The sequence below is a fragment of the Flavobacterium saccharophilum genome (assembly GCF_900142735.1).
Taxonomy (GTDB): Bacteria; Bacteroidota; Bacteroidia; order Flavobacteriales; family Flavobacteriaceae; genus Flavobacterium; species Flavobacterium saccharophilum.
This window is the reverse complement of sequence record NZ_FRBY01000007.1, coordinates 173,015-288,357: the sequence shown is the minus strand read 5'-3', so window position 1 is coordinate 288,357 and position 115,343 is coordinate 173,015. Positions and strand designations below refer to the sequence as shown.

General features: G+C 33.5%; 91 protein-coding genes and 2 tRNA genes (1 of these 93 cut by a window edge). 37 read left to right on the top strand and 56 right to left on the bottom strand.

Annotated features, from left to right (window positions below):
• Positions 1-98: 98 nt before the first annotated feature.
• The 5 genes from porV (at position 99) to BUA98_RS21725 (ending at position 4,967) form a co-directional block, all read left to right on the top strand.
• Positions 99-1,256, top strand: coding sequence for a type IX secretion system outer membrane channel protein PorV (gene porV, locus BUA98_RS21745; protein ID WP_072976033.1), 1,158 nt, complete (start codon positions 99-101; stop codon positions 1,254-1,256).
• 342 nt (positions 1,257-1,598) lie between these two features.
• Positions 1,599-2,735 carry a helix-turn-helix domain-containing protein gene (locus BUA98_RS21740; protein WP_072976032.1) on the top strand — a complete coding sequence of 379 codons (1,137 nt, stop codon included), beginning with the start codon at positions 1,599-1,601 and terminating at the stop codon, positions 2,733-2,735.
• Positions 2,736-2,823: 88 nt separating this feature from the next.
• Positions 2,824-3,378, top strand: a complete 555-nt coding sequence (locus BUA98_RS21735) for a porin family protein (protein ID WP_072976031.1) — start codon at positions 2,824-2,826, stop codon at positions 3,376-3,378.
• Positions 3,379-3,639: 261 nt separating this feature from the next.
• Positions 3,640-4,338, top strand: coding sequence for a DUF1826 domain-containing protein (locus tag BUA98_RS21730; RefSeq protein ID WP_072976030.1), 699 nt, complete (start codon positions 3,640-3,642; stop codon positions 4,336-4,338).
• A gap of 188 nt (positions 4,339-4,526) precedes the next feature.
• The gene (locus BUA98_RS21725; RefSeq protein ID WP_072976028.1) at positions 4,527-4,967 is read left to right on the top strand and encodes a hypothetical protein; all 441 of its coding nucleotides are present in this window, start codon (positions 4,527-4,529) and stop codon (positions 4,965-4,967) included.
• Between the two features lie 396 nt (positions 4,968-5,363).
• On the opposite strand, the gene BUA98_RS21720 is transcribed toward BUA98_RS21725, so the two are convergent.
• The 7 genes from BUA98_RS21720 to BUA98_RS21690 form a co-directional block, all read right to left on the bottom strand.
• Positions 5,364-8,729: a CheR family methyltransferase gene (locus BUA98_RS21720; RefSeq protein ID WP_072976026.1), complete on the bottom strand. Its 3,366-nt coding sequence runs from the start codon at positions 8,727-8,729 to the stop codon at positions 5,364-5,366.
• Between the two features lie 66 nt (positions 8,730-8,795).
• Positions 8,796-9,248, bottom strand: coding sequence for a response regulator (locus BUA98_RS21715; RefSeq protein ID WP_072976024.1), 453 nt, complete (start codon positions 9,246-9,248; stop codon positions 8,796-8,798).
• Positions 9,249-9,530: 282 nt separating this feature from the next.
• The gene (locus tag BUA98_RS21710; RefSeq protein WP_072976022.1) at positions 9,531-10,355 is read right to left on the bottom strand and encodes a T9SS type A sorting domain-containing protein; all 825 of its coding nucleotides are present in this window, start codon (positions 10,353-10,355) and stop codon (positions 9,531-9,533) included.
• 715 nt (positions 10,356-11,070) lie between these two features.
• Entirely contained in the window at positions 11,071-11,475 is a 405-nt protein-coding gene (locus BUA98_RS21705; protein ID WP_072976020.1) for a response regulator, read from the bottom strand.
• Complete coding sequence (locus BUA98_RS21700; RefSeq protein ID WP_072976018.1) at positions 11,469-13,772, bottom strand: PAS domain-containing sensor histidine kinase; 2,304 nt, start codon at positions 13,770-13,772, stop codon at positions 11,469-11,471. The genes BUA98_RS21705 and BUA98_RS21700 overlap by 7 nt, the downstream gene beginning before the upstream one ends.
• Positions 13,773-13,805: 33 nt before the next feature.
• The gene (locus tag BUA98_RS21695) at positions 13,806-14,567 is read right to left on the bottom strand and encodes a LytR/AlgR family response regulator transcription factor (RefSeq protein WP_072976016.1); all 762 of its coding nucleotides are present in this window, start codon (positions 14,565-14,567) and stop codon (positions 13,806-13,808) included.
• Between the two features lie 651 nt (positions 14,568-15,218).
• Positions 15,219-16,727: a PAS domain-containing sensor histidine kinase gene (locus BUA98_RS21690; protein ID WP_072976014.1), complete on the bottom strand. Its 1,509-nt coding sequence runs from the start codon at positions 16,725-16,727 to the stop codon at positions 15,219-15,221.
• Between the two features lie 340 nt (positions 16,728-17,067).
• Here BUA98_RS21690 and BUA98_RS21685 point away from each other — a divergent pair, with 340 nt between their 5' ends.
• On the top strand, positions 17,068-17,577 hold the full coding sequence (locus tag BUA98_RS21685; RefSeq protein WP_086065492.1) for a response regulator: 510 nt from the start codon (positions 17,068-17,070) through the stop codon (positions 17,575-17,577).
• Between the two features lie 553 nt (positions 17,578-18,130).
• Here the strand turns inward: BUA98_RS21685 and BUA98_RS21680 are convergent.
• Positions 18,131-18,364 (bottom strand): helix-turn-helix transcriptional regulator, encoded by a 234-nt coding sequence (locus tag BUA98_RS21680; protein ID WP_072976012.1) that lies wholly within the window; start codon positions 18,362-18,364, stop codon positions 18,131-18,133.
• A 451-nt stretch (positions 18,365-18,815) separates the two neighbouring features.
• On the opposite strand from BUA98_RS21680, the gene BUA98_RS21675 reads away from it, so the two are divergent.
• The 5 genes from BUA98_RS21675 (at position 18,816) to BUA98_RS21655 (ending at position 21,777) form a co-directional block, all read left to right on the top strand.
• Positions 18,816-19,232: a hypothetical protein gene (locus BUA98_RS21675; RefSeq protein WP_072976010.1), complete on the top strand. Its 417-nt coding sequence runs from the start codon at positions 18,816-18,818 to the stop codon at positions 19,230-19,232.
• A 43-nt stretch (positions 19,233-19,275) separates the two neighbouring features.
• Positions 19,276-19,557 carry a helix-turn-helix domain-containing protein gene (locus BUA98_RS21670; protein WP_072976008.1) on the top strand — a complete coding sequence of 94 codons (282 nt, stop codon included), beginning with the start codon at positions 19,276-19,278 and terminating at the stop codon, positions 19,555-19,557.
• Between the two features lie 79 nt (positions 19,558-19,636).
• On the top strand, positions 19,637-20,404 hold the full coding sequence (locus BUA98_RS21665; protein ID WP_072976006.1) for a metallophosphoesterase: 768 nt from the start codon (positions 19,637-19,639) through the stop codon (positions 20,402-20,404).
• A 142-nt stretch (positions 20,405-20,546) separates the two neighbouring features.
• Positions 20,547-20,861, top strand: coding sequence for a HipA N-terminal domain-containing protein (locus BUA98_RS21660; RefSeq protein WP_072976004.1), 315 nt, complete (start codon positions 20,547-20,549; stop codon positions 20,859-20,861).
• Complete coding sequence (locus BUA98_RS21655; RefSeq protein ID WP_072976002.1) at positions 20,854-21,777, top strand: HipA domain-containing protein; 924 nt, start codon at positions 20,854-20,856, stop codon at positions 21,775-21,777. Before BUA98_RS21660 ends, BUA98_RS21655 begins: the two co-directional genes overlap by 8 nt.
• Positions 21,778-21,908: 131 nt before the next feature.
• On the opposite strand, the gene BUA98_RS21650 is transcribed toward BUA98_RS21655, so the two are convergent.
• Complete coding sequence (locus BUA98_RS21650; protein ID WP_072976000.1) at positions 21,909-22,928, bottom strand: PDDEXK nuclease domain-containing protein; 1,020 nt, start codon at positions 22,926-22,928, stop codon at positions 21,909-21,911.
• Positions 22,929-23,903: 975 nt separating this feature from the next.
• Between BUA98_RS21650 and BUA98_RS21645 the strand changes: the two genes are divergently transcribed.
• The 4 genes from BUA98_RS21645 (at position 23,904) to BUA98_RS21625 (ending at position 29,263) form a co-directional block, all read left to right on the top strand.
• On the top strand, positions 23,904-24,668 hold the full coding sequence (locus BUA98_RS21645) for a hypothetical protein (protein ID WP_139257039.1): 765 nt from the start codon (positions 23,904-23,906) through the stop codon (positions 24,666-24,668).
• A 183-nt stretch (positions 24,669-24,851) separates the two neighbouring features.
• A complete protein-coding gene (locus BUA98_RS21640) occupies positions 24,852-26,579 on the top strand; it encodes a DUF262 domain-containing protein (RefSeq protein WP_072975996.1) in 1,728 nt (575 codons plus the stop codon).
• A 176-nt stretch (positions 26,580-26,755) separates the two neighbouring features.
• A complete protein-coding gene (locus tag BUA98_RS21635; protein WP_072975994.1) occupies positions 26,756-27,913 on the top strand; it encodes a C1 family peptidase in 1,158 nt (385 codons plus the stop codon).
• Positions 27,914-28,030: 117 nt separating this feature from the next.
• Positions 28,031-29,263: a putative phage abortive infection protein gene (locus BUA98_RS21625; protein ID WP_086065490.1), complete on the top strand. Its 1,233-nt coding sequence runs from the start codon at positions 28,031-28,033 to the stop codon at positions 29,261-29,263.
• Between the two features lie 493 nt (positions 29,264-29,756).
• On the opposite strand, the gene BUA98_RS21615 is transcribed toward BUA98_RS21625, so the two are convergent.
• Positions 29,757-29,844, bottom strand: a tRNA-Ser gene (locus BUA98_RS21615).
• 968 nt (positions 29,845-30,812) lie between these two features.
• On the opposite strand from BUA98_RS21615, the gene BUA98_RS21610 reads away from it, so the two are divergent.
• From BUA98_RS21610 to BUA98_RS21580, 7 genes are all read left to right on the top strand, one after another.
• On the top strand, positions 30,813-31,457 hold the full coding sequence (locus BUA98_RS21610) for a hypothetical protein (RefSeq protein WP_139257038.1): 645 nt from the start codon (positions 30,813-30,815) through the stop codon (positions 31,455-31,457).
• Between the two features lie 4 nt (positions 31,458-31,461).
• Positions 31,462-32,547, top strand: coding sequence for a papain-like cysteine protease family protein (locus BUA98_RS21605; RefSeq protein WP_086065488.1), 1,086 nt, complete (start codon positions 31,462-31,464; stop codon positions 32,545-32,547).
• An 896-nt stretch (positions 32,548-33,443) separates the two neighbouring features.
• Positions 33,444-33,902: a hypothetical protein gene (locus tag BUA98_RS21600; protein WP_072975983.1), complete on the top strand. Its 459-nt coding sequence runs from the start codon at positions 33,444-33,446 to the stop codon at positions 33,900-33,902.
• A 17-nt stretch (positions 33,903-33,919) separates the two neighbouring features.
• Positions 33,920-35,749 carry a YcaO-like family protein gene (locus BUA98_RS21595; RefSeq protein WP_072975981.1) on the top strand — a complete coding sequence of 610 codons (1,830 nt, stop codon included), beginning with the start codon at positions 33,920-33,922 and terminating at the stop codon, positions 35,747-35,749.
• 8 nt (positions 35,750-35,757) lie between these two features.
• Positions 35,758-36,732 (top strand): SagB family peptide dehydrogenase, encoded by a 975-nt coding sequence (locus BUA98_RS21590; RefSeq protein WP_072975980.1) that lies wholly within the window; start codon positions 35,758-35,760, stop codon positions 36,730-36,732.
• 101 nt (positions 36,733-36,833) lie between these two features.
• A complete protein-coding gene (locus tag BUA98_RS21585; RefSeq protein WP_086065486.1) occupies positions 36,834-37,442 on the top strand; it encodes a 2OG-Fe(II) oxygenase in 609 nt (202 codons plus the stop codon).
• Positions 37,443-37,546: 104 nt separating this feature from the next.
• Positions 37,547-37,831: a hypothetical protein gene (locus tag BUA98_RS21580; protein WP_139257037.1), complete on the top strand. Its 285-nt coding sequence runs from the start codon at positions 37,547-37,549 to the stop codon at positions 37,829-37,831.
• Between the two features lie 452 nt (positions 37,832-38,283).
• On the opposite strand, the gene BUA98_RS21575 is transcribed toward BUA98_RS21580, so the two are convergent.
• From BUA98_RS21575 to BUA98_RS21485, 19 genes are all read right to left on the bottom strand, one after another.
• Positions 38,284-39,498 (bottom strand): site-specific integrase, encoded by a 1,215-nt coding sequence (locus BUA98_RS21575; protein ID WP_072975974.1) that lies wholly within the window; start codon positions 39,496-39,498, stop codon positions 38,284-38,286.
• A gap of 212 nt (positions 39,499-39,710) precedes the next feature.
• A complete protein-coding gene (locus BUA98_RS21570) occupies positions 39,711-40,040 on the bottom strand; it encodes a hypothetical protein (RefSeq protein ID WP_159433482.1) in 330 nt (109 codons plus the stop codon).
• Positions 40,041-40,405: 365 nt separating this feature from the next.
• A tRNA-Ser gene (locus BUA98_RS21565) sits at positions 40,406-40,490 on the bottom strand.
• Between the two features lie 149 nt (positions 40,491-40,639).
• Complete coding sequence (locus tag BUA98_RS21560) at positions 40,640-41,029, bottom strand: acyl-CoA thioesterase (RefSeq protein WP_072975970.1); 390 nt, start codon at positions 41,027-41,029, stop codon at positions 40,640-40,642.
• A gap of 1 nt (position 41,030) precedes the next feature.
• A complete protein-coding gene (gene ribB, locus BUA98_RS21555; RefSeq protein WP_072975968.1) occupies positions 41,031-42,161 on the bottom strand; it encodes a 3,4-dihydroxy-2-butanone-4-phosphate synthase in 1,131 nt (376 codons plus the stop codon).
• A 5-nt stretch (positions 42,162-42,166) separates the two neighbouring features.
• Positions 42,167-43,618, bottom strand: coding sequence for an LptF/LptG family permease (locus tag BUA98_RS21550; protein ID WP_072975966.1), 1,452 nt, complete (start codon positions 43,616-43,618; stop codon positions 42,167-42,169).
• 7 nt (positions 43,619-43,625) lie between these two features.
• The gene (locus tag BUA98_RS21545; RefSeq protein WP_086065495.1) at positions 43,626-44,318 is read right to left on the bottom strand and encodes an outer membrane lipoprotein periplasmic chaperone LolA1; all 693 of its coding nucleotides are present in this window, start codon (positions 44,316-44,318) and stop codon (positions 43,626-43,628) included.
• A 7-nt stretch (positions 44,319-44,325) separates the two neighbouring features.
• Positions 44,326-46,779, bottom strand: coding sequence for a DNA translocase FtsK (locus BUA98_RS21540; RefSeq protein WP_072975964.1), 2,454 nt, complete (start codon positions 46,777-46,779; stop codon positions 44,326-44,328).
• A 15-nt stretch (positions 46,780-46,794) separates the two neighbouring features.
• A complete protein-coding gene (locus BUA98_RS21535; RefSeq protein WP_072975962.1) occupies positions 46,795-47,169 on the bottom strand; it encodes a diacylglycerol kinase family protein in 375 nt (124 codons plus the stop codon).
• A gap of 10 nt (positions 47,170-47,179) precedes the next feature.
• A complete protein-coding gene (gene tpx / locus BUA98_RS21530; protein WP_072975960.1) occupies positions 47,180-47,677 on the bottom strand; it encodes a thiol peroxidase in 498 nt (165 codons plus the stop codon).
• A 664-nt stretch (positions 47,678-48,341) separates the two neighbouring features.
• Entirely contained in the window at positions 48,342-48,599 is a 258-nt protein-coding gene (locus tag BUA98_RS21525; protein ID WP_017495510.1) for a DUF6952 family protein, read from the bottom strand.
• 124 nt (positions 48,600-48,723) lie between these two features.
• The gene (locus BUA98_RS21520) at positions 48,724-49,032 is read right to left on the bottom strand and encodes a thioredoxin family protein (protein ID WP_041519142.1); all 309 of its coding nucleotides are present in this window, start codon (positions 49,030-49,032) and stop codon (positions 48,724-48,726) included.
• 155 nt (positions 49,033-49,187) lie between these two features.
• Positions 49,188-49,826: a peroxiredoxin gene (locus BUA98_RS21515; RefSeq protein WP_026985957.1), complete on the bottom strand. Its 639-nt coding sequence runs from the start codon at positions 49,824-49,826 to the stop codon at positions 49,188-49,190.
• A 137-nt stretch (positions 49,827-49,963) separates the two neighbouring features.
• Positions 49,964-51,577, bottom strand: coding sequence for a glycoside hydrolase family 3 protein (locus BUA98_RS21510; RefSeq protein WP_072975958.1), 1,614 nt, complete (start codon positions 51,575-51,577; stop codon positions 49,964-49,966).
• A 2-nt stretch (positions 51,578-51,579) separates the two neighbouring features.
• A complete protein-coding gene (locus BUA98_RS21505; protein ID WP_072975956.1) occupies positions 51,580-52,029 on the bottom strand; it encodes a GNAT family N-acetyltransferase in 450 nt (149 codons plus the stop codon).
• 147 nt (positions 52,030-52,176) lie between these two features.
• Entirely contained in the window at positions 52,177-52,518 is a 342-nt protein-coding gene (locus BUA98_RS21500; RefSeq protein WP_056188821.1) for a tetratricopeptide repeat protein, read from the bottom strand.
• A gap of 22 nt (positions 52,519-52,540) precedes the next feature.
• Positions 52,541-53,812: an MFS transporter gene (locus BUA98_RS21495; protein WP_072975954.1), complete on the bottom strand. Its 1,272-nt coding sequence runs from the start codon at positions 53,810-53,812 to the stop codon at positions 52,541-52,543.
• On the bottom strand, positions 53,799-55,370 hold the full coding sequence (locus BUA98_RS21490) for a glycoside hydrolase family 10-like protein (RefSeq protein WP_072975952.1): 1,572 nt from the start codon (positions 55,368-55,370) through the stop codon (positions 53,799-53,801). The genes BUA98_RS21495 and BUA98_RS21490 overlap by 14 nt, the downstream gene beginning before the upstream one ends.
• A 317-nt stretch (positions 55,371-55,687) precedes the next feature.
• On the bottom strand, positions 55,688-56,896 hold the full coding sequence (locus BUA98_RS21485; RefSeq protein ID WP_072975951.1) for an anhydro-N-acetylmuramic acid kinase: 1,209 nt from the start codon (positions 56,894-56,896) through the stop codon (positions 55,688-55,690).
• 396 nt (positions 56,897-57,292) lie between these two features.
• Here BUA98_RS21485 and BUA98_RS21480 point away from each other — a divergent pair, with 396 nt between their 5' ends.
• On the top strand, positions 57,293-60,118 hold the full coding sequence (locus BUA98_RS21480) for an NACHT domain-containing protein (RefSeq protein WP_072975949.1): 2,826 nt from the start codon (positions 57,293-57,295) through the stop codon (positions 60,116-60,118).
• A gap of 335 nt (positions 60,119-60,453) precedes the next feature.
• Positions 60,454-60,675 carry a hypothetical protein gene (locus BUA98_RS21475; RefSeq protein ID WP_072975947.1) on the top strand — a complete coding sequence of 74 codons (222 nt, stop codon included), beginning with the start codon at positions 60,454-60,456 and terminating at the stop codon, positions 60,673-60,675.
• 141 nt (positions 60,676-60,816) lie between these two features.
• Here the strand turns inward: BUA98_RS21475 and BUA98_RS21470 are convergent, their stop codons facing one another.
• From BUA98_RS21470 to BUA98_RS21455, 4 genes are read right to left on the bottom strand one after another with little or no spacing between them, the layout of a single operon-like run.
• Positions 60,817-61,764 carry a hypothetical protein gene (locus tag BUA98_RS21470; protein ID WP_072975945.1) on the bottom strand — a complete coding sequence of 316 codons (948 nt, stop codon included), beginning with the start codon at positions 61,762-61,764 and terminating at the stop codon, positions 60,817-60,819.
• A 27-nt stretch (positions 61,765-61,791) separates the two neighbouring features.
• On the bottom strand, positions 61,792-62,766 hold the full coding sequence (locus BUA98_RS21465) for a hypothetical protein (RefSeq protein ID WP_072975943.1): 975 nt from the start codon (positions 62,764-62,766) through the stop codon (positions 61,792-61,794).
• Between the two features lie 12 nt (positions 62,767-62,778).
• Positions 62,779-65,421 carry a glycoside hydrolase family protein gene (locus BUA98_RS21460; RefSeq protein WP_072975941.1) on the bottom strand — a complete coding sequence of 881 codons (2,643 nt, stop codon included), beginning with the start codon at positions 65,419-65,421 and terminating at the stop codon, positions 62,779-62,781.
• Between the two features lie 6 nt (positions 65,422-65,427).
• Positions 65,428-65,919, bottom strand: a complete 492-nt coding sequence (locus tag BUA98_RS21455) for a DUF4280 domain-containing protein (RefSeq protein ID WP_072975939.1) — start codon at positions 65,917-65,919, stop codon at positions 65,428-65,430.
• A gap of 426 nt (positions 65,920-66,345) precedes the next feature.
• On the opposite strand from BUA98_RS21455, the gene BUA98_RS21450 reads away from it, so the two are divergent.
• On the top strand, positions 66,346-69,252 hold the full coding sequence (locus BUA98_RS21450) for an FAD-binding and (Fe-S)-binding domain-containing protein (RefSeq protein ID WP_072976060.1): 2,907 nt from the start codon (positions 66,346-66,348) through the stop codon (positions 69,250-69,252).
• Between the two features lie 357 nt (positions 69,253-69,609).
• The gene (locus BUA98_RS21445) at positions 69,610-71,547 is read left to right on the top strand and encodes an amino acid permease (RefSeq protein ID WP_072975937.1); all 1,938 of its coding nucleotides are present in this window, start codon (positions 69,610-69,612) and stop codon (positions 71,545-71,547) included.
• Between the two features lie 332 nt (positions 71,548-71,879).
• Here the strand turns inward: BUA98_RS21445 and BUA98_RS21440 are convergent, their stop codons facing one another.
• Positions 71,880-73,085, bottom strand: coding sequence for an aminotransferase class I/II-fold pyridoxal phosphate-dependent enzyme (locus tag BUA98_RS21440; RefSeq protein WP_072975935.1), 1,206 nt, complete (start codon positions 73,083-73,085; stop codon positions 71,880-71,882).
• A gap of 348 nt (positions 73,086-73,433) precedes the next feature.
• Here BUA98_RS21440 and BUA98_RS21435 point away from each other — a divergent pair, with 348 nt between their 5' ends.
• The 3 genes from BUA98_RS21435 to BUA98_RS21425 all read left to right on the top strand — a co-directional run bounded on the left by BUA98_RS21435 (position 73,434) and on the right by BUA98_RS21425 (position 76,416).
• On the top strand, positions 73,434-73,892 hold the full coding sequence (locus BUA98_RS21435; RefSeq protein WP_072975933.1) for an Lrp/AsnC family transcriptional regulator: 459 nt from the start codon (positions 73,434-73,436) through the stop codon (positions 73,890-73,892).
• A gap of 415 nt (positions 73,893-74,307) precedes the next feature.
• Positions 74,308-75,711, top strand: a complete 1,404-nt coding sequence (gene lpdA / locus BUA98_RS21430) for a dihydrolipoyl dehydrogenase (protein ID WP_072975931.1) — start codon at positions 74,308-74,310, stop codon at positions 75,709-75,711.
• A gap of 162 nt (positions 75,712-75,873) precedes the next feature.
• Complete coding sequence (locus BUA98_RS21425) at positions 75,874-76,416, top strand: lipocalin family protein (protein WP_072975929.1); 543 nt, start codon at positions 75,874-75,876, stop codon at positions 76,414-76,416.
• 449 nt (positions 76,417-76,865) lie between these two features.
• Here BUA98_RS21425 and BUA98_RS21420 read toward each other — a convergent pair whose 3' ends face one another.
• Both BUA98_RS21420 and BUA98_RS21415 read right to left on the bottom strand, forming a co-directional pair.
• Positions 76,866-77,240: a DoxX family membrane protein gene (locus tag BUA98_RS21420; protein ID WP_072975927.1), complete on the bottom strand. Its 375-nt coding sequence runs from the start codon at positions 77,238-77,240 to the stop codon at positions 76,866-76,868.
• Positions 77,241-77,450: 210 nt separating this feature from the next.
• Entirely contained in the window at positions 77,451-78,347 is an 897-nt protein-coding gene (locus BUA98_RS21415) for a DUF4349 domain-containing protein (RefSeq protein WP_072975925.1), read from the bottom strand.
• Between the two features lie 219 nt (positions 78,348-78,566).
• Between BUA98_RS21415 and BUA98_RS21410 the strand changes: the two genes are divergently transcribed.
• The 3 genes from BUA98_RS21410 (at position 78,567) to BUA98_RS21400 (ending at position 83,580) form a co-directional block, all read left to right on the top strand.
• Positions 78,567-79,853: an anthranilate synthase component I family protein gene (locus BUA98_RS21410; protein ID WP_072975923.1), complete on the top strand. Its 1,287-nt coding sequence runs from the start codon at positions 78,567-78,569 to the stop codon at positions 79,851-79,853.
• A gap of 320 nt (positions 79,854-80,173) precedes the next feature.
• Positions 80,174-81,484, top strand: coding sequence for a tRNA lysidine(34) synthetase TilS (tilS, locus tag BUA98_RS21405; protein ID WP_072975921.1), 1,311 nt, complete (start codon positions 80,174-80,176; stop codon positions 81,482-81,484).
• Entirely contained in the window at positions 81,484-83,580 is a 2,097-nt protein-coding gene (locus BUA98_RS21400) for a protein-disulfide reductase DsbD family protein (RefSeq protein WP_072975920.1), read from the top strand. The genes tilS and BUA98_RS21400 overlap by 1 nt, the downstream gene beginning before the upstream one ends.
• Before the next feature lie 450 nt (positions 83,581-84,030).
• On the opposite strand, the gene BUA98_RS21395 is transcribed toward BUA98_RS21400, so the two are convergent.
• The 3 genes from BUA98_RS21395 to BUA98_RS21385 form a co-directional block, all read right to left on the bottom strand.
• Positions 84,031-85,347 carry an ammonium transporter gene (locus BUA98_RS21395; protein ID WP_072975918.1) on the bottom strand — a complete coding sequence of 439 codons (1,317 nt, stop codon included), beginning with the start codon at positions 85,345-85,347 and terminating at the stop codon, positions 84,031-84,033.
• A 342-nt stretch (positions 85,348-85,689) separates the two neighbouring features.
• Complete coding sequence (locus BUA98_RS21390; RefSeq protein ID WP_072976058.1) at positions 85,690-86,997, bottom strand: amidohydrolase family protein; 1,308 nt, start codon at positions 86,995-86,997, stop codon at positions 85,690-85,692.
• Between the two features lie 36 nt (positions 86,998-87,033).
• The gene (locus tag BUA98_RS21385) at positions 87,034-90,033 is read right to left on the bottom strand and encodes an amidohydrolase family protein (RefSeq protein WP_072975916.1); all 3,000 of its coding nucleotides are present in this window, start codon (positions 90,031-90,033) and stop codon (positions 87,034-87,036) included.
• A gap of 131 nt (positions 90,034-90,164) precedes the next feature.
• Here BUA98_RS21385 and BUA98_RS21380 point away from each other — a divergent pair, with 131 nt between their 5' ends.
• Both BUA98_RS21380 and BUA98_RS21375 read left to right on the top strand, forming a co-directional pair.
• Positions 90,165-91,139: a Gfo/Idh/MocA family protein gene (locus tag BUA98_RS21380; RefSeq protein ID WP_072975914.1), complete on the top strand. Its 975-nt coding sequence runs from the start codon at positions 90,165-90,167 to the stop codon at positions 91,137-91,139.
• A gap of 78 nt (positions 91,140-91,217) precedes the next feature.
• Positions 91,218-92,753: a YifB family Mg chelatase-like AAA ATPase gene (locus BUA98_RS21375; RefSeq protein ID WP_072975912.1), complete on the top strand. Its 1,536-nt coding sequence runs from the start codon at positions 91,218-91,220 to the stop codon at positions 92,751-92,753.
• Between the two features lie 181 nt (positions 92,754-92,934).
• Here BUA98_RS21375 and BUA98_RS21370 read toward each other — a convergent pair whose 3' ends face one another.
• The 13 genes from BUA98_RS21370 to gltB form a co-directional block, all read right to left on the bottom strand.
• On the bottom strand, positions 92,935-93,306 hold the full coding sequence (locus BUA98_RS21370; RefSeq protein ID WP_139257036.1) for a hypothetical protein: 372 nt from the start codon (positions 93,304-93,306) through the stop codon (positions 92,935-92,937).
• A 52-nt stretch (positions 93,307-93,358) separates the two neighbouring features.
• On the bottom strand, positions 93,359-94,042 hold the full coding sequence (locus tag BUA98_RS21365) for a GNAT family N-acetyltransferase (protein WP_072975909.1): 684 nt from the start codon (positions 94,040-94,042) through the stop codon (positions 93,359-93,361).
• 123 nt (positions 94,043-94,165) lie between these two features.
• Entirely contained in the window at positions 94,166-94,669 is a 504-nt protein-coding gene (locus BUA98_RS21360) for an SRPBCC family protein (protein ID WP_072975907.1), read from the bottom strand.
• A complete protein-coding gene (locus tag BUA98_RS21355) occupies positions 94,659-94,985 on the bottom strand; it encodes an ArsR/SmtB family transcription factor (protein ID WP_072975905.1) in 327 nt (108 codons plus the stop codon). The genes BUA98_RS21360 and BUA98_RS21355 overlap by 11 nt, the downstream gene beginning before the upstream one ends.
• Before the next feature lie 188 nt (positions 94,986-95,173).
• Positions 95,174-96,361, bottom strand: coding sequence for a COG3014 family protein (locus BUA98_RS21350; RefSeq protein ID WP_072975903.1), 1,188 nt, complete (start codon positions 96,359-96,361; stop codon positions 95,174-95,176).
• A gap of 301 nt (positions 96,362-96,662) precedes the next feature.
• Positions 96,663-97,052, bottom strand: coding sequence for a VOC family protein (locus BUA98_RS21345; protein WP_072976056.1), 390 nt, complete (start codon positions 97,050-97,052; stop codon positions 96,663-96,665).
• A 116-nt stretch (positions 97,053-97,168) separates the two neighbouring features.
• The gene (locus tag BUA98_RS21340) at positions 97,169-97,540 is read right to left on the bottom strand and encodes a hypothetical protein (protein ID WP_072975901.1); all 372 of its coding nucleotides are present in this window, start codon (positions 97,538-97,540) and stop codon (positions 97,169-97,171) included.
• A gap of 63 nt (positions 97,541-97,603) precedes the next feature.
• On the bottom strand, positions 97,604-98,053 hold the full coding sequence (locus tag BUA98_RS21335) for a hypothetical protein (protein ID WP_072975899.1): 450 nt from the start codon (positions 98,051-98,053) through the stop codon (positions 97,604-97,606).
• Between the two features lie 64 nt (positions 98,054-98,117).
• Positions 98,118-99,017 carry a helix-turn-helix domain-containing protein gene (locus BUA98_RS21330; protein ID WP_244279247.1) on the bottom strand — a complete coding sequence of 300 codons (900 nt, stop codon included), beginning with the start codon at positions 99,015-99,017 and terminating at the stop codon, positions 98,118-98,120.
• Between the two features lie 410 nt (positions 99,018-99,427).
• Positions 99,428-99,742, bottom strand: a complete 315-nt coding sequence (locus tag BUA98_RS21325; protein ID WP_072975897.1) for a GIY-YIG nuclease family protein — start codon at positions 99,740-99,742, stop codon at positions 99,428-99,430.
• 488 nt (positions 99,743-100,230) lie between these two features.
• Positions 100,231-101,454 carry a diaminopimelate decarboxylase gene (gene lysA / locus BUA98_RS21315; protein ID WP_065448164.1) on the bottom strand — a complete coding sequence of 408 codons (1,224 nt, stop codon included), beginning with the start codon at positions 101,452-101,454 and terminating at the stop codon, positions 100,231-100,233.
• A gap of 614 nt (positions 101,455-102,068) precedes the next feature.
• Positions 102,069-103,523: a glutamate synthase subunit beta gene (locus tag BUA98_RS21310; RefSeq protein ID WP_072975892.1), complete on the bottom strand. Its 1,455-nt coding sequence runs from the start codon at positions 103,521-103,523 to the stop codon at positions 102,069-102,071.
• Between the two features lie 86 nt (positions 103,524-103,609).
• A complete protein-coding gene (gene gltB / locus BUA98_RS21305; RefSeq protein ID WP_072975888.1) occupies positions 103,610-108,124 on the bottom strand; it encodes a glutamate synthase large subunit in 4,515 nt (1,504 codons plus the stop codon).
• A 416-nt stretch (positions 108,125-108,540) separates the two neighbouring features.
• Between gltB and sucC the strand changes: the two genes are divergently transcribed.
• Positions 108,541-109,734 carry an ADP-forming succinate--CoA ligase subunit beta gene (gene sucC / locus BUA98_RS21300; RefSeq protein WP_072976052.1) on the top strand — a complete coding sequence of 398 codons (1,194 nt, stop codon included), beginning with the start codon at positions 108,541-108,543 and terminating at the stop codon, positions 109,732-109,734.
• 191 nt (positions 109,735-109,925) lie between these two features.
• Here sucC and BUA98_RS21295 read toward each other — a convergent pair whose 3' ends face one another.
• Positions 109,926-110,711, bottom strand: a complete 786-nt coding sequence (locus tag BUA98_RS21295) for a DUF5694 domain-containing protein (protein ID WP_072975885.1) — start codon at positions 110,709-110,711, stop codon at positions 109,926-109,928.
• Positions 110,712-111,151: 440 nt separating this feature from the next.
• On the opposite strand from BUA98_RS21295, the gene BUA98_RS21290 reads away from it, so the two are divergent.
• Positions 111,152-111,973: a sensor histidine kinase gene (locus tag BUA98_RS21290; RefSeq protein ID WP_244279246.1), complete on the top strand. Its 822-nt coding sequence runs from the start codon at positions 111,152-111,154 to the stop codon at positions 111,971-111,973.
• A gap of 3 nt (positions 111,974-111,976) precedes the next feature.
• The gene (locus BUA98_RS21285; RefSeq protein ID WP_072975880.1) at positions 111,977-112,684 is read left to right on the top strand and encodes a LytR/AlgR family response regulator transcription factor; all 708 of its coding nucleotides are present in this window, start codon (positions 111,977-111,979) and stop codon (positions 112,682-112,684) included.
• A 132-nt stretch (positions 112,685-112,816) separates the two neighbouring features.
• Here the strand turns inward: BUA98_RS21285 and BUA98_RS21280 are convergent, their stop codons facing one another.
• The 3 genes from BUA98_RS21280 to BUA98_RS21270 all read right to left on the bottom strand — a co-directional run.
• The gene (locus tag BUA98_RS21280) at positions 112,817-113,275 is read right to left on the bottom strand and encodes a DUF1456 family protein (protein WP_072975878.1); all 459 of its coding nucleotides are present in this window, start codon (positions 113,273-113,275) and stop codon (positions 112,817-112,819) included.
• Between the two features lie 155 nt (positions 113,276-113,430).
• Positions 113,431-114,456, bottom strand: a complete 1,026-nt coding sequence (locus BUA98_RS21275; RefSeq protein ID WP_072975875.1) for an aminotransferase class I/II-fold pyridoxal phosphate-dependent enzyme — start codon at positions 114,454-114,456, stop codon at positions 113,431-113,433.
• Positions 114,457-114,461: 5 nt separating this feature from the next.
• Positions 114,462-115,343: the 3' portion of a dipeptide epimerase gene (locus tag BUA98_RS21270; RefSeq protein ID WP_072976050.1), read on the bottom strand. 129 nt of this gene lie beyond the right edge of the window; 882 of the gene's 1,011 nt are visible here — the last part of the coding sequence; its start codon lies off the right edge, out of view; it ends in the stop codon at positions 114,462-114,464.

Genomic DNA, 115,343 nt, shown 5'->3' with positions numbered 1-115,343 from the left:
AAATGAATTGACAAAATGCGAAGCGGTACAATGCTAACATTTAGAATTGTATCGCAAGCATATTGGAGTTTCAATCAAAAAATAATCAACAGATACACATGAAAAAAATAATTCTTTTATTTTCACTTCTCTTTGGAGTTGGAAATTTACTCGCACAAGAACAAAACAGGCCTATTGTTACTGGAGTTCCTTTTTTGCAAATCTCTGCAGATGCCAGAGCATCTGGTATGGGAGATATGGGAGTGGCAACATCTGCAGATAACTATTCACAGCAATGGAATGCCGCAAAATATCCTTTTTCTGAAAGCAAATTAGGTATAGGAATGAGTTATACTCCCTATATGACTTCTTTGTCGAATGATATTGGGTTATTAAATTTAAATTTCTTCAATAAAATCAACGAAAGAAGTGCTTATGCATTCAGTTTAAGATATTTTGGACTGGGAGAAACCGTATTTAAGCAAAATGAGGATGATCCGGGGCAAGTTGTGAAGCCAAATGAATTTTCGCTTGATGGATCTTATTCCTTAAAATTAAGTGAAACATTCGCTATGTCCGTAGCCGGAAGATATATTCACTCTAATCTGGAAATTCAGGAAGCTGATCCTGATGCCCGCGCTGCAAGTTCATTTGTTGTAGATATTTCTGGGTTCTACCAATCAGCAGAAATGGCTTTTAAAAATTTTAATGGTATTTGGAGAGGTGGATTTAATGTTTCGAATCTTGGACCGAAATTAAAATATAATGGAGATGCGTCAACTGAAAGTTTTTTGCCTGCTAATTTAAAATGGGGTGGAGGATTTGACTTTATCTTTGATCAGGATAATACATTGGCAACTTCGATAGAGTTTAATAAGCTGTTGGTTCCGTCACCACAGGATAATCAAACGAATGTGCAATATCAGGAAGCAGGTTTTGTAAAGGGGATATTTAGTTCATTTACCGATGCGCAGGATGGTTTAAGTGAAGAATTCAAAGAAGTTACCTGGGCACTTGGAATGGAGTATTCATACCAAAAAAGGTTTGCATTTAGAACAGGATATTTTAATGAAAATAGCGAAAAAGGAAATCGTAAATACCTTACTCTTGGCGCTGGATTTAAATACAAGAAAGCCAATTTTGATTTTTCATATCTAAGTTCTACATCTAAGCAAAATGGTCCATTAGATAATGTAATGCGATTTTCACTATCTTTTAATATCGATGAAAAAGGTGTAGAACCTATCGAAGAAAAGGAAAAAAGCGAAAATAATTAAAGCGATTATTTTTCTGCTTATTGAAATTATAGTATAAAATCTCCAAAGAGTTTTTATTTAATGAAATGCCTCCAAAAAGCTAAAGACTATTTGGGGGTATTTTTTTTAAATTGAAGAACAACCCTGTTAACTGTTGTAGCAAAAGCAGCCAACCCCATTATTTTTTTTATAAAATTAATTAATCATTTTAGTTAATCATTTCTTAATCCCCTAAGAAAGTCATCAGCATTAATATAAATTCGCCTTATAAATTAGTATGAAATAAGCTATGTTTTAAAAAAAAACAACTAATTACCATTATACCCCAAAGTAAATCTTAAAAACAACTTTTATATTAAAAAATTGATATATACAACACTTTTAAATATTGCGGTTTTTCAGGGGATAGTCTTAGGCTTAATTATTTTAAAGTCTTCTTTGTTCAATAGTAATTCAAATAAATATCTGGCATATCTACTATTTACGCTTTCAATTATTTTACTGAATCATGTTTTTGAGGTTGAAGACGCCTTTACACCTTATCCATTTCTTCGTTTTATTGACCACATCGAGTGGGTATTTCTAATTCCTGCTTTCCTATTTATTTTTATTATAAACCGGATTGATGATACTGAAAAAAGCAAACAAAAAAAATATTTGTGTTTTATTCCATTTGGCTATTCCGCTGTCCTTACTATTTCACAAGATCTTGATCATGTTGCCGGAATTTATACTATTCCTGAGTCAGGCACTGGTCTCATCGAAATACTTGGTTTGATCCATCTTGTCTTAGCTATTACCTTCATTCCATTCCTGTCGCTTTACTCTTATTTTATGATAAAATATTTAAAAGATACGCAGGAAAAAAAATGGATAATTACCTTATTAACAATTGTTACTTCATTGTTATTCGCTTTTCTTATTATCTATCTGGCCAGCTTATTTATTCCATTTGATCTTTCTTCTACTATGAGTATTTTGGCTTTATTTGCAACATTCTTAATTCACTGGACAGCCTATATAGGTATTTACAAATACAAACTGGCCAAAAACAAAGATGCTGTTTATAATTTTCTAAATACAGATTTAACTCTTTCGTATAGCAATCTTCAAATTGTAGACAATAGTACGTTACAAGAGTATAAGGAATCTATCACGGCAGACAATCTTTATTTTCAAAAACTAGAACTTCTCTGTAAAGAGCAGCAGATATATACTGACAGTACATTAAACAGAGAAAAAGTTGCTGAAAAACTAGGCATAAGTGCGGGATATGTTTCACAAATTGTAAATACGATAACAGGAGACAACTTTGCCAATTACATAAATAACTATCGGGTTGAAGCTGTCAAGGAAATGATCTCAAATTCGGAATATGAAAACTACAATTTATTGACGATGGGATTAGAATCTGGGTTTACTTCAAAAACGACTTTTTATAAAGCCTTTAAAAAAGTTACTGGTCAAACACCAAATGAATATAAAAATACCAGTAAATAAGTACCGATTTATACAATTTTAAGCTTTTGAAACCTTTTGTAGTTTTTCTTATACGAATTTTGGATTCAAATAATTCAAATCACTTTTTATGAAAAAAATTTTATTACTAGCTGTTGTTACAGTTTTAGGATTTACAAATGTTAATGCACAGGAAATTAAATTTGGTGCTAAAGGAGGTTTAAACTTTGCAACTATCAGCGGAGATAATACCAATGGTATCGATGCTGTGACCTCATTTAATTTTGGTGTTTTATCAGAAATTCCCATTTCAGATAAATTTTCTTTTCAACCTGAATTAATGTATTCCGGGCAGGGTTATAGTTTCAATGATAATACAATTGCCTTAAGTTATCTAAACGTTCCTTTAATGGGAAAATATTATGTGACAAAAGGATTAAGTGTCGAAGCCGGACCGCAAATAGGTTTTTTACTTGCTGCTAAAAATGAGAAGACAGATGTAAAAGATTCGTTTAATACTGTTGATTTTGGTGTTAATTTTGGTCTGGGTTATAAACTTGAAAACGGACTTAATTTTGGTGTAAGATATAATTTGGGATTAACCGATATTAATAATTTAGAGGGTTATTCAGCTAAAAATAAAAATGGAGTATTTCAATTATCTGTTGGTTATTTCTTTTTCTAAAACGTAATAATTTCATCGGTTAAGAAATTATAAGTAATTAAACTAAAAATCCTTATTCAAAAAAAGAATAAGGATTTTTTTTATGATCCTTCCTGTTTTTGCTTCTGCGATGAAGGATGAAATTTCACTATAAGTATACCATAGTTTTTTATGACAGAAAAGGTATTAACTCCAAAAGTTTAATGCCATAAAAATGCAGTAACTGAGTACGATTATATATTTTTGTAACACCTGAAGTAACTAGTCTCTTAATAATATACTATGAGTAATATATTTTCTGCGAACAGACAAATTGGTGTGGTATCTACTTTCTCTGATCTTGTGAATACCGATTTCAAGGGAGAAATAAATGCGCTATGCTGGTATAGAAATTTGGATGGCGATTTTAACGAGATTGTAGGCCTACTACGTTTAAAGGAAAATATAACGGAAGTTTATCCTGAAGAGCTAATCGCACTCCAACTATCCGAAAAAGGTAATATAGCGAGGGATATAATCTTAAACGATTTACAATTATTAACTGATTTTGGTGCTTCGCCTTCTCTTAATTTACTGAAGTGTTATGAGCGTGATGATGAATTTGATTTCATATCCACTGATGTATATTCGTTTCATGTTGATCGTTCGCCCATTACAACAGATACATTTTTATGTACCTATTACGGAGCGGCAAGCGATATTGTTTCTAATTCACAAGCAGAGCAAAAAATTTTAATACCAGAAATACGGGCAAAACTAAAAGAGCTGCATAATGGACCATCGGACGAATTTGAAAGCTTTTTGGAGGAGAATTTCTTTGATTTACACTATCAGGTACATGATGATGTAGAACCTATTAATTTGGGATTAGGACATCTTTGGAGGCTGGCAGTCGATCATCCAAAGCAACAAGTAGCACCTTGTATTCATAGAGCGCCATTAGAAAATGAAGGCGAATATCGGTTGCTGTTAATTTGTTAAAGGAAATTATTGAGATGCGAGTTTTTATTCAAGTCTAAAAACGACAAGACTTTTTGTCCCGATATAAAGGAGTTTATTTTGTGTAACATTTTGATAGTAAATGGTTAAGGTGTGAAATAATAGTATCCTTGTACGATTTTATTGAATAATTATAATTAAATTTGATCATAACATTTAAAAAAAAAATTATGAGAAAGATTATTTTATCCGTTTTTGCAATATTTTGTTTGACAAATGTTTTTGGACAAGCCAGAAAAGAATTAAACTTTGGTCTTGTTGGTATTAATTATGAGATTCCCGTTCATAGGGATATTACTATTGCCCCAGGAGTTGGAACCAATCTGGATCTTGATTGGCTGAATGTAGGAGTGAAGGGAAATTATTATTTTGATAATGTATTTGGTATTACCGATGATGCCTGGGATGTATATGGCGGTGCTAATGTTGGATATTCTTTCGATATGAGAGATGATCATGACAATAACGGTAATGATGAAAGTGATATTAACCTTGGTCTTCAATTTGGCGGACGCTGGTTTTGGAACGATAAATGGGGCGTTTACGTCGAGATTGCCGGTGGTAATGTTTCTGGATTCTCTCCTGGAATTGGATTAACAGTAAAACTGTAGTAATTACGCGTTTTACAAAAAAAAATGCCTGAAAATAAAAAAGTCTTTCTAGACTTAACTGTTAATGAAAAGGAATAGGAATCAAATTTCTGTTCCTTTTTTTGTGAACTCTTTGTGAGACTGGATTTTCTCTTCAAAATACAGATTTAAAGTTTTCTCAGATTTATGTCTTGATGTATCTCGATTCCATTTTGTAAAGTAAAGAAAGTACTAAATTAAAAAAAAAGCACCTCATTGAGGTGCTTTTTGTGGAGAAAGAGGCTCGGTGTCTTTATTTTTAGCCCAATAGTGACGGGCTTTTACAAGCTTTTCTAAGATCAAGTAAGCCTATAGATACACTCACAAAATTTTATGTTTATTAGTAAAGATAATGACTTTTATTAAAAAAGGAATAAACTATATAGGAAGTATAATATGAAACGCTGCTCCAACATTCTCTTCTGCTTTTGAAAAAATAAGTCCCTTGTGATTTTCTACAATTTTCTTACCGATCGAAAGTCCTATACCAGTACCGATATATACCTCAGTATTGTGCAGTCGCTGAAAGATGGTGAAAATTTTACTCTCATACTGTTTGTTAAAACCAATCCCATTATCCTTAATGATGATCTCGTAATAATTTAGATTTTGTTCCAGGGCAGGGTATTGTTTAATTTTACTTTTAGAGAATTTTCGCGAACTAATTTCTATTTTAGAAACTGTACCATCATTTTTGCAAAATTTAATTGCATTGCTTATCAGGTTGTAAAAAAGCTGATTCATTTGAAGTGAAATAGCATTAATAGTAGGCAATTTTCCTAGTTTTATCTGCACATTACGCTCTTCGATCATTAATTCAAAATCAACAAGAATATTTTTGACAATGATATCCAGATCAGTTGTGACAAATTGCACGTCAAGATTATTGAGATACGAATAAGCAAGTAAGTCTTTTATAAGCGTATTCATTCTGCCTGAAGATTTACTGATTTTTTCCAGCAACAGTAGCGCTTCCTCAGAAATACTTTCATCCATTTCCAGCAATCTGCTAATAAACATCTGGATTTTACGCAAGGGTTCCTGTAAATCATGACTTGCAACATAGGCATATTCCTGTAATTGAACATTGGCAAGATTCAGATTTTTGATTGTATTTTCGAGTTCTGTGTGAGAAGTTACCAAATCGGAGGTACGTTCCTGAACTTTAGCCTCAAAACCATCGGAGAGAATTTTTAATCTATTTTCGATAATTCTTCTTTCAGTAATATCCTCAATTGCCAGCAAAATTAATTGTTCCTTACTGGTTTCATTGGTAACTTGTCTGGCATTAAGTAGCATAATACTTTCGCCATAAGGCAAAAGGTTTACCGATATCTGGTAATCGTCAAGCTGTGTTTTTTCCGGAAGTACTTTTTCAAGCATGGCCCGCATTGGAATATTGTCAAAAAGGTGATTTTGTATTTCGTAAATCAGTTTACCTGTTGCTTCTTCTTTGGCAATATTGTATTTTTTTGAGAAAGCCCGATTGATGTTTTTTATCCTTAAATTGGTATCTAGCACTACGATAGGCTCCCGAAGAGTAGCGACTATAGCCTCGGTATAATTTTTTGAAATATTAATTTGCTGCTGTTTGTTTAAAAGCTCCTGATTAATTTGTAAAAGCTCTTCGTTACTGGACTGTAACTCTTCTTTTGAAGTTTCCAGTTCCTCATTCAGGCTTTGCAGTTCTTCACTTCCGCTTAGTAATTCTTCATTGGCACTCTGCAATTCTTCGTTAGAGGCTTCCTGCTCTTCACTTATGGCATTCACATCATCGTGTATTTTGGCCAGTTCTTTTTCAAGTTGTGCAATCCTTCTTAAATTAGGATGCTCGCGTAGTTCTTCTGCAGAAAATTCATCGGATGGCAGATTTTCTTTTGTAATAATGCTTTTATAAAACAAAACTAGAAAATAGGGTTCCGCAGTATCTTCCAAGAGCTGAATTTCAATGGTAATTTCACTGATAGTCCCTTTATTTTTAAGCTGAATGCCTTCTTTTTTTATAAGAGTACCGGTTTCTTTGGCTTTGTGAAAGGTATTTCGGAGCTCAAAAGCCAATCCTTCACGCGTCATTTTCAATAAATTAAAAGTAGGTTTCCCCGTTGATAGTTCAATAAATTCGGCTATAGAACCATTAATATGAACAATATCCATCTGATCATTTACAATAACGCTGGCCGGTGTATATTTTGAAAGCAATAAAGCTTCAGCACTTTTTCTAAAATCTTCCTTGATGACTTCCTTTCTTTCAATAGCTGTTTTGGAGCTTTTCAATTTATCATTGCTTCCCATACCGGAATGTACTAATCGGCCTGAGACCTGTTTTCGGGTATAAATTTTTCCGGCTTTTTCAAACGGCTGAAAAAGGTCGCCGGCAGGTACTGCTGTTTCCGATTTCCCTAAGAGTAAAAATCCGTTTTCTTTTAAAGCGTAATGAAAAGTGGTAAGGGATTTTTTTTGTAAAAAAGAGTCCATATAGATAAATACATTTCTACAGGTGATCAAATCCATTTTGGCAAAAGGAGGATCTGTCAAAAAATTATGAACTGCGAAAATGCACAAATCCCTAATTTGTCTTTTAATTTTGAAACCGTTTGTATTGGCTGTAAAATATTTTGTCAGAATGGTTTCTGATATATTTCGCATTTGAGATTTTCTGTAAAACCCGATTCTGGCTTTGGCAATAGCCACTTCTGAAATATCCGAAGCAAAGATCTGAATTTCTTTTCCTTCGAGATTTTCTCCTAAGTATTCGTGAAGTGCAATGGCCAGTGTATAAGCTTCTTCGCCTGTAGAACATCCCGCAATCCAGATGCGTATCGAATTTCCTTCAGTTACTCTGCTCGTCAGTAAGGGAAAAACTTTTTCTCTCATGATCTGAAAGATTTTAGTGTCCCTAAAAAATTCCGTTACAGGTATCAATAAATCATTGAACAAATCCTCAGGTGCTAATTTATTTCCCTGAAGTACTTTTAAATAATCCCTTAAATTCAAAATTTTGTTTAAAGCCATTCTTCTGGCAATGCGTCTGCGTATAGTAGTCTGTTTATAATAGGTAAAATCTACTCCGCTATGATGACGCAAAATTTTGAGAATTTCCTGAAATACATCTTCGTCGTTGGGATCATCTTCCTTAGTAACCAAATCTCTGACTTTTACAAGTTCAATTAATTTCTCCACAATTTGGCCTGGAGATAAAACATAATCTACAACTCCGGCATTGATAGCATTTTGCGGCATTTCGTTATTTGCAGCGTCAATATCCTGTGCAAAAGTAATACCGCCATGTTTTTTAATAGCTTTAAGACCTAACGTTCCATCAGATCCATTTCCAGAAAGTAATACGCCATATGCCAAATCTAGATGTACTTCGGCAAGTGAATTAAAAAAAACATCAATTGCCTGATTTTTTGTGTCTTTCTGACGTGGGCTTAATTTTAAAACTCCGTCAAAAGAGGTAAGCATTTTGTTTTCTGGAATGACATAAATATTGTTGGGCGCCAAATGAATGTCATCTGTGATTTCATTTATGGGAATTTTGGCAACACGTGAGAGAAGTTCTGTTAGCATACTATCATGAAGCGGATGCAAATGCTGTACAATAACATAGGCCATTTCAGAATCATCAGGAATTGCCTCTACAAACTGTCGAAAGGCTTCTAAACCACCCGCAGAAGCACCAATACCGATGATAGGGAAGTCCTGACGGGTAGGCTTAGGTAAGTTTTTTTTCTGCGTATGCATGATTTTAATTTTTAAATATTAGTAAGATAAATCGATGCATGATAGCAAGTTGGTAGTATTTGAATACTAAATTGTAATTACAAAAGATTCAATTTTAGTATCTGCTGACTTTTCTTTCCAGTCAGTTTCAATCACTTTTAAGATTATTTTTTTTAAATCCATAAAGGAAATAGGTTTCACAATATAGACATTCGCACCTAATCCGAAAGTATCATTAACCCCGGTCATTGTTGCAGAAGTCGAATAAATAGCAATTACCGGAATATTCTTAAATCTGTCATCTTCTCTAATTTTCTGCAAAGTTTCAGAGCCGGACAATAGAGGCATATTTAAATCCAGAAAAATAATATCCGGAATAGCAATACTTTTATCATAAAGACGATCCAGAAGTTCTACACCATTTTTACAAAATTCGACTGGATGTTTAAGATCAAGATCTTTAATTGCCTGACCAAAAAAATCTCTTTCATCTTCATCATCATCAGTAAGTAAGATCCTTATATTCTCTTTAGTTTTCATTATTTGAAGCATTTATTTCAAATGTACTCTTTATTAAGTGGCAAGACATGAATTAAGATGGTTTACTTATAGCCTATTACAGGATTATTCTTTAATTATTCATTTATATTAGAAGTAATGGGCTATTTCAGTGACAATTTTCCTTATGAATTAATTAATTAAAAATCATAAAACAATTAATTTAGTAATCTTTAACCTGCTTTTTTTAAATAAATAATTTACTATACTGAAGAAAAAAAACACTAGTATGAGTTGATGCTATTATCATAGTTAATTGAATTTTTAATTACCAGAATTAGAAACAATGATTTTTTGAGTAATTTTTGCATCATCGGCCGTTATGAATATTGCGATGTATACCCCAGCAGTTAATCCTGAAGTTGAAAAACTAAAGTTTTGTTCGGTGCCTAAATTATCTTTTGAAATAACAGATCTTCCAAGAATATCATAAAGCCAAAATGATTTCATAATTTCATTATTTGGATTTGCGACATTTAAAACCTGGTTTTTATTGTCCTGACTAATAAAAAGAATGCTTCTGACTGCATTATTTGTTCCCAGTGTTACATTATTAGTAAAACTTATTTTAAAGCGTTCTGTATCTTTTCCGGGTTCAACTACAACTTGATACGGAGTGTTTCTAATATCATGGTAAGACATATCAAGTGCATCATATATATAAATTGGCTGGCCATCATCAAAACCGTCATTTTCAGAGATGTAAAATTTAAAATTTGTACTTACAGCTGCTTTTACAGAGAGTGGAATTTTTTTAGATAAATTGAAATTAAGTCCCTGAATTACGTAATCTTCATCTTCAATCCAGAAAGAAATGTCTTGAGGATAATCTCCATCCATATTTTTTACATCAAAATCTTTATCGACGCCGTCTGTTGCTTCATAAGCAAAAACTAATGTAAGCTGTCTAGTAAACTCATTGTTTATTATAGTATTGAGCTTTACATAAGGAATTAGGGGAGGCGGGGGAGGCGGTCCATCATAATTGTCTCCATTACCATTATAGATTGGTGTATTGGCATCAATATGTATTTGGGAAAAACTTTGAAAAGAAAGCAAAACAGATAGTAATAGTAAAGTTTTTTTCATATTTCTTTTGGTTTAATTTTAATAATAAAGTGCGTTTTAAATTTAAAGTCTATTCCTTTTTTAAAATGATAACTATCAAATCCGACACCTGCTGTAAATAGTAAGAAAAGCATTGAGTCAATAGGAGCTTTAGTCGATTCATCTGGTAAACCGGGGAGAGATAGATTTGTTGATCCAGCTATTATTGGAATAAGAAAAATTAAATAGAAAGCTAGTTTTTTTCATTATTGGGATAACAGTTTATTACGCGAGAAAGATTTTGCAGATTATGCAAAGCAATGTTTTTTAACAGCTTGGACAAATTAAAAGGAATGCATTTTAAATTAAAAGGGAGAAGTAATAACTGACAGCTATATAGTATAACCGTTTACTGCAAGAAATAGATAAGTATGAAAATTATAAACGGAGTCAAACTAATACCACATATGAAGGAGAATTATAATGAATTTTTAAAGAGCCCATAGTTCGCCCCATAGTCATTTTTATAAAGGTAAACCAGCGCGGAATTTTAAAATTCTGATGAATTGTGCTGCTAAATTTCTGGATGAAATTTGTAAGAGTTAATAGATCAGGTTGTGTGAGAAGTGGGGCACAGTTAAAAATAGCAATTGTAGTAATTCTTAAAATAACTACGATATTGCCAACTTAGTGGTGAAGTATAAATCCTGATTTGGTTTAATTTAATTATTGGATTTAATATTTACAGTAATTATTACTAAATAATTCGGTCAAGAAATTCTTTGGTAATTGGTTTAACATGAAAAGAAACCACATTCTTATTATGGCTTGATCGTGCGATATCTTCATTATCTATTGTTGAAGATATAACATAGGTTTTGCAATAATTTTTTAAAGTAGCTGATAATGTATCATATACTTCCAGAAATTCAAATCCGGACATTAAAGGCATGTAGATGTCCACAAAAATTATTTGAGGTAATTTCGAAATATTGTTCTGATTCTCGTGCAAATATTTCATGGCTTCTTGCGCCTCGGTATAATGCAACACATTTTTTCCAAAATTATTCTTAGTGACCATACGTGATATAATATATAAATCTACCAGATTATCATCTATAATCATAACTGTTTCAAATTTTGGGTCTAGTTCTTTTAACATGATTTCAAATTTTTTAGTGTGATATTAAATTTAGTTCCGGCCCCTTTTTCTGACTGTACTTCTATAGAGCCTTGCAATATTTCTATGGCATCTTTTACGATATATAAGCCAATACCTGATCCATTTTTGCCCGAAAGACGAAAAAACATTTCAAATATTTTTTGATGATATGCAGGATCAATTCCTATCCCGTTATCAAATATGGAGAAATGGAGATTTTCATGATCTGAATATCCAAATATTTTTACAAATCTGTCATGTTCCTCTTTTTTATGGTATTTTATGGCATTGGAAATTAGATTTTTTAGAATGGTTGTAAACCGCAGATTGTCTGTATAAAAAGGTTTTTGTTCCTTTATGTCAATTTCATACCGAATTCCTTTTGCTTCTTTCATTCTTTGAAGCGAATCTACTATGTCAAGCACCATTTCATTTACCGTGATCTGTTCTATTTCAAGTCCTGTACGATTATTTCGCGAATAGCTTAAAATGTTTTTTATAAAGTCATCCAGACGATTGATACTTATCCGTATCAGTTCAGCATGTTTAAGAGTATCAATTTCCTTGCTTTCTGTTTCAATAAAAGAGATAAGACCAAGAATAGAGGTTAGGGGAGAACGCAGATCGTGTGATACACTGTATACGAATCGATCCAGTTCCGAATTGGTTTTGATGAGTTCCCGGTTTCTTTTTTCCAGATTTGTTTCTGCTTTTTTACGATCAGAGATGTCATTGGAAAGAATCAATCTAGCTGCAGTTCCTTCACAAACAATATTATGGGCAATAATTTCAACAGGAACTATAGTTCCATCTTTTTTTATATGATTCCATATTCCCCTATTATAATTTGATTTATCAATCTTTGAAGTGTCACTCGATTTTATGAAATGAATCTTATCATCATTTGGACGAATGTCCAAAGCAGTCATAGAAAGGAATTCTTCACGGCTGTATCCGTATTGCAGAATTGCCATTTTATTTACATCCAGAAATTTAAAAGATAGTAAATCGATAATCCACATTGGCATTGGATTGTTGTCAAAAAGATACCTATATTTTTTTTCACTTTTTCTTAGCTCTTTTTGTGCCAGTTTCATTTCTGTAATATCAGACAGTACAATAACTGCACCTGTTATTTCGCCATCAGCATTGTAAAACGGGACTGGATGTGGCAATACATTGCGCTTATCTCCATTGGGGCGTTTTATAATTATTTCCTTATTAAGGATTGGATCACCTTCTTTTAGTGTTGTGCCCAACGAACATAAATTCAGAGGCGCTGCCTGCTTTTTTTTAGCATCATTACTATACCATGAATTATACCATAAATCTTTTCCTAGTTCAGGCTCTCTGCCCCATAATGAGGCCGCAGCTTTGTTATAGAGCACTATTCGTCCTTCAGCATCGCAAGAGTAGGTGGCAACTGGCAATTTATGGATTAGGTCTTTATACATTTTTTCGCTTTCTTCAATTTTTTTTCGCGATAGAACCTGCTCTGTTACATCATTGCCAAAAATAAATATTCCGTCAATATTATTATGAGCATCCCTGCGAGCCTGAAAAATAAAATTTAAGTAAACATCTTTTAGTTTGCCGTAACTATAGCGATCAAATGTTATGGGCATTTCATTAGCAGAAAAGCTTTCACCTGTTTTATATACATTATCTAAAATTTCAAAAATCCCTTGCGTTTCAAGTTCCGGTAAAACTTCTTTTACGGTCTTTCCAATAATATCCTTTTTATCAATTAATTGCAAATAAAGTTCATTTGCCAATTCATAAACATGCTCCGGACCTTTTAAAATTACCATATAGGAAGGTGCCTGCGAATATATATTAAAGAATTGTAGTCGTTCAATTTCAAATGCTTTTTCTATATTTTTTTTCTCAGTAATATCTCTGCCTATGCAATAGCACATTTTTTTAACATCATCTCTTACAACAGACCATTGCAAATAAATAATACTTGTGTTTTTGTGTATGAACTTTTTTTCAAATATAGGTAAGTGTGTTTCGCTTCTAAAATCAATATTTACATTTATCGGAATATCAGTATCCTCGTCAAATATAAAATCGCTGTATTTTTTGCCAATTAATTCTTCAGGTTTATAGCCTAAAATACGTTCTGAAGCTTTATTTACCCATATAAATCTTCCCTCTTCATCACAAGAGCAAATCAGATCCATCGAAAAATCTAAAATTTTAGCAAGGTCATGTAACGGTTCTTCAAAATAATAAGGAGTTTTATTATTTTTCTCTTTTTCCGCTTTGCTTTCTGAAATATTATGGATATTCATTTTGCTGGTAATTGAAGTTAACTTAAAATCTTTTTAATCTTTAAGTTTTATAAATTTATTAAAATCATCTTGTCGTCTTTTGGCAACTGGTAAAACTACTCCGTTGGAAAGTTCACAGAAATAGCCATCTTTTTTTGAAATTTTAATAATATGACGAAGATTGATAATATAGGAATGATGTATTCTGAAAAAATAACTGTCATCGAGAATTGTGCTGTATTCACCTAAATTTCGGCTTGACATTACCTTGGTTCCGTTGGATAGAATAAAAACGGTATACTTTCCATCTGCCTTACAAAAAGTAATTTCTGACATTGGTATGAGTTCTATTTTTTCTAAAGAAGCAACGGCAACATAGTCATTTTTTTGATTACCAGTGTTTGAAATATTTAAATTGTTAATTTTTTGATGCTGATAAGAGCGCTCCATTTCTCTTCTTTTAATTACTTTATAAATAGCCATTATTATGGCATTAAAATCCATTGGTTTGAGTAAGAAATCAACGGCATCGTGTTTAAAGGCTTTAACAGCACAATCCTTGTTTGCTGATATAAATACAAGTTTTGGAATGCTAAATTCCAATTGTTCAAGCATTTCAAAAAACAGATTGTCTTTAAAAAGAATATCTAAGAGGATAAGGTCTGGTTTTTTTGCTTTTATTAAAACCATTCCGTCTTTTATACAATCAGTACTACCAATTATCTTCATAATCATAGCGTTTTCTTCCTCAAACTTTTTTAAGATTTGAAAAGTTTCTTTTTCTTCAGATATGATTATGGCATTAACGGGAGTCATAGTTTTTTTGCTTTTATTTATCGATTCCAAATTTAGTTCTGAAATTCAGATATGAATGTGTTGATTATTAATTGTTTGCTGATGGAAGAAATAGTATCTTTTGAAAGATAAATTACAGAAACATTTAGTAATACTTATATAATTTGATTGTTGGATTTATCGAAAAGTAATAAATGATCAAATGAGAGTATAAGTGTTTTAAATTAACGCTTACTTGCCTATTGTTGCTATTTTTAAACTATAAGACAGTTTTAATAAACCACCAAAATCTAATGGTACTATATTATGATTCCCAATCCGTCAATAGTAAGGGATCCATGGCTCTTCTAAAGAAATTGAAAAAGATATTTGAGATGTTTCTGCGTTACCAAGTCAAATGGTAATATTGATATGACCGAAAAAATGAACTCTTTATTTTTTGGCATTATTTAACCTCCGCTCTAGTTTAGTTTATTCTGTTCTTTTTTTTATGAAATAGAAAGGTTTAAAAGAAATATTGTAGTTTTTTTAGAGTTCTATTTCTTTTGCAAAATAAGATGCAGTTAGTGATATAGTTATAGGATAGAATACTTCATTTATAGGACTATTGTCTCTTTAACGAAAATTTTGTACGTACTGTAGTATAAATATTAAAGCATGAATTTTTACACTCTAAATATTCTCTGAAGCCTGTTTTAAGGGCAGTGTTACAATAAATTTCGCGCCATTGCCCTTCTCACCGGTGGCTGTTATGGTGCCATGATGTCTTTTTGTTATTTTTCTGCAAAGCGCAAGTCCCAGACCGTTCCCTTCATATTGGTCTTTGGAATTTAACCTTTCAAAGGCCGTAAAAATTCTTTCGGCAAATGCCGGATCCAGTCCGATACCGTTGTCTTTAATTGTAATTTCTACGGCGTCTTCACCATTTAAAAGAGTGGGAGTGCTGGTAATTATAACACGCGGAGGTTCGTTTGCCTTAGAGAATTTAAGGGCATTTTGTATCAGGTTATAAAAAAGTTGAGTAATAAGAATAAGTGCACCTTCTATTTCAGGAAGTGCTACTGCATTGAGTATGGCTCCTTTTTCTTTTATGATGAGTTCCAGATCCGTTTTTATATTTTCAATAACGTCCTGTAGATCAATTTTCTCAATATTCTGTTGGGTTTTGTCGATAGTCGAATAGTTTAGAATGCCCTCTATAATATCATTCATCCTTAAAGTCGACTGATCAATTTTAGTGAGGTATTTTTCGCTGCTCTCATTAAAAGTATTATCTTTTTGATTTCGCAGAAGGTTATTGAAAATTTTAATTTTCCGGACAGGTTCTCTCAGATCATGGCTCACCACATTGGCAAAATGGAGCAGATCGTCATTTGATCTTCTCAGCTCATCTGTATTTTCAGCCACCTGCCTTTTTAATTCTTCCTCAAACTCTTTTTGTTCTTGGATATCTTGAATAATTCCAATAATGGCAGTTGGTTTGCCGTTTTCGTCATTAATAACCCTGCCGCTAATTTTAGTCCACCTAGCGGATTTATCTTTATTTATAATCCTGCTTTCATAACATATTTTTCCTGTAATGAGGGCCTCTTCGCGTGCTTTTTTAGCGATATTCAAATCCTCAGGATGCAGTTTTGCGAGCAGTTCTTCATTTGAAATTTCTCCATCAATCCCCACTATGGAGTTGAAATTTCCGGAGGTTTTAACTTTTTTAGTATCAAGATCTATTTCATAAGTGCCTATACCTGAAGAGTCAATCGCCATTCTGAGTCTTTCCTCGGCGCTTTGTACCTGCAGTTTTGCAATGTGTATCTCTGTGACATCGGCTCCTGTGTTCATAATGCCGTAAGTATGTCCATTCTCGTCAATGAGAGGAATAAAACTATAGTTAAAATAATGTGTTTTAAGAATTCCATCGATAATAAGATCTACTTTTTTATCCTTGGCATGAAAAGGAACGCCAGTTTTAAGCGTATTGATGGCTTGCTGAAAAAAATCTTCTTTTTTTATTTCAGGAAGAACTTCAAGGTAATTTTTACCCAAAACCTGATCACCTTTGCCCCATGTTTTAATCATGGCGGCATTAGCCAATTCTATTGTAAGTTCATCACCTATGTATACTGCAATGGGCAGCGGGGTATTGTCCACTATATCTTTTAATAGGTTTATATTCTCGTACATAGTAATTGTTTTTGATTGGTATGCTAAGCTATTGTGTTTTATATAACTGATGTTATACCAAACGCTTAAAATATTGTACAATTATTATATGGTTTGAGTATTAATTAAGAGTTCTGAACGGGTTGTATATTGTTGAATTTTATTTTGAAGTATTTGTTAAAGAAATAATCAAAGCGAATGTTATAAATAAATTGTATTTTGCTTTTTATCATATTGTTATATGAGTTTCCATTATACAATAATAAACAGGTAATTACCTTTTTAATTACGTGATGTAAATTATATAAATGAGCTATATTAAAGATTTATATGTACTTTTGGAAATGTAAAAACACTTCACATGATGAGTTCTGAAAATTCAGTCATAACTAATAAAGACTTACAAGAAAAAGAGCCATTAAAAATCATATTGGCTGAGGATGATAAAGATGATCAGGAATTTTTTATGGAAGCTGTTAATGCAACCAAAGTTCCTTCTGATATTGTTACCGTAGAAAACGGTGAGGAATTGATTAATACCTTAAAAGATGGATCCGAGCCAAAACCTGATATTATTTTTATAGATATAAATATGCCAATTAAAGGAGGTAAGGAAGCACTAGCAGAAATAAAAAACGATCGAGAACTTAAGGAGATTCCTGCAGTTATGCTTTCCACTTCTAATCACCCAAATGATATTGAAGAAACTTTTAATAATGGGGCAAATCTCTATATACAAAAACCAAATTCTTTTATTAGCTTTATTCTTATTTTGAAAAAAGTATTCATTCTGCACTGGACAAAAGTTTTAATGAATCCGGTTAAAAAACTATTTTTTGTTTCTGAAAAGAATATATCTCGTGAAGAGTAAATAATGGCTTTTTTGTATCTGGCTATTTATAATTATAAATGATTTGAATAGCAAAAATAAACCATTATTCCATTTGTCTTTTTGTGGAGCATAAATTATTTCTAATTATGTGTTTTTTAGGCTGGGTCTAAAAACGCCGAAACCCCTAGTAATACTACAGATTTCGTTCGTATTGGAGAAAGAGGGATTCGAACCTAAGCTCCGCATCCCGCTTTTATACTGCATTTCTAATATTTTTTTTCTGTCGCGCCACGATTATGCCACAAACTTTTAAACACGCTGATTTAATGCGTAATATGTTGTTTTTTAATGGGTTATAACTATGTTTCTTTTAGTGTGAACAAAAATACATTTTTTTATTATATAATCAATTTGTGACGCAGCTTTTTGTATTTGTGTTTAATGTGAATGTATAATTAATGCTGTTTCAGATATTTTTATTTTACAGCTAATTATATGCTTTTGAATATAAAAAAACATATACTTTTAAAAATATATGCTTTTGCATATAATAGAAATATATATTAATAATAGCTGTGCCATTTCTTCTAAATTACAGCAACTCTAAGTCTTGTAGTTTTCGTCCCAAAATATCATCAGCTGCAATTTTAAGAAAAATTTGCTGAAGACCTAAGACACGAAGCACATTAAAATAAGCACCCATAGCTACACCTTCATTTCCTTTTTCTATAAGGTACAAAGTTGACCTGGAAATATCTGCACGTTCAGCTAATTGAGTAGTTGTAAGTTTACGTCTTTTTCTCGCTAGTTTAATATTTTCCCTCATTTGTTCCAGCACCTCCTTATATTTAGGATAAATGATTTGTTTTTCCTGTTCATCTTTTTCAATATATTTATAACATCAGTAATTTTATTAATGATTGTTATTTCATACAAAATTGCCTTATTTGTTTGAAATAACAATCAATTTAGTTTTTTTATTCTTTATCTTCTCCTTATTCTTTTTGTACTTGTTCGGGATACCCAATCTCATCAGAAATGATCATTTCAGTTAGAATTGTTCTTTTTTGAACTTATATAAATGTAAGGTAAACAATTAAAAATTAGAGAAATAAAAGTGCGAACTGTGACAAAAGACACATATAATTTCATATTTGAAAACTATTTTAGCATTGTTTAAAGTCAAATCGGTTTTATAAAACTAACCACTAAAGTTTTGTTGATTTTAGAACAAAAACATCAATCAAGTAAGCAATTAGTAATTCTAACTTATTTAAATGAAAAAAGCTAAGAAATATAAGATTATCAATAAATCTTTTAACCTTAATCAGAGATTAGAGAAGATAGAAAACTTATTGTTATTAAATGAATCTCAGATTTATCTATCATCGTTGGAAAGATGCAAAAGCTCTTATAGTAAAAGTGAGCTTGCAATTCTTTTTTATATACTGATGGACGAAGGTCTGTTATTTTTTGATCCATCTGATGTGAAAAAAAATCGGATCAGTTTTCAGGAATTTATAAGTGCAAATTTTACATATAGAGATAATGAAGGAGTTCAGAAAAAAATAACGAGAATAAGCAGGCAGTTTTCTGAGTGTAAAGGTTATACTTATAAAGAGAAACAGATAAAATTTTTAGATGACTTGATTGGAATATTGATGGAGCGGAAAAGAAAACTTGAGAACTGGTAAGCTGAGGAAGAGAAAATTTATAACATTAACAAACAATTCAATTATGACAAAGAAAGAAAAGAGACAGGCTTTTATGATGGAGATTAAAAATATTATAGATCCTTTAATGTTAAAACTGGAAGTGATCGATTCAAAAATCAGTAAAGGGAAAACCTTAAGACCTGCTTATTACAGAAATGAGGATTTAAAAAAGATATTTGGGCTGTCTAATAATACTATTATAAAATACCGTCAGACGGGAGTGCTTCCATATACTAAATTGGGAGATATATTTTTGTACGACAGTGTAAAGATTGAGGAAACTCTTCGTGAGAATAGTATCTGAATGAATCATCTTTTTAATAACAATATATAGAGTAACTGACATTCTTTTTGGGAGTCTTGGTTCTTTAAGAAATAAAAATATGGAGATAAACAGAATTCAATATGCTTCAGATCTGCATCTGGAGTTTATTAAAAACAAAGAATTTATGAGAGATAATCCCTTAATTCCAAATGGAGATATTTTAATTCTGGCTGGGGATATTGTACCTTTTGCGCTCATGGATAAACATCAGGATTTTTTTGATTTCTTATCCGATAATTTCCAAATGACATATTGGATTCCCGGAAATCATGAATACTACCATTTTGATGCTCTTCCTAAAACAGGAACTTTTTATGAAAAGATTAGAAATAATGTAATCCTTCTAAATAATTATGTTGTAGAATATGATAATTTAAAACTCGTCTTCTCGACTCTATGGTCCCACATTAGTCCAGTTTCCCGATTCAATATTGAAAGAGGACTTAGTGATTTTCATGTTATTAAATTTAATGGGGCAAGGTTTTCAGCAGATGATTATAATAAGCTTTATTTTGAGAGTTTAGATTTTATTACTAAGATTCTAGAGGGCGCAGATTCTAAGAAAATTGTTATTACAACTCATCATGTCCCGACTTTTAAAGAATATCCAAAAATGTATGAGAATAGTCCCTTGAATGAGGCTTTTGCTGTCGAGCTTTCAGAACTTATTGAACTGTCAAAACCAATGTACTGGATTTATGGACACAGTCATTATAATACTAAGGATTTTATAATTGGAAGTACAAATATGGTAACAAACCAGCTTGGATATGTTCAGCGTGAAGAACATAAATTCTTTAAAGCTGATAAAGTTATAATTGTTTAAAAGACAATAAAGTTGTTTTTGCGTAATAAAGTTTATCACTTTATTGAGTATTTTTTACTTCACTATTGTAAATATAGTTATTGCAATATTAGAAATTAAAAGGTTTAGATTTTGAATTAAATTATTAGTCAATAAATAAGTTATGAGAAAAGCAGTTGTATATATACATGACATAAGAGCCGGAATTCTTTCCCACGAGAATAATGGAAAGTATATATTTTCTTATGATAATGATTATGCCTTAACACCTGTTTCATTAACCATGCCTGTAAGTCATAGAACATATTCTTTTAACGATTTTCCCCCTTTTTTCGAAGGACTTCTTCCTGAGGGAATTATGCTTGAGGGACTTTTAAAGATAAATGAGATTGATAAAAAAGATTATTTATCACAGCTTATTGAAATCGGGGCTGATCTGGTAGGAGCAGTAACTGTAAAAGCAATTGATAATGAATAGATGTCTAATTACATATGAGCCGTGCGGTGAAAATTTATACAGTGAAGCAGGTCTGCGAATGCTTTCACCTTATTTAAAAACCCTTCATAGCCTTCCGTTTTCTGCGGAAGAACTCAGGCTTGAAGCTGCCAGCGGAACAATTAAATCAGCAATTCAGGGTGTGCAACCAAAATTAAGTGGAACGTTTTCTAGTAGAAATCAACAGTTTGAGATTGTACACCAGCACGGAAATTTCATTATAAAAGCTCAAAGTGACATTTTTCCTGAATTACCTGAGAATGAAGATTTGACTATGCGGATGGCGAAATCCTTTGGAATAAACGTCCCACTACATGGACTGGTATATGGTAAGGATAACTCAAAATCATATTTTATAAAAAGATTTGACCGCTATGGCAAAAACAAAAAATATGCTACCGAGGATTTTGCCCAGCTGACAGGAAGTTCAAGAGATACTAAATACAATTTTACAATGGAAAAAGTTGTAAAGGTTATCGACGAGTACTGCACTTTTCCATCAGTTGAAAAAGCTGAGTTTTTCAAAAGAATTATTTTTTGTTTTATAACAGGAAATGAAGATATGCATTTGAAAAACCTTTCACTAATGACAAAATCTGGACAGGTTAGATTGACTCCTGCATATGACTTATTAAATTCATCTATCGCTATTAAAAATCCTCAGGAAGAAATGGCACTTACTTTAAAAGGAAAAAAAAGTAACTTTAAATCCATTGATCTGATTGACTATTTTGGAAAAGAAAGATTACATTTAAGTGATAAAGTAATTGATTTTACAATAAGAAAGATGTTTGGAAGCACTCAAAAATGGAATGAATTGATCGAAATTTCTTTTTTATCATCGGATATGAAAGAAAAGTATATTCGGCTATTAACCGAAAGACTGAGCAGATTTTAATTTGAAGAACTAATCACCTGGGTTTAGTTTTGAGGCTGATTATGATGTGTTCTGACGCTTCATTGCCGAGGATTAGGTGGGTCACAAAAATGAACAACCTCATTTTGTTTAATGTTCTTATTATTCGTTTACTATATCAACTTTTTTCTTTCTATTCTTTCCCTTGCCTCAGCTAAAAGGGTATGAATTTTTTCTTCGAACTGTTTTTTAGGAGGCAGGTCGGTCCAATATTCAGCAACCATTATTCCGTCTTTGTGCATTTCGAGAAGTTCTATTTGTTCGCGACTACTTTCGGCACAAAGAATTAGTCCAATTGGGGTGTTTTCTCCTTCTTGTTTTTCGTATTTGTCCAGCCATTTGAGGTATAATTCCATTTGCCCTTTGTGTTTGGCTTGGAATTTCCCTAACTTTAATTCTATGGCAACTAATCGTTTTAGTTTTCGATGATAGAAAAGCAAATCTAAATTGAAGTCTTCGCCATCTATAATCATTCGTTTTTGGCGTTCTACAAACGTAAACCCTTTGCCTAGTTCTAATATGAAAGTTTCTAAATCGTGAAGTATTGCCTCTTCTAGATCCTTTTCTAAAAAAGTATTTTGCAAACCTAATAAATCTAAAATATATGGATCTTTGAATGTATTGAACGGAATTTTAGTTGATTCGATTATTTGTGAATCTGCGATGTTTGTTCTTTCATAAGCTTTCAAAGCAATCTGTCGCCTTAGTTCTCTAATTCCGTATAAATTATTTGATGCGTTTTGTGCATAAAATAGTTTTGATTCAATAGTTTTTAATGGTAATAATTCCACAAAATGCGACCAAGACAATTGTCGTGACAATGGCACCACAATTTGCAAATCGGTAAATTGCTCCGCAAACTGCATCATACGTCGTAAATTTCTTAATTCGAAATTATTACCGTATCGTTCTTTCAATTGTGTCGACACTGTCGACACAATTTGTTTTGCATAATCAGCACGTTTGTTCTGCAGGATATCCTGATTAATACGATTACCAACCTGCCAAAACAAAATGGTAACGGTACTATTTGCCTGAACCGTTATTTGTTGTTTGTTTTGTTCTATAAGTTGTGATAAGTCAATGAATAAATCATTTTCTAAAATCTTTAAACTATTGCTGTTGTCTGCCATATAATCGCTTGTCCTACTGCTATATTGAAAAAAAAATCTTAATTGCGTCCGCAGTGTGGACGTAATTAAAAACTATTATTGAAATTAACCTTATTTTTGCAGACAAAACATCTGCCTATATATGATTTACAATGATACGAAAAAGCAATGAAATGTAAAAGAGTGAAATATGAAGGGTTTTATTTTATGCAGAATCCCTTACGGGTATTTTTTTGTTAAAATGTATATTATCAGTTATTCTAGTAATGTTTTTTGCCAGTTCGCTGATACTGTCATTAAGTTCTTTATAAGCTTTAAGTATATTGGATATGATGTTGATACAAAAAACAAGATATAACTATTTAAATGGCGTCAGTATGGCGGTAATATAGTTGTTTTGGCGTGAATAGAATTATTTTGTCTGGAGTTTTTATAATCTCAACTTGTCAGGTCATTTCAAGATTGTCCACAACTTATGTATAAAAATAAACCAAATTTTGAGTTAAATATTTCGGTCTCACTCCGATTCGAACCAGTGCATAGACTTTGCTAGCTTCAACCACTTTTACATTCGATTTTCAGCTGTGCCACGATTATGTCACAAACTTTAAAACTGTCAATTTTTGGATTTTTTCAGATTGCTCTTCTCAAACTAGAATCTCTAATTAATTTACCAGCACATTTTTTAAGATACTAAGTTACTGCGATTGTGATGTCACAATACAAGAATTTTTTGAAGATATATATTATCATCTAAATAATTGTAAAAACACGTATTTCTACGGTGAACTAAGTATCGTAAAAAGGATTATTTTGCAACTTTTAATATATGGTTATGGAAAACCGTAAAAGATTGTAAAAATGGTTTTGTAGGTTTGGTTAAGTAAACTGCAATGATACAAAGTTAAACGAAATTGGATGTTGAAGCTATTTTATGGCAGATATAAATAGGGTTATTAACTATTTTAACGGCATTTCAACTAAACAATGAACAATATGGACAATAGATTTTACATTGACACCTATGGAAATGATGATGATGCATATGATGTCGCTTATAAGTTTGCGTTAAAGCTTGCCAAAGGGGATGATAACATTAAGAAGATAATATTTTTAGTTGCATCAAAAAACAATACAGGTTGGCTAGATCGGCTTTATGGTGAAACTACAGTTAAGCAATTATTTAGAGGAATCAGAAAAGATACTTTATTATTAAAAATTGAAACTATTAAAACTTATTCTGATAGTTATTCAAATGCGACTGATGTAGTAATCGCTTGTGGTTTAAATTCAAAAGAAATTTTCAAGGTGGAAGATTTTCGCAATGTAGAATATATTATTGCAATACCTTGGCTAAAAGAATTGACACAAAGTTGGATAACAACTAAAAATCCGAGTATATTAAAAATCGAAAAAGATGATATAGTTGCTGAAACCAAAACGGAAAATCCGAAACCGAGCGCAATTATTCAAGAAGCTTTTATTGAATTAACTAAAGTTATAAATACATCAACGGGAATATCTCATCATATGGATAACGCTAGAGCAAAAACGTATGTGAGAACTTTATACAAATATGAAACTGAGCTAAATTCGGATATGATATGTTCATATTTAGTAAATGAACTGGGTTGGGAGGTTAGACATTCGAATGACATAAGAAAACTTATTGATACACTAAATAGTGGAAAATATTTTGTTGGTGGTGATAAAACTGGATTACAAAACCATTATAAAAGATGGAAAAATCGTTTAGCGTAACAGCTTTAAAAAACAACTCATAAAAGCTACTATAACGGACTTGGGAAATTGGCTTAATGTAAAAATTGGTTTGTATTTGGATAATTTGGCAGATCCGAAAGATAATACTGATTTGATCCCAAACTGCTTGTAGCCAGAAAACGTTACTGTCATTTATAATACAACAATACAAAGAAATAAAGTATGTCATTTCAAACACCAATTACAATTTCTGAGGCAATAAAAAAAATAGAATCGAACCAATTTTTACTACCAGCAATTCAAAGAGAGTTTATTTGGTCACATTCAAAAATTGAATGGCTTTTCGACTCTATTATGCGAAACTATCCTATAAGTTCATTCCTGTTTTGGAAAGTAGAAGAAAATACCGCAAAAAATTATAGATTTTACAAATTTATAAATGAATATAGAGAGCGATACAAAACACATAATCAAGAAATTTCAACAAACGGAATTAGTTCTTTTAATGCGGTTTTGGATGGACAACAAAGATTAACTTCGTTATATTTAGGATTAAAAGGGAGCTTTGGATATAAAGAATACAGACGTAAATGGGAGGACACAGAATGGAGTATTCCAACAAGACATTTGTATTTAAATATTTCAAACGAACTTAGTGACGAAGAAGATGGTAGAAATTATGAATTTAGTTTTCTTGAAAAAGATCAAACAGGAGAACTAGAAATATATGTAATAGAGGAAAAGAGCTGGTTTAAAGTAGGTGCTATTTTAAACTATTCAGATGAAGAAACCTTTGATAATTTCGTGGAAGATTTTGATAATGCTTTTTCACGTAAGGCCATAAGACAATTAAGAAGAACAATTGTAGAAAAACCAATTATTAATTACTTTCTAGAAGAAGAACAAAGTCTCGATAAGGCTTTAAATATATTCATTCGTATTAATAGTGGTGGTGAACCGTTAAATTTCTCTGACTTATTAATGTCTATTGCTGTCGCTAATTGGACACAAAAAGATGCCAGAAAAGAAATTCACAAACTGGTTGATAGTGTTAGGGATAAAGGATATTCAATTTCAAAAGATTTAGTGCTAAAATCATTTTTGTATTTATATAGCAGAGACATTAAATTCCGAGTTACAAATTTTTCCAAAGAAAACGCAAAAGAATTTGAAACCGAATGGGAACAAATTCGAGATACAATTTTATCAACTTTTGACCTGATAAAATCATTTGGATTTACAGACTTCACGTTAACTTCAAAAAATGCAGTAATCCCTATAATTTACTATTTGTATCACAAAGAAATTTATAGAGATTTTTCAAGCAAAATTGAGTTTAAAGAAGATCGGGAAAGGATAAAAAAATGGTTGCATATAGTTCTTATTAAAAGGCTTTTCGGTGGAACTTCTGACAATGTTCTTTCACAAATGCGTAGAACATTTACAGACAATGTTTCGGAAATTAAAATAAAGTCAGAAATTATGGCTTTTCCTATAGATAATATTTTCACTCACATTAGAAAAGATACCAGCGTTGGAGAAGAATTTATAGAAGAAACATTATTTACTCAAATGGACAATCAATATGCTTTTTCAATTCTTTCATTGCTGTATCCAAATTTAGATTACAAAAACAATAATTTTCATAAAGACCACATTCATCCAGCTTCTACATACAAAAAATTAAGCGAAGAAAACAAAGAAAAATACGGATGGTATGCCTTTAACTCAATCTTCAATTTACAAATGTTAGACGCTAATGAAAATATGTCAAAAAAGGACTTATCATTAAAGGAGTGGGTTGAGAAAGAAACAAATGAAGATAACAAAGAACAATTTTTGAACTTACATGTAATTCCAAATGTCGATTTTAGTTTGGAAAATTTCAGTGAATATATTGAAAAGAGAAAGGTGATATTAATGGAGCGATTAAAGACTTTACTAAACTAAAAAAGAACTAATTATAAGTTACTCGGCAATATTGTTGTATTACTAGATTTATAGTTTTCATCATATACAATGTTTAAACAGAAAAAACATACCATAATTTTTCTCAGCTCATTAATGGAAAATAAAAGCGTATACCCTGAAGAAAATAAAAATAAAAAATAAAATTTATATATAGAATGAAAACATCATCATTTGGAGGACACGAAATCTACCAGACAGATTCTGCATTGACGAATGTAGATAGTAACGTCATATTTGAATCATATGATATTAATAAAAAAAATGAAATTCAAACAAAATTAAAAAATCTAGGTATTTATGAGTTTGAACAAGTTTGTAGTATTGATAATACAAAATCAAGTGAGTTTTTAAGAAGCTATTTAGCTATCAATAAAAGTGAATATGAAAACCTAATAGAATATTCAAAAAATGTCATAGGTGAAGACGGACTATTGAATCTAAAGCAATCAGTTGTTTTTAACAAAGGATTAGGAGCTGTTAAACCCGATAGCAATCTTTTGCTAGAATCGATAGATATAGAAAGAGTTAAACAAGTTACAGATGGTGTCAGTGATGATTTTTTATATGCTGTAGTTCGAGCACAATCTCTAGTACTGTCAAACCTTCAGTCTGTAAGTGATTATACAAATTGTATTTGTCCTTTTCATAATTTTTTACCAATTAAAAATCAAGGAAATAGAGGTACATGCGTAGCATTTTCTATAACTGCATCAAACGAATACTATCAAATGAAAAAAATTGGTCGTAATGATCTTTCAGAGCAGCATTTGTACTATGAGGCTAAACAAATAGATGGTGATAATAATTGTGGAACAACAATTGCAAATGCTATAAAAGTTATTTCTAGACAGGGACAATCTAGAGAACAATTTTGGGCATATAGACCAACAACCGAATGTAACGATCACGGAAATAAACCAATACTAGCGGATTTAGATTCTCAATTTTTTAAGGCAGCTTGTTTAGAGTTAGATAGTCATGATATAGAAATTTTTAAAGCAGCTATAATTTCTGGAGGTTTTATTTCTTTTTCTATACCAGTTTATAACAGCTGGGTAAATTCGAATGAGGTAAACAGGACTGGGAGAATTACATTACCATTACCAGATGAAAGGGTAATTGGAGGACACGCAATGACAATTGTTGGCTTTCAAAACGACGATAATTTCCCTGGTGGAGGCTTCTTTTTATTTAGAAATAGTTGGGGACTATCCTGGGCAAAAGAAAGTCCATACGGACAAGGTTTTGGAATTATTCCATTTGAATACATAACACAACATTGTTGGGAAGCATTTACTTTAATAAATACTTAATAACTAGTTTACAATTGACAAAAAAGGTGTAGGATAATTTTATAAAAAACCAATTATTATCTTAAATACCTGTCTTTATAATAATTATATGAACGATATATATCTTAAATAAAAATAATGAAAACATTCGTAATAATTTTCTCTGTACTTATTTTATTAATAATAATAGTTCTATTTTATCTATTTTCATTATTTACTTCAAATAAAATTTCTAATAGCAATTCCATTGAAGATAATATACTTGCAAAAAAATATAAACTTAGATGGGAAGCATATTTATTAATTATTATTGCATTATTTTTTATAGTAGGATCATTTTTTGCACCTTTAATACTCACATCAACAACTGATGATTCTGATTTCAATTTCATGTTAACTGGTCAAATTGGAGATACAATTGGAGGTTTAATGAATCCATTTATTACATTGGGTGGAGTTTTAATTACAGGTTTAGCATTTTACGTTCAATATAAAGCAAATGAATTACAAAGGGAATTATTCATTATAAATCAAAAAGACAGTAAAAAACAATTTCAAGATCAAATTGATCATCAGAATGAGCAATATAAACTTCAACAAATTGAATCACAATTTTATGAAATGCTTAAACTTCACAGAGAAAACATAAGTGAAATGAAAATTGAAGGGTATGATTTTGAAGAGTTCAAACAAAAAGAAGGTGAAGAAACAAAATTTTTAAGGCGTTTTGAAAAAAACACTGAAGGTAGAAAAGTCTTCGTAACTATGAAAACAGAATTAGAGTTTATTTTACAACTCTACAAAAAACATAATACATTAGATAAGATTGGTTTTGAGAAGTGTTACCGGATTTTTTTTTCTGGAATTGATGAATCAGATCGCAAGCATCCTGAAGACAAAGATTTTACAGCTTATTTAAGACTTGCTAGAGCACAACATATGTATTCTGGCGAATCAATATTAACCAATCATAAAAGGAAGGAATATCTAGGACTAGATATGAATTTTAATTACAAACCTTTTTCGGGTCATGCATCAAGACTTGGACATTATTTTCGACATCTTTATTTGGTTGTAAAATCAATCGCTAATAATACTACAATTACTAATTATGACGATAAAATAAAGTATTTAAGATTACTTAGAGCTCAACTATCTAATCATGAACAAATACTTCTTTTTTACAACTGGTTAAGTGATTATGGAGGTTCTTGGGAAAATGATTCTCAAAATTTTTTTACAGAGTATATGATGATTCATAATCTGTGGTGGGACAATCTTATAGAAGATGACTTTATTCGAAATCAAGTCAATCATTTGAGAACCAAAACTGTTAAATTTAGAATAGGTAATATGTTTGAAATAGGGTAAAACGTATTAAAGATCTCAAATGGATAATGATATTGATTGGTCCATAGCTCAAACTTAAAGATGGTCTTGTAATTAAGAGATGGGTCTTATTCGAATATATGCATAATCGATACTTGTACTTTTAAGAATGGAAACAATTGATTCAAAAAATCAGTAATGGTAAAGTCATAACTACTGCTTATTACAGAAATGAAGATCTGAAAAAAATGGTTGGGCTGTCCAATAATACTATTTTAAAATACAGGCAGACTGGAATTCTGCCCTACACTAAGCTGGGAGATATCTTTTTTATATGGCAACAGCAAGAAAGTAATGGATCACAAATCGTTATTTAATCCATTACCCCAGATTAAAGAAAAGAGCTCAAAATAGAATGGGGACTAAGAAGGTTAACTTTTTCCAAGCTGGTCTCGATACCATTTCAAATGAAAAGCCTTTAAACATCAGTGCTTAAAGGCTTTTTATTTTGAAAAGTCACTTTTTGGACTTCATTTGGCGGAGGAAGAGGGATTCGAACCCCCGGACCTGTTACAGTCAACAGTTTTCAAGACTGCCGCATTCGACCGCTCTGCCATTCCTCCAGTAAGACGCAATCATTTTCTCATTGCGGGTGCAAAGATATAATGTTTTTTCAATTCTAGAAATTTATTTGATAGTTTTATAAAGGAAATAATTTTTATCCGCATCTATAACTTTAATTTAGGATGTTAACTCCTTATAAAACAGAGGTTGTGAGTTTTATAATTGGCTCGTGCAAAAAATGCTATAATGAATTATGTCATTTATATTTGACAAAATCAATGAAAGAGAAATATCGATCTTTATTTTTTTGGTGCATCATTTTTTATGTGACTAGTTCAATTGTGTCCGCAGTGTGGACACAATTGTAAATATCTGTAAATATGATAATTAACCTTTAAAGGTGTTCTCCGTGCATTAATGTTAAAGACCATTAAAGTGATGCACACAGAATTATTTAGGATTAGTATTTAGAGGTAAAAACATCAAAAGCAACGCTATTATACGATCTGGCTTGAAATTGGAGTTAACGATTCGGCAAGTTAACGATCAGATGGCTGCGGTCGCTCCGCAATTCGACTCTAAGTCCAGAAGAGTTTGATTTTAATGATTTAAGAGGCATATGAAACCTCCACTTAATCTAAAATATAGTTATTGTCTTGAACAGTAATATATAAAATTAACGCTACTATGTGAATAATATAATTTAAATAATTGTAAAACACGTAGTTGTACGTATAGTGGTTTAGGGAAAATAAAATAAATTTGTAGGCGATTAATATTTTGCTGGACAAAAATATAAGACATAATAGTGCAATTTTTAAAAAAAACTTCTTCCGTTATCCGCACACTATAGAGCGCAATCCAGAAATAAACCGTCAAGTTCGCCACTTTCCGAATCTAGCAATCAATAATCTGCAAAGAACCGGAATTTACAATTAGATTTCAATGCAGGCAGAGGCTACAGATTTTTGAATGCATTTCATTAGTTATGATTAAAACTCAAAATATAACTTTAAACAAATGTAATATGAAACAGATTCTAATTGCGATTTTTTCGCTGGCAACCCTTACATCTTGCAAGACTGGCCAGGATACATCAACACCCCCAAAACCTACGGCTGCACAGAACCGTCAAATGAAAAGCTTTGCTTTGGATTCCGTTGTGCAGACTATTCAGACCCAGTATATTATAGCATTAGCTGATTTAAAGGCAAAAGGATTGGTTGATAAAGTTGAAATTACCAATGCGGAGCTTTCTCTTACCGTGACTCGAGAGCTTAGCGGGAGCGCTGATCTTTCAGTCTTAATTTTTGGAGCATCGGGCAGCATAACTCGCAGTAATGCAACTGGCTTGACATTTGTACTTTCGAAAAAGGAGGATCCTAGGGGCGGAAGCACAAACGCATTGGCAGATAATAAGAATACATTGGCGGATCTGATTGTGCTGGGTGCAGAGAAGTTCATCAAGCTTAAAAGCTTACTCGGTAACTTAGAAAAAGATTCGTTTGAACTTCATATTGTATTTTCCATTGAAAAGAAAGGAGGCCCTAAAATCGCGCTTAAATTTTGGGGTATCGATTCCGAGATCGGTGTGGAGAAAAGTGGCGCTGTCGAGCATGAAATGGTACTGACATTTAAGGAGATAGCACCTGTAGTACCCGCAAAAGGCTAATGTCATGCCAAATAAAGAATTGATTTTTCAAATGGAACGGCAGATTTTTTCAAATTGGTGCTGGGCTGCCAATGCAGTAAGCATTTCAAAATATTATGTTCGCCAGGCGCCATTTACACAATGTAAAATAGTCTGCGGCTGCTTAGGAAGAACTGATTGCTGTACTCATACCATACCGCGGGAATGCAATGTGACATATTATATGGACCAGGCACTGTGTTTTACCCGTAACTTTGTGAGAATTGTTGACGAGCCGTTACCGGTAGGACTGTTAATAGCGGAAATTGAGCATGGAAGGGTAGTCTGTGCAAGAATACGATGGAAAAACGGTGACGGGCATTTTGTGACAATTCATGGATATAATACTGTTAACAGTGAAGTTTTTGTCTATGTTGCGGATCCCTGGGGTGAAAACACTTGTATTAGATTGAGGGACTTTGCTTTTAACTACAAACAGGCTGGCGGAATATGGTCTCATTCTTATTTGACAACAGGACCGCATAATATTCAAAACTACACCGAGGTAAATGATAATCTCTTCAGCCAAGCCGCTCAGATGGTGCCTTTTGAATTATCTGGTCAGCAGGCAAAATTGAAGTTTATAAATTATAGTCTAACACCAAAGATTAAATCCGCTATTCCCCATGATTTTTACGTTATTGATTTTGCCGCATTAAAGGAAAATAAGAGGATCTTACTAAAGAATAAAGGGATTAGAGTAATGGAGCAGAATCAGGAGGGTAGAAATGTGATTTTTGAATACTCCAGTTCAAAGAAGAAAGGTGATTTGCAGCAGATTGTTTCTGCTGGCAGTTATACTGATAATTACAAAAGGGTGCTGGATAAGATAAACAGCAGCTTAAAAAAGCCGAACCAAGCCTATCATATCGGCATAGTTATACAGCCAGAATTAAAAGTGGATGCGGTTTGGGTTCAGACCGCTGACAAAAAAATCGATAAATTCATAGCACTCTTTACAAATGGTTTTCTGACTGCCGATCATGAGTATTCCAAAAGAACCTTTTTTAAACTTTTGCGGGAAAATGCCATTCAAAAGGAAATCAATGTAGATGACAGGCTGGGGGGATGATTTTTTATAATTTATAGTAAGAAATTAATGCCTACTTGATGTGGATAAAAGTAAGAGCTGTCAGATGATAGCTCTTACCCGTTTTTCAATAATCCTCAGAGTCGCAGAAACTCCGATTATTAACGAAAATCAAAATACAATTAAATTTAAAAAAGAATGATCATTGGTTTAAAATCATAATCATTTGAGAATTAGTCTGTTTTTTTTTTCACCCGATTTACCACTTTTGAAGCCTTTCCCAATTGAGATAAACCAATTTTTGATCTCAGATGAATAACAACTAGTAATGCAATTTGTTTTCTCAGAAAAACTTGAAACTTTTACTTTCAGCGGGAACGAAACTCGAACCTATTAAAAAAAACTAAAAAAAACAGCGTTGTAATAGTTTCGAACCTAAAGCTCTTAGAGCCTTATTTTACTGGTTTTTTTATTTTTTAAAAACACCATGTGCCACGATTCTGCCACAAAACTTTTACTAGTGAAATATCTTTAAAAAACAGCCTTAAGTTTTTTTTGGCAAAAAAGGTATCCACTCTAAATACCATGTGCCACGATTTTGCCACAAAATTGGATGTCCTAATTCGAAGGATTATACTGTTAAGATAGTAGTGGAAGCATTAAAATATCTAACCGGTTCATCGAAAAAATAGTATAAGATTATGTCAAGTAATCTTAAATTAATTTCCAGTATGTATAATAGTCCAGGAAGGAAAAGCAAAAAGTAGATTAGAACTTTATTTTATATAAAATATTATTAAAATCAGAAGCATTGTTGTGTTTTATATTGTTAATTAGGATTAAATGTATCAATAACTTTATTTTTTAACTATTTATTATGTATTGTATTGTTAAAATTATTAAATTTACTTAAATAATTATTAATTTAAATTTATATTATGACAAATCTTTTGAACACTTATCTAGATTTACTAAAAAAAGGCGAGTTTATAAATGCTGGAGAAATTTTTTTTCACGATAATTACAAGAGGATTATAATAAATCCCCGTTCTAATAAAATTATCGAAGAAAATAAAGAAGAATCAATTAATTCAGCCATTAGACTCCAGAAAGATTATGAAATTGTTGACGGATATGTTGGAACAATTGTTGACGAAAAAAATGGAATTGTAACCTTAGAAAGTACAGTGACAGTGAAAGGTAAGGATGGAATTTCCAAATCTATAAATGAAATGGTAATTCAACAATGGAAGCAAGGGAAAATTTTGCAAGAACGAATTTATAATAAGCTTGCTTCGGATAATTCCACCAATGGCATTAATTTAAAAGATGAGATTGAAGCATATGCTGCTAATAGTAATGGATGTTGCACATGTGGAGATTCAAGATCATGCTAAGAGACTCTTAATTTAAGATGGACTACGAGATAGCATATTTTGAAGCCTGTTATATTTTGGAAAAAGATGTTTTTATACAAGGTGACATTTTTGGAGGATGGACTAAATTCAACTATTCACTTGATAACTTTTTTGATTTTAGTTATGAAAAAGTAATAACAAATAAAAACAATATAGTAGGCTATGGAGGTTTATTTAATCTAATTTCCGATAGTAATTCAACTTCATTTATAAATTCTGGTATTCACTACCTGACATTTGATTATATAGCAAGAGATGTAAGATCAATTGTAGAGCAATATTTGAAAAGAAATATAAAGTTGATTGTCACATTTGCATTTGACAATATTTATACGTCAAATTTAATTGATAAGTATGATGATTTTCTTTTTTTTATAAATGTGGTGCTAAGTAAGTCAGTAAATCCTAATTATTTAGCAAGTATCATTTTTGGACAGGTCAAACTTGTTAAAAATGATTCTACCAATTTTGATGTATTTTTCGCTGAAGAGAAAGTAAATATATTAAATGCTATTGCAGACTGTAATTGCATAAACATTTTAGAATTTGCAAATACCAACATTGTTCAGCATAAATTTAATCCCAATCCAGAATTTTCGTATGATTTTTTGGATTTGATTACTCATGATTTGAAAGTAAAAGTAAAGTTAATTCTAAGCGAAAATAAAGATTTATATATAACACATGCGAGATATTTATTCCCTATTAATCATTTAAAAGATGATATTCTTAACTATGATTTACTAAAATATTCAAGTGGGTGTGACAACTTTAAAGATAAAGCACTTTTAAAGGCTGTAATGGAAGGAGCTGAAAGATATTTAAGTATGTGTAAATGGGAAACTACTTATTCTTCAGTAAATAATCTTCGAGCTGACTACATTCATCCTAATAAAATGCAAAAATTATATGCAAGTGATGAAATATTTTTTGATCCTTGTATTGAATATCATTGGATTGATGCACTAGATTTGAATAATAATAATATTGTAAAAATTAATTCAGATTATGTTACATATCCTTCAATAAATAAGCTTCCACTTCACTTATCCAATTCTAATGGATTTGCTATCCATTCGGAGCTTGAGAAAGCAAAATCAAGTGCTTTATATGAACTTATTGAGAGAGATAATTTGCTTTTTACATTTTTTTTTAAGAAATCATGTTTCCGGATTAATAATGACAAACTACAATCTCCTAATACTGCACTTGTCAAATATATAAGTGATATGGGGTATAAATTGTATTTGATTTATTCATCAGTTGATATTGATGTACATTCTGTTTTTGCCTTTGTATTTAATAATGTAGAAGAAGATCGACCCTATTGTATAACATCAGCATCGTGTAATTTTAGTTTAGAAGAGGCTGTAAATAAAGCGCTTAAAGAAGTTATAACTGGAATTGTATATGCGCTAGAAAAGAAAGATTGGAAACAGTTTAATTCCGTAAATGAGGTTGAACAGTTGTTAGATCATAGAGATTTTTATTTTAATTCAACATCAAAAATTGCACTTACAAACATTTTAGAATGTAATTTTTTGCAAGATGAAGATATGAAAAAGGTCGAATTTTTATGTGATCAACTTGAATCTGAATATTTAGAATCTCAATTTACACTTAAAAATTTACAATTATACAGAATTATTAATGAAATTAAATTTCATGACTGCACTTTTTATTTAGTTAAATATCTTTCTCCCGATTTGATTCCAATGGATTTCGGACATAAATTGTTACGGTTACCGGAATTATCAACTTTAGAAAGAAGAGGCAAAGAGAATATTAATTTGGAAAAGTTAGTCTATCCACATCCATTTGCGTAGTATAAATTATGAAATTAATATTAAATCAAAATATATTGATAGGAAGGGATCACAACAACGTCCAATTTTTCAATATATATACTGAAAACGGAATTTTGACCGCGAACGAATTATCAATTAGAATTTTACTATTTTCATCTTCTGGTGTGGATATAGAGCAAATACTATCGAAGAAAGATTTTAAAAACAGCGAAGATCTTATTTTTAATCTTGTCAAATTTAGAGCACTAATTGTAGAAGATGTAAATGAACATTTCTTAGACTCCATTTCATCACATTATTTGTATAGATTAAATTGGAGAGGAGCTATTTCTAATTACAAACTTTTAGAAGGTTATCCGGGTGAAAAAATGGATCTGGAGCATTTAAGCGAAACGTCAAAAAAGTATGTATTATTTAAAGAAGTTTTTAGAAAAAAATTTGATTTACATGAGTTTCTAACTAATAGAAGAAGTAAAAGAGATTTTTTTGGAAAAAAAATTAGTTTTAAAACATTCTCTCAACTATTATATTATATATTTTACCGAGAAGATATTTTGAAAAAAAATTATCCTTCTGGAGGAGCAATTCATTCATTGGAACTTTATATAATTATAAGCAATGTTGAAGAAATTGATTCAGGATTATATTATTATGATCAATTTACTCATACTCTTATAAATCTTAGTTGTGGAAGCGAACATTTATCTCAACATTATAGCAATTTGAGAAAATGCATGAATGTTCATGATGAAAGAACTCCCAACATTGTTTTTCATATATCATCTCGATACTTAAAGACGACACTAAAATATCCCGATATTGGTTTAGATTTAATAATTAAGGAGTTTGGATGTCTTACTCTGTTATCTCAACAGATTGCCACAATTATGAATTTAAATTGTTGTCCTTTAGGGGGACATTTTAAAAAATTTACTGATGATTTTTTAAATAGAGGTAGTGATAAAGAAATTGAAGTAGGAACTATATGTTTTGGGCACTAAAATAGTAACTAATTTATGCATAAATAAGATTTCTTGTTAATTATTGATACAACAATTTTAACTACTAATAGAGGTAGAAGTTAATCAAAAATAAAATTATTATGAATAAGACTATGTCAATAAAAAAAATTGAAGATGAAATTTATTCAGTGCATAATATAATTAGCGATACTGATGTTCTAATTATTAAGGAAGAGTTAAACTTTACATTATGGCAACCAAGTACAGTTTTGAAGAGAGATATTTTAGATGGTAATTATTATCATGAAATAAATGAATTTAGAATATCGGAAACATCACATCAAATATGGTTTACCGATCGTTTAAACGAGCAGCTTGATAATTTGGAGAAAAAGATTGAATTGTTGTTTAAAGTTGAGAAAGCTTACCTTGAACCGTGGCAAGCACTAAAATACCCACAATATGGAAAGGTAGATTATCATCTAGATGCGGGCTACTGGCAAAATGATAAAGGCGGAGAACGGATATTTAGTTTCTTATTGTATTTAACAACCCCTGAATCTGGTGGGGAGACTCACTTTAGAGCACATAATTTAAAAATTGATGCGATTTCAGGTAATATGTTAGTATGGAATAATCTTTTATCTAGTGGTAATGTCAATCACGCTATGATACATTCAGGAATGCCTTTATATAAAGGTGAAAAAATTTGCCTTATAAGTTGGAGTCGACAAAATAAATATAAATAAAATGAATAATTATGATTGATGAAAAAGTAAGAATAGCGTCAGAAATTGCTTTGCGATTTGGCTCTACAGTAAGTTTAGTAGATAACCCACATCTCTTTATTGAAATGGTGGTAACATATAATTCCTTAGTTCAGAATTTAGGTACAGAAGAAGGAGTAGGAGTTGGAATTGGTATGGGAGCAGGAGGAGGAGGTACTGGAGGAGGTACTGGAGGAGGTACTGGAGGAGGTACTGGAGGAGGCACTGGAGGCGGGGGTGTTGGAATTGGGATGGGGTCAGGTAGAGGCGGTAAATTAGAAAAACACTTCCATAATGAGATAACGCTTGAAATTATATTAAAAGAAATTTTAAATCTCCGCAGTGACGTCCATAATTTGAAAAAAACTTAAGTAGAAAATTGGTGGAAAAAATTTTTCACTTTATAAAATGTAATTATAATTTTGAAATATTCATAATACAAATTCTTTTCGTAAAGACTTCAATAATAAATGGGATTGCTTTTTTTGCCCGTAATATATTATAACTTATAAATATTAAAATAATAAAGTTGAGACTAAAACAAATTTCCGTAGAAGAACTATTAGCAAATTGATTTAAAAAAGTAGATGGAAAAATATATTTTACTGTAATAAAAGAGAATGAGTCTAAAATTTTCGAACCTAAGTTTCTCAGCGTTTTATATTACTAGGTTTCAGTTTTTATAAATACCCATTTGCCATGATTTTGCCACAAAACTCAAATGTGCTAATATTTAGAGAATTTACTTTGGTTATAGGGTATTATGAATTTGAATTAAGGTCAGAAAACCTGTAGAAAGAGATTCTTAACAAAAAATCTAGACCTATAAGCTTTTGTATTTTTCAATTACTTTATTCATATCTTCTTTTACATTAATGTCTAAGATTTTTGCATAATGCTGGGTCTGCAGAATATTAGTGTGTCCCATCATGGAAGATACATTTTCTATCCTAACTCCATTGCCTAAAGTAACCGTTGTGGCAAATGTATGTCTGGCTGTATACCAGGTAAGCTTTTTATTGATTCTGCACATAACTGCGATTTCTTTAAGATATTTATTCATTTTTTGATTGGATATGCGAGGTATAAGACCGGTCTGTAGATCTTTATATTTGTCTATTATTTCCTGTACTGGAGAAAGAATGGGAACATTCGAATTGATAGAAGTTTTGGCTCTGACAGTCTTAATCCATAAATCGTTATTATTGTCAGCAGTAATATTATCATCGGTCAGAGATAGAGCATCAATTGGGGCATATCCTGTATAACAGCAGAAAATGAAAATATCTCTTGTTTTTTCAAGCCGCTCCGAGTTAATTTTTTTAAACTGTATAGTATTTAATTCTTTCTGGGAAAGATAAACGGCATCTTTCTCTATTATTTTTCCATCATAAATACTGAATGGATTCTTGTTAATTAATTCTATTTTAAGGGCGTAATTGCAAGCAGTTTTATACATTCTCATGTATTTTACTGTTGAGTTGTTTTTAATGCCTGTTCTGCCTTTAAAAGTGCTTTCATATTTTATGAACGATTCTAATTTGTAAATGAATGAGCTGGAAATTTTGTTCCACAGTACATCTGGTTTATTATATTCCTTTTGAATAAAAACAGCAATGAGATCTTTAGAACGTATGTATTTTTGAAGTGAAGCTTTAGATCTTTCTGTAATGTTAACTTTCTTTTTAAAAAACTTAATATGAGTTTCCAGAATTTCGATAATTGAAGCTACTATATTCCTGCCTTTTAAAGCATTTTTCAGGTTGACTAACGATACAGGACTACCACTTGAGATTATTTCGTTACATTTTTTCTCAATATTCAGGTATAGTATGTCTAGGCTGGTGCGGATAATTTTTTCTTTTTCCAGTTTAAGCACATTTCTGAGTTTGTTAGTTAAATCCCATCTTTCTTTTGATATGTACTGGCCTGTTGATATTGATGCAGTCTGCTGTTGGTAGGTCAAGCGCGCGCAGATTTGTGATTCCTTTCTTTGTGGATTCTTTGTGAATTTTAAATGAAAGTAGACTTTAAGCATGACCTATTCTTTTATATTATATACGTAAAAAGAAGAGTCAGGAATTAAAAAAAATGTTTTTTAGTGGTTTTCCACTGATTTTGTAAGAGCTGTTATTAAGACCGTTTGAGTAATTGTGTTATTTAAAAATTGAAAAGTAGTTCTTGGGTATGTTCATATTTTTACGGCAAACTTCAGATTTTTTATTATTGTCAGCTTTCCTGCTGAAATACCTAATATTGATTTGCAGAATCTATAGAGCAGTGATTTCGCTCTTTGTTTTTCTTTCCTATGAATTCATTTTTGAGTTTTGTGAGTGAAAAATCATGACCTCTGAAAAAGGACCCATAAAAAATATTTTTAATCTCAAGTTCAAAGTTGTCTAAGCTTTTTCGAAGTTCTTTTTCCTTTCCTATTCTGAGCGCCGTGCGTAGCTTATCGGTAAAATCCCATCTTTCTTTGCTTATGTATTGCCCCGTTGCAATCGTTATCGAATTCTGCTCATGCCACAGTCGAGCATACACGGGAGATTCGTCTTTGCGATTGACCTTTTCTGACTTCAAGTAAAAATAAATCTTCAGTATACTAGGCATTCTTCTCGGTTAACAATTAGTGAAATTCTGTTTAGATAAATATATGAAACTTATGATATTGTGATTGTTAAAAGAATGATAATAAGTAGACTGGCTAGTTTTATGAGAGGTAAAAGCTTATTTTTTCAGCAGAAAAAGGTGCACAAATAGGTGCACAAAACTTTGCGTCAAATCCGCTGATTTTGCGGATTTAAAAATAGATGAAATTTTAGAATCCTAGTATTTATAGGGGTTAAGAGAGAATGGATGTGCACTTAAAGACTAGGTTCGAATCTTTTTACGTATGGGCTAAAAACGACGAAACCCCAGTGTTTACTAGGGGTTTCGAGCTTCAGCGGAGAAAGAGGGATTCGAACCCCCGGACCTGTTACAGTCAACAGTTTTCAAGACTGCCGCATTCGACCGCTCTGCCATTTCTCCAGTATGTTGCTATCATTTGCTGATTGCGAGTGCAAATATAGTGCGCTTTTCCGATTATAAAAACTTTTTCATTGATTTTTTCAACTTAATTTTCAAGTGTCTAATAATCAGTAATTACTAAAAGAATATTTTTACGTTAAATAATGTAATTAATCTAAAATCGGCATTGGTTTCTTGTTTTCATCGACTGCAACAAACGAAAAAGTTCCTGAAACTACCGTTTCGCGAAGCTCTGAATACATTTGTTCCATGAAAATATCCACATGAATTTTGCAACTTGTTCTTCCAACGCTAATCACTTTTGCAACTAATTCTATTAAAGTTCCTGCCGGAATTGCTTTTTTAAAATCAATTTGGCCAGTAGAAATTGTTACCACTTTCTTTCGGCTGAATCTTGTGGCGCAAATAAAAGCCACTTCATCCATCAAATGAAGTGCAGTTCCTCCAAATAAAGTATCATAATGATTCGTTGTACTCGGAAAAACGGCTTTGAATATATGAGTCTCGGATTTTGAAATTCTCTCTTCTAATGTACCCATATTAGTAGTTTACATATTCAGTGATTTCAAGACCGTATCCGATCATTCCAACACGTTTTGTTTGCTCAGTATTGGATACTAATCTAATTTTAGAAATATCGATATCATGTAAGATTTGAGCGCCAATTCCGTAGTCTTTACTGTCAATGATTACTTTTGGAGCTTTCATTGTACCACCTGCCTGTAATGATTTAAGTTCAGAGATACGACTTAATAAGTTTACTGCCTGCATATCCTGGTTAATAAAAATTACAGCACCTTTTCCGTTTTCATTAATAACTTTAAACATACCGTCTAATTGCTGTTCGGCATTGTTGGTTAAAGTTCCTAATAAATCATTATTTACCTGAGAGGAGTGGATTCTGGTTAAGATTGGTTCTCCAAGATTCCATGTTCCTTTGGTTAAAGCAATATGAATTTGTTTATTGGTAGTTTGCTCGTAAGCTCTCAATCTGAAAGTTCCAAAACGGGTTTCGATATCAAAATCTTCTTTTTTAACGATCAAACTGTCGTGTTGCATTCTATAGGCAACTAAGTCTTCAATTGAAACTAATTTTAAATTGAATTTCTTAGCAACTTTTACCAATTCAGGTAAACGAGACATAGTTCCGTCTTCATTCAAAATTTCGCAAATAACACCAGCTGATTTAAAACCCGCTAATCTTGCGAAGTCAATTGCCGCTTCTGTATGACCAGTTCTTCTTAAAACACCACCTTGTTTTGCGATTAAAGGAAAAATGTGTCCTGGGCGCGCTAAATCATGTGGTTTTGTATTGCCGTCAACTAAGGCCTGTACTGTTTTAGATCGGTCTGCTGCTGAGATTCCGGTGGTAACACCATGACCTTTTAAATCTACAGAAACAGTAAAAGCAGTTTCCATATGATCGGTGTTATTGCTAACCATAGCGCGTAAATCAAGTTCCTTACAACGGCTTTCAGTAAGTGGTGTACAGATTAACCCTCGTCCGTGAGTCGCCATAAAATTGATCATTTCCGGAGTTACTTTTTCAGCTGCAGCCAGGAAATCACCTTCGTTTTCACGATCTTCATCATCGACTACAATGATTACTTTACCTTGACGAATATCTTCTATAGCTTCTTCAATGGTATTCAGTTGTATTTTTGTTGACATAATTATTATTGTTTTTGAGCACGAGTAAACCGCTCAGAAATTTTTTGAAATAGTTGTGAAATCGGAGTTGTTATTGCATCAAAGTTTATTAATCCGTTGTCGTTTGTAGCACGATACGTTAATAAAACAGCTAGTGGAAGTAAGATAAAGGAAGACATCCATGATCCCATAAATGGAGTCATTCCGCCTTCTTGTGAAAGTCTTTTTCCAAAAGTATTGATGAAATGGAAGGTAATAAAAATTAATACCGCAAAGACAATAGGTAAGCCTAGTCCACCTTTACGAATGATGGCGCCTAATGGAGCACCAATGAAAAACATTAAAAAGCAGGCAAAAGCAATTACAAACTTTTCGTATAAAGCAGTTAAGTGTTTGTTGATGTCTCTTTGTTTGTCTTTTAATTCTTTCTGAGTAGCTTCTATCGAATAAATGTTACTAGTAACGTTGCTGGCGGCCATTTTTAGTATGTCCAGCTTCTGTTTATTGTCATAAAGAGATAAAAGATCGTTAGGTAACGATTTTTTCTTTTTAGGGTTTTTGATTACAACAGGAGGTTGTTTTTTAAATCCAACACGCTGATTTATATTTTCTGAAAATGATAAGATTTCATTATCCAGGTTTTTATTTAGGGAATCTAATGTATAACGAAGTTCATTTACGTTCAGCATTCCGTTGGTGCTGCTGATTTCCTGATTGTCGTCAACCTTATTCAGTTCAGATAAATCAATATTAATGATTTGCTTTTTGAAAGAAGCTTTTACAAATGGTAACTTGGCACGATCCTCATATTTTTTCGGCGTAACGTCCTGATAATAATATCCGTCATTTAAAACGAGTTTTAAAATACTGGATTTCTCATTACTGATTAATTTACCGTTTTTAGCTTTGATAACGGTTTTGTTTTCGCCAACATTATTCGCTTTTTCGTGAATCGTAACTCCGGTAAGTATGTTTCCGTTTTCTCCTGATTTCTTATTTACTTTAATATTGTAAGTCCCAACATCGTTAAACTGACCTTCTGCAATTGCCATAGCAGGTTTTGCCTGAGCGATGTTTTTTCGGAAATTAACAAATTTGTATTCAGCGAACGGAATTACATTATTGGCGAACCAAAATGCTACAATACTCAAAACAAAGATAAATGCGACTAAAACACGCATTGCTCTTTGAAGTGATATTCCGGACGATTTCATAGCTGCGAATTCATAATTCTCAGCCAAATTTCCGAAAGTCATAATCGATGCTAATAAAACCGATAGTGGTAAAACTAACGGAATAATTCTCGGCATGGAAAAAAGAAGGAATTTTACAACCAATATCAAATCAAGGTCTTTACCTGCTAATTCAGAGATAAAAAGCCATACGGTTTGAAGTATGAATATAAAAAAAAGGATTACGAATACCGTAGTAAACGTAATCAGAAATGTTTTTAGTAAGTATTTGTCTAAAATTTTCAACCTTGGTTTAATCTAATTTGTTGATGTAGTATTTTGGATATTTGCTCGCTACAAAGGTAAATTGATTTTTTGATAAAGGCTGATTGGTTTTAAAAGAATTAACGGTTAAAGTGGTTTTTGTTCCATTTTTTCCAGTTTCAATCAAATTATAGATGTGTTTTGTTTGTACGTCAATTCCTAAAAGAATCTCTTTTCTTTGATCTTTAGTATTTGTTGGCGCTAATTTGATGTATTGAATTTTTCTTCCTTTAATATTTTGAACGATGTCCATATTGTATTTGTATCCGGAATTGAAAAAAGTCAACATTTTTGAAGGTGTAATGGCATTGTCATCTTTCTCATTAACTTTAGAGATCGTAACTTCTTCGTCTTCAGGGTTGATAGTGTAGGTTTTTTGCCCGTCAAATATCTTAGTAACACCCATAAAATTCAATACATATTGATTGCCTTTCATGATTACATTTCCTTTACTGTCCTGATTGATGTTTTCTTTAGCGTTGTTTAAAGAGTATTTAAAATCGATAGAAATATTATCGTAGCTTTTTATTTTTGCTGTTACCTGGTTCAATAAATCTTTGGCTTTTTTATCCTGTGCCTGAATAGAAGTAAAGCTCAAAAGCAATAAAATTGCCATTTGAAAACACTTTTTAGTCATGTTAGTGATAGAATTGTTGTTGATTTCCTGAATTTTCGTTTTCATGATGGGATTAATTTTGTTCATTGTTAAAAAATTGATCAAGAGCACTTAAGTCAGAAATGTTCACGCTTCTTGCTTTACTGCCTTCAAACGGACCAACAATTCCAGCTGCTTCCAGCTGATCGATCAAACGACCGGCTCTGTTGTAACCCAATTTTAATTTTCTTTGCAGTAATGAAGCGGAACCTTGTTGTGCATTGACAATAATCTCCGCAGCTTCTCTAAATAAAGTATCTCTTTCGGAAATATCCATATCAAGATTGATGCCAGTTTCTTCTCCTACGAACTCTGGAAGCAAATAAGCCGTGGCATACGCTTTTTGCGAACCAATAAAATCTGTAATTTTTTCAACCTCCGGAGTGTCAATGAAAGCACACTGAACACGAACGACATCATTTCCGTTTGTATAAAGTAAATCTCCACGACCAATCAACTGATCCGCTCCTTGTGTGTCTAAAATCGTTCTTGAGTCAATTTTTGACGTTACCCTAAAAGCAATTCTCGCAGGGAAATTCGCTTTAATTAAACCTGTGATTACGTTAACCGATGGTCTCTGAGTAGCGATAATCAAGTGAATACCAATAGCACGCGCTAATTGTGCCAAACGCGCAATCGGAATTTCAACTTCTTTTCCAGCAGTCATAATCAAATCGGCGAACTCATCGACAACCAAGATGATGTATGGTAAAAATCGGTGGCCTGCTTCTGGGTTTAATTTTCTTGCTCTGAACTTTTCGTTGTATTCTTTAATATTACGAACCATCGCATCCTTCAATAATGAATAACGATTATCCATTTCAACACAAAGTGAGTTTAATGTATTGACTACTTTGGCGTTGTCTGTAATAATGGCATCTTCAGTATCAGGAAGTTTGGCTAAATAATGTCTTTCAATTTTATTGAATAAAGTTAACTCTACTTTTTTCGGATCCACCAAAACGAATTTTACTTCTGCGGGATGTTTTTTGTATAAAAGTGAAGTCAAAACTGCATTCAATCCAACTGATTTTCCTTGTCCCGTAGCACCCGCCATCAAAAGGTGAGGCATTTTGGCTAAATCGACAACGAAAGTTTCGTTCGAAATGGTTTTACCCAAAGCAATTGGCAACTCCATTTCAGCTTCCTGAAATTTAGCCGATCCAATAACGCTTTTCATAGAAACCATAGTTGGGTTCTTGTTCGGAACCTCGATACCAATTGTTCCTTTTCCTGGAATTGGTGCGATAATACGAATTCCTAAAGCGGATAATGACAAAGCAATATCGTCTTCTAAACTCTTAATTTTAGAGATTCTGATTCCGGCTTCCGGCACAATTTCGTATAAAGTTACCGATGGACCAACGGTTGCTTTAATCTGTGCGATTTCAATTTTGTAGTTACGAAGTGTGTCTACAATTTTGTTTTTATTTTCTTCTAATTCTTCCTGATTGATTGTAATTCCGCCAGTCGAATATTCTTTTAATAAATCGATGGTTGGGAATTTATAATTCGATAAATCCAAAGTCGGGTCAAATAAACCAAAATCAGCAACGAGACGAGAAGCCAGGTTTTCTTCAATGATATCTTCCTCTTCAGGTTTTTCAACAACAAATTCTTCGGTATGAACCGGAGCAGTTACTGTTGCAGGTTTGATATCCATTTGGACTGGTTTTAAAATCGGATTCAAATCAATTTCTGATGAATTGGAGATTGTTGGTTTTAAAGCTTCTTTGTTGATTTCGAATTGAGTGTCTTCGGTTTTTAAATGAATATTGTCTAATTCAGGATCTTCCTCCTCAATAGCAAATTCTTCTAAATTGTAAGCACTTTCAGGTTGTTGTGGTGTTTTTAAAGCATCCAATTCCGATTTGAATTCATTTTTAGTTGAGTCAAAATAAGATTGAATTTTCTCCGGAGATAATTTTATTTTGAAAATTAAATACACAATTAGTCCGAAAAGCAAGGCCAATAAAGTTCCTGTTTTTCCGATATAATCCTGTGAAAATAAATTCAGTTCGTATCCAATAGTTCCGCCTAATTCTGGTGCAGAAGTGGCGAAAAATCCAAATAAGACAGAAACAATAATAATAGCAAATAAGTCCCAGAACCAAATGCTTTTTAGTCTTTTGGTTGACATTTCTAAAGCCAGAAATAATCCGGTTAAGAAAAATAAACGCACTAAAATAAAAGACGCAAGACCGAAACCTCTGTATACAAGCAGATCGGCAAGAAAAGCTCCGAATTTTCCGAGCCAGTTTTGCACTTCTTCAGAGCGATCGCCAAGATGGCTTACCGCGCTTTGATCTGTTTGCCATTGTCCGTTGACATAAAATGAAATAAATGCAACTAATAATGCAATAGAAAAGAGTACCAAAAGACAGCCTAAAACAAATTTTTGTTGTTTGCTTATCTTCCAAGATTTTTTATTCTCGGTGTTTGGTTCGTTTTTTTTATTTACAGTTTCTTTTTTGGTTGTTTTTGCCATTCTTGCGTTCCTTGCCTATATAAATTTGGGTAAATAAATAATCAAGCCTATTGCTATCGCTGTCATTGCAGCAAAAAATACTGCGCCAGCTGCAATATCTTTAATAAATCCGATTCGTTTGCTGTAATCAGGATGAATAAAATCGGCAATTTTTTCAACTGCTGTATTCAATCCTTCAATACCTAAAACTAAACCGATAGCCAGTGTTTGACAAAGCCATTCGGTTTGTGTAATATGAAAGTAAAACCCGGCAATGGTCATTACAATTCCCAATGAGAACTGAACCATAATGCTATGCTCTGTTTTTATAAGTTTAACAGCTCCGTTAAAAGCATAGGTCATGCTTTTTAACCGACCTGTTACAAAAGTATTATCTTTTTGAAATTCCATTTAATGGGTATTATAGTGCTGCTAAAGCTGCTTCGTAATTTGGTTCGTTTGCAATTTCAGCAACTTGCTCTGTATGTAAAACTTTACCGTCAGCATCAACAACAATAATTGCTCTTGAGTGTAAACCAGCTAAAGGTCCGTCAACAATTTCTAAACCGTTTGTTTTACCAAAATTTCCAGCCTGAAAATCAGATAAGTTTACTACATTTTCTAAACCTTCAGCTCCACAAAAACGTTTTTGAGCGAATGGTAAATCTCTTGAAATACAAAGTACAGTTGTGTTTTCTAAGTTGCTTGCACTTTCGTTGAATTTTCTAACAGAAGTTGCACAAGTTCCTGTATCGATGCTTGGGAAAATATTTAAAACTAATTTTTTACCAGCAAAATTGCTTAATGAAGCAACTGATAAATCATTTTGTACTAATTTGAAATCAGCTAGTTGTGATCCAACTGTTGGTAATTCTCCTGAAGTATGAATAGGATTTCCTCCTAATGTTATTGAAGCCATGATTTTTGTTTAAATTAATGAGGTTCAAAAGTAAGGATTAATATTTGAATCTAAAAGTATTTGTTATGGGTTGTGAGTACAATTAGGCGAGTTTTAAGAGTAACGAAAAAAGGGTGTGTTTTAGTATAGAATGGCACGCGGATGACACGGATTTTGGCGGGTTTGGACTGGTTTTTTTATTTGTTGTTATGTGTTGAATAAAGGTTTGTTTGCATTTTTGTCATCCCGAGGAACGAGGGATCCCCACAAGAAACTCCTCAATCTAAATCGCCAATCTTTGTAGAGCAACTTGCGGGGATCCCTCGTTCCTCGGGATGACATACTTTGTGGTTACTTTTTCTTTAATTTTTGTCTTCCCTCTTTATTCTTTACTCTATTCTCTTTTTTCTATGATCTCTTTTTTCCGCGAGAGGGATGGACGCTGGCTACCGAAGTGGCGCAAACAGCCCGACAGCATTAGGGAAAGGGGTGAATAAACGCAAAGTGAAGTAGCCCCTTTTTCTAATGGTGTCTCGCCCTAATGATGATTATATTGCGGAGTTTCTAGTGTGATCTCTCCTACGTCGAGATGACAAGATTGCGCATAAAAAAAAGCGTCTCTAAATATAGAAACGCTTTCTCCGTCTTTGTTTTTTGTTTGCTTTTGAAAAATATAGTGGTATTCTTATTTATCAATGGAGCCTAAAACACGTTTCATGAACGCGTTTAAAGCTTCTTTTTTATCTGTGCCCTGAACTACCATTTTGTGTACTTCAAGCGCACCATACATGTTGGAGATCAATTCGCCAATTACGTCTAATTCCTCATCTTTTAGAGACGGAATTTCAGTCATCGCTTCCAGAACTTCAATCGTTTCGATGATATAATCCTGATCGTTTTCTTCGATAAATTGGGTCAATTGCTTTATTACGGGTAATTTCATATTTAGACTTCTTAGATTTTTAGACTACTTAGACTTGCTTAGATTTTTGGACTTTACTAGATTTTGAAACAAAGATTCAGAGAATCTAAGGAGTCTAAAAATCTAAGCAAGTCTAACAATCTAATTAAGCAATTGCGTTTACCAGGTCGATTAAAACTTCTTGTTTGTTGGTTTGTGTTTCTCCAACCAATTTTCCGTTTACGAAAGTCGCGAAAGTAGGCAGGTTGCTTACATTGGCTAATTTTCTTGATTCCGGAGAATTTTCAGCATCAACCAAAACAAAAGTGATAGCTTCATTTTCTGTTGCTAATTTTTTGAATTTTGGTTTCATAATACGGCAATTTCCACACCATGAAGCTGAATATTGTACTACTACTTTTTCGTTTTTAGCAACTAAATCTGCTAACGTATCTTCGTTTAAGTCGATTAACATGTTTTTTAAGTTTCTAAGTCGCTAAGATTCTAAGAGGCTAAGTTTTTTGCTCTTAGAATCTTGTGACTTGTTATTAGATGTGATTTATTAAAATTCTGTTGTCTAGTTTTAAATCTTAGTGACTTAGCAACTTAGAATCTCAGAATCTTAGAGAATTAGTTAGCACTAAGGTACTCAGCTGTACTTAATCTGTCTGCAGACATAGCTTCTTTTCCAGCTTCCCAGTTTGCAGGACAAACTTCACCTTTAGTTTGAATGTGTGTGTAAGCGTCAACCATACGTAAGTACTCGTTTACGTTACGTCCTAATGGCATATCGTTAACACTTTCGTGGAAGATTTTTCCAGTTTCGTCAATTAAGTAAGTAGCTCTGTAAGTTACGTTTGAACCTTCGATGATAACTGAATCAGTTTCTTCGCTGTATTCTGTAGAATCGATATCTAAAATTCCTAAAATGTTAGATAAGTTACGGTTTGTATCTGCTAAGATTGGGTACGTTACACCTTCGATTCCACCGTTGTTTTTTGGAGTATTTAACCAGGCAAAGTGAACTTCGTTTGTGTCGCATGAAGCTCCGATTACGATAGTATTTCTTTTTTCAAATTCTGGTAATGCAGCTTGAAAGGCGTGTAATTCAGTTGGGCATACAAAAGTAAAATCTTTTGGGTACCAGAACAATAATACTTTTTTGTTGTTGTTTACTGCTTCTTCAAAAATGTTGATTTTTAAGTTATCACCCATTTCTGAGATAGCATCTACTGCAATACTTGGGAATTTTTTTCCTACTAAAGACATCTTATTCGTTTTAAAGTTAAAAATTTATTTGTGGTGCAAAAGTAGCGTATAAGTAGAGTTACTTACAATAAGATGTAATTATAAATATTTATTAAGTGATAGTATTTAGTTATGGCACTAGATAGAGTTCTTGTAAGTTATTGAAGGTCAATATTTACAGGAAGAATTCCGTTACAGATTTTATTTTCAAGAAATTGAATTCCTGCATTTTTTTGAAATTCTTCAAAATCTTGATACACCTGAATGAGTCCTGAAGCCTTTGAAAGATTCGGAATAATTGGTAAAACGTACGGATTTCCGAAAACGTAGACAATGCATTTTTTGGTTTGAAGCAATTCTGAAAGCAATGCTAAAACTTCGTCATTTATTTCGAAATTGTTCATTGGTTTTGCCTTTGGAACAAATAAGGAAATCAGAATCGTTTCGAAATTTTCAAGCTCTTTTTTGATTTTGGAAATATCTGAGACTTCTAAATTTTCAAAAGCAAATTCTGGTGCTTTTAGTTTTGAATTTATAGTTTGGAAGAACGTATTTTCGACATTTTTATACAAACTCAATTTAGCTAATTGATTGTTTTTCTGTGCTTCGTAAGCCAATTCTGTATTTGAATTGTCAATGATTTTGGTGATCGAATCCTGAGCGATTTCTAAATTAAGTTCTGATGCTTTTTTGAAGTTTAATTCGCCTGAGGTAAAGTTGTTTTCAGATAATATTCCAACTTTTTTCTTTGCCTTCATGATTCTGTTGAAGCTTTCTTCGATTCTTTCCGGTGAAGCATTTTTAAGAATCGCTTCAATTCCTTCGGGAACATTTTCGGCAAAACATAAAACATCGTTTCCGGCGTTGAACGCTTCCCATTCTAAATCGCCTTTTGTTTCGTATAATTTAGAAACGCTGTGCATGTTTAAGGCATCAGAAATAACTAAACCATCGTAACCCAATTTCTCGCGTAAAAGCGTCTGAATAACTGCTTTTGACAAAGTTGCCGAAGTATCTTTTCCGTCATTTAAACTCGGAACTGCCAAATGTCCAATCATAATCGAGTCGACATTGTTTTCGATTCCTTTGATGAACGGATATAATTCGTTTTCTAATAATTCTTCTAAAGTTTCTTTTAAAACCGGCAATCCCAAATGCGAATCGACATTGGTATTTCCGTGTCCGGGAAAGTGTTTCAGACAGCCTAAAACGCCAACTTCCGACATTCCGTTTAAATATTCTACCGCAAAATGGGCAACCTTTTCTTTGTTTTCTCCAAAAGAACGATACCCAATAACCGGATTATTCGGATTGTTATTAATATCTGCCAGAGGCGATAAATTATAATGAATTCCGGCCGCTTTTAAATCTAAACCAATTTGTTTTCCAACCTCGTAAACTAGATCCGATTTACTTTCCGGTAAAGCACCAAGGGTAATCGCGTACGGATATTGCGGTGTTTTTTCTATGCGCATGGCTAAACCCCATTCGGCATCGATACTGATTAAAAGTGGAGTAGAAGCCGACTTTTGGTAACGAACAATTAGTTCTTTGATTTTTTGATAACTGTCATCATTAAAAACAACTTTTTTCTTGCTTTCATAATTCGTTGCCGCGCTCGCACGGCTGTGAAAAAAAGTCAGCCCGCCAATGTTGTGTTCTTTTATTAAACGTTCGGTTTCCTGAATATTTTCTTCGGTATCGTTGATGAAAACAGCGGGAAAAAAGAATTGTCCCACTTTTTGTCTTAATGCTTCAGCTGTCATTTTCATTATTATAAAGTCTTTTTCATGCAAACACTGTTATCCATTGTTTCGTAAGGCGGATAATTTGGAATGATAGAGTAATCTTGCTTTTGATATAAATTTATTGCTTCCGGCTGATTTTTTCCGGTTTCCAGAATTGTATAGGCATAACCAACTTCTTTCGCCCAAATTTCCAATTCTTTAAGGATGGCAGATGCAATTCCTTTTTTTCGATGATCCGGATGAACGTACATTCGTTTAATTTCGGTTGTGCCGCTTTCTTTTTCACGAAAAGCACCACATCCTGCAGGAACACCGTTTTCATAATAAACGATAGTATGTTTTATCTTATCCGTTTTATTAAACTGATTGTAAAAGGCGTGATCTTCTCCGTCTCTAATTGCTAAATCTTTATCTAATAAAGCAACGAGATTTTTAAAATCAGTATCGTCAGAGTTTGTTCTTTTTAAGGTAATCATGATGGTATAAAAAAAGTTTCTTTGTTTTTTACCATTACAGCTATTAAGTTCATAAAGCTTGGCTTAAATTACTTAATATCTTAATGGTGAAAAGAAAATTAAGTTTAATTTTAATGAAAAACAGTTACGGTTACTATATGTTATATACTACTTCAACTTTGCTTTCTTTTGCTTAGCCAGTTGTTTTTTAGTTTCAATTGCTTTTTCTAATCGGTTTTTGAAACGGAAAAGTTTCGGTAAACCTTCTAGTCGGTCTTCAAGTGTGATTTCTTCAAAAACAATAATAGCTTTTTCGAGTACCCGAATTTCGTTGTCAATATCATTTTGGTTTTTGTAGATCGTAGCTAACCGATCATAAGGATGATTTCCTTTAAAGCTTTCCGCGACATTTTCTTCATATACTTCAATTGCTTTTTCAAAATCTCCTGTTTTCTCGAACTCAGCTCCTTTTAGGTTGCGTTCGGCTTGCAGATTTTCGTTGAATTCCATATTTAAGATGTTTGATTTGGGGTTAAACTTCTTCAGATTTTTTCCCAAAGTCTTTCGGGAAAATTAAAAAGCGCGAAAGAATCAATCCCGGAATTGTCGCCAGCAAAACCCAGATAAAGAAATTTCCGTAGCCTAAATATTGTTGTATATAGCCGCTTAACATTCCCGGCAGCATCATTCCTAAAGCCATAAATCCGGTTGCCAATGCGTAATGTGCTGTTTTTGATTCTCCTTCGGCAACATGAATTAAGAACATCATAAAAGCGGTGAAACCAAAACCGTATCCAAATTGCTCTAAAATTACCACAGCATAAATATAATAAATAGAAGCAGGGTGGAAAAAAGCCAATAAAATAAATCCGATAATAGGAAGGTGCATCGCTAAAAACATGGGAAACATCCATTTGGTCAAACCTTGTTTCGAAATAGCGATTCCGCCCAAAATTCCACCTAAAGTTAAAGCTCCAACGCCAAAAGTTCCGTAAATTATTCCAACAGCTTCGGTATCTAAAGCCATTCCGCCAAGATCTTTGTTGTCCAATAAAAACGGACTTAGCATTTTAAGTAATTGGGATTCTCCTAAACGGAATAACAAAATAAAAGCCAATACCAATCCGATTTGTTTTTTCTTAAAGAAACTGATAAAGATCGTGGCAAAATTTTGATGATGAACTTCTGTATTGTTTTCTCCAGTATTGATTTCATTTTTTGGAGTAAAAACGAAATTATAAATTGTGATAACCGTCATTAACAAACCAACCGCAATCATCGTGTACGACCATGCTTTGGTATTGTCACCATATTTATGTTCCAGATATCCTGCAAATAACACGATTAATCCGTTTCCGGCTAAAAGTGAAAGTCGGTAAAAAGTACTTCTGATTCCGAGGAAAAACGATTGCTGTTCTTTTGGTAAAACCAACAAATAAAATCCGTCACTGGCAATATCGTTAGAAGCCGAAGCAAAAGCTGCAACCCAAAAGATCGCCAATGTCATGATGAAAAAACCACTAGCCGGAATGGTGAAACCGACCAGCAAAAACGCAATCGAAATAAGCAATTGCATTGATAAAAACCATTTTCTTTTGGTTCCGTTCAATTCAATAAACGGACTCCAAAGTGGTTTGATAACCCAGGGCAGATATAATAAACTGGTGTAAACTCCAATGTCTTCATTAGAGATTCCGAGATTTTTGTACATGATAACCGAAACGGAAATGATGACGGCGTAAGGCAGTCCAGACGCAAAATTTAAAAGCGGAATCCAATACCAGGGTTTATTATCTGTTTTCATTTGGTTGATTAGGGTAAGCTATTTTAAATGGCTTTTTTAAGTCAATAATAGTAGGTGTACTTTCGTTTGCAAAATAATCAATAAATGTTACAGCGCAAGCTTTATACGGATTCATTTTTGCAGCAGTAGCCGAAATTAAAATATCCCCGGTGTCTTGGCGAACTACCACTTTGTCGATGATTTGGCGGGCATCATTAATATCGATTTTCGAAATATGATCTGCACCGTAAAGTACCATATAGCGCACTTTGGTATTCAACGGATCCTTAATAGTGAACCTGTATTTCAAACTGTCCTGTGCAAATTCTGTGACTACCGGAGTATCAATAATCACATGTTTTAAATTTGGAACCGGAGCCGGAAGCGCAGGATATTTATATTGATTTTCTTCTAAAAGACGCACAATATCAAAGTTTTTGTCTGTAAACCATTTGGCGCTGAAATAGGCACTTCCGCCTACTTTTTTGAAACTTCTGGCGTAATCAATTTGAGTTGGAATTTCAGTTAAATAGTTCCAGCTTTTATCAGCATCACCTCTGATTTTGTAGGATGCGTGACCAATATACAGTGCGGTATTATTTGAGTTTTCAGACCACCATTTTACCAATTTAGAGTAAGAAGCTCTCGGATTATTCATACTCCAGTACAATTGCGGCATGATATAATCGATCCATTTTTGGTCCATCCATAAAACAGGGTCTGCGTATAAATCGTCGTAGTTTGAAGTTGATTGTGTTTCAGAACCTTTTGGATCCTGTGATTTATTTCTCCAAACGCCAAACGGACTAATTCCGAATTGTACCCACGGTTTGCTTGCTTTTATAGTCGTAGAAATCGTGTGTACAAAGTTGCTCACATTCGCACGACGCCAATCGGCAAGGCTTAAGCCAGCTCCGTATTTTTTGTACGATGCGTTGTCGTTAAATGTTTTTCCGGGAACGGTGTAAGGGTAGAAGTAATCATCAAAATGAATCGCGTCGATATCGTATTTATCTACGACTTCTTTTACGACTTTCGTCAAATGTTCCTGAACTTCAGGCAACGCAGGATCGTAATATATTTTTCCGGCGTATTCGATCATCCATTCCGGATGTTTGAAAATGTCGTGAGTTGGACTCAATTGTTGTTTGTTTAAATCGAAAGTCGCACGATACGGATTCAGCCAGGCGTGAAATTCAAAACCTCTGGTATGTGCTTCCTCAATCATCCAGGCCAATGCATCGTAATACGGATTTGGAGCCTGACCTTCTTTACCCGTTAAAAAACGCGACCAAGGAGCTAATTCTGAAGGATAAAAAGCATCTCCAACACTACGAATCTGAACAATTACCGCATTATAATTTAATTTTTTATACGCTTCTAAAGTGGCAATATAGTCTGCTTTTTCTTTGGCAACACCGTCTTGCGCTGTTTTTGGCCAGTCGATATTGACGACGGTGGCGATCCACACCCCTCTAAATTCGTTTTTAGGATGTAGTAATTTTTCCTGCGCGTTGGATGTCCATCCTAAGAAAAGTAAGAATATGATAGAGAATAGTAGTGGCTGATTTTTATGCATTGCAATCTTTTTTAACAGAAACCAAAAATAGTTTTTTTAGCTGATTATCGTAAATAATTAATAGATTATAATTTTAACGGTATTAATTTGAATTTCTTATACGTGGTTTTTTGCCACGAAGGCGCAAAGGCACAAAGGTTTTTTTAAAATTGCGCTAAATTTCACGCAGATTATGCAGATTAAAGCAGATTTAATTTGGATTCAACTATAATAAAATCTGCGTTCATCTGCTTAAATCTTTTTAAAATCTGCGTGAAATTTTTTAAACCACACAGCAAACAAAAACTTAGTGCCTTTGTGCCTTCGTGGCAAACCCATTAATCCGGTAAGGAAATTTTTCCCATTGTGATGGAGGGAATTCCTTTTTTTGTGCCAAAGTTATAATCTCCGCCGGCAACCGTTTCGTTGGCTAAAACGGCAAATAAAACCGCTTCTTTTGCGTCGCCTGAAATGCCGAGATCGTCGCTTTTTTTGAACGGGCACGACAATAATTCCTTAAGCCATTTAACCAATAACGGATTGCTTGCGCCTCCTCCGGACATATAAACCGTAAAATCTTCGATAGGCGTTCCTGTGTTTTTTACGACAAACAGAATCGCTTCTGCAATCGTTTCGGCGCTTAGTCTTGTTAAAGTGGCAAGCAAATCTGGTGCCGAAATATTTTCGAGTTTGGTTTTTGCCAAAGCCGAATCGACAAAAGCTTTATTGAATAATTCCTGACCGATGGTTTTTGGGAAGCTTTTCCGGAAGAAAGCATTGCTTTTTAATTCTGTTAAAAGGGTTTGGTGTACGGTTCCGGTTTGGGCGATTTCGGCATCTTTATCGTAACTTTTTTCAGGAAAAAAGTGTTTCGTAAAAATGTCGATTAAGGTATTGGCAGTTCCGGTATCGGTTACAAAAACGTCGCCGGCGTTTTGCGAAGCGGGTAAATAAGTAAAATTCGCGATGCCGCCCATGTTGAGCATAATGCGGTTTTCACCTTTTTTGCTGAACAATAAATAATCGCCATAAACCGCCAAAGGTGCGCCTTCGCCACCGCCAGCCACATGCTTTTGCCTGAAATCGGATAAGGTTATAATTCCGGTTTTTACGGCAATATGATCACCGTCGCCAATTTGTAAAGTGGCATTGGGGAATTTTTTCTGTTGATGCAAAAACTTTGGAGCGTGCAAAACCGTTTGACCGTGCGAGGCAATTAAGTCGACTTCGTGAGCGGGAATATTCCATTTTTGAAGACAATCGTTGACCATGCCGGCGTGCAAAAGACCGATCCATTCGTTTAATAAAGCCAAATGCTGAAAATCGATGGTTTTCTGGGCAAACACTTTACGGATTTCGGTTTTAATGTCTTCGGTATAATTGATGGTTTCGAATTCCAGAATTTTTACAGCCGTATTTTCGCCTGCACCAGAAATAGCACAAAGCGCAATATCCAATCCGTCAAGCGAAGTACCGGACATTAAACCTATTATTTTTCGGGTCTTTTTTTGAGCGATTTCAAAAAGGGCACTTATATTTTTATTCATTAAAATGAGGTTTTAAGGAAATGTTGTATTTGGTACTGCTAAAATGGGATTTATTTGGGGATAAATTTAGGGAAAGTTGGGGATTTTTTTGGGTTGGGAAAAAGGAGTATTTGTACTTGGTTGTTTGGGATTGTTTATTGATATTTTTGAAGTATAAGATTTTCTTTTTTAGAATATGATTTTGATAAATTTATTTTAAAAATAAGTAAATTAGAATAAACTGTAGTTTATAAATAATAAAATTCATGATTAATAAATAAAAATTAATTTTACTTTAGTTCTCGTTGTTCGTATTTATATTAGAACAAATAAAACTGTAATCTTGCATAAAAGCAATGAATTAAATATTACTAAGTCAAAGGAGTAACAATTAAAAAAGGAATTAAAACATAAAATATGATATTTACTGTAACATCAATTGCTTTTGGCACATGGCTATTAGAAAAAATAAAGGATAAAGGTTTTGACGAACTTTACTCTGAGTTAAGTACTTCAGACGAAATTAATAAAGCTTTTGTCAAAGCGGTTGATTCAGTATCGGCGGTATTACAACATAAACATCCTAACATCTTGGGAGGACGTATGGAATATTTTTTTAAAAGTGAAAATGTTTTTAAAGAACTTATCAAGTTAACTTTTATAAATTCTACAGTTAATTTAGACATAATAGCAAATAGCTTTGACACAGATACATTACCTCCAAATTTTATACTTGAATTTATTCACGAATTAAGGCAGGAACTTTTAAAAGATAGACAATTATCTCAAATTATTTCTAATAAGGAACTTTTTATACTAATTACAGGAATAAGTAATGAGGTTCATTCTATTGCTGCAAATTCAAATTTAACATTAGAGGAAATAAAATCAATTCGGGGTTTAATGCAACAGCGTATTGGTAATAATTTTTTATTAAGTGATTTTTTAAAAAAATATGCTGAAAATGCAATCAATAATTTATCTCAAATCAATTTCTTAGGACTTGGAGTCGGGGCCGATATTTCAAAAAAAATTAACCGCAAAAATTTGGAAGACATTTTTGTCAAACCTAATTTTAAAATAAATGAAAATAAATATTTAAAATCTAATGAACAGCTTCACTTAAAACTAGCATATCATGATTTTGAGATAAACTACAGTGATATATTTAATAGTTGCAATAAAATGGTAATTCTAGGCAATCCTGGATCTGGTAAATCATTATTGATAAAATCAATCATTTGTAGTATTTTGGATAATAAATCTGATTTTAAAAATAAAGATATCATTAAATACATACCTTTTAGAATTGAATTACGAAAATATTTGGCATACAAAAAGCAACACAGGGGAAATATAATTAAATACCTAAATTCATTATTAGAGGAAGAGTATGCTATAACGCAAATGACTGAAATTCTTTTAGAGAAAATTCTACATGAAAATAAAAATATCATTTTTTTTGATGGATTAGATGAGATTTTTAAGATTGAGGATAAAATTGAAATTAAGAATGATATTGAAAATTTTCATACATCATTTCCTTTATCTAACTTAATAGTTACATCAAGAATAATTGGATATGAAGAAGCTAAACTAAATGAAGAAGAATTTGTAGAATTAAATATTCAGAATTTTAAAGATGATCAAATCGAAGAATATCTTAAAAAATGGTACGAAAAAGAAGAAGATGTTGAAGAGAGAAGAAATGATGAAATTTATGGATTTTTAGACAAAAAGCATGAGATAGACCGCGAATTAGTTTCAAATCCTTTACTTCTTTCTTTAATTGTGATTATTTATAGAAATACATTGGCACTACCTGATTCTAAACTTGAAATTTATCAAAGTTGTACTAAAACATTAGTTGAAAAGTGGGATGCAAGCAAAAAAGATTTTGAAATTAATTTAGATCAAATAATCTATAAAAAAAGAGAGAATATTTTAGCAGATCTAGCTTTTTGGCAGTATCAGGAATTAAGTGGAGATGAGATAAAAATAACATTTGAAAAAGTGCTTAGTAATGTTGCAGCTTCCCTCGAAAGACTTAAGATAGTCGATGAAACAGAGTCATATAATTTTGCGGAACAATTTATGAACTATGCGCAAAAAAGATCTATATATTTTGAAAATAATTTTACTCATAAAACTTTTTTAGAATATTATTCAGCTTATTGGATATATTCGAATATTGAGAAAAAAAACAAAACTGTAGAACGTAATCTAATAATTGCAAAGTATATAGATAATTCTTTTTGGCATATCGTATTAGAGTTATTACTTAATATGATAGATAAAAATCAGGCTGATAATGAAATGATGGATGAACTAATCAATTTTCAAATTAAGGAAGATGTTAAATCTCTGCCCTTCATTTTATCAACTATTGACAGCTATAAAAATGTAAGCAAAGAATGTATTGCAAATTCAATTAATACTGCAATTGATTTTTTATTAAGTGATCACAATTCAAATAATTTTTCACATAAAGATAATTTTCATTTTAAAGTTTTTGAGGCTATTAAAAATTTATTAGCTATAGGGAAATTAAGTTCACATATTTTAGAGAAGTTGATTCAAATTGAAGAGAGTGGTCAGAATATAGATTTGCTATATGCTCTTTATTACGAAATTGATTTAATAAATACAGATACTGATAAAGACTCTGTATTCAGATTAAAAAATAGAGAACTTTTAGATATCACTATAAATAACAATAAATTTCTTTATATTTCTTCTTGTTATAATATTCGAGCAAAAGAGAATAGAGAAAATTATTTTCAAACAGTAGATTATTTTTTAACCCAATTTGGTGTCGAAAATTTCTTTTTGGCAATTCCTTTTTATTTCTCTGATAATTCTTATTTACCAATGATATACTACTATCTTAGAGAGCAGATAAAACAAGATAATATCTTTGATATATCTAAAAATTTGGAATTTTTATTTGAAAAAGGAGTTCAAGTGGATGATATTATTGATTTTCTATCAAGTAGCGATTTACATTATTCAACTCAGAGCTTAAACGAATCAATACTTCAGGTTTTCGATAATGATGACAATCAAATTATTAATTTAATATTATTGCTTATACTGTTTACAAGTAGGTATGATACAACTAAGATTAAAGAATGGTCTATCGGAAAAAAGAAAGAACATATAATTCTAAAAATAGATTCTATTCCAATGGATGATAGAGTATCTGAAATTTTCAAAATTTTTAATTACACAAAAATGAAATAGTATAAATCTGTACTATCGTATATATTCGATAATACAAATTTGCAAATCTGCGCTAGCAGAATTGCAATCCGTGCCCGTAAAGAAACTAAACAAAAAACCTCGATCTTTTTAAAATCGAGGTTTTTCCATTTATTATAAAATCAAAATCTTATTCCAAACTCAAATAAGGATTTAAAACTTCGGCTAATTCGTTCAACCAAAAAAAGCTGTTTTCTAAAGTGTTTATTTGGGTTTGAAGGGTTTCATGTTCCCTCATCAATTAGGATAAAATCAATATTATCATCTGATTGAAAAATATTTTTCTTAAATTAGAGAAACAATTAAATTCAAAAAACATGAATCCATCAAAAATAATAGGAATAATTCTAATCGTTATTAGTCTCGGTGTGGGATATATAGGTATCAACAAAATAGCTGATAATACAAAAGAAATTAATTTATTAGGACTAAAAATTAATGCTTCCAACGAATCCGGTAAACAACAGGGATACCTTTATTTAGGGCTGGGCATCATTTTACTTGTGGGAGGAATTTACACTGTCAACAAATCAAAATAAAGTGCTGTAAGTAGGGATTGTAAATATTGCATGAGGGCATTGTAGGGTGTCTTGTGGAACCGCCATATGTTATAAGTTAGTTTTTCTAATAAATAAAAAAGCGAGATTGTTTCTTTTAAATGAATAATCTCGCAGAGTGTTTTAAGATTTTACAAAAATACCTTCTTGATTTATTTTGTACTTTGTAAATTCCTTTGATTCAATTTTTCCATTATAAATTTCTATTGTCTGAATCTCAATAATATACTTTTCATCTATTGAAAAGGTTGTTATAGTTTTTCTTTCAGTTTGTTCTGGTTCTCCCCATTCTCCCTCAACATATAAATTTGAGATGACTTTATTATCTTTTATGGTCAGCAGATAAAATCTATAAGGGAAGTCGCCACAATCCTGCGGAACAAGAATTAAATTTATATTGTTTTTTGACAGCAATGGTAAATATCTCACTTCTTGATCTCCGCATGAAAAATCATCAAGCCCTTTAATTAAATTTTCTTTTATCATATAATATTTGACATTATCAACATCAATTTTTTTACTGTAAGGTAATTGGATATTTACACTTTCTAAGTTACTTTGATTGTCTAATTTTTTATCCTCAGTGCTTGCAAAACAATAATATTGTTTATCATAAAAAAACAATTTATTATCAACTACAAATAATTCATTGAAGGGAAACAAGCATCCTTCTTCAGTAAGGTCTCCATTTGCATTTGATATTACAATTATTTCATTTATCGTATTTAAATTGTAATCTTTCCCAAGCTTTTCTCTTATTTCATTTGCTGTTTTGTCACTTTTAAAATACTTTTTGAAAGTAGTTTTTTCCTGCACTATTTCTCCTTGGCATTTTAAATGGTTTGCATTTAAAATCTTTATCGAATCATTGCTTATCAAGATTGTAAAGTTTTTATAAGATTTGTCAAAATTCAATGAAGAAAAATACCAAGTTTTGTATTCGGAATTATGATTATGTTTTACATTTCCTGTAACCTCTTTTTTGTCATTATATGTTGTTTTAGGGTTGTCATTTTTTTTGCAACTAATAAAAAGAAAAAAGAAAATACTGAGTAGTTTAATAAATTTCATGCTTTGTACTTTTCTACCTGATAGGGATTATTTGATAATTACTATTACTCCCTTATCATCTATCTTAAACTTTTCTGTTTTTAAAGTTTTAAAGTCTTCACCGCTTTTTGTTTTAGTATTTAAACTAAAAACATAATCCTTATTAATATCAAATTGAGTAAATTCAGAAACTGTATTTGGTTCATCACCTTCTTTAGCAAAACCAACATCCTTTTTAGTAATAACTTTATTATTTTTTAATGTTACTAACGTATATGTAAAGTCGTCAAAATTAAAGTTTCCTATAATAAAAATTTTGATTCCATTGATATCAGGTAATCTGATATAATCTTTAGTTTTTAAATTTGCTATATTACAATCTAATTCATTCCATACATTATTACCATCTATGATAGTGTTTGTAATTGGTAAACTTGTAATTTTAGTATTAGAGAAGCAATCGCCTTGATTTTCAGTAATCCCTTTTTTAAAAAAAACTAAATAATCATCGAAAACAATAATTAAAGTGTTGTCAATAAGTAAGATTTCATCCCATGGATTTTTACAAGTTTTTTCTGGGTATAGTGATTGATAAACTGTAATTTCACTTCCCAATTTTATACCGTTTTTTGCAAATATAGACTCATATAATTGAGCAGTTTTAGTGCTTTCAAAATATTTTATTGGAGTTTTAGTACTTTTATAATATTCATACGTGCATAAATTACCCACTTTAAGTTTCTTGTCATCAATTTCAATTTTTAAGTTTTTAAATTGATTTATTATCTCAATTTTTTCTTTTGTCGAAGTTTCCGAAATCGATGATTCTGAAGTTTTATAAAAAGCCCAATTTGCTACTTCATTAGTAGATGTTTTCTCTTTATTTGCTCCAAGAGATTTGTTAGAATCTTTTGATGTTTCTGTATTTACATTCTCTAGTTTATTTGTACTTAGCAAGTTTTCGTTTTTCTTGCAATTCGATAGTAACAAAGCTAAGATTGTAATTCCTAATATTCTTTTCATAATTTATTTTAATTAGTGTTTTGAATCATATATATTATTTAAAAACATATTGTTTTCAGCTTTTCTTCTTTTTACGAGACCTGCTAAACCGCCACTTGTGACATCCAAAAACTCTTTTGCACCTTCTTCGTATTCCTTATTTAAAAGATGTTTATGAAGTTTTGGCGCTTTCTTTTTTACAAAAAAGTTTTCGCCACAATTAAACAAAAAGCTTACTAAAGCATCAAATTCATATTGATATAATGGGACTGTTACATCGCGTTGTACAGCCTTTTCAAAATCAACAAGTCTTAAATCAAATAATTGCAAAGCTCTTTCTTTAGTTATTCCGTTTTTAAATTCTTGAGATTCAGAGCCATTACATGGTCCTAAATGAACTAAATGCCCATACCCAATTGTACAGTGATGGTCTTCAGAATCATCATTATAAAGATTTGGTTTGAATTTTTCCCAATCTTTAATAAATTGTTTGCCCTTACCAGATGTTTTTAATTTTTTGGGATCAATTCTTTTATTATTCGAATCATTTTCTATAGGTTTTTTATTTGAATTATTTCCTGCAGAGTTGCACATACAAGTGTTTAAGAATCCAAGTTTCTTTGCCAATTCTAATAGTGATCCATTTATTACTTTTTCTTGTGTTTTTACAAAATATTTATCATCTAAATATTCATTATCAAACTCACGTACATCTAAATGTATCCAACTGTAAGTATGGCCATCGCTTAAACCTATTGGTTCTATCGAAAAATTATTTTTTCCGTCAACCCATTGATATTTTGCTTTTAAATATTTTGAATAAAATTTTTCATTTATTTCATTTAGTAATGAAATGTTTGATCCTTTCTTACCTTGAATAGGAACACCATTTTTACTAAATTGAATATCTACAGCTTTTCCCATATGGTTTGTACTTCTCCTAGGGACAGAATTATTATGTTCCCAACATCTATATCCAGCAGTTTTCCACATATATTTATAAACATTTTGGTTGCTTATATAAAACCTTAATGTACTTATGCCCCACAATAATGATCTATGGATTCCTGGTCTTTCATATTTGTGAAATCGTTCAATCCTTGAAGATGATGAATATTCTCTTTTATATCTTCCTTTTCCAAAACCAGAACATTTGCTTTGAATTGAACTTACATTTTTACATAGACAAGTATATTCTGTTATTTTCTCTCCCCATTTTTCACAAAACTCATCAATAGCTTTCAATACATTTCCACAAATTTTTCCAGTTTCAGGAACTTTCATATAATCGCGCTGAAATTGTTTGATCATTTTTTCTGTTCGGTCAGTAAATTCATCTGTCGGTACATTGCCTCCAAAACCTGCTAAACGAATATTTATTTCTCTTATTAAATCGCTTTTATCTCCTTTTTTAATGCAATATTTCTCGCCGCAATTTTCCTCTTTCTTCTCCTTTTTTTCAGGCATATCAACCTTCAAAACCTTATTAAAAATTTCAAAAGAATACTGCTTAAAAACAGTAGCATCAACATCAACAATAGCACTTTTTGTAAAGGCATGAGTTTGCAAAACTTCAACTTCTGCAAATAATTCCTGGTCATTTCCTTCTGCTAAATAATTCCCGCCCCAACTTCTTGGTATTGTATTGAGGGAAACCACTATTGCATGCAAATTTGATTGAATGGTAAATTCCTTTTGGAACAATAAATCATCTTTCCCGTAATCGTCATCAAACAATTTAATGCGAACTTCTTTGCCAATCAAATTGCTTGAATTGATCCAAACCTTTATTTGTTTTTCTCTAAGTCTTCCTTTTATTGCATGTCCTGATGTGTCAGTAATATTCACGCTATTAATATTGCCTTTTGCTGGTGCGGCAACAGGTGGTTTGTCGGATTTTGGCAATTCCTTTTTAGGCTGATTTGCAGTTGTGTTACTTGGGGGTAATTTTGGCCTTGTTTTGCTTTTGTATGGAGCCACGGGTGCTTCCGGAGCGTTGACATTAACATTGTTGCTGGCTGTTTTTTCTCTGTTGTACTCTGCCGTCACATAATATTCGTGAATCTTATCATTTTCAGGACCGCCTTTTGTGGCAATCTTTGCAAAACTTGGACTCAATAGAAAATCAATATCTGCTTTTCCAAAATGGACAATTGCAGAGCGCGTTTCTATGAAATTTTTTTCATTGTCTTTGCTGTGTCTAGCTCCTTTTACATCATCTTCCCAAAGGGTAACATGTACACGGCGCTTTTCCATGTTCAGACAAAATACTCTGGCCTTGACTGTTTGCCCGTACGCCAGACGCCCTGTTATTTTACTGCCGTTTTTATCCAATAACTCGACATGATCTATTTTTGGATGGGCAGGTAATGGCTTAATGTCAAGTCTGGCGACTTTCTCGCCTTTTCTTGCCAATAAACGAATGCCTTTTCTGGTTAGGCTTTTCTCGAAGAAGGTATAAGTGACTTGCTTTCCTGTTTTATCATTTTCTTTTGTTTTGCGCCATTTGCCGAACTCCAAAACATACACTTCCCATTTTACTTGATTTTCTGGGCTTTTTGGTATATAAACAAATTCCTGACTTGGGGAAATCTCCGAAAAAAAATCGCTTATGGTATAAAATTCTAAAACACCAACCACAGGATTAGGGTTTCCAATTATTTTAAAATCTGACATGTTATTTTATTTACAAATTGCATCATGGTCCTCTAAACTTTCTCTAAACTCAGCCATATTAACCAGTGGATTAATTTGATTGCTTATCATATCATTGGCATTCCTGACGTTTTGTTTGCTGAGCTCGGCTTTTTGTCCGTGTTTGTCCACCGTAATACAATCGGGACCGCCAATTGGGCAGGTCGCCTTGCTGTCCTCCACTAAAATTTTGCCTTGATTACTCAGCGTTACTTTTTCATAAGGGCCATTCCATTGCGTTATTACAGCCTGACAAGGTTTGTAACTGCTTCCCGTGGGCTGGAGTTTACAGTTGCCGAAAGTGTTCTTTTCTAAAGTTTGTCCCGTTTCTTTTGTGGTTGCAATTAGCTTTTTTGATGCATCTTTATCATTTGCAAAATGTTTATTCTGTGATTTTACTTTTAAAATATCGGTCTGGGGCTTTTCGCTAAACTTGCATTTTAACGTTGCTCCCTGAACCACTACGTGTTTTCCGCTCATGCTCTGGTTTTTTAATTAGGTATTTGGGTAGTAATTGTATATAATATTATTTTATATTGTAAATAAAATCTTATAATTAACGAATATAATATTTTTATTAAAATAAAATAATTTTCTTACAAATTTTAACTTTGGATAAACCTTCTTATGAAAAAGAGTGCCCTAGCCCTGATAGAAGTGGAAATCCTTTTGTGCCGTGGTTCGGCGCAAAAGATTGAAACGGATAGCAGGAAATAGCTCCTAATAAAAAATGAAATTCCAATAAATGAAATTGAAATCCCAATATTAAAAATCCCAAATTCCAATTTTCAAAAGCCTTCGACTCCGCTCAGAATGACAATCGTGGAAAAAACCTCTGAACCTTTGTCCCTTTGCACCTCTGAACCTAAAAAAAAACTTATTTTTGTCAAATCATATTCAGCAAAAATGTCACTACTTAAGGATTTAGAACAATTATCAGCATCGTTGGAAGGAACACTTTTATACGATGATCTTCATAAAACACTTTATTCGACCGATGCTTCGGTGTACCGGATTAAACCCAAAGCGGTTGCCGTGCCTAAAACGATCGCAGATATTAGTAAACTGATTCGGTTTGCGGGGGAGCATCAAATTTCGATTACGCCAAGAACGGCGGGAACTTCGCTGGCCGGACAAACGGTCGGCAACGGAATTGTGGTCGATGTTTCCAAGAATTTTACTAAAATCCTGAATTTCGACCCGATTAAAAAAACAGTTACGGTCGAGCCAGGTGTGATTCGCGATGAACTTAATTTGTTTCTGAAACCTCATGGCGTGTTTTTCGGCCCGAATACTTCGACTTCCAACCGCTGTATGATTGGCGGAATGGTGGGCAATAATTCTTCGGGAACGACTTCGATTCGCTATGGCGTGACGCGCGATAAAATTGTGGAGATTAAAGCGATTTTGAGCGACGGATCGGAAGTGGTTTTTAAGGAACTGACTTCGGCGGAATTTATCGAAAAAACCAAAGGCGATACCTTAGAAAATAAAATATACAAAAGCGTTTACGACGAACTTTCGGTAAAAGCAACGCAGGATGAAATTGTAAAAGAGTTTCCGAAACCGGAGATTCACAGAAGAAATACGGGTTATGCCGTTGATATTTTACTGAAATCGGATTTGTTTGGAGGAACGGAACCGACCATAAACCTCGGAAAATTACTCTGCGGAAGCGAAGGAACTTTGGCCTTTACGTATGAGATTACCTTAAAAGTTGACGATTTACCGCCGGCTAATAATATTATGGTGGTGGCGCATTATCACAGCATTCAGGAATCGCTGGAATCTGTTGTGGTGGCGATGAAACATCATTTGTACACCGCAGAAATGATCGACGACACGATTCTGGATTGTACCAAAACGAATCGCGAGCACATTAAAAACCGTTTCTTTTTGGTTGGAGAACCGAAAGCGATTATGATGTTTGAAGTGGCTTCGCACGACGCACAAGATGCCGAAAATCAGGCGAATGCTTTAATTGCTGATTTAGAAAAAAACAACTTTGGCTATGCACTTGTAAAAATTTACGGAGCGGATATTGAAAAAGTAAACGAATTGAGAAAAGCCGGCCTCGGACTTTTGGGAAGTATCGTAGGAGACGACAAAGCAGCCGATTCGATTGAAGATACTGCAGTTGAGTTGAGCGATTTACCGGCTTATATTGCGGAGTTTTCGGCGATGATGCTGCGTCACGGACAAGGTGCGATTTATTATGCGCATGCGGGTGCGGGCGAACTGCATTTGCGTCCGGTTTTGAATTTGAAGAAAACATCTGACTTAAAATTATTTAGAACCATCGCGACCGATGTGGCGATTTTGGTGAAGAAATACAGAGGTTCGCTAAGCGGGGAACACGGCGACGGAATTGTGCGCGGCGAGTTTATTCCGTTTATGATTGGCGAAACGAATTATGAATTGCTGAAACGCATTAAACTGGCTTTTGACCCGAATTCGGTTTTGAATATCGGGAAGATTGTGAACGCTTTAAAGATGGATGAAAACCATCGTGTGGTTTCGGGCAGGGTAGAACCGGACATTAAAACGTTTCAGGATTTCTCAGACAGTTTAGGGATTTTGCGTGCGGCAGAAAAATGCAATGGTTCTGGCGATTGTAGAAAATTGCCATCGGCAGGAGGAGCGATGTGTCCGAGTTATCGCGCGACGAAAAACGAAAAAGAAACAACGCGTGCGAGAGCGAATGCGTTGCGTGAATATTTGACGTATTCTGAAAAAGAAAACAAATTTGACCAGAAAGAATTATACGAAGTTTTTGAGTTGTGTGTAAGCTGTAAAGCTTGCGCCAGCGAATGTCCGAGTAATGTGGATGTTGCCACTTTAAAAACAGAATTTTTATACCAATACCAAAAAGCAAACGGTTTCTCTACCCGAAATAAGATTTTTGCTCACAACGCAAAACTGAATAAAATGGGAAGTTTGTTTCCGTCAATCACCAACTTTATTTCGAATCAGTCGCTGGTTAAAAAAAGTATGGGAATTGCGCCTGAGAGACAAGTGCCGCTTTTAGCAAAAAAGACTTTCAGAAAATGGCATGAAAACCACAAACCTACAGTTACGGATTTTCCGAACGGAAGATTGTACTTGTTTGTAGATGAATTTACCAATTATTATGATGTAAATATAGGAATCGATGCTTTCGAATTATTAACTAAACTAGGTTATCAGGTTTTGGTTATCGACCATGAAGAAAGCGGAAGGGCGTATTTATCTAAAGGTTTTTTGGAAGAAGCAAAAAAAATAGCCAATCACAATGTCAACATTTTTAAAGATTTGGTTTTAGGCAATGCGCCTTTGGTGGGTATTGAGCCTTCTGCCATTTTAACTTTCAGGGATGAATATCTTCGCTTGGCTGATGATAAAGAAGAAGCAGAGAAGTTATCCCAAAATGCTTTTACCATTGAAGAATTCTTTAAAAAAGAAATTATCGATGGTAAAATTAAACCGGATTCTTTTTCGGATGAAAAGAAAGAAATCAAGATTCACGGCCACTGTCATCAGAAATCATTGAGTTCTGTTGAAGCGACTTTTGCCATGCTGAATTTACCAACCAATAATACGGTTACGATTTACAATTCGGGCTGTTGCGGAATGGCAGGATCTTTTGGTTACGAAAAAGAACATTACCAGGTGAGTATGCAAATGGGAGAAGATACTTTATTTCCAAAAGTGCGTGCCACGGCTGAAAATGTAAAAATCGCCGCTGCAGGAACAAGCTGTCGCCATCAAATTTATGATGGAACGAGTAGGGAAGCACAGCACCCGGTTAGTATTTTAAGAAGCTGCCTTAAATAATTTTAGATTTTAGATTTTAGATTTTTGTTTAGCCACAGATTAAAGGATTAAAAGGATTTTTTCACGCAGTCCCGATAGCCATCGGGAGGCATTTTAGCAGATTTAATTTTGATTTAGCTATGAATAAAATCTGCGCGCATCCGCTTAAATCTTTTTAAATCTGCGTGAAACAAAATTCGGGGAAATTAGTGTAATTTGTGGCTAAAAGAACTTCGTGCCCTTGCGCCTTCGTGGCAAAAAATAATTCCCATTAAAACAAAATCGTTTTATATATTTGAAATCAGGATAATTTTTGCATTATTTGCAAAATAAAACCACAAAGACCGACATAAATTAATTTTAAAAGCAAAACCACATATGGCATTATCAGGTTTATTCCGAAAAAAAACGGTACAAGATATTCTCAAGCAAGTTGCAAAGAACGAAGCAGATGGTCATAATGCATTAGGAAAACATTTAACGACCAGGGATTTAACTGCATTCGGAATCGCAGCTATTGTTGGAGCAGGTATTTTTAGTACCATCGGAAAAGCAAGTGCTGATGGTGGACCAGCCGTTATTTTCTTGTTTTTGTTTACAGCTTTGGCTTGTAGTTTTGCTGCATTTGCTTACGCCGAATTTGCCTCTATGGTTCCGGTTTCAGGAAGTGCTTATACGTACTCTTATGTAGCTTTTGGCGAACTTATTGCCTGGATTATCGGTTGGGCTTTAATCATGGAATATGCCGTCGGAAATATAACCGTGGCGATATCGTGGAGTGATTATTTTACGGGACTGCTCCAGAGTGGTGGAATACATTTACCGCAATGGGTTCAGATGGATTATCTAACGGCTTCAAACGGATTTAATGATGCCACAGCATTAATGCAGGGCGGAAAAACATACGAAAACTTAGGTGCAGGATTACAGGCAGCTTATACCGCCTGGACAACAGCACCAACAATAGGTTCTTTTCACTTTGTTGCCGATTTACCTGCTTTGTTCATCATTGTGTTGATTACAGCTTTGGTTTACCGAGGAATGAAAGAATCTCGTAATGCGAGTAATGCAATGGTGGTTGTAAAACTTTGTATCGTTCTTTTAGTTATTGCAGTGGGTGTATTTTATGTAGATACAGCCAACTGGGATCCGTTTGCTCCAAATGGCGTTAGCGGTGTATTAAAAGGTGTGTCAGCTGTTTTCTTTGCTTATATTGGTTTTGACGCGATTTCGACAACGGCCGAAGAATGTAAAAATCCACAACGAGATTTACCTCGCGGAATGATGTGGGCGATTATTATCTGTACGATTTTATATATTGCCATTGCCCTGGTTTTAACCGGAATGGTACGTTATAACGAATTGAATGTTGGAGATCCTCTTGCATTTGTTTTCGATAAATTAAACTTAAAATGGATGTCCGGAATTATTGCCGTAAGTGCAGTAATTGCTATGGCGAGCGTTTTATTGGTTTTCCAAATGGGACAGCCTCGTATCTGGATGAGTATGAGCCGTGACGGTTTATTGCCAAAGAAGTTTTCTACTGTGCATCCAAAATTCAAAACACCATCTTTTGCAACTATCGTAACTGGTTTTGTGGTTGCCGTTCCGGCTTTGTTTTTAAACTTAACAATGGTTACCGATTTATGTAGTATCGGAACTTTATTTGCCTTTGTACTGGTGTGCGCGGGAGTTTTGGTTTTACAAAACAAGACTGATATTCCAAGAGGGAAATTCAAAACACCTTATGTGAACTCAAAGTATATTTTGCCGGTTTTAATGATTGCCGGAATCTATTACGCTTTTGCTTTCAACAATAAAGCGACAATGGCTTTCATTAATAACGAAGCGCAAACAAACGATGCAACGACGATTATTACGTCTTTAGATAAAGAAGAATCAGCGAAAGTTTTCAGTTATTTGGAAAGTATCGATGTTAAAAATAAAACTGCCGAAACTTCAGATTTAGAACATTTATTAAGCCAATACCAGGACGACGACGCTAAATATGCCGAAGTTGTAAAAGGTTTACCAATCAACGATTCTCTAAAATACGAATCAGGTTTCAGTTTATTCAAACACAAAATTCCAATGTGGATTTTCCTTTTCGTTTTGGTTGGATTAGCCGTTTGGTCATTCAAACAAAACTTGTCTTTAATTCCGCTTTTAGGATTAATCTGCTGCCTGTACATGATGGCCGAATTAAGTGTTTGGAATTGGATTTACTTCACAATCTGGTTGTTAATTGGGTTGTTTATTTACTTTACTTATAGTAGAAAGAATAGTAAGCTGAACTTCCCTGAGGTTAGAGGTTAAGAGTCAAAAGTTATATGTGAAAAGCCGTTCTGAGATTGATCAGAACGGCTTTTTTTATTTTTTATCGCGTTTTATGTCATTCCGACGGAGGAGGACACGAGCGATAGCGAACTGGCGAAGCAATCCCCGCAAGTAGCTCCGCACAGAAATCACCAATCTTTGTCGAGCTACTTGCGGGGATTTCTCGTTCCTCGAAATGACAAATTGGTGTGGTTACTGTCTCAGTAAAAAAAATCGCCACGAACTCACGAATTAATTTGTTTTAAAAATTCGTGAATTCGTGGCGAAAAATTTTAATCTAATAATCTAAGATGTCTAAAATCTAAGCTAGTCTATTTTAAAATCCCAAGCTCCACCATACAAGCCTTCATCATCTCATAAGTACGCTGAATATCGTTATCCAATCCAATAGAAAAACGAATCAAACCATCTGTCAATCCCATTTCAGCTTGTTCCTCTAACGGAATTTCGCTTGAAGTTGAAGTTCCGGGCGCGCTGAAAAGTGTTTTGTAAAACCCTAAACTTACCGCCAAATAACCTAAGTTTCTTGCCTGCATTAATTCCATTAATTCATTCGCCTTCTCTAAAGTTCCAACGTCAATCGTCATCATTCCGCCAAAACCATATTCCGGATTAATCATCGTTTTATATAACTCATGACTCGGGTGGCTTTTCAATCCAGGATAAACCGTTTTCAAACCATCCGCTTCAAATTTGTCAGCTAGAAAATGTGCATTATGACTGTGTTGTTTGATACGGATATGAAGCGTACGAAGATTTTTCATTACCGAAGCCGAACGCAAACTGTCCATCGTTGGTCCCAAAAGCATGCTCGCTCCGGAGTTTACATTTTTCAGTGAATTGATAAATTCTTTAGAGGCACAAGTTACACCACCAACGGTATCACTGCTTCCGTTGATGTATTTCGTCAAACTGTGAATCACAATATCAGCACCTAATTTTGCAGGAGAGACAGATAAAGGCGAGAAGGTATTATCAACTACCAATTTCAAATTATGCTTTTTTGCAATTTTTGCCAAACCAGCAATATCAGCAACTTCCAACAAAGGATTACTTACGGTTTCACAATAGATAACTTTCGTTTTTGGTGTAATCGAAGCTTCTACAATATCCAATTTTGTGATGTCTACAAAGCTCGTTTCAATTCCGAATCGAGGGGTGAAATTTTTCAAAAAAGCATACGTTCCGCCATAAATAGTTCGGCTTGACACAATATGGTCGCCCGCACCGCAAAGCTGCAATAGCGTAGGCGTAATCGCACCCATTCCAGAAGCTGATACGTTTGCCGTTTCCGTTCCTTCCATCGCCGCCAAAGCCTGATCCAAATACAAATTACTTGGCGACGAATGACGCGAGTACAAATAACAACCTTCCATATTTCCTTCAAAAGTGTCGAACATCGTTTTTGCCGAAAGGAAAGTATAAGTAGAAGAATCAGAAATCGAAGGATTCACACCCCCAAATTCTCCAAAGTATTGCAAATCCTGAATTTTATCTGCCGGATTAAAGTCTTTCATATGTTTTAGTTTTTTTTGTTTCAAGTTTTAAGTTTCAGGTTTCAAGTTGTTTGAGTTTAAAGCCTGGTTAGTATAAAATTTAGGAGCTATTTCCTGCTATTCGCTATATCTTTTATGGTGAACCCCACCATAAAAGGATGCCGCTTCTATCAGGGCTAGTGCACTCATTTTCAAAAGAAAATCAGTCCAAAATAACATCTAATAAGAAAATTAATCAATGATTTACTTAATAATTAGATTTTAAAACTATAAAAATGACGTGTGAAAGATTTTTAGTTTAAATTTGTTCGATTAAGTCCAAATTCATAGATTTTTTTTCAGCAGAACAATAATCAACAATCAACAATCATGACCTTAGACGCCACTGATAAAAAACTCCTGGTTCTATTACAAACCGACAGTAAAAAGACTACCAAAGAATTATCCTTAAAACTGAATCTTTCGGTAACAGCAGTTTACGAAAGAATAAAAAAACTGGAGCGAGAAGGAATTATCAAAAACTACGTAGCATTGGTTGATAAATCAAAAATCGAAAAAGGTTTTGTGGTTTTCTGTCACTTAAAACTCATTCAACACACCAAAGAATTCCTAACCAAATTCGAAAGCGAGGTCATCAAACTAAACGAAGTTTTAGAATGCCATCATGTAAGCGGAGATTACGACTACATATTAAAAGTATTAGTAAAAGACATGGAAGCCTACAGAGAATTTTTGGTAACCAAACTGACAACCTTGCAACATATTGGAAGCACACAAAGTACCTTTATGATTAGTGAGGTGAAGAATTCGACAGTGATTTCTTTTTAGAGATTCTAAGGTTCTGAGTTGCTGAGGTTCTAAGTTTAGGTTCAAAGGTTTTTATTCTCATTTTCTGTCATTTCGACGAAGGAGAAATCCTCGCAAGTAACTCCGCAACGAGAACCCAATCTTTGTCGAGCTTCTCGCGAGGATTTCTCCTTCGTCGAAATGACAAACAGAACGATAAAACCATTCACTTAAAAAAAACTTCGCGACTCTGCGACTTTGCGAGATTAGAAAAACAAAAACTTTGCAAACTTAACAGTAAAACCCACAATCCTTTTTTAAAAAAAAACTTCGTGTCTTAGTGCCTTCGTGGCAGAAAACCAACACCTCAAAATTCACACAAAAAACATTGAAATTTAAACTTTAAACAAAACTTTATTCCTTAATTTTGTATCGCTAAAAATAAAATAGACAAACTATGAGTTCATTTGACGTAGTCATTATAGGTTCAGGTCCTGGCGGATATGTATCAGCAATTCGTTGCGCACAATTAGGTTTCAAAACAGCAATTGTAGAAAAGTATAACTCTTTGGGCGGAACTTGCCTTAACGTAGGTTGTATTCCTTCAAAAGCATTACTTTCTTCTTCTCATCATTATGCAGAAATTGCTCATTTCGCAGATCACGGAATCGAAGTTTCTGGTGATGTGAAAATCAATTTAGAGAAAATGATCGCGCGCAAACAAGCAGTTGTAGATCAAACCGTAGGTGGAATCAACTACTTAATGGATAAAAATAAAATCACTGTTTTCAATGGTTTAGGTTCTTTCGTAGACGCAACACATATTGCAGTTGCAAAAGCTGACGGAACATCTGAAACTATCGAAGCAAAATATACTGTAATCGCTACAGGTTCAAAACCATCTTCTTTACCTTTCATCAAAATTGATAAAGAAAGAATAATCACTTCTACTGAAGCGTTGGCTTTAAAAGAAGTTCCAAAACACTTAGTAATTATTGGCGGTGGAGTTATCGGAATCGAGCTTGGACAAGTTTACCTTCGTTTAGGAGCTCAGGTTTCTGTAGTAGAATTCATGGACAGAATCATTCCTGGAATGGACGGAGCTTTGTCTAAAGAATTGACGAAAGTATTGAAAAAACAAGGAATGAAATTCTACGTTTCTCATAAAGTAAAATCAGTTGAAAGAAACGGTGATGCTGTTGTAGTTCAGGCTGAAAATGCTAAAGGAGAAACTATCACTTTAGAAGGAGATTATTCATTAGTTTCTGTTGGTCGTCGTCCTTACACAGACGGATTAAACGCTGACAAAGCTGGAGTGAAAATTTCAGACAGAGGACAAGTAGAAGTAAACGATCATTTACAAACTAACGTTCCAAATATTTACGCAATTGGAGATGTTGTTCGTGGAGCAATGTTGGCACACAAAGCAGAGGAAGAAGGAACTATGGTTGCTGAAATCTTAGCAGGTCAAAAACCGCATATTGATTATAACTTAATTCCTGGTGTAGTTTACACTTGGCCAGAAGTTGCTGCAGTTGGACAAACAGAAGAGCAGGTTAAAGCTTCAGGAACAGAATATAAAGTAGGTAGCTTCCCATTCAAAGCTTTAGGTCGTGCAAGAGCAAGTGGAGACTTAGACGGATTCGTGAAAATCATTGCTGATGCTAAAACAGATGAGGTTTTAGGAGTTCACATGATTGGAGCACGTACAGCTGACTTAATTGCTGAGGCGGTTACGGCAATGGAATTCAAAGCTTCTGCTGAAGATATTTCAAGAATGAGCCACGCGCATCCAACTTTCGCGGAAGCGGTAAAAGAAGCAGCATTAGCAGCTACTGACAACAGAGCGTTACACGTATAATTTTACGTAAATCATATTTAAAACCCATCATTCCCAATCTGGGAGTGATGGGTTTTTCTTTGCTGTAATTTTATGGTTCATAAAATATAAAATTCAAAAATAATTTTGTAAATTAGATGTGTAATTCAGGTGCTATCTTTACTTATATAAAAAGATAACATTATGAAAAGTAAATATATAGCTCCAATTCTAATAGGAGCAGGAATTGCATTTGTACTTACTTCGTGTAAATCAACTATTCCAAAAAAAGCGGTTGCAGTCACTAATTTTGACAAAGCAAAGTATCTTGGAAAATGGTTTGAAATTGCAAGATTAGATTATAAATGGGAGAAAAATTTAAACAACGTAACGGCTGAATATTCTCTTAAGGATGATGGCACGATTAAAGTTGATAACAGGGGCTATAATGTCAAAAAAGACAAATGGGAAGAAAGCATCGGGAAAGCCAAATTCGTCAAAAAGGACAATGTTGGTATGCTTAAGGTCTCGTTTTTTGGTCCTTTTTATTCCGGTTATAACGTAATTGCCGTTGATCCGGATTATAAATACGCACTTGTAGCGGGAGAAAGTTTAAAATACATGTGGATTCTTTCCAGAGAAACGACTATTCCTGAAAGTGTAAAAGCAGATTATCTTATCAAAGCACAGGAAATTGGCTATAATGTTACAGATCTCGTTTGGGTCGAACATAATAAAGCCAATTAAGACCAACATGAAAACCTGTGGAGCAGCAAAAAAAATTACCGCAAAGCGCGCAAAGTTTTTTTCTGCTGTGTTTACAGGATCTTTAATAAGTTCGCAAAGCTATATGTAATTAACCTTTGTGGGCCTTGGGTAAATCCTTTGCTAACATTGCGTTTAAGCAAACCAAAACCTGTGATAAAGTACAAAAATACCACAGAAAACACTAAATTTTATTCTTAGCTTTTATAAAAAGTTAAAGTTCAGAACTTTGTATTGATCTAGCTTTGTGAACTCTGTGTTTTCTACAGCATTCAAAAGATAAAAATCTTAGTGATCTCCGTAGTAAAAAATAATTATTCAATACATTCTTTATATTTTTCCACAGCATTTATCGTGGACCGGCCAATAAATAGCAAACCCGACAAGTTCTAAATTTGTCGGGTTTGTTATTTAAAGTTGTAAGGTGAAATTTATGCTTTAAAAACACTTTTGTAATTATCCCAATATCTGTAAATTAAGAATAAGTTAGCCAGGAATAATAATGCCGCAATTGGCAAACCTTCCGGAGCTAAGAAATAATTAATAAACAAAATGTTTACCGTAATGGGTAAGATCAAAATATTAGCCAATGTTACATAACGTCCTGTTACAAATGCAATTCCGCAAAGTAGTTCGATTGATTTAGCTAAAGGCATTAAATACGTCGAAGCCATTAAACCTACATTAAAGGCTTTGAAATTTCCTGTAGTTTCTGGTTCAGGCATTAGGTGGAAAAAATAACTGATCGAAGCAAAAAGCAGCAAAAGACCAATTAACACACGGACAATAATTGTAGCAATTTTCATAATACTTAGGATTTTTAAGAGGTTAAAAAATATAATTATCTGCTGGAAATCGTATATATTGAATGTCCTTGTCAAAAATGAAATTCTATTTTAAAGATCATTTTATTGAGGATTTTGTAAGCAAAACAATTCTATTTTGGGATTAATTGAATGCTATATCAAATATAACGATTTTTTCATTACGATATTGCTATTTTATTAACACTTTTCTTATTTCTTAATGTATCTTTTATAAAGAAAAAATCCACCTAAAGTCAGTAATATAAAAGGCCACAGATTTATAAAGAACACTAATATTGCCTGAAGAATATACCAGCCGTTTTTTAGAGAATCAATAATTTGAATTCCTAAATTAGGTTTGTAATAAGCAGAATCTTTTTCGCCTGCGGTTATTTCCTGTTTAATGGTTTCGTTTTGATAAAGCTGTAAAGTAACGGTGCTGAAATTAATTTGATCCTGCATCGATAAATGATCAATAGTTTTGCTATCATTCGCTTCTTTTTGGTTGGCTAAAGCATTTTCAGCTTCCATAATATCATTTATTTTTTTGCCTTTAGTATCGATTGCTTTTTCAACTCTTTTTTCATTTGTAGAACTTCTTTTTTGTGAAAGCTGATTGGCTAATAGCTTCAAAGAAACATCATCGGCTTTGATCACTCTGAAATCCAGGAAGTCGATTTGTCTGGCAATACTTTTAATTACAGTATCAAGCTGGGTGTTGGGAACACGGATTGTAATATTATTTTCTACTGAAAATTTGGTAGTCTCCAGCGTACTGTCCTGGCTTATTTTAGTTTTAATCTGATCATGAATATTGCTTTGCAGGTTGGTGTACGTAACAAAGCCTCCAAATTTTGCTACGGCGTTTTCAATTGCATAAGTAGATTTGACGACGTTTTTAACCTTGAACTTGATATCAGCTGTTCGAATAAATTTCTGTTTGCTGTCTTTTTTCTCGACCGCAGCCGATGACGAAACAGCCGTGCTGTCTGCCGTAGATTCATAATTTGCAACATCTGCCGTAGCCGTAGAATCTGCTTTTTTACAAGAAAATAGTAATGCGATAATCACCAAGGTAGTCAAACCTAATTGTTCAATTGTTTTCATAAAGGTTATAAAATTTGATTAATAAATAGACTATTTACACGATGTAAACAGGATTTTGTACGTAATAAAAGCGCGAGTAATTTTTTAATCAAATGGCAAGAAAAGTTTTAATAATTAGCACTAATTCGATATACTAAAAAGTGTGCCAATAATTTTTGAGGATTACTTTATTGAAGGATTTTTTTTGTCGTAATTTTGAAGTCTAAAATTTATACTTTTTTGAGAGTTTCCATTCATAAACCTATTTCAAATCCAGAGCAGTTTAAACAGCAGCTTCTAACTTGGTCACAGCAATTTCGTGAGGTTGTTTATTTAGACAGTAATTCGCATACGCAACAATATTCCAATTTTGATTGCGTACTGGCGGTAGATGCTTTTACCTCTTTAAAAACCGATTTCCAAAATGCTTTTGACGATTTAAAACAATATCAGCAAACCACTAAAGACTGGCTTTTTGGTTATTTGACGTATGATTTAAAAAATGATGTTGAAGAGTTGAAAACGGCTAATTTTGACGGATTAAATTTTCCGGATTTGTTTTTCTTTCAGCCCAAAAAAATATTTTTATTAAAAGGAAATCAACTTGAAATCAGATATTTATTGCTTTGCGATGATGAGGTTGAAGAGGATTTTAATGAGATAGTCGAAAGTCAAAAGTGGAAAGTCGAAAGTGCGGCAGCTTTAAAGATTGAACAGCGTATTTCTAAAGAATCTTATATTGAAAAAGTAAATGAAATGCTTCATCATATTCACATTGGAGATATGTATGAAGCGAATTTCTGTATGGAATTTTATGCAGAAAATGCCATTATCAATCCGTTGGAAAAATTTTTAAAATTAAATGAAATTTCGAAGGCACCGTTTTCGGTTTTCTTTAAAAATCACAAACAATATTTACTTTCGGCTTCACCAGAACGTTATCTGAAAAAGGAGGGAGAAACTATTATTTCGCAGCCGATAAAAGGAACTTCAAAGCGCTCTTCGAATCAGATTGAAGATGAAAAGTCAAAGCAATTCTTAGAATCAGATTCAAAAGAAAGAGCCGAGAACATCATGATTACCGATTTGGTCAGAAATGATTTGTCGCATACTGCACAAAAAGGTTCTGTAGAAGTTGCAGAGCTTTGCAAGATCTATTCGTTTCTACAGGTGCATCAAATGATTTCGACGATAACTTCAAAGCTAGATTCTCAATATGCTCCGGTCGATGTTTTGAAAACGACTTTCCCAATGGGAAGTATGACGGGAGCTCCGAAAATCTCAGTAATGAAAATTATAGAAAATCTGGAAGAAACCAAACGTGGTTTATACAGTGGAGCAGTTGGTTATTTTACGCCAGAAGGTGATTTTGATTTTAATGTCGTGATCAGAAGTATTTTGTACAATCAGGAAAATGAATACGTTTCTTTTTCAGTAGGAAGCGCCATTACAGCACAATCTGATCCTGAAAAAGAATACGAAGAATGTCTATTGAAGGCAAAGGCAATGCATGAGGTTTTGCGATAAAAAAGGTTTGCCACGAATTTCACGAATTGGCACTAATTTTTTTTTAACTAATTCAATTTCACGAATTATTATTAGATGAAAAATATTGCCCACAGATTTATGGATTAAAATGATTAAAAAAAGTTGAATAGATTTTATTAAAATAAATCCGCTTAAATCTTTTTAAATCTGCGTGAAATAATTAGTGAAAATTTGTGGAATTTGTGGCAAAAAAAATATAGCCACATATTCAAAGGATAATTCGTGAATTCGTGGCAAAAAAACACACGCTTAACATTTCATTTAAAAATTGATCGAATTTAATTCTTTACATTTATCAAATGTTTTCAAAATTTCAAAATCACATCATTTCGAGGTTTCCATTTCTGGAAGATAAAAAACTATTTCTCGCAGTTAGCGGAGGTTTGGATAGTATGGTGTTGTTGCATTTACTGCAGCAATTACCTTTTGAAATTGCGGTTTTGCATTGTAATTTCCAGCTACGCGGATTAGAAAGTTTTGGGGATCAGAGTTTTATTCAAAACTATTGCGATCAGAACAATATTCCTGTTTATACTACTCAATTTGATACCGAAGCTTTTGCAAAAGACTATAAATTATCCACTCAGGTTGCGGCACGCGAACTGCGTTACAGTTGGTTTTATGAGCTTTTGGAGAATGAAAAATTCGATTATATTCTTACAGCGCATCATGCTGACGATAATCTGGAAACTTTCATTATCAATTTAACCCGCGGAACCGGTTTGGATGGTTTGACTGGAATTCCGGAACAAAACGATAAAATTATTCGTCCGCTTTTACCTTTTTCAAGGGATGAAATCCTGAAATATGCTGAAGAAAATAAGATCGAATGGCGTGAAGACAGCAGTAATGCATCGAATAAATATCTTCGAAATAAAATCCGCCATGATTTAGTTCCGATGCTGAAAGAAATCAATCCTAACTTTTTGAGCGCTTTCCAGAAAACGCAATCGTATTTACAGGAATCTCAGGAAATGGTTGAAGATGCTTCCATTATGATTTATCAGCAAGTGGCGAAAGAAGTAGGTGAGGACATTCATTTCGATTTAAATCAACTTCAAAAATTGCCCAATTATAAATCGTATTTGTATCAATGGTTAAATGAATTTGGCTTTTTGGCATGGAATGATATTTATGATTTGGTTGATGGACAATCTGGAAAACAAGTGTTTTCTGCCGAATTTAGATTGCTAAAAAATAGAAATGCCTTGATATTAAGTCCAATTTCAGAAGAGGATGAAAAGGACGAATATCACATCAATAAAGAGGATCAAGACGTTAATTTTCCCTTAAAATTGCGGCTATGTAACGTAGATCACATAACATTAGATTCAAATAAAGCTATCTTTGTGGACGCCGAAAAAATCCAGTTTCCTTTGGTTTTACGTAAATGGAACGAAGGCGATATTTTTCATCCGTTCGGAATGAATGGAAAATCTAAAAAAGTCAGCAAACTTTTTAAAGATGAAAAATTATCACTGATCGAAAAGGAAAAAACATGGATTTTGTGTTCTGATAATCAGATTGTTTGGGTTGTCGGAATCAGGCAGGACGAACGTTTTAAAATAGAAAATACCACTAATAACATACTTAAAATAGAATTACAATAATGAACTTTACTCAATCCTGTCAAACGATAACTTCAAAAAGTATCTGGAATAAAACCATCGTTTTTTTGTTATTTTTCATTTTTGCTCTTGCAAAAGGTAACGCTCAGATTTTAGAACCGGTAAAATGGACGGCTAAAATTGAAAAAAAATCAGGAACAAATGCTGTTTTAATTTTTGATGGAACTATTGAAAAAGACTGGCATATGTATTCGCAATTTACGCCAGATGGAGGACCCCTTCCTTTAGAAATTGTGTTTAAAAATCAAAAAGGAAATTACAATTTGGTTGGTAAAGCCAAAGAAGGAAAAACAAAAACTGCCTTTAACGATGTCTTTGGTGTAAACGAAATTTTTTTTGAAGGAAAAGCACATATCGAACAGGAAATTACTATTACAAACCCGGATTTAAAAACAGTTGATGTCGATTTTGACTTTCAGGTTTGTAAAGAGGTTTGTATCAATTCGAGTAAAAAATTCTCTATTGCAATTCCGGCCTCTTTCAAAATGGTAGCTGTTGCAACGGTTTCTGAAGCTAAAAAAGATGAAACAAAAGTAACAGGGATTGCTATTGATACTTTATCAACTGTAACAAAAGAAGTTAAAAAAGAAACAGCTAAAGCTGAAGTTGCAGCTGCAAAAGATAATGACATTCCGCCTCCTGCACCAACCAGAAGTTTGTGGTCTATCTTTTTCATTGCATTCATATCCGGATTCGCAGCGTTATTAACGCCTTGTGTTTTCCCGATGATTCCAATGACGGTAAGTTTCTTTACCAAACAAAGTAAAAGCAGAGCGAAAGGAATTCGAAATGCTGTTATTTACGGATTAGCCATTATCGCGATTTATGTAATTTTAGGTTTGATCGTAACAAAAATATTTGGAGCAGATGCCTTAAATGCTTTGTCTACAAACGTTTGGTTTAATTTAATATTCTTCGTTTTATTAATTGTATTTGCTGTATCCTTTTTGGGAGCGTTTGAAATTATGCTTCCAAATTCATGGGCAAACAAAGCAGATCAACAGGCAGACAGAGGAGGAATAGTTGGGATATTGTTCATGGCATTAGCTTTGGCAATTGTATCGTTTTCTTGTACAGGACCAATTGTTGGAACTTTATTGGTTGAAGCAGCTTCAAATGGTGGAATTGCTCCGGTTATTGGAATGTTAGGATTTTCATCTGCTATGGCATTGCCATTTATGTTGTTCGCAATGTTCCCGGGTTGGTTGAATTCTTTGCCAAAATCAGGCGGTTGGTTGAATACGGTAAAAGTGGTTTTGGGGTTTTTAGAACTGGCTTTGGCCTTCAAGTTTTTATCGAATGCTGATCTGGTTTTGCAATTGCATTTATTAGAAAGAGAAGTTTTCTTAGCGATTTGGATTGCAATCTTTGGAACTTTAGCATTTTATCTTTTCGGAAAAATTACATTGCCACACGATAGTCCGACCAATCATATTTCAGTTGGAAGATTATCATTCGGATTATTAGTGTTGACTTTTACGATTTATTTAATACCGGGACTTTGGGGAGCACCTTTGAAATTAATTAGTGCGTTTCCACCTCCACAAACCTATAGCGAAAGTCCTCTTGGATTTGGAGGTTCAGGTAATGGAGCAGCTACTACCGGTGAAATAAAAGGTTTGCCTGAGGGGGCAGAATTAGGTCCACATGGTATAATGATTTTTACTGATTATGAAGATGGATTAGCTTATGCGAAGTCTATTAATAAACCAATTATGTTAGATTTTACAGGTCATGCTTGTGTAAACTGTAGAAAGATGGAAAACAATGTTTGGTCTGATGAAAGAATTTTACCCATCTTGAAAAATGAGGTTGTTTTGATTTCTCTCTTTGTTGATGATCAGCGCCCGCTGCCAAAAGAAGAACAATTTGTTACCGCAAAAGGAGATAAAATTGAAACGGTTGGTGATAAATGGACTGACTTTATGATTTCAAAATACAAAACAAATACGCAGCCTTTATATGTTATTACTGATCTGGAAGGAAAGAATCTAAACAGTTCAAAACCTACTATTAGTTATGTAGATGTTGAAGAATATTTGACTTGGTTGAAAACCGGGATTTCGAATTTTAAGTAGAAGAAAGAGGCAAGAGGCAAGAGGAAAGATTTTAGAATATAGAATATAGAATATAGAATATAGAATATAGAATATAGAATATAGAATATAGAATATAGAATATAGAATATGTAGATTAGAAATCTAAAATCTACAGTCTAAAATCTGAAATAATTCAGGGGAAAGTTAATTCAAAACAAAAAGCACTCTAAGTAAAACCTAGAGTGCTTTTTTATTGATTGGGCAAATCGGAAATTAAATTCTTATAGGTTTTCTCCATGTTGAGGGATATCTAGTCGTAATTCTTCTTTCTCTTCAGTAACTCTTAGAGGAGTAATTTTATTTACAACGAAGTATTGGGAGTAAATCTATTCTCTTTGCTCTTTACTCTATATTCTTAATAAAAAATCCCTCTAAGTGTGAGCTCTTAGAGGAATTTTTTTATTAAGGCAAAAGGGGGGAATTAAATTCTTATAGGTATTCGCCGTGTTGAGAGATATCTAATCCTAATTCTTCTTTTTCTTCAGTAACTCTTAGAGGAGTAATTTTATTTACAACAAAGAATAAAATATAAGATCCTACAAAAGCAAAGATAGAAACGATTACTAGTGCAATTAATTGGTTGATGAACAATGTTGGAGTTCCGAAAATCAAACCTTGATTGTCACCAACTACCGGGTTAATAGCTTTTGAAGCAAAAACTCCCGTTAACAACATACCTACCATACCACCAACACCGTGACAAGCAAACACGTCTAAAGCGTCATCAATTTTTCCTTTAGGGAATTTACTTACTACTAAGTTACTTACGATAGCAGCAAAAGCTCCAATGAAAATTCCGTGAGGAATGCTAACGAAACCAGCAGCAGGCGTAATAGCAACAAGACCTACAACAGCTCCAATACAAGCTCCAAGTGCAGATAATTTGTGTCCTAATATTTTATCAAGGAAAACCCATGCCATTGCAGCAGCAGCAGCAGCTACAGTTGTAGTTCCTAAAGCTTGTACAGCCAAACCATTTGATCCTAAAGCAGAACCTGCGTTGAAACCAAACCATCCGAACCATAATAAACCAGTTCCTAATAATACATAAGTAATTCTGGCAGGGTTCACTTTTTGAATTTTTCTTTTTCCTAAAAACATCGCTCCGGCCAATGCAGCCCATCCAGCACTCATGTGGACTACAGTTCCTCCAGCGAAGTCTAATACTCCCATTTTGAAGAAAATTCCATCAGGATGCCACGTCATGTGAGCTAATGGTGAATATATGAATAAGATAAATAAAACCATGAATAGTAAATATGCCCAGAAACGTACGCGCTCTGCAAAAGCACCTGTGATTAACGCTGGTGTAATGATGGCAAATTTTGCTTGAAATAATGCGAATAACATAAAAGGAATTGTAGGGGCAAGACTCCAGGCAGTACTTGTACCAACACCCTGAAAGAATAAATTAGAAGTTGGATCTCCAATGATTCCGCCAATAGTAGGACCAAATGCTAAACCAAAAGCAACAACAACCCATAGAATAGTAACAATTACCATTGCCATAAAACTTTGTAGCATGGTACTGATAACGTTTTTCTTACCTACCATACCTCCGTAGAAAAATCCTAAACCAGGTGTCATTAACAATACAAACGCAGTTGCAACGATCATCCAAGCGGTATCTCCGGTATCAAACTTTACAGCTTCTGCTGGAATTGGATTGTCTGATAAGATGAAATTTGATACAAAAGTCAGTACCAAAATAGTGATAAGAATCACACTTAAAATAATTTTTCGCATAGTTATTTAGTTTTTAAAATTTTTATAAAAATATAAAATCATTCGACACCCCTATTAAAAATAGAGTCTAATGTTTAATTTTTGTTAATTTTTAAATTTAACCCCCTATATTTTATGTGTATTTGTTAAAATGAACTTAAATTTTACAATTTATTAAACTGAAGTTAGAAATGTGTAGGTTTTTTCGGCTGTCTTAACAAAAAACAATGAAAATAATTCTAATTTTAAGAGTAATTATGGTCAAATATTTATAAAAAATGACAAATCGTTTCATTTTTTAAATAAAAAAGGCATCAAATGAAGATTTCATATGATGCCTTTTTTGATAGAATTATTTTTAGACTACTTCTGTCCGTACTTCGCTTTGAATTTGTCGCTCAGCTTGCTTTGAAATGTTTGGAGATTAATAGTTCTTCCCTGAATGAAAGCAGAGGTTAGTTTATTTGTTCTCATATCTAATGCATCTCCTTCAGAAATAAATAAAGTGGCGTCTTTACCTGATTCTAAAGTTCCACAACTGGCATCAATACCTAATAGTTTAGCTGCATTTAGAGTAATCAGCTGTACTGCTACTTCTTTATCTAAACCAAAGGCAGCACAAGTTCCAGCTAAGAAAGGCAGGTTTCTAACGCTCATACGTTCGTGATCGCCACTGTTTTCAAGCCCAACGACTATACCTTTATCTGTTAGTATTTTTGCCATCTTGTATGGTAAATTTACATCTTCATCATCACTTGTCGGCATATCATGAACACGTCTTAATAGTACACCAACATTGTGTTTTTGTAAAACTTCGGCCGATTTATAAGCTTCAAATCCACCAACAATAACAATTTTCTTTATTTGATGATCTGCCGCAAGCTGAATGGCATCTACAATTTGCTTCTCTTCATCTGCATGAATATAAAGCGTTTGCGTTCCGTCAAATAGACCTTTGGTAGCTTCTAAGACAATATTTCTTTCTTTGGCCGCAGTTTGATTGTATGCTTTTGAATTAATCAGGAAAGCATTTATTTCCTCAACCTGTTTCACATAATCTTTATTAGCTTCAATAACACCAGGCTCAAACCATGATCCGGATCTTTTAAAACCGGATGGAAAATTAAGATGAATTCCGTCATTTTCTTTCAAAATAGCATCTCTCCAGCTCCAGGCATCCAATTGTACTACTGAAGATGTTCCTGAAATTCTTCCCCCTCTTGGCGTAACCTGAGCCATCAAAACACCGTTTGGACGCACCGTTTCTACTACTTTCGATTCTGAATTATAAGCAATAATACTTCTCACATTCGGATTAAATGTTCCAATTTCCTCCTCGTCAACTGATGATTTCACGGCATCAATTTCTACCAATCCTAAAGTAGAGTTTGCGGCAATGAATCCTGGATATACATGTTTGCCTGTGGCATCAATAGTAGTGTCATAAGGATCAGCAGCAAGTCTGATTGTCGTGGCATCGGCTACTAAAGTAAGTTTACCCTCTTTGAATCCAATGGCACTGTTTTGAATTACCTTTCCGTTACCTAAGTGTGCTGTGGCATTTAAAATCAAAACTGATTTTGTTTGTTTTGGAGCCGGGATTTGCTGTGCATTTATTTTTACGGAAGCACAAAACAAGAGCAGCAATTTATATATGTTTCTATTTATCATGTCGTCTTTTTTTATCATTATGAATTTCTAAAGTTTTTATAACTGCTCTAAAGTATCACAGTGATATTCTTTTTTCTCTTTTTTGCTTGGTTGTTGCGTTCCGTTTCCTTTATTTTTTTCCTGCAACATTTGCCCAATCAATTCACTTCTTTCTTTAGTAATGGCCAATTGCTTCTGAGCATCTTTTTCGATATCAAAATAGACAACACCTTCAATGATTGTTTTCTCAGCTTTCGCGTAAATAGAAAGTGGGTTTTCGCTCCAAAGTACAACATCGGCATCTTTGCCTACTTTTAAGCTTCCTACTTTATCATCAATATGTAAAAGTTTTGCTGGGTTTAGCGTTACAAATTTCCAGGCATCTTCTTCAGAAATGTTTCCGTATTTCACTGCTTTTGCCGCCTCTTGGTTTAATCTGCGTGACATTTCAGCATCATCAGAATTGTAGGCAACAACTAATCCCTGGTTGTGCATAATTGGTCCGTTAAACGGAATAGCATCATTCACCTCAAATTTATAAGCCCACCAATCAGAAAAAGTTGAAGCACCAACACCGTGTTCCTTCATTTTATCCGCTACTTTATAACCTTCCAAAATATGTGTGAACGTATTTACTCTGAAATTGAATTTCTCCGCAACATTCATTAACATCAAAATTTCAGATTCGACATAAGAGTGACACGTAATAAAACGCTCTTTGTTTAAAATCTCAGCAAGCGTTTGCAATTCTAAATCTACTCTTGGAGCTTTTCCTTTTTTAGAACCAGCGTTGAATTTTTTCCAGCTTTCGTCGTATTCTTTTGCTAATTGAAAATAATCAGTAAAAACCTGTTCAACTCCCATTCTGGTTTGTGGAAAACGAGTTGGGTTATCAATTCCCCAATTCGCTTGTTTTACGTTTTCACCCAAAGCAAACTTGATAAATTTAGGTTGATTTTTGTATAACATTTCGTCCGGAGAAGAGCCCCATTTCCATTTTACGATTGCAGAACGACCACCAATTGGGTTTGCAGATCCGTGTAATAATTGCGAAATAGTAACACCACCCGCTAAATCTCTATAGATATTAATGTCTTCAGAGTTGACAACATCCTCGATCGTAACTTCTGCAGTCGAGTTGTGACCGCTTTCGTTTACACCTTTAGAGATTGCGATATGTGAATGCTCATCGATAATACCACTCGTAATGTGTTTTCCTTTAGCATCAATAACAGTAGCACCGGCATCAGAAAGATTTTTACCAACAGCTGCAATTTTTCCGTTTTTGATTAAAACATCAGTTTCTGTTAGGATTCCGTCTTTCTCATTCGTCCAAACCGTGGCATTTTTAAATAATAAAGTTTGCGTTGTTTGTTTTTTAGTATCACCAAAAGCAATGTTTGGATAGGTAACCGGCATAATTGGAAGTGGTTTTTCTACTTTAGAAGAATCTTTTACCATAACAAACGGACTCGTTTTTACAGCTTTCCACACCAATTCTTCTCCGCTTGATAAAACTGCTTTTCCAGATAAAGCATCTGGTTTTTCTATAAATCCGGTTAAACGGGTGTAGTTCGATTTAATAGTGTCTGCAGGTTTTATCACCAATGAAATCCAATTTTTAGCGATAGAAAAAGTACTTTTTACTTTTGTAGCATCAACAGTTGTTACTTCTGATTTTTGAGCATCAGCTGTTCCGTCAATTTTCCATTTGTAAGTGTCTTTTCCAACCGTTAAATCATAATTACCACGGATATCTTTTGCGCTAAGATCATTTACGATAAACTTAGATCCCTGAACCCAGTTTTCATATAGAACCGTTTTCTCGTCAAAAACTTCTCCGGAAGTAATGATAAAGTTAGCATAAGTACCCACTTTTAAACTGCCCACTTCAGCGCTTTTTCCTAAAATAGCAGCCGGAACTGTAGTCAGCGCTTCTAAAGCTTTTGTTTTATCAAAACCTAATTTTATGGCTTTTAGAAGATTGGGTTTAAAATCTTCAATTTTTTTCAATTTGTCAGTTGTAAGCGCAAATACAATTCCATTGTCTGAAAGCACTTTTAGGTTTGTTGGTGCCTGATTCCAGAAACGCATATCAGCCAATTCGATTTGGTTCGATAAATACGGATTGGAAACATCATAAGCTTCAGGAAAACTTATTGGAATAATGAATTTAGCATTAGTAGCTTTAATTTCCTCAATTCTTTCAAACTCATTTCCGCTTCCTTTAAGAACATAGTTCAAACCAAATTCTTTAGCGATTTTGGCAGCTCTCAAACTGTTTAATTTATCTTCAGAAGTGAAGATCTGAACCAGTTTTTCATTGTTTGCCAAAGCTTCCAATGATAAATCTTTGGTTTCAGAATTCCCTTTTTTATACCAGTCTAAATCCAGATACATTTGGCGTATCAATGCCATCGATCCCATTAAAGAACTTGGATAGTTCTGATTGGTAAGGGCACTTTTTGAGAAAGATAAATGATTGGTTAATTTATTTGTGATGATTTGTTTGCTGTTGTCTTCATTATTCAGGGCAACCAAAGCCCCGGTTCCTTGCGCAATTCCGTCAGGAACGTGAGTTCCAACAACACCAAAACCAGCTTTCAATAATTCATCTGCTTTTGGCTGGTCGTATTTAAAAGTTTCATAACTGTTTATTTCCGGACGAACACTTTCATTCCAGTAATACCCAACTCTTTTAGTATCATATAACGGGTTACGACTACGTCCGGGAGTCATATTTGCTTTTGGTTTTTCAATACCAAAGCTGGTATAAATATCAATGAAAGAAGGATAAATTGTTTTTCCGGTTAAATCTATCGTAATAGCATTTTTCGGAATGGAAACAGCATTTCCAACAGCAACCACTTTACCGTCCTGAATCAGTAAAGTTCCTTTTTCGATTTTTTGAGTTGGCGTAACATAAATCGTGGCATTAGTAAAAACAGTGTAATTCTTGTTTTTGTTGTGTACACTTTCGTTAACAGGGAAGTAATCCTGAGCGTACGTTTTTGTTAAAAAAACACTCAAAAAGAGTAGAAGTAGGGCTTTTTTCATATGTAATTTGGTAAATTTTTGCTAAAAATATGAAATATATGTTATAATCGATTTATTATTTTAATAATCTTTTTTCCCTATTTTCGTATGCGCATTGGATAACCTTTAATTAGAAGTGTAAATAAAACATTATGAAGAATAAGGACAGCATAAATTGGGGAATTATTGGTTTAGGAAACATAGCAAATCAATTTGCTGCCGATTTATTATTAATAAAAGAGGCTAAATTGGTTGCCGTTGCCTCCAGAGATTTGATTAAAGCAAAGGATTTTGCAAAACAATACAATTGTCCAAAAGCGTATGATTCTTATGAAACCCTTTTTGCTGATGATGAGGTTGATATTGTTTATATCGCAACACCTCACGATTCGCATGCCGAATTATCGATCAAAGCATTAGAAAGCTGGAAACATGTTTTATGCGAGAAGCCACTTTCACTTTCTTATAAAGATGCGGTTCGAATGACGGAAGCTTCTAAAAAGTATAATAGATTTTTTATGGAAGCCTTTTGGACGCGTTTTATGCCGTCTGTAAAAGAAGTTTTGCAAAAAGTAAATCAGGGAATAATTGGCGATGTAAATTATGTAAAAGCTGATTTTGCTTTTTATGCAGATGAAGCGGCAGGAGGAAGGCTTTTTGACAAAAATCTTGGAGGAGGAGCATTATATGATATTGGCGTTTATCCTTTATTTCTCTCCTATATAGTACTTGGAATTCCAAAAGAAATTATAGCGAAATCGGTTTGTAATGAAGACGGAATTGATTTGCAGACTTCTATGATTTTAAATTACGAGAATGCACAAGCTATTTTAAATGCTTCAATAGTTTCCGAATCAGATATGAAAGCCGTTATTGGAGGAACTCAAGGACATATTCAATTGAATGCTCCCTGGTTTATGGCGGATGGATATTCGATTGTAAAAGATAATCATAAGGAAACTTTTAATCTGCCAAATCTCGGAAAAGGATATGCACATGAAGCGATTGAATGTCATCAATGTATTCGAAACAAGCAAATTGAGAGCCAACTTTGGTCACATCAAAATAGTTTGGATTTGAGTAAAATGACGGAAGATATCAGGATCCAGATTAATTTACCTTTTTAAAAATATATTTTTTGTAGTAAAATAGTTACAATATAATTATTTTCATTAGATTTAAAAACATTTAATGAAATTGAAATTATGTTAGTAAAAATTTACGGAAGTGCTGTTTTTGGAGTAGAGGCAACCACCATCACCATCGAAGTTCATATGGACAAAGGTATTGGTTTACACTTAGTTGGTTTGCCGGATAGCGCTATAAAAGAAAGCAGTTTCAGAATTGCAGCTGCTCTAAAAAACAACGGATTATATTTACCCGGAAAAAGAATAACCATCAATATGGCGCCAGCCGACCTTCGAAAAGAAGGTTCGGCCTACGATTTACCGCTCGCAATGGGAATATTAGTAGGCTCCGATCAAATAAAAGCACCCGAAATCGAACAATATATTATTATGGGGGAACTTTCTTTAGACGGAAGTTTACAGCCTATTCGTGGTGCATTACCAATTGCGATAAAAGCTAAAGAAGAAGGATACAAAGGTTTTTTTCTCCCAATTCAAAACGTAAAAGAAGCGGCAATCGTAACAGGTTTAGATGTCTATGGCGTGACCAATTTACAGGAAGTAATTGATTTTTTTAACGGGAAAGGGGATCTTAAACCCACTGTTATTGACACCAGAGCCGAATTTTACAAAACCTTAGATTTCCCTGAATTTGATTTTTCTGATGTACGCGGACAGGAAAGCATTAAACGTTGTATGGAAATCGCTGCCGCCGGAGGTCACAATATTATTTTAATTGGCCCGCCTGGAGCAGGAAAAACAATGTTGGCCAAAAGAGTTCCGAGTATTTTGCCGCCAATGACTTTGCGCGAAGCTCTTGAAACGACTAAAATTCATAGCGTTGCCGGAAAATTGAAAGAAGTTGGATTAATGAATCAAAGACCATTTCGCAGTCCGCATCATACTATTTCGAATGTGGCTTTAGTCGGAGGAGGAAGTTATCCGCAGCCGGGCGAAATCTCCATGGCCCATAATGGCATTTTGTTTTTGGATGAATTGCCAGAGTTTAAACGTGATGTTTTAGAAGTAATGCGCCAGCCGCTGGAAGATCGTGAAGTCACCATTTCTCGTGCGAAATTCACCGTAACTTATCCGTCTTCATTTATGTTAGTGGCAAGTATGAATCCGAGTCCGAGTGGTTTTTTTAATGACCCAAGTCAGCCTAATACTTCTTCGCCACACGAAATGCAACGTTATTTGAGCAAAATTTCCGGACCATTATTAGACCGAATCGATATCCATATTGAAGTAACGCCCGTTCCCTTCGAGAAACTCGCTGATGATCGAAAAGCCGAAAGCAGTGTCGAAATCAGAAAACGTGTCACCGCAGCCAGAGAAATTCAAACCAAACGATTTGAAGAAGTCGAAAACATAAATTACAATGCACAAATGAGCAGCAAATTAATTCGCGAATATTGTGGGCTAGACGATCAATCAAAAGAGCTATTGAAAACTGCAATGGAACGCCTAAACCTTTCCGCAAGAGCCTACGACAGAATTCTAAAAGTAGCCAGAACCATAGCCGACTTAGACGCTGCACCAACAATAATCTCACAACACATAGCCGAAGCCATTCAATACAGAAGCCTGGATCGCGATGGTTGGCTGGGTTAGAAATTTTAGATTTTAGATTACTCTGTCTTATCATTTTGAGAAACGAGAAATCTCCGCAAGTAACGCTACAAAGTATTATTTCAACTTTATGGAATTACATTGCGGAGATTGCTTTTTCGGTTCGCTATCGCCTGTTTCTTAATAAATTAGTTTTTCAATTTATTTAGGAGGGAGTCATAGCTTATTCTGCATCCGGAATCTTTTTATATTCAAATGTTCCCAATTCTGGAGTGCTAATTACACGTTTTTTGGCATCAAAATAATCAATGGAAGAAGTGATTGAAACAATAGAATCAACAATTATAAGTTCAGAATTGTTTTTGGTTAATTTCCATTTAGAATAGGTGCTTTCGCTACCAATACGACTTTCAAAATCTCCGTTTTCCTGAAAAATCTGCAAAACCTGAGTCGTTTTATATTGCTCCTTAATGTTCTGAGTTCTTCCGTTTTTCGTCCATTTTACCAATATCCATTTTCCAACGAGCTCATTTTGTGTTTGTGCACTTACTGATAAACCAAATAAACAAAGGAGGATTAAAATTACTTTTTTCATTACCATAGTAGATTAAGATTGTTAATAGTAGATTAGGGTTACGGTAAAGGTACTATTTTTTAGAAATATTCCAAAAGCTAATTTTTCTTCTGGTAACAAAACCTAGTTTTTCATATAATTTAATTGCACCAATATTACTTTCTGCAACATGCAAAAACGGAATTTTACCCTGATCAAAAATCGCATTAACTACATGAGTAATGAGTTGTTTAGCATATCCTTTTCCTGTTTGATCAGGATGTGTGATTATCGCACTCACTTCAGTAAAAGAATTCATTTTCATGCGTTCTCCCGAAACAGCAATCAGCTGATTGTCTTTAAATATTCCGTAATAATCCCCAAGTAGCATGGTTTTGTTTTTAAAGTAACCAGGCTGTACCAAATTGATTAAATCATACAAAATTTCACTATGAACTGTGCCCAACTTCACGATTTCAACATCGATCGGAAGTTGAATTTTTTCCGTAATAATCATCTGAAGGCAATCCAATTCTTTAACAATTTTTAAATTATAACCTATTTGTGGTTTTTCTCCAACGACAAAGAAATTATCAATCAAAGCCGAATATTCCTGCGTTGCAACTGCAGTATTTTCCAAAGCAGTAAAGCCTCCAAACGGTCCATAATCTGGATCGTAGAATTTAGTACTCCCATATTCTACAGCAAAGTCGTCATGGTTTTCTGATAGAGAATACCAAACCGGATTGTCTAATTTATTTTCTTCGGAGATTGTCATTATACTGCTTTTGAAATTAATGTAAGAGGCAAATTTTGAAATATAAAAATAAGGATTTATAATAATAAGAAATAAAAAATCCCACTTCAATCGAAACGGGATTTCATAAAATATAAATAAGATTTACTTTGTTCTCACAGCAAAAATTGCATCCAAGCCTTCCATCGCAATAGTGAAGCCTTCTTTGAAGCCCATTTCGATGATTTTTTCCAAATCAGAAAGGTTTTCATGTTTGATCGCAATATCCACAATAGTGGAATCACCTTGCTCTGAGAAATTCACATTCCAGTCAGAACGTGGAAAATCTTTGTTCAAATTCCCTTCGCTATCACTAAAAGCATCCAGATATTTAAAGTTAGATTTTGGCGTAATCGAAGTAAAATCGGCAATAGCCCAATGTTCTTCACCCTGAGGTCCAACCATGGCATATAGTCTTCGTCCTCCCGTTTTAAAATCCATGCTTTTTGTTTTGGCTTTCCAAGGAGCCGGTGCCCACCATTGGTCTAGTATTTCAGGTTCAGTCCAGGCAGACCAAACATTGTCAAGTGAGGCATTAAATTCGCGTTTTACATTTACCGTACTATTTTCTTTGTCCACGGTAAAATTCATCAATAGATTAGATTTCATTTTCTTTAGATTTTAGATTCATTAATACTTGATCCAATTGGCTGAAACGGCTTTCCCAAATTTCTTTAAACTGCGCTAGCCATTTGTCAATTTCTTTCATTTTGTCAATTTTTAACTGATAGTAGATCTCTCTACCCACTTTTTTTTCGTCTAATAATTCACACTCGTTGAGAATTTTAATATGCTTAGAAACGGCTTGTCTGGTTGTGTTAAATTGCTCCGCAATTGCATTGGGTGTCAAAGCGTTTGTTGCTACTAATACTAAAATAGCTCTGCGGGTCGGGTCGGCAATAGCCTGAAAAATATCTCGCTTCATTTTGATTTATTTAAATACGCAACTAATTAGTTGCAAATATAAGCAACTTTTTGGTTGCACAAAATGTTTTTGTGTTTTTTTTGCGATAATTTATTCTTGAGAGAATCGCAAAAGAGTATTTTAAAATTTAAATAAAAAAAAGACGCACTATTCGTACGTCTTAAAATGTTGCTTTTTTATAGTTGAGACTATCCCCTAAACCTATTCTTAACAATAATATCTTTAAGTCTGGCTTTTAAGTCTTCACCGGTATCATAAACCATTTGTTCGTTATTCGGAAAAGGAACAGCGCGTTTATTAAAATAATTCAGGTAATTATCTTCACAGGCACTTTTATCGCCTTTGTAAGTCGAATAAATATTCTCAAAAATAAACTCGCTTGTTATCGGAAACGATTGCACCAAAGCGTTTGTCTTGCTGTCTACATAATCGACTTTTGCCGTTACCTGACACGATTTAAATTGTCGAAACTCGTAAATATTCGCACGAAGTGTTCTATAATTATCCACTTTTATTTCCTTACCCAAACTATCTTTCACAGGTTTTCCTCTGCTGTCCAAAAGCGTTTTTACACCATCTTTAACTTGTCTTTCTTTGATGAATTCTTTTTCCTTAATTTGTTCAGGCGAGATATTAATCTGTACAAAATTCACAATCAGACTATAATCGTACTTTACATTTTTTTGTCTGGCGCTATGGTAAACCGTCCACTTATCGTTTAATCCGTACGTTTTAATATCTAATAAATCATCCTGAAGCTGTTTCGGAATCACCATATTGGTTTGATTTTTAGCATAAACATCTACAAAATCAGTTCCTTTAAATTGGGCATCAGCCATCAGTTTTTTAGTGTTCTGATATCCCGGATTAATACTTTCCAAATAAAATAAATCATCGTAGGCTTTTCTAAAATCCAGTTTATTGCTCGATTTTAAAAGTGCCGAAGCGTTCCCATATAAATATTTCGACAACGCATTTTTACTCTTTACAATCTGATCAGAGTAATTATCAAATGCAAAAGAAGCATTTTTTCCCTGTTTAAGTAGTGGCAAAGGCAGTAAAGGCCTAATTTTCTCCTGACGGTTATTCAATTGCAAATACGTATTATAAACACGTTCCGCATTCGCCGGATTAGCATCTTTCGTCAGCAAATCCAGATCGCGCAAATCCCTGTCCTTCGCTTTTGCAAACGCCTCTTCCAGCAAATACACATAATCCTGCTTTCCTTTCGACTCTTTTTTAGTTTTTAAAGCCTCTACAGCTTTATCAATTGCAGCATCATAATTCCCATCGCTAATTAACGATTGCGTGGTTTTTACACCACAAGAAGAAAGTGCTAAAAATAATATTGAAAAGAAAACGGTAATTTTTTTCATTCTAAAGACCTGTTGATTTGAAGGCGTAAATATATTGGTTTTTGAACTTTTATCGCCTCTTTTTTTTGAATGAAAACTCAGGATATTATATTTTTTATTTTAATTTTTAGAAGCAGAAATTTTCCTTTTCATAAGAACGACCCGTCCCGCTGTTCCTTCCAATTTTTTGCGCCGAACACCGGCACAAAAAGATTTTCCCTCCCATCGGGGCTAGATGAGAAGTTTAGTATTTCATAAGAAAAACTGCAATAACTTTGCGAAGAACAGTAATCCTACCAAAATGCCTTGCTGTAAATTCATATTATTTCGGCCAATACAAAACATTAAATTTATGACCATCAGGATCCGAAAACCCAAAGAAATAACCTTTTTCAAAACTTTGTGGTTCAGCAAAAATTCTTCCACCGGCATTTTTAACCGCCAACAATCGTTGATGCACTTCATCTACACTTTCAGCCGAAAGCGAAAATATAATTTCGTTACCCTTTTGTAAATCGGCAGCTTCATCATTCACCGCCCATTTAAAGCGCTCTTTTATAAAAAAGTGAATTATAAAATCATCATCTCCAAAACAAAAGCTCGTCAATTCTTCGTTTGTACCATTTGGTTTAAACCCCAATTCGTTATAAAATTTGGTAGTTCGCGCCAAATCTTCTACTGCCAAATTAGCCCATATTTTTTTAGTTTTCATAAGATTCATTTTAAAAAATTAAAACTTAATTCCCACCATTAAATAATGGTCGTATAATAAATTTACGAATTTTAAATTAAAACATATAAAAAGGAGATACGGTGCTATGAATGCGCCTAATGTGCAGTATGTTTTCTAATTTTTACCTGATAAACAATTTCCCAAAAAATAATCGAGAAAACCGCATTCGCTAATATTGCTGTTTTAACCTGATACGGATCATAATTTAAAAACAGATGTAAATTGGTAAATTTCAAAGCTAAGAATAAGGCCAAAGCAGCAATTGCAATAGCACATGCTATATTTAATAAAACAGTCCATTTTAAAGCAAAGAAAGCATAAACAAGATTCAATAAAGCAAAACCACAGCCTAAAGTTATAAAGGGATCCGTCTTTAATTTTTCACCCAACGTTAATAAAAGTGGCGTTGAAGAAAGGTATAAAAAGAATAATATAGAGTAGATTAGGATTCGAATTTGTGGTTTCATTTTTTATATTTTTAGCAAAGTTACTTAAAAAGAATAAAGCCGGGTTTTAAAATCACATTTTGCTTACTGCAAAATCGCATCAATTTTAGCTTCCGATTTTTCTTTGATAGTGCTATCAGGATGAAAACTCCAAATAATCAGAAATTTTCCTTTTGCAAGATACTCTTCTGGATGCTCATCAGTTGGCTGACCGTCTTTTCCCCATAACAATCCTTGCAGAAACTTGTCACCTTTGAATCTGTTTTCAAATTCAATGTACATAATAGAACCGCTATCTGCTTTACTCTTGAAACTTTGAATTTCTTTGCTTTTTACAACACCAATAATATTGCTGTATGTGGTAATATCGGTATAAAAATTACAAGCCTGATTCGTCACACAAATTTGGCCATCGCTTAAAAAATAGCTTTTTGGAATTTCTTTGGGTTTTAGTTTTAAATCAGCAATAGTCTGGCTGAATATAGTAGTAGAAAGTAACAGGAATAATGCCGACAGGGGAATCGTAATTTTCATTGGTTTTGGGGTTTAATTTGGCTAAGTTAAAATAGTTTTTTATTTCTTCTATATTTTGATGGCACTATGTTAATAAAGTTAGTCCTGTCAGGTTCGCTTTTCCATTTTTAAGGAATTCATAAGTTATTCGGTCAGCAGTACAGTCAATAAATTGAATGCCTTTTAACTTACCTTTAAAAAAAGTATTTATAAGGGTTGCATTCTTAAAAGTCACTTTTGAAAAAGAGCAGTTATCAAAAGAACATTCTTCTATTGTCCCATTAAAAACCACATCAGAAATACTTGATAATTTAAACGACGATAAGTTCCAAACCGCATTTTCCAGAATACAACTTTTAAGTTCTGATGTTTTTAATTCAACTCCTGAAAAGTTAGCCTTTGAAAAATTACAGTTTTTAATTTCACTCGACGAAAATTCCGTGTCTATTAGTAAACATTCAACAAATTGATTGTTTTGTACGTTAGAAGTCTGAATTTTACTATTTCTCAAATCTGAATTAGAAAAATCGCAACCTACAATATTGTTGGATTTAAGTATTAAATTCGACAAGTCAGAATCGATTAATTTACAGTTCTTCATATTTGAAGTGCTGAATTTGTCTTTAAGGTTATTTAACCCCGAAAAATCAGCATCAACCCAGTTTCCCGATGACATATTCCAGCTTAAACCTAAGGTAGTCTTAACTTTTGTTGTTGAAATTTCTGCAGCTTGTTTTTGGGTGGTTTCAACTTGATTTTCAGAAACATTAGATTTGAATGTTTCAGAAAAATAGTTTAGGTCTACACCCAGAATTTCGGCAAGTCGGTTTAATGTAGCAATATCAGGCATTGACTCACCTCTTTCCCATTTACCAACCGCTTGTGAACTAATTGAAACTTGTTTTGCAAGGTCTGCTTGCGAAAGGTTCATTTTCTTTCTTGCTGTAGCAATTTTATTGCCTACTGATTTTGAATTTAGCATCATAATTATATTTTTTATTTGATACTGCAAAGCTATAGTGCCCCATAGCCTGTTCGCAAATAAAATCAGCTACCATTAGTTGTTATTGCGCTACTTATAGTTGTTATTGACAACCTTTGGTAGTTTTTGGGTTTTGTACAAAGCTAAAATAGGTTTTTATTTTAAATGTTGTGGTGAATTTTTAGTAGCAGCAATTTCCATTTCAAAAGAACGACCCGTCCCGCTGTCCGCTAAATCTTTCATGGCGAACCCCGCCATAAAAGGATATCGCTTCCATCGGGGCTAGATTAGAAGTTTATTTTTTCAGGACGAGACTTTTTTTTAAATTCCAATTATCCACAATCTTGTCATTTCGACGAAGGAGAAATCCTCGCAAGAAGCTCGACAAAGATTGGAAATTTGTACGTTGAGAATCACGAAAATAAATCATTTAAAAAATCCAGATTCGGGTTGATAGTCTTTATCAATTCGATTTTCTTTTCCCTGCGCCAATCTTTTATTTCTTTCTCACGAGCTATTGCTTCCTGAACCCAAGTAAATTTTTCGTAGTATAATAAGTATATAGCGTGATACTTTGATGCGAAAGTTTTGTTTCCAGTTGTGTTGTTTTCTCTATGTTGTCTTAAACGAATCTTTAAATTATTCGTAACTCCAGTGTAGAAAACGGTTTTATGTTTGTTTGCTATTATGTAGATGTAGTAAGTGTGATAGCCTTCGTGTAATTGCATTTTTGTTTTTTGGCTAAAGTTATGTTTTTTTAAGATTTTTCTTTCTTTTTTTGCTCTAAATTTGATATACTTTGTAGAGCTTCTTGCGAGGATTTCTCCTTCGTCGAAATGACAAGATTGGAGTTACTTTGTGCTGGCTTTGCTTTCGGAATGATAAACATGAAGCTTACTTTGTCGAGTTTCTTGCGAGGATTTGCTTCGCGAGTCGCTATCGCTGTAGTCTCCTTCGTCGAAATGACAAGCTTGGGGTTACTTTGTGTGAGCCTCTTTTTAGAAGTGACAAACATAATGGTTGCTTTGCGGAGCTTCTTGTGAGGATTTTTCCTTCGTCGAAATGACAAGTGCGGTTTGCTACATTGGCTTCGACTTCGCTCAGCCTGACAAAGTATAAATCTAAAATCTAAAATCTGAACTCTAAAATCTAAAATAAAAAAAATCCCGCCTCAATTAAGAAACGGGATTCAATAGATATTCTCTTTTTTTTTATTTTAAACTGTTGCAGCAATTTCTTGTGGCAACGGAATTTGATTTTTAAGTAAATCTTCGAAAGTTTCGTGTTGGCGAATTAAGATTCCTTTTCCGTCTTTCCATAAAACTTCGGCTGGTTTGTATCTTGAATTGTAGTTCGAAGACATAGAGAAACAGTATGCTCCTGCGTTTCTGAAAGCTAAAATATCACCTTCAGTAATTTCAGAAATTCTGCGATTGTTTGCAAACGTATCGGTTTCGCAAATGTATCCTACCACAGAGTAAAAACGCTCTTTTCCTTTTGGATTTGAGATGTTTTCGATATGGTGTGAAGATCCGTACAACATTGGACGAATTAAGTGGTTGAAACCACTGTCAACTCCGGCAAAAACTGTTGAAGTTGTTTGTTTTACTACGTTTACTTTTACTAAGAAATGACCTGCTTCGCTTACCAAAAATTTTCCCGGTTCGAAAATCAACGTTAAATCTCTGCCATATTCTGCACAGAATGCATTGAATCTTTTTGATAATTTTTTACCTAGTTCTTCAATATCGGTTTCAATATCGTCTTTTTTGTAAGGTACTTTAAATCCGCTTCCGAAATCTAAAAATTCTAAATCTTTGAAGTGTTTAGCGGTATCAAACAAGATTTCAGCTGCGTACAAGAATACTTCGATATCAAGAATATCAGATCCTGTGTGCATGTGAATTCCAACAATACTCATTTTTGTATTCTCAACAATTCGCAAAATGTGCGGTATTTGATGTACCGAGATTCCGAATTTACTATCGATATGCCCTACAGAAATATTAGCATTTCCACCAGCCATTACGTGTGGATTGATACGGATACATACCGGAATTTGAGGATATTTTGTTCCGAATTGCTCCAGAATAGATAAGTTGTCAATATTGATTTGAACACCCATTGCGGCAACTTCTTCAATTTCTTCTAAAGAAACTCCGTTTGGCGTAAAGAAAATTTTGTCAGGATCATAGCCAGCATGAAGTCCTAATAAAACTTCCTGAATTGACACAGTATCTAAGCCAGACCCCATGTTCTTTAATAACTGAAGAATCGCAACGTTAGACAATGCCTTCATGGCGTAATTAACTCTCAAGTTTTCTACCTTAGAGAAAGCTTTAGTTAACCTATTGTACTGTGATTGGATTTTTTCGGCATCATAAACATATAATGGACTTCCAAATTGGTCTGCTAACTGCAGTAAATCTTTTGCTTGCATTTTTATAAACTATTTTGAGCAAAGTTATTACACTTTTGAGTAACGGCAAATTTTTTGTAGAAAAATAACAAATTGTAACAAATTGTTTGTTTTTGAACAAAAAGTGCTTTATTTCGAATTTTTATAAAACTTTCTTTAGGTTCTAAGGGACTGAGATTCTAAGGTACTAAGATTTTGCCACAGATTAAAAGATTTGCGCAGATTTTTTTGCCACAAATGACACTAATTTTCGCGAATTTTTATTTTGAATTTCCCCAAAAGGCATAAAGCATAGCCCGTGGTTTCAACCACGGGGACACAATATATGATTACGTCTAATCCGTAACGTTTCCCGTGGTTGAAATCACGGGCTATATTTTGAAATAGAAAAAAGCCAGAAAAGAAATTAGATAATTCGTGAATTGCTTCGCCTGTTCACTATCGCTCGGGTAGTGGCGAAAAAAATAATCTGTGGCAAAAAAACAAAACCCCTGAATATAAATTCAAGGGTTTGTTAGTAGTAATGTTGTTTATCGGAATAAAGACTTAATAATTTTTAATCTTTAAGTTCTTAAGATGTAGGGTGGAAAGAAATCTTAGCCCCTCAGAACATTAGCATCTTAGTACCTTAAAAATTAAAGACTCGGTAAATCTCCGTTTCCTTTGGTTGGCAAGTTAGTAGAGCCCATTAAGAACAAATCTACCTCTCTTGCTGCTTCGCGACCCTCTGAAATAGCCCATACAATTAACGATTGTCCTCTTCTCATATCACCGGCGGTGAAAATGTGTGGTACGTTCGTTTGATAATTTTTTGCTTTATAGTTGCTTCTCATGTCCACTTCAAGACCTAATTGCTCGCTTAAAGTTTTCTCAGGACCTGTAAATCCTAAAGCCAATAAAGCTAAATCGCAAGGCCATATTTTTTCTGAACCTTCTTTTTCGATTAATTCAGGACGCTGACCCGGAGTCATTTTCCATTGTACTTCAACTGTTTTTAATCCCACTAATTCTCCTTTTTCGTTAGCTAAGAATTCTTTAGTATTGATTAACCAGTTTCTGTCGCAACCTTCTTCGTGAGATGAAGATGTTTTCAACTGCAACGGCCAGAAAGGCCATGGCGTTGTTTCACTTCTTCCAACTGGAGGTTTTGGTAAAATCTCAAAGTTAGTTACTGATTTTGCACCGTGTCTGTTTGATGTTCCGATACAATCTGAACCTGTATCTCCACCACCAATTACAATTACATCTTTTCCGGTTGCCATTACCTGATCTGGAATTGACTCTCCGTATAAAACTTTCGTTTGCTGTGTTAAGAAATCCATTGCCTGAACAACGCCTTTGCTTTCGATTCCTTTAGTTGGCAAACTTCTTCTCTCTGTTGCTCCACCGCATAATACGATAGAATCAAAAGCATTTAGTTCTTCAACGCTAAAGTTCACCCCAACGTTTACGTTAGTTTTGAAAGTGATTCCTTCTGCTTCAAGGATCGCTACACGTCTGTCGATAATTCCTTTTTCTAATTTGAAATTCGGAATTCCGTAACGCAATAAACCTCCAATGGCATTGTCTCTTTCAAAAACAGTTACAGTGTGACCTGCTCTGTTTAATTGTTGAGCTGCAGCCAAACCAGCAGGACCTGAACCAATAACAGCAACAGTTTTTCCTGTTCGCTTTTTTGGCGCTTGTGGTTTGATCCATCCTTCAGCAAAACCTCTTTCGATGATATTTTTCTCGATGTTTTCGATAGCAACCGGCTCTTTTATGATTCCTAATACACATGATTTCTCACACGGAGCAGGGCATAAGCGACCTGTGAATTCTGGAAAGTTATTAGTAGATTGTAAAATCTCTAATGCACCTTGCCATTCTTCCTGATGCACCATGTCGTTGAAATCAGGAATTAAATTTCCTAACGGACAAGCACTGTGGCAAAAAGGAATACCACAATCCATACATCTTGAACCTTGTTCTTTTTTCTTTTCTTCAGATAACGGAATAGTAAATTCGTTGTAGTTCGAAACACGTTCTGCAACTGCTACATTACTTTCGTCGGCTCTGTTATATTCTTTAAATCCGCCTATTTTACCCATGACATTTTTAATTAAATTCCAATTTCTTTAAAATTCCAAATTCCAATTTTTGAAATTGATTTTTGATTTTTGAAATTGATTTTTTATTAAGCTATTAATTCTTCTATTTTTTTCTCTTCTGCAATTCGTTGTAATGCTTTTTTGTAATCAGTTGGCATCACTTTTACGAAATGTTGCTGTTCATTTTCCCAGTCTGCTAAAATTCTTTTTGCTAATGGACTGTTGGTGTACAATGAATGGTTTTTGATCAATCGTCTTATTTTGGTAACGTCTTCTTCTTCCATCGGATCAAATGCAACCATTTCCGTGTTACATAATGTCGAATCGAATTTTTTACCTGGATCATAAACATAAGCAACACCACCGCTCATACCAGCTGCGAAGTTTCTTCCTGTTTTTCCTAAAACAATTACAGTGCCACCGGTCATGTACTCGCATCCGTGATCTCCAATTCCTTCAACAACAGCAGTTGCTCCAGAATTTCTCACACAAAAACGTTCTCCGGCCATTCCATTAATATAAGCCTCTCCGGTAATAGCTCCGTAAAGGGCAACGTTTCCAATAATGATATTGTCTTCAGGTTTGAAAGTTGCAGTAGGAGGTACTTTTACAATTAGTTTTCCTCCAGAAAGACCTTTTCCTAAATAATCATTACAGTTTCCGTGAATTTTAAATGACAACCCGTTTGTTGCAAAAGCACCAAAACTTTGTCCGGCAGAACCTTCAAAATCAACTAAAATAGTGTCTTCAGGTAAACCTTGTGCGCCATATATTTTTGAGATTTCATTACTCAAAATAGCACCTACAGAACGGTCTGTATTTTTAATTTTAAAGGTTACTCTAGTTTTTTCTTTTCTATAAATAGACGGAATCGCTTCTTTAATAATATCAAAATCCAATACATTTTCAAGTTGGTGATCTTGCGTAGTTGTATTATGATTTGGCTCTGTTTTCGCTTTTTCCGGTTTGTATAAAATCGATGATAAGTCTAAACCATTTGCTTTATAGTGTTTGATAGCTTTGTTCACATTTAATTTTTGTGATTGACCTACCATTTCTTTCAAAGTTCTGAAACCTAATTGCGCCATGATCTCTCTTAACTCTTCAGCAATAAAATACATGAAGTTGATTACGTGCTCCGGAGTTCCTTTGAAATTTTTTCTCAATTCAGGATCCTGAGTTGCAATACCAACCGGACAAGTATTTAAGTGACAAGCTCTCATCATAATACAACCAGAAGCCACAAGCGGAGCAGTAGCAAAACCAAATTCTTCAGCTCCTAACAAGGCAGCGATAGCTACGTCACGACCTGTTTTCAATTGTCCGTCACATTCTAAAACTACACGGCTTCTTAAATCATTTAAGATCAAAGTTTGTTGTGCTTCCGCTAAACCAAGTTCCCACGGAATTCCAGTGTGCTGTAATGAAGTTAGTGGTGCAGCACCAGTTCCTCCGTCATAACCTGAAATAAGTATAACGTCAGCTTTTGCTTTGGCAACACCGGCAGCAATAGTTCCAACACCCACTTCAGAAACTAATTTTACGTTTACACGTGCTTCACGATTCGCATTTTTTAAGTCGAAAATCAATTGAGATAAATCCTCAATAGAATAAATATCGTGGTGAGGCGGAGGTGAAATCAAACCTACATAAGGCGTAGAGTTTCTTGTTTCAGCAATCCAGGGCACCACTTTTTCTCCAGGAAGCTGACCACCTTCACCAGGTTTTGCCCCTTGAGCCATTTTAATCTGAATCTCTTTAGCATTTGTCAAATAGTTGATCGAAACACCAAAACGTCCCGAAGCAACTTGTTTGATTGCACTGTTTCTGGAATCTCCGTTAATTTCTTTTTGGAAACGTTTTGGATCTTCTCCACCTTCTCCAGAATTACTTTTTCCTCCAATTCTGTTCATTGCAATCGCTAAATTCTCGTGCGCTTCTCTACTGATAGATCCGTAAGACATTGCACCTGTTTTGAATTTCTTTACAATTTCTGTCCAAGGCTCTACTTCATCAATAGAAATCGGATCTAAATTATTGAATTCAAACATTCCTCTAATAGTCATTAAGTTTGAGCTTTGCTCGTTAACCATATTAGAGTATTCTTTATAACTTTCAGGACTGTTCAAACGAACGGCCTGTTGTAATTTTGCAATAGTGGTTGGATTGAACATGTGTTTTTCTCCACCACGTCTCCATCTGTAAATACCTCCAATTTCAAGAGAAAGCAAGTTGGCCACTTTCGAATTTGGGAAGGCTTTTTGGAAACGTTTTTTAACCTCTTTTTCTACTTCCATCAAACCAATTCCTTCGATTCTTGAAGGTGTGTAAGGGAAATATTTAGACGTAAATGTTTTGTTTAAACCTAAAATCTCGAAAATTTGAGCAGCTCTGTACGAATGTAAAGTAGAGATACCAATTTTGTTCATGATTTTAACGATTCCTTTTGCAATCGCTTTATTATAGTTTACAACAGCGTAATCTGCTTTTACACCCGTAATAAATCCTTGTGCAACCTGATCGTGAATGATTTCGTTTACCATGTATGGATTGATCGCACTTGCACCGTATCCGAACAATAAGGCGAAATGATGTGGTTCACGAGGTTCTGCAGATTCGATTATGATTCCGAATTTAGAACGAACCTGTAAAATATTCAAAGAATGGTGAATGTAAGAACAAGCCAATAACATAGGAATTGGAGCTAATTCTTCGCTTACACCTCTGTCTGATAGGATGATAATGTTGCATCCTTCAGAAACAGCTTTGAAAGTTGCCTGAACACATTTTTCAAGAGCGCGCTCTAAACCGTTAACTCCTTTTTCTATTTTGTATAAAGTAGAAATAGTAGCCGATTTGAAATCTGCGTGATCAATGTTTCTGATTTTATCCAAATCCTCGTTAGAAATAACCGGATTTTGGATTTTTAGTTTTTTACATTGTTTCGATTCTATTTCAAAAATATTGAAATCTCCACCAACAGCTAAACTGATATCAGTAATGATTTCCTCACGAATACCATCCAAAGGCGGGTTGGTAACCTGAGCAAATAATTGTTTGAAATAGTTATACAACAACTGAGGCTGGTCTGACAATACTGCCAAAGGCGTATCGTTACCCATAGAACTGATTGCTTCAGCTCCCTGACCTCCCATTGGGTTAATGATTGTTTTTAAATCTTCAATAGTATAACCAAATAATTTTTGTCTTGTTACGAAATCTAATTTCTCAACCGGAGTTGGATTATTTGTGTAAGGAACTTTAGATAAAGGCAATAAATTAGCATCTAACCATTCCTGGTAAGGACGTTTTGTAACTATCGCTTTTTTAACTTCTTCATCTTCGATAATACGACCTTCGTTCATATCAACCAGGAACATTTTTCCTGGCTCTAAACGACCGTGCTGAATTACATCTTCCGGATCGATATCCAATACACCAATTTCTGATGACATGATTACGAAACCGCTTTTTGTCAATGTATAACGAGAAGGACGCAAACCGTTTCTGTCTAATAATGCTCCAATAACGTTACCATCTGTAAACGGAATAGAAGCAGGACCATCCCAAGGCTCCATGATACAAGCGTTAAACTCGTAGAAAGCTCTTTTTTCAGGAGACATTGTCTGGTGTTTTTCCCAAGCTTCAGGAACTACCATCATCATCGCTTCAGGCAATGAACGACCTGTCATTAATAAAAGTTCAACAACCATATCCATAGAAGCAGAATCAGATTTTCCTTCTAAGATAATTGGGAATAATTTTTTGATATCATCGCCAAAAACTTTGCTTTGCATAAGCTCTTCACGAGCACGCATGCGGCTAACGTTTCCACGAAGTGTATTGATCTCACCATTATGACACATGTATCTAAATGGTTGAGCTAATTCCCATGAAGGGAAAGTATTGGTAGAGAAACGTTGGTGAACTAACGCCAAACGAGTCACTAAATCTGGATCTTTTAAGTCAACATAATAACGGCTGATGTCTTCCGGCATCAATAGACCTTTATATATTATGGTAGTTGTCGATAAACTAGAGAAATAGAACATGTGACTTTCAGAGGTTTTAGATCCTCTAATAGCGTGTTCAGCAATTTTTCTAGCTGCAAAAAGTTTTGCATTAAATTCATTTTCAGTTAAATCCTGACCGTTTTTGCTAACAAAAACCTGCTTAACTGTTGGTTCTTTTTCTGCGGCAATCTGCCCTAAATTTTCAACTTCAACAGGTACATCTCTCCAACCTAAGATCTTTAAGTTCTGATCTTTAATAGTTGCTTCAAAAGTGTTAATACAAAAAGAAACCTGGTTTTTGCTTTTTGGTAAAAAAACCATTCCTACTGCATACTCACGTGTTTCAGGGATTTCAAAGTCACATACCTTTTTGAAAAAGTTATGTGGGATGTCGAATAAAATTCCAGCTCCGTCTCCAGTTCTTCCATCAGAACTAACTGCACCACGATGTTCCAATTTTATTAAGATGTCCAATGCTTTGTGAATAATATCGTTAGATTTAATACCATTCAAATTACAAATAAATCCTGCACCACAATTGTCGTGTTCAAATTCAGGCAAATAAAGCCCTTGTTCTTTAACTTTCATTCTTGATATTTTTTCTACAAAAATAAAGATTTCGTTAAACATAATGTATTGAAATTGTAATTTGGCTTACATTTTTGTTGTAATATTAGAAAAACGATTCTTAAATGATAATAATTTTATTTAAACCATTGCTAAATGATAAAATGATAATCCGAATTAGAATATATTAAGAAAAATCGTCGCAGGGCTAATAAATACGGTGATATTTTTGTTAAATATCAAACGTTTTAGTGGTTTTGAGTTAATATTAACAAACTGTTTGCTTAACCATTTCTTAGCATTGAAAAAGAATAAACGTTTAATACCTATAAGTGTTTTTTTTTTAATGGAAAAAGATTTTACTATTAAGTTGAATTTTGCTACTTTTGTCGCACTTTTATTCTGAAATAAATTCAGAACCAGACAAATTCTATATTATGAACATACACGAATATCAAGGAAAAGAAATTTTAGCTAGTTACGGAGTACGCATTCAACGCGGAATTGTGGCTAATAATGCAGTTGAAGCTGTGGCTGCTGCAAAACAATTAACTGCCGAAACTGGTACAGGATGGCACGTAATAAAAGCACAAATTCACGCAGGTGGACGTGGAAAAGGTGGTGGAGTTAAGTTGGCTAAAAATCTTCAACAAGTTGAAGAAATTGCAGGACAAATTATCGGAATGCAATTGATCACACCTCAAACTTCTGCTGAAGGTAAAAAAGTAAACAAAGTTTTAGTTGCTGAAGATGTTTACTATCCAGGTGAAAGTGAAACTTCTGAATTTTATGTTTCTGTTTTATTGAATAGAGCTACAGGACGCAACATGATTATGTATTCTACTGAAGGTGGAATGGATATCGAAGAAGTTGCTGAACACACACCACACTTAATCTTTACTGAAGAAGTAGATCCTACTGTTGGATTACAAGGTTTCCAGGCAAGAAGAATTGCCTTTAACTTAGGTCTTTCTGGAAATGCTTTCAAAGAAATGGTTAAATTCATCGATTCATTATACAATGCTTACATTGGTTCTGATGCTTCTATGTTTGAAATCAACCCGGTTTTGAAAACATCTGATAACAAAATTATGGCTGTTGATGCTAAAGTAAATATCGATGATAATGCTTTATACAGACAACCTAAATATGCTGAAATGAGAGATATCCGTGAGGAGAATCCAATCGAAGTTGAAGCTAAAGAAGTAGGTTTGAACTATGTAGATCTTGACGGTACTGTAGGATGTATGGTAAACGGAGCAGGTCTTGCAATGGCAACTATGGATTTAATTAAATACGCTGGTTTTGAGCCTGCTAACTTCTTAGACGTTGGTGGAACTGCAGATGCTAAACGTGTTGAAACTGCTTTCAGAATTATCTTGAAAGATCCAAACGTAAAAGCTATTTTGATTAACATCTTCGGAGGAATCGTTCGTTGTGACCGTGTTGCTCAAGGGGTTGTTGATGCTTACAAAAACATGGGAGACGCTATCAATGTGCCAATCATCGTTCGTTTGCAAGGAACAAATGCTGAAATTGCAAAAGAATTAATTGACAACTCTGGTATGCCAATCTTATCAGCTACTCAATTTCAGGAAGCTGCTGACCAAGTTAAAGCTGCACTTTCTTAATTAAATAAGAAATCAATTATATAGAAATCCCTCCGAGAAATTGGAGGGATTTTTTTTGCTAGCTACTTAACCGCAAAGAGCGCAAAGTTTTTTATTTGTAGGATTTTATATAAACGCAAAGTTCGCAAAGCTTTATCTATATAGCCTTGCGAACTTTGCGTAAACCTTAGCGCCCTTTGCGGTTAAATTAATTATTTCAAAACTGTAGACAATTCTACAATTTCGTATTCAGGATTATGCACGACAAATTCTCTAATCATTTCAGTATGGCCAGCACCTAATAAAACCATTATTTTATCGTCTTTACTTTCTGTAAGTTTCAGTATTAAAGCATACATATAAAGATTTCTTCTGTACCATTCTGAAACTAAATAGGCTCCTACAAAATTATCTGTTTTCCCCCCTTTGATCGCAGTTTGAAGATACCAGCTAATATCTGGTTTATTAACGTCCAAAAGTAATTGGGTTAAAGAATACTTTGTAATTTTTGTATTGAAATCTGTTTCATAATGTTTCATTGTTTCTTTATTCTTCTTGATTAAATCAAACTGATTGGCAGCTTTCATTCCATTTACCAAACTATCATATGGAAAATCAGTATCATTATAATCAATTGCATATAACTTTTTATGGCCTAATTTTTTAGCTGATCTTAAAGCTACTTGTACTATTTCATCTGAATCTTTCTGAAGTAAACTGTCAGTGTTTTTAGCATAAAAGTTATCTAATTTGTCTTGTTTTTGATAATTCCATTCAACAAAAATTTTATCAGGTCCAAACTTTTTAATTTTATTGGTAATGTTTTCGAGTTCTTTTTGGCTTTTGTCTGTCATAACATTAAAAGTATTTACTTTGGCAACGTCAAGTCCGGGATTTTCAAAGTGGAAGCTTCCAAACAATAATATTTGTTTCTTTTTTGTTTGAGCAGGTGATAGATTAAAAGTAATAAGCATTAGTAATAAAATAATTTTTTGCATGGTGATTTTGTGTTTAAATTCATTGCAAATGTACAGGCAGATTGGAAGCGTTTTTTCCATTTTTGATGAACACCATGTTCCGTTTGATTAACACTTGAAATTCTTCATTTAAATTTTACGTGTAAAGTTTTTCATAGTTCATCATTAAAAAATGAAGTTTCATATAAATAGAGTATTCATGTAAAGTCATAGTTGTATTTTTGAAATAACAACAATATATTATGAAGCTAAAAATCCCTTTTTATTATCATATTTTTCTTTTTTTAGTACTGTTTTTTACCTTTTATCTCTGGGATATTGGAGTAGGTAATCGAAAATTGGATTCTGTTTTCAGCAATAAGTATTTCTTTTTTAATACAAGTTTTGTTCTATCAATTTTTATCGTTTATCTTTTAAATTTTTACATTTTTTGCGATTGGTTTTTGAACAAAAAAAGGATTTTGCTATATTTTTTGAGCATTGCCGTTTCATTACTAATTTTTGCCGGAGTCCGTTATTTTTTGCAGGAAGTTGTTGTTTTTAAAATAATTGGAAGGCATAATTATGTTGAAGAGTCGAGGGAATTAACCTATTATGTCCGTGATAATTTCTTTTTTGGATTACCTGCCGTAATTTTAAGTGCTTTGAGTTATTTGTTTTGGCAGTTTCAGAGTGCACAGCAACAAAATCAGGAATTACTTTTAGAAAACAAAAAAGCTGAATTCCAAATGCTGAAAGCGCAGGTTAGTCCTCATTTTTTGTTTAATACATTAAATTCTTTTTATAGTCAGCTGATTTTAAAAGAAGATGAAATGGCAGCAGATATTTTGGTTCTTTCTGATTTGCTTCGCTACGTCATTACAGAAACAGACAAAGATGAAGCGGTACTTTCAAAAGAAATTCAGTTCATACAGAATTATATTCATTTGCAGAAAAAACGATTTGAAGATCGGTTGTTTTTGGATTTTACTATTGAAGGAAATTATTCGAATGAAAAGATTCTTTCATCGGCATTAATTCACTTTGTTGAAAATGTTTTTAAGCATGGTAAATTTAACAGTGAAGAAGAAAAAGCAGTTATTTCAATTCGTATAAAAGAGGGATTTTTGGAAATTTCAACTTTCAATTATAATGTTGGAAGTGAAAATTATTCTTCAACTGGAATTGGTTTTGAAAACCTCACAAAAAGACTGGAATACATGTATAAAGACCAATTTGTACTTGAAAAAACAGAAGAAAATAATACCTTTAAAGCCTACTTGAAAATACCGCTAAAAGAATAATTTATGGTTTTTAAATGTATCATTCTTGATGATGAACCGCCTGCAACACGCATTTTGGAAAATTATATCGGGAAAGTAAATTTCTTAGAAAAATCAGCTGTTTTTAATGATTCCTTAAAAGCATTGGAATTTTTAAACACACAAGCTGTTGATGTTATTTTTTTAGATATCCAGATGCCGCAATTAACAGGTTTGCAGATTTCCAGAATTATTTCAAAAGATATAAAAGTCATTTTTACAACAGCATATCCTGATTTTGCATTGGAAGGATTTGAGTTAAATGCAGTTGATTATTTATTAAAACCAATTTCGTTTGAACGCTTTTATCAGGCAGTTTCTAAATTAAATACAGAACAAAAAATAGAGGTTTCATCCAATAGTAATTCATCTGATTTTATATTCGTTAAAACAGATGGTAAAAATAAGTTCCAGAAGTTGTTTTTAGATGAAATTCTATATGTCGAAAGCCTTCAGAATTACGTTTGTATTCATACGAAACAACAACAGATCGTTACACATTCATCCTTAAAAAATGTTATTGAATCACTGCCTTCAACGGATTTTATTCAGATACATAAATCGTATGTTATTTCTCTGAAACATATTGAATCAACAGATAATTTTTCGGTTTTTATTAATGCGAAAGAATTACCAATTGGGGCCACTTTTAAAGATGCTTTCTTTGAGAGAATTGATCAAAATAAAATATAAAAAAAAACTATTTAACCGCAAAGAGCGCAAAGATTTTAATTTGTAAGGTTCAATATAAACGCAAAAGTTCGCAAAGCTTTATCAATATAGCTTTGCGAACTTTACGTAAACCTTAGCGCCCTTTGCGGTTAATTATTTTTTATTCTTTCCGTTTTTATATACAACCTTTTCTACAACCTGTATTTTAGGAGTAGCCGGTTTTTTCTTGAAAGGTTTTTTAGCAGCCGGACCCGTTTTAGAAGGAGCTTTGTCGCCTCTCCCTTTTTCAGCATCTTTTGGACTTGCTTTAAATTCAGGTCTTTCTTTAGTACTGTCTTTCTTTGGAATTTCTGCTTTATGTTTCGCTAAAACATCATTCGGGTTTTTAGGATTTTCTTTGGTCCCTCTTAAATGAATTACCAATCCATTTAGGAAGTTACGCAAAACCTGATCACCACATTCCATATAATTTTCATGATCTTCGGCTCTGAAAAAAGCTCCTAATTCTGATTTTGAAATTCTAAAATCTACTAATTCTAAAATTTCAACTATTTGATCATCACGGAGCATCAAAGCCACGCGCAGTTTTTTTAGGATATCGTTGTTCGTCATCGTTTAATTTTTTACAAAGGTACGTTTTAAAAGCAATTAGAGTATGGAATTGCTACAAAGTTTTTAGCCACGAATTTCATGAATTTCCACCAATTACGTTGCGAATAAAGTTGAAGCTAATTTGTGAAAATTTGTGAAATTTGTGGTAAACTTTTTTATCTATTTTGGTTTAAAATGTTGATCAATTTATCTAAATCTTCTTGGATATGATTGGCTGTGACGACAATTCTATTTAGATTATCTGCGTTTTGTTTGTACTTAAAACTGGCAATTATAATCTTATTTTCTTTTAATATTTCAATAATATTTTTGTCTTTTAGATAAATTAAAGGATACCTTTTGTCAAATTTGATAGAATCGTTTTTGACAAGTTTTTGGTCGATATAAGCAAGATTGTCAACTAATTTCTGATGTTGTTTTGGATATATTTCGGAAGCATCTGCCAAAGTCTGTACGAACGCAGGATTCATTCCGGCAGCAGAACCAAAGATTTCTGATTTCTTAATTTCTTCAATAAATGAAGCATCACTTACAATTACTCCGCCCGTTAAACCAAAAGCTTTTCCCAGTGAAGAAACCATAATTTTTCTCTTTATCGGAAGATTGATTGCAGAATAAATTCCGCAGCCATTTTCGCCTAAAATTCCGAGAGAATGAGATTCATCAATAAGTAATGTAATTTCTTTGTGTTTGGGAATTTCTCGTAAAACGGATAAGTCAATAGTATTGGTTTCAAAAGAAGGAACTCCATCAGTCAGGAGCGTAATTTTTTCTTCTTTGTCATCTAATAATCTGGAATTGATTTTTCCATCAATAAAAACAGGTAAACTATTATCTGTTTGAATCGCCGTGTGAATATCGTCAAAATGACAAAAAGTATCGATTTGTTTTTTCAATTCATCGATTACTAATTTCCCAGCCAGCATTCCGGAAGAAACCGTAACTACAGCTTCTGCTTTAATGTAATTGGCTAAAAAAGTTTCTCCGTTTTCGTAAGCCGTAACTTTTATATTTGCATTTCTGGAACTTCCGTACGTCGTTCCCCATTTTAGAATATTTTTTATAACCAATTCCTGAAAAGCTTTATTTGTGGACAAACCCAAATAAGCTGTTCCGCCAAAATACAAATATTGCTCTTGGTCTATTTCTATGAGTCGATCTGGAAATTGATTGACATTCATTTTGATTAAAGTAAAGTTACACCAGTTCCGTTAAGCTCAGAATAGGAGACAACACCATTTTTTATAGTTACACCAGTCGCAATATCTTCGGCTAAAAGCAAAGCGCCGTCCATGTCAACATAATCCAGCTGAGGTAATAAATGCGCAATGGCAGAAATCCCTACAGTCGATTCCGTCATACAGCCTACCATTGTTTTTAATCCCAGTTTTTTGGCTTCTTCGATCATACGTTTTCCTGGAGTTAATCCGCCACATTTTACCAATTTTACATTTACACCATGAAAGTGATTGTGACATCTGGAAACATCTTCTTCAATAATACAGCTTTCATCTGCAATTACAGGTAAAACGGAATGTTTGAAAACTTCTTTGTGTGCTTCCCAATTGTCTGCTTTCATGGGCTGTTCCAGAAATTCAACGCCTAATTTTTTTAATTCAACGGCGTTGTTAATGGTTTCTTCAACCCCCCAGCCACAATTGGCGTCAATTCTAAAAATAGCATCAGTATGTTTACGAAGTTCTTTTACAATCGCGATATCTTCTTTTGTTCCCAGCTTAATTTTATAAATCGGCCATGGGAGTTCCTTCATTTTAGACACCATTTTTTCTATGGAAGCAATCCCAATAGTATAGTCAGTTAGCGGATTTCTTTCCGTAGTATAATTCCATAATTCGTATAGTTTTTTGCCTTTTTTACGTGCATACAAATCGTTATAGGCCAAATCCAGAGCACACAAAGCAAACATATCGTGTTTTAAAAACGGATATATTTTTCCCCAAAAGACCTCTGGAGTTTCATTTTCAGAAGCTTCAATGGTACTTCTAAATCTTTCCAAATCCTCTATCATCATCGGAACAGTAGTTTTGTAATACGGATTTGAAGTAGC

Bases quoted from the DNA above. Each gene is read 5' to 3' on its own strand.
- BUA98_RS21685 (WP_086065492.1), top strand. From the start codon at position 17,068: ATGATGAGTTCTGAAAATTCAGTCATAACTAATAAAGACTTACAAGAA.
- BUA98_RS21345 (WP_072976056.1), bottom strand. From the start codon at position 97,052: ATGAAAACTAAAAAAATATGGGCTAATTTGGCAGTAGAAGATTTGGCG.
- lpdA (WP_072975931.1), top strand. From the start codon at position 74,308: ATGAGTTCATTTGACGTAGTCATTATAGGTTCAGGTCCTGGCGGATAT.
- BUA98_RS21355 (WP_072975905.1), bottom strand. From the start codon at position 94,985: ATGAAGCGAGATATTTTTCAGGCTATTGCCGACCCGACCCGCAGAGCT.
- BUA98_RS21440 (WP_072975935.1), bottom strand. From the start codon at position 73,085: ATGAAAGACTTTAATCCGGCAGATAAAATTCAGGATTTGCAATACTTT.
- lysA (WP_065448164.1), bottom strand. From the start codon at position 101,454: ATGCAAGCAAAAGATTTACTGCAGTTAGCAGACCAATTTGGAAGTCCA.
- BUA98_RS21670 (WP_072976008.1), top strand. From the start codon at position 19,276: ATGACAAAGAAAGAAAAGAGACAGGCTTTTATGATGGAGATTAAAAAT.
- BUA98_RS21460 (WP_072975941.1), bottom strand. From the start codon at position 65,421: ATGTCAGATTTTAAAATAATTGGAAACCCTAATCCTGTGGTTGGTGTT.
- BUA98_RS21560 (WP_072975970.1), bottom strand. From the start codon at position 41,029: ATGGGTACATTAGAAGAGAGAATTTCAAAATCCGAGACTCATATATTC.
- BUA98_RS21700 (WP_072976018.1), bottom strand. From the start codon at position 13,772: ATGAATATCCATAATATTTCAGAAAGCAAAGCGGAAAAAGAGAAAAAT.
- BUA98_RS21280 (WP_072975878.1), bottom strand. From the start codon at position 113,275: ATGACGAACAACGATATCCTAAAAAAACTGCGCGTGGCTTTGATGCTC.
- BUA98_RS21420 (WP_072975927.1), bottom strand. From the start codon at position 77,240: ATGAAAATTGCTACAATTATTGTCCGTGTGTTAATTGGTCTTTTGCTG.
- BUA98_RS21375 (WP_072975912.1), top strand. From the start codon at position 91,218: ATGTTAGTAAAAATTTACGGAAGTGCTGTTTTTGGAGTAGAGGCAACC.
- BUA98_RS21595 (WP_072975981.1), top strand. From the start codon at position 33,920: ATGGACTACGAGATAGCATATTTTGAAGCCTGTTATATTTTGGAAAAA.
- BUA98_RS21275 (WP_072975875.1), bottom strand. From the start codon at position 114,456: ATGAATGTCAATCAATTTCCAGATCGACTCATAGAAATAGACCAAGAG.
- BUA98_RS21720 (WP_072976026.1), bottom strand. From the start codon at position 8,729: ATGCATACGCAGAAAAAAAACTTACCTAAGCCTACCCGTCAGGACTTC.
- BUA98_RS21325 (WP_072975897.1), bottom strand. From the start codon at position 99,742: ATGCAATTACACGAAGGCTATCACACTTACTACATCTACATAATAGCA.
- BUA98_RS21610 (WP_139257038.1), top strand. From the start codon at position 30,813: ATGAAACAGATTCTAATTGCGATTTTTTCGCTGGCAACCCTTACATCT.
- BUA98_RS21600 (WP_072975983.1), top strand. From the start codon at position 33,444: ATGACAAATCTTTTGAACACTTATCTAGATTTACTAAAAAAAGGCGAG.
- BUA98_RS21435 (WP_072975933.1), top strand. From the start codon at position 73,434: ATGACCTTAGACGCCACTGATAAAAAACTCCTGGTTCTATTACAAACC.
- BUA98_RS21450 (WP_072976060.1), top strand. From the start codon at position 66,346: ATGTCACTACTTAAGGATTTAGAACAATTATCAGCATCGTTGGAAGGA.
- BUA98_RS21590 (WP_072975980.1), top strand. From the start codon at position 35,758: ATGAAATTAATATTAAATCAAAATATATTGATAGGAAGGGATCACAAC.
- BUA98_RS21655 (WP_072976002.1), top strand. From the start codon at position 20,854: ATGAATAGATGTCTAATTACATATGAGCCGTGCGGTGAAAATTTATAC.
- BUA98_RS21635 (WP_072975994.1), top strand. From the start codon at position 26,756: ATGAAAACATCATCATTTGGAGGACACGAAATCTACCAGACAGATTCT.
- BUA98_RS21705 (WP_072976020.1), bottom strand. From the start codon at position 11,475: ATGTTAAAAGAACTAGACCCAAAATTTGAAACAGTTATGATTATAGAT.
- BUA98_RS21310 (WP_072975892.1), bottom strand. From the start codon at position 103,523: ATGGGTAAAATAGGCGGATTTAAAGAATATAACAGAGCCGACGAAAGT.
- BUA98_RS21335 (WP_072975899.1), bottom strand. From the start codon at position 98,053: ATGAAAATTACGATTCCCCTGTCGGCATTATTCCTGTTACTTTCTACT.
- BUA98_RS21715 (WP_072976024.1), bottom strand. From the start codon at position 9,248: ATGAAAACTAAAGAGAATATAAGGATCTTACTTACTGATGATGATGAA.
- BUA98_RS21505 (WP_072975956.1), bottom strand. From the start codon at position 52,029: ATGATTACCTTAAAAAGAACAAACTCTGACGATACTGATTTTAAAAAT.
- BUA98_RS21455 (WP_072975939.1), bottom strand. From the start codon at position 65,919: ATGAGCGGAAAACACGTAGTGGTTCAGGGAGCAACGTTAAAATGCAAG.
- BUA98_RS21730 (WP_072976030.1), top strand. From the start codon at position 3,640: ATGAGTAATATATTTTCTGCGAACAGACAAATTGGTGTGGTATCTACT.
- BUA98_RS21350 (WP_072975903.1), bottom strand. From the start codon at position 96,361: ATGAAAAAAATTACCGTTTTCTTTTCAATATTATTTTTAGCACTTTCT.
- BUA98_RS21475 (WP_072975947.1), top strand. From the start codon at position 60,454: ATGAATCCATCAAAAATAATAGGAATAATTCTAATCGTTATTAGTCTC.
- BUA98_RS21480 (WP_072975949.1), top strand. From the start codon at position 57,293: ATGATATTTACTGTAACATCAATTGCTTTTGGCACATGGCTATTAGAA.
- BUA98_RS21645 (WP_139257039.1), top strand. From the start codon at position 23,904: ATGGACAATAGATTTTACATTGACACCTATGGAAATGATGATGATGCA.
- BUA98_RS21640 (WP_072975996.1), top strand. From the start codon at position 24,852: ATGTCATTTCAAACACCAATTACAATTTCTGAGGCAATAAAAAAAATA.
- BUA98_RS21500 (WP_056188821.1), bottom strand. From the start codon at position 52,518: ATGGAATTCAACGAAAATCTGCAAGCCGAACGCAACCTAAAAGGAGCT.
- BUA98_RS21485 (WP_072975951.1), bottom strand. From the start codon at position 56,896: ATGAATAAAAATATAAGTGCCCTTTTTGAAATCGCTCAAAAAAAGACC.
- BUA98_RS21625 (WP_086065490.1), top strand. From the start codon at position 28,031: ATGAAAACATTCGTAATAATTTTCTCTGTACTTATTTTATTAATAATA.
- BUA98_RS21390 (WP_072976058.1), bottom strand. From the start codon at position 86,997: ATGATAAATAGAAACATATATAAATTGCTGCTCTTGTTTTGTGCTTCC.
- BUA98_RS21690 (WP_072976014.1), bottom strand. From the start codon at position 16,727: ATGTACGAGAATATAAACCTATTAAAAGATATAGTGGACAATACCCCG.
- BUA98_RS21710 (WP_072976022.1), bottom strand. From the start codon at position 10,355: ATGAAAAAAACTTTACTATTACTATCTGTTTTGCTTTCTTTTCAAAGT.
- BUA98_RS21515 (WP_026985957.1), bottom strand. From the start codon at position 49,826: ATGTCTTTAGTAGGAAAAAAATTCCCAAGTATTGCAGTAGATGCTATC.
- BUA98_RS21400 (WP_072975920.1), top strand. From the start codon at position 81,484: ATGAACTTTACTCAATCCTGTCAAACGATAACTTCAAAAAGTATCTGG.
- BUA98_RS21735 (WP_072976031.1), top strand. From the start codon at position 2,824: ATGAAAAAAATTTTATTACTAGCTGTTGTTACAGTTTTAGGATTTACA.
- BUA98_RS21525 (WP_017495510.1), bottom strand. From the start codon at position 48,599: ATGAAATTACCCGTAATAAAGCAATTGACCCAATTTATCGAAGAAAAC.
- ribB (WP_072975968.1), bottom strand. From the start codon at position 42,161: ATGTCAACAAAAATACAACTGAATACCATTGAAGAAGCTATAGAAGAT.
- BUA98_RS21520 (WP_041519142.1), bottom strand. From the start codon at position 49,032: ATGTTAATCGACTTAAACGAAGATACGTTAGCAGATTTAGTTGCTAAA.
- BUA98_RS21360 (WP_072975907.1), bottom strand. From the start codon at position 94,669: ATGAAATCTAATCTATTGATGAATTTTACCGTGGACAAAGAAAATAGT.
- BUA98_RS21465 (WP_072975943.1), bottom strand. From the start codon at position 62,766: ATGAAAAGAATATTAGGAATTACAATCTTAGCTTTGTTACTATCGAAT.
- BUA98_RS21605 (WP_086065488.1), top strand. From the start codon at position 31,462: ATGCCAAATAAAGAATTGATTTTTCAAATGGAACGGCAGATTTTTTCA.
- BUA98_RS21695 (WP_072976016.1), bottom strand. From the start codon at position 14,567: ATGACTCCCGTTAATGCCATAATCATATCTGAAGAAAAAGAAACTTTT.
- BUA98_RS21470 (WP_072975945.1), bottom strand. From the start codon at position 61,764: ATGAAATTTATTAAACTACTCAGTATTTTCTTTTTTCTTTTTATTAGT.
- BUA98_RS21725 (WP_072976028.1), top strand. From the start codon at position 4,527: ATGAGAAAGATTATTTTATCCGTTTTTGCAATATTTTGTTTGACAAAT.
- BUA98_RS21665 (WP_072976006.1), top strand. From the start codon at position 19,637: ATGGAGATAAACAGAATTCAATATGCTTCAGATCTGCATCTGGAGTTT.
- BUA98_RS21365 (WP_072975909.1), bottom strand. From the start codon at position 94,042: ATGACAATCTCCGAAGAAAATAAATTAGACAATCCGGTTTGGTATTCT.
- tilS (WP_072975921.1), top strand. From the start codon at position 80,174: ATGTTTTCAAAATTTCAAAATCACATCATTTCGAGGTTTCCATTTCTG.
- BUA98_RS21510 (WP_072975958.1), bottom strand. From the start codon at position 51,577: ATGAAAATGACAGCTGAAGCATTAAGACAAAAAGTGGGACAATTCTTT.
- BUA98_RS21660 (WP_072976004.1), top strand. From the start codon at position 20,547: ATGAGAAAAGCAGTTGTATATATACATGACATAAGAGCCGGAATTCTT.
- BUA98_RS21495 (WP_072975954.1), bottom strand. From the start codon at position 53,812: ATGAAAACAGATAATAAACCCTGGTATTGGATTCCGCTTTTAAATTTT.
- BUA98_RS21585 (WP_086065486.1), top strand. From the start codon at position 36,834: ATGAATAAGACTATGTCAATAAAAAAAATTGAAGATGAAATTTATTCA.
- BUA98_RS21490 (WP_072975952.1), bottom strand. From the start codon at position 55,370: ATGCATAAAAATCAGCCACTACTATTCTCTATCATATTCTTACTTTTC.
- BUA98_RS21575 (WP_072975974.1), bottom strand. From the start codon at position 39,498: ATGCTTAAAGTCTACTTTCATTTAAAATTCACAAAGAATCCACAAAGA.
- porV (WP_072976033.1), top strand. From the start codon at position 99: ATGAAAAAAATAATTCTTTTATTTTCACTTCTCTTTGGAGTTGGAAAT.
- BUA98_RS21545 (WP_086065495.1), bottom strand. From the start codon at position 44,318: ATGAAAACGAAAATTCAGGAAATCAACAACAATTCTATCACTAACATG.
- BUA98_RS21680 (WP_072976012.1), bottom strand. From the start codon at position 18,364: ATGAGGGAAAATATTAAACTAGCGAGAAAAAGACGTAAACTTACAACT.
- BUA98_RS21380 (WP_072975914.1), top strand. From the start codon at position 90,165: ATGAAGAATAAGGACAGCATAAATTGGGGAATTATTGGTTTAGGAAAC.
- BUA98_RS21425 (WP_072975929.1), top strand. From the start codon at position 75,874: ATGAAAAGTAAATATATAGCTCCAATTCTAATAGGAGCAGGAATTGCA.
- gltB (WP_072975888.1), bottom strand. From the start codon at position 108,124: ATGAAAGTTAAAGAACAAGGGCTTTATTTGCCTGAATTTGAACACGAC.
- BUA98_RS21370 (WP_139257036.1), bottom strand. From the start codon at position 93,306: ATGAAAAAAGTAATTTTAATCCTCCTTTGTTTATTTGGTTTATCAGTA.
- BUA98_RS21415 (WP_072975925.1), bottom strand. From the start codon at position 78,347: ATGAAAACAATTGAACAATTAGGTTTGACTACCTTGGTGATTATCGCA.
- BUA98_RS21535 (WP_072975962.1), bottom strand. From the start codon at position 47,169: ATGGAATTTCAAAAAGATAATACTTTTGTAACAGGTCGGTTAAAAAGC.
- sucC (WP_072976052.1), top strand. From the start codon at position 108,541: ATGAACATACACGAATATCAAGGAAAAGAAATTTTAGCTAGTTACGGA.
- BUA98_RS21285 (WP_072975880.1), top strand. From the start codon at position 111,977: ATGGTTTTTAAATGTATCATTCTTGATGATGAACCGCCTGCAACACGC.
- BUA98_RS21580 (WP_139257037.1), top strand. From the start codon at position 37,547: ATGGTGGTAACATATAATTCCTTAGTTCAGAATTTAGGTACAGAAGAA.
- BUA98_RS21395 (WP_072975918.1), bottom strand. From the start codon at position 85,347: ATGCGAAAAATTATTTTAAGTGTGATTCTTATCACTATTTTGGTACTG.
- BUA98_RS21675 (WP_072976010.1), top strand. From the start codon at position 18,816: ATGAAAAAAGCTAAGAAATATAAGATTATCAATAAATCTTTTAACCTT.
- BUA98_RS21650 (WP_072976000.1), bottom strand. From the start codon at position 22,928: ATGGCAGACAACAGCAATAGTTTAAAGATTTTAGAAAATGATTTATTC.
- BUA98_RS21540 (WP_072975964.1), bottom strand. From the start codon at position 46,779: ATGGCAAAAACAACCAAAAAAGAAACTGTAAATAAAAAAAACGAACCA.
- BUA98_RS21295 (WP_072975885.1), bottom strand. From the start codon at position 110,711: ATGCAAAAAATTATTTTATTACTAATGCTTATTACTTTTAATCTATCA.
- BUA98_RS21330 (WP_244279247.1), bottom strand. From the start codon at position 99,017: ATGATGCTAAATTCAAAATCAGTAGGCAATAAAATTGCTACAGCAAGA.
- BUA98_RS21385 (WP_072975916.1), bottom strand. From the start codon at position 90,033: ATGAAAAAAGCCCTACTTCTACTCTTTTTGAGTGTTTTTTTAACAAAA.
- tpx (WP_072975960.1), bottom strand. From the start codon at position 47,677: ATGGCTTCAATAACATTAGGAGGAAATCCTATTCATACTTCAGGAGAA.
- BUA98_RS21340 (WP_072975901.1), bottom strand. From the start codon at position 97,540: ATGAAACCACAAATTCGAATCCTAATCTACTCTATATTATTCTTTTTA.
- BUA98_RS21445 (WP_072975937.1), top strand. From the start codon at position 69,610: ATGGCATTATCAGGTTTATTCCGAAAAAAAACGGTACAAGATATTCTC.